This is a genomic window from Pseudovibrio sp. M1P-2-3, from assembly GCF_031501865.1.
GTDB classification, from domain to species: Bacteria; Pseudomonadota; Alphaproteobacteria; order Rhizobiales; family Stappiaceae; genus Pseudovibrio; species Pseudovibrio corallicola.
Genome location: NZ_JARRCW010000001.1, coordinates 2,041,030 through 2,156,372, shown reverse-complemented (window position 1 = coordinate 2,156,372; position 115,343 = coordinate 2,041,030). Strand labels below are relative to the sequence as shown.

The 115,343-nt window shown below is 51.4% G+C and carries 41 protein-coding genes and 8 pseudogenes (2 of these 49 only partly in view); 17 read left to right on the top strand and 32 right to left on the bottom strand.

The window, feature by feature from the left end; translation table 11 throughout:
* Positions 1 to 34,491: the 5' portion of a non-ribosomal peptide synthase/polyketide synthase gene (locus tag P6574_RS09445; protein ID WP_310620064.1), read on the bottom strand. Its footprint begins 996 nt before the window's first position; only the first 34,491 of its 35,487 coding nucleotides appear in the window; its start codon is at positions 34,489 to 34,491; its stop codon lies off the left edge, out of view.
* A 294-nt stretch (positions 34,492 to 34,785) separates the two neighbouring features.
* On the opposite strand from P6574_RS09445, the pseudogene P6574_RS09440 reads away from it, so the two are divergent.
* Positions 34,786 to 35,864: pseudogene (locus P6574_RS09440) on the top strand (IS3 family transposase); the annotation flags it as partial.
* A gap of 126 nt (positions 35,865 to 35,990) precedes the next feature.
* On the opposite strand, the gene P6574_RS09435 reads toward P6574_RS09440, so the two are convergent.
* The 3 genes and pseudogenes from P6574_RS09435 to P6574_RS22085 form a co-directional block, all read right to left on the bottom strand.
* Positions 35,991 to 37,013 (bottom strand): cupin-like domain-containing protein, encoded by a 1,023-nt coding sequence (locus P6574_RS09435; protein ID WP_310620063.1) that lies wholly within the window; start codon positions 37,011 to 37,013, stop codon positions 35,991 to 35,993.
* 30 nt (positions 37,014 to 37,043) lie between these two features.
* Positions 37,044 to 38,209: pseudogene (locus tag P6574_RS09430) on the bottom strand (IS3 family transposase).
* The gene (locus P6574_RS22085) at positions 38,178 to 38,558 is read right to left on the bottom strand and encodes a transposase (RefSeq protein ID WP_405048087.1); all 381 of its coding nucleotides are present in this window, start codon (positions 38,556 to 38,558) and stop codon (positions 38,178 to 38,180) included. Before P6574_RS22085 ends, P6574_RS09430 begins: the two are co-directional and overlap by 32 nt.
* A 391-nt stretch (positions 38,559 to 38,949) precedes the next feature.
* On the opposite strand from P6574_RS22085, the gene P6574_RS09425 reads away from it, so the two are divergent.
* Both P6574_RS09425 and P6574_RS09420 read left to right on the top strand, forming a co-directional pair.
* Positions 38,950 to 59,880, top strand: a complete 20,931-nt coding sequence (locus P6574_RS09425) for a type I secretion C-terminal target domain-containing protein (RefSeq protein ID WP_310620062.1) — start codon at positions 38,950 to 38,952, stop codon at positions 59,878 to 59,880.
* A 218-nt stretch (positions 59,881 to 60,098) separates the two neighbouring features.
* Positions 60,099 to 60,847: pseudogene (locus P6574_RS09420) on the top strand (IS3 family transposase); the annotation flags it as partial.
* Between the two features lie 135 nt (positions 60,848 to 60,982).
* Here the strand turns inward: P6574_RS09420 and P6574_RS09415 are convergent.
* Both P6574_RS09415 and P6574_RS09410 read right to left on the bottom strand, forming a co-directional pair.
* Positions 60,983 to 62,109, bottom strand: a protein-coding gene (locus P6574_RS09415) for an IS3 family transposase (protein ID WP_310619455.1) whose coding sequence is annotated in 2 segments (ribosomal slippage) — positions 60,983 to 61,845 and positions 61,845 to 62,109 — 1,128 coding nt in all. Because the reading frame shifts where the segments join, the coding sequence is not laid out codon by codon here.
* A 240-nt stretch (positions 62,110 to 62,349) separates the two neighbouring features.
* Positions 62,350 to 63,375, bottom strand: a pseudogene (locus P6574_RS09410) (IS110 family RNA-guided transposase).
* Between the two features lie 133 nt (positions 63,376 to 63,508).
* Between P6574_RS09410 and P6574_RS09405 the strand changes: the two are divergent.
* The 3 genes and pseudogenes from P6574_RS09405 to P6574_RS09395 form a co-directional block, all read left to right on the top strand.
* Positions 63,509 to 64,096 (top strand): annotated as a pseudogene (locus P6574_RS09405) (transposase); the annotation flags it as partial.
* A gap of 74 nt (positions 64,097 to 64,170) precedes the next feature.
* Positions 64,171 to 65,234, top strand: a protein-coding gene (locus P6574_RS09400; protein ID WP_310619047.1) for an IS630 family transposase whose coding sequence is annotated in 2 segments (ribosomal slippage) — positions 64,171 to 64,654 and positions 64,654 to 65,234 — 1,065 coding nt in all. Because the reading frame shifts where the segments join, the coding sequence is not laid out codon by codon here.
* A pseudogene (locus P6574_RS09395) lies at positions 65,140 to 66,163 on the top strand (IS110 family RNA-guided transposase). Before P6574_RS09400 ends, P6574_RS09395 begins: the two are co-directional and overlap by 95 nt.
* Before the next feature lie 68 nt (positions 66,164 to 66,231).
* Here P6574_RS09395 and P6574_RS09390 read toward each other — a convergent pair.
* The 7 genes from P6574_RS09390 to P6574_RS09360 form a co-directional block, all read right to left on the bottom strand.
* Positions 66,232 to 66,444, bottom strand: a complete 213-nt coding sequence (locus P6574_RS09390; RefSeq protein ID WP_310620060.1) for a hypothetical protein — start codon at positions 66,442 to 66,444, stop codon at positions 66,232 to 66,234.
* A 39-nt stretch (positions 66,445 to 66,483) separates the two neighbouring features.
* Positions 66,484 to 67,707, bottom strand: coding sequence for an NADH:flavin oxidoreductase/NADH oxidase family protein (locus P6574_RS09385; RefSeq protein ID WP_310620059.1), 1,224 nt, complete (start codon positions 67,705 to 67,707; stop codon positions 66,484 to 66,486).
* A gap of 29 nt (positions 67,708 to 67,736) precedes the next feature.
* Positions 67,737 to 69,026, bottom strand: coding sequence for an NADH:flavin oxidoreductase (locus P6574_RS09380; RefSeq protein WP_310620058.1), 1,290 nt, complete (start codon positions 69,024 to 69,026; stop codon positions 67,737 to 67,739).
* 13 nt (positions 69,027 to 69,039) lie between these two features.
* Positions 69,040 to 69,705 (bottom strand): hypothetical protein, encoded by a 666-nt coding sequence (locus P6574_RS09375; protein ID WP_310620057.1) that lies wholly within the window; start codon positions 69,703 to 69,705, stop codon positions 69,040 to 69,042.
* A 22-nt stretch (positions 69,706 to 69,727) separates the two neighbouring features.
* Positions 69,728 to 70,813: an alpha/beta hydrolase gene (locus tag P6574_RS09370; RefSeq protein ID WP_310620056.1), complete on the bottom strand. Its 1,086-nt coding sequence runs from the start codon at positions 70,811 to 70,813 to the stop codon at positions 69,728 to 69,730.
* Between the two features lie 3 nt (positions 70,814 to 70,816).
* On the bottom strand, positions 70,817 to 72,298 hold the full coding sequence (locus P6574_RS09365; protein ID WP_310620055.1) for a flavin-containing monooxygenase: 1,482 nt from the start codon (positions 72,296 to 72,298) through the stop codon (positions 70,817 to 70,819).
* Positions 72,299 to 72,497: 199 nt separating this feature from the next.
* The gene (locus P6574_RS09360) at positions 72,498 to 73,502 is read right to left on the bottom strand and encodes an AraC family transcriptional regulator (protein ID WP_310620054.1); all 1,005 of its coding nucleotides are present in this window, start codon (positions 73,500 to 73,502) and stop codon (positions 72,498 to 72,500) included.
* A 253-nt stretch (positions 73,503 to 73,755) separates the two neighbouring features.
* Between P6574_RS09360 and P6574_RS09355 the strand changes: the two are divergent.
* Positions 73,756 to 74,665: pseudogene (locus P6574_RS09355) on the top strand (IS3 family transposase); the annotation flags it as partial.
* Here P6574_RS09355 and P6574_RS09350 read toward each other — a convergent pair.
* From P6574_RS09350 to P6574_RS09340, 3 genes are all read right to left on the bottom strand, one after another.
* Complete coding sequence (locus P6574_RS09350) at positions 74,658 to 75,041, bottom strand: hypothetical protein (RefSeq protein ID WP_310620053.1); 384 nt, start codon at positions 75,039 to 75,041, stop codon at positions 74,658 to 74,660. The pseudogene P6574_RS09355 and the gene P6574_RS09350 sit on opposite strands and share 8 nt — an antisense overlap.
* 159 nt (positions 75,042 to 75,200) lie before the next feature.
* Positions 75,201 to 76,820: a Hint domain-containing protein gene (locus tag P6574_RS09345; protein ID WP_310620052.1), complete on the bottom strand. Its 1,620-nt coding sequence runs from the start codon at positions 76,818 to 76,820 to the stop codon at positions 75,201 to 75,203.
* A gap of 54 nt (positions 76,821 to 76,874) precedes the next feature.
* Positions 76,875 to 77,729: an ankyrin repeat domain-containing protein gene (locus tag P6574_RS09340; RefSeq protein WP_310620051.1), complete on the bottom strand. Its 855-nt coding sequence runs from the start codon at positions 77,727 to 77,729 to the stop codon at positions 76,875 to 76,877.
* Between the two features lie 223 nt (positions 77,730 to 77,952).
* On the opposite strand from P6574_RS09340, the gene P6574_RS09335 reads away from it, so the two are divergent.
* Positions 77,953 to 78,462 carry a toxin-activating lysine-acyltransferase gene (locus tag P6574_RS09335; protein ID WP_310620050.1) on the top strand — a complete coding sequence of 170 codons (510 nt, stop codon included), beginning with the start codon at positions 77,953 to 77,955 and terminating at the stop codon, positions 78,460 to 78,462.
* A gap of 84 nt (positions 78,463 to 78,546) precedes the next feature.
* On the opposite strand, the gene P6574_RS09330 is transcribed toward P6574_RS09335, so the two are convergent.
* A complete protein-coding gene (locus P6574_RS09330) occupies positions 78,547 to 79,179 on the bottom strand; it encodes a tyrosine-type recombinase/integrase (protein ID WP_310620049.1) in 633 nt (210 codons plus the stop codon).
* 468 nt (positions 79,180 to 79,647) lie between these two features.
* Between P6574_RS09330 and P6574_RS09325 the strand changes: the two genes are divergently transcribed.
* Together P6574_RS09325 and P6574_RS09320 are read left to right on the top strand one after the other, a co-directional pair.
* A protein-coding gene (locus P6574_RS09325; RefSeq protein ID WP_310620048.1) for an IS630 family transposase occupies positions 79,648 to 80,606 on the top strand; the annotation gives its coding sequence in 2 pieces (ribosomal slippage) (positions 79,648 to 79,989 and positions 79,992 to 80,606; 957 coding nt in all).
* 79 nt (positions 80,607 to 80,685) lie between these two features.
* On the top strand, positions 80,686 to 81,675 hold the full coding sequence (locus P6574_RS09320) for an IS481 family transposase (RefSeq protein ID WP_310618980.1): 990 nt from the start codon (positions 80,686 to 80,688) through the stop codon (positions 81,673 to 81,675).
* 167 nt (positions 81,676 to 81,842) lie between these two features.
* On the opposite strand, the gene P6574_RS09315 is transcribed toward P6574_RS09320, so the two are convergent.
* Entirely contained in the window at positions 81,843 to 82,394 is a 552-nt protein-coding gene (locus P6574_RS09315) for a recombinase family protein (RefSeq protein WP_310620047.1), read from the bottom strand.
* Positions 82,395 to 82,650: 256 nt separating this feature from the next.
* On the opposite strand from P6574_RS09315, the gene P6574_RS09310 reads away from it, so the two are divergent.
* From P6574_RS09310 to P6574_RS09300, 3 genes are all read left to right on the top strand, one after another.
* On the top strand, positions 82,651 to 82,809 hold the full coding sequence (locus P6574_RS09310) for a hypothetical protein (protein WP_310620046.1): 159 nt from the start codon (positions 82,651 to 82,653) through the stop codon (positions 82,807 to 82,809).
* A gap of 270 nt (positions 82,810 to 83,079) precedes the next feature.
* The gene (locus P6574_RS09305; RefSeq protein WP_310620045.1) at positions 83,080 to 86,634 is read left to right on the top strand and encodes a protein kinase domain-containing protein; all 3,555 of its coding nucleotides are present in this window, start codon (positions 83,080 to 83,082) and stop codon (positions 86,632 to 86,634) included.
* A 45-nt stretch (positions 86,635 to 86,679) separates the two neighbouring features.
* Positions 86,680 to 87,570, top strand: a complete 891-nt coding sequence (locus P6574_RS09300) for an SDR family oxidoreductase (RefSeq protein WP_310620044.1) — start codon at positions 86,680 to 86,682, stop codon at positions 87,568 to 87,570.
* On the opposite strand, the gene P6574_RS09295 is transcribed toward P6574_RS09300, so the two are convergent.
* The 3 genes from P6574_RS09295 to P6574_RS09285 form a co-directional block, all read right to left on the bottom strand.
* Positions 87,540 to 88,901 carry a TfuA-like protein gene (locus tag P6574_RS09295; RefSeq protein ID WP_310620043.1) on the bottom strand — a complete coding sequence of 454 codons (1,362 nt, stop codon included), beginning with the start codon at positions 88,899 to 88,901 and terminating at the stop codon, positions 87,540 to 87,542. The genes P6574_RS09300 and P6574_RS09295 overlap by 31 nt on opposite strands.
* A 4-nt stretch (positions 88,902 to 88,905) precedes the next feature.
* Positions 88,906 to 90,144, bottom strand: coding sequence for a YcaO-like family protein (locus P6574_RS09290; RefSeq protein WP_310620042.1), 1,239 nt, complete (start codon positions 90,142 to 90,144; stop codon positions 88,906 to 88,908).
* Between the two features lie 77 nt (positions 90,145 to 90,221).
* Positions 90,222 to 90,497, bottom strand: a complete 276-nt coding sequence (locus P6574_RS09285; RefSeq protein WP_310620041.1) for a hypothetical protein — start codon at positions 90,495 to 90,497, stop codon at positions 90,222 to 90,224.
* A 276-nt stretch (positions 90,498 to 90,773) separates the two neighbouring features.
* Here P6574_RS09285 and P6574_RS09280 point away from each other — a divergent pair, with 276 nt between their 5' ends.
* Together P6574_RS09280 and P6574_RS09275 are read left to right on the top strand one after the other, a co-directional pair.
* Positions 90,774 to 91,715, top strand: a complete 942-nt coding sequence (locus P6574_RS09280; protein WP_310620040.1) for a GGDEF domain-containing protein — start codon at positions 90,774 to 90,776, stop codon at positions 91,713 to 91,715.
* 52 nt (positions 91,716 to 91,767) lie between these two features.
* Positions 91,768 to 91,905, top strand: a complete 138-nt coding sequence (locus tag P6574_RS09275) for a hypothetical protein (RefSeq protein WP_310620039.1) — start codon at positions 91,768 to 91,770, stop codon at positions 91,903 to 91,905.
* Between the two features lie 315 nt (positions 91,906 to 92,220).
* On the opposite strand, the gene P6574_RS09270 is transcribed toward P6574_RS09275, so the two are convergent.
* The 11 genes and pseudogenes from P6574_RS09270 to P6574_RS09220 all read right to left on the bottom strand — a co-directional run bounded on the left by P6574_RS09270 (position 92,221) and on the right by P6574_RS09220 (position 112,942).
* Positions 92,221 to 92,907, bottom strand: a complete 687-nt coding sequence (locus P6574_RS09270) for an IS6 family transposase (RefSeq protein ID WP_405048086.1) — start codon at positions 92,905 to 92,907, stop codon at positions 92,221 to 92,223.
* Between the two features lie 348 nt (positions 92,908 to 93,255).
* Positions 93,256 to 94,284 carry an IS110 family RNA-guided transposase gene (locus P6574_RS09265; protein WP_310619544.1) on the bottom strand — a complete coding sequence of 343 codons (1,029 nt, stop codon included), beginning with the start codon at positions 94,282 to 94,284 and terminating at the stop codon, positions 93,256 to 93,258.
* Positions 94,285 to 94,603: 319 nt separating this feature from the next.
* A complete protein-coding gene (locus P6574_RS09260) occupies positions 94,604 to 102,286 on the bottom strand; it encodes an amino acid adenylation domain-containing protein (RefSeq protein ID WP_405048138.1) in 7,683 nt (2,560 codons plus the stop codon).
* A gap of 138 nt (positions 102,287 to 102,424) precedes the next feature.
* Positions 102,425 to 105,033: pseudogene (locus P6574_RS09255) on the bottom strand (non-ribosomal peptide synthetase); the annotation flags it as partial.
* Positions 104,984 to 106,108: a condensation domain-containing protein gene (locus P6574_RS09250; protein WP_310620036.1), complete on the bottom strand. Its 1,125-nt coding sequence runs from the start codon at positions 106,106 to 106,108 to the stop codon at positions 104,984 to 104,986. The gene P6574_RS09250 and the pseudogene P6574_RS09255, both read right to left, overlap by 50 nt.
* A 348-nt stretch (positions 106,109 to 106,456) precedes the next feature.
* Positions 106,457 to 106,636, bottom strand: a complete 180-nt coding sequence (locus P6574_RS09245) for a hypothetical protein (RefSeq protein ID WP_310620035.1) — start codon at positions 106,634 to 106,636, stop codon at positions 106,457 to 106,459.
* 480 nt (positions 106,637 to 107,116) lie between these two features.
* Entirely contained in the window at positions 107,117 to 108,670 is a 1,554-nt protein-coding gene (gene metG, locus P6574_RS09240; RefSeq protein WP_310620034.1) for a methionine--tRNA ligase, read from the bottom strand.
* A 65-nt stretch (positions 108,671 to 108,735) separates the two neighbouring features.
* Entirely contained in the window at positions 108,736 to 109,809 is a 1,074-nt protein-coding gene (locus P6574_RS09235; protein ID WP_310620033.1) for a DNA polymerase III subunit delta', read from the bottom strand.
* Between the two features lie 16 nt (positions 109,810 to 109,825).
* Positions 109,826 to 110,485, bottom strand: coding sequence for a dTMP kinase (tmk, locus tag P6574_RS09230; RefSeq protein WP_310622137.1), 660 nt, complete (start codon positions 110,483 to 110,485; stop codon positions 109,826 to 109,828).
* Positions 110,486 to 110,516: 31 nt separating this feature from the next.
* A complete protein-coding gene (locus P6574_RS09225; RefSeq protein WP_310620032.1) occupies positions 110,517 to 111,758 on the bottom strand; it encodes a D-alanyl-D-alanine carboxypeptidase family protein in 1,242 nt (413 codons plus the stop codon).
* Positions 111,759 to 111,826: 68 nt separating this feature from the next.
* Positions 111,827 to 112,942 (bottom strand): septal ring lytic transglycosylase RlpA family protein, encoded by a 1,116-nt coding sequence (locus P6574_RS09220; protein WP_310620031.1) that lies wholly within the window; start codon positions 112,940 to 112,942, stop codon positions 111,827 to 111,829.
* Positions 112,943 to 113,517: 575 nt separating this feature from the next.
* On the opposite strand from P6574_RS09220, the gene P6574_RS09215 reads away from it, so the two are divergent.
* The gene (locus P6574_RS09215; RefSeq protein WP_310620030.1) at positions 113,518 to 115,047 is read left to right on the top strand and encodes a phytoene desaturase family protein; all 1,530 of its coding nucleotides are present in this window, start codon (positions 113,518 to 113,520) and stop codon (positions 115,045 to 115,047) included.
* A protein-coding gene (locus P6574_RS09210) for an FAD-binding oxidoreductase (protein ID WP_310620029.1) crosses the window boundary here: on the top strand, positions 115,040 to 115,343 show its 5' end (the start). The gene runs 857 nt beyond the window's last position; 304 of the gene's 1,161 nt are visible here — the first part of the coding sequence; it begins with the start codon at positions 115,040 to 115,042; its stop codon lies beyond the right edge, outside the window. The genes P6574_RS09215 and P6574_RS09210 overlap by 8 nt, the downstream gene beginning before the upstream one ends.

The following is a 115,343-nucleotide window of genomic DNA, read 5'->3' as shown; positions in this document are numbered from 1 at the left end:
GGTTGAGGCAACCAGCTGTTCTGTAGCATTGGCTGGAGCCACAAACTGACTTTGCACCACCTCTACACTCACTTCAGGTAGGGCTTTACGATCCACTTTACCTGAAGAGGTCAATGGCAGACAAGACAGCCCCACAAACTGTGCGGGCACCATATGTTCGGGAAGAACACTTCTGAGGGAGTTTCGCACAGAACCCAGATCCGGAATCATGTCTAAACCTAGCACCAAATCATGTTTATCGTTCGTTCGTACATCAACAGCGCTGGTCGTGTTCTTTAGTATTTGCGGCACAATATAAGCGATCAAATCAATATCTGATTGATTATGCTTATCAAACGTTTTAGCCACAACGACAGCCTGCATAATGCTCGCTTGCGCTTGCAGCGCCGCCTCAATCTCACCCAGCTCTACCCGCATGCCGCGGATCTTGACCTGAGTATCGATGCGGCCAAGGAATTCCAGCGTGCCATCAGATCGCCAACAGGCCAGATCCCCGGTGCGATACAGCCGCGCCCCCGCTTTACCGGAAAACGGATCGGCAATGAACTTCTCCGCAGTTAACCCCGGCCGCACCAGATAGCCGCGGCTCACCTGAACCCCGCCAATCAGAAGTTCGCCAGAAACTCCGATCGGGACCGGCTGCCCCCATGGGTCCACCACATAAGCCTGCGTGTTGGCTACAGGAGCACCAATAGGGATCACCGTTTCGCTGCCAGTTGTTGGATAACATAAAACCTCAATGGTAGCCTCTGTTGGCCCATATAGGTTGATCAGCTCGGCCTCTTTCCCCGCTTTAGCAACGACCGCATGGAACCGTCTCACGCACGTTGCACTGAGGGCCTCTCCGCTTGTAAATATCGTCTGTAATGAGGTTAGGCTCTCAAGCTCCTCTCCGGCTTCTAAAGACGCCACGTAGGGCTCAAACAGGCTTGGCACGAAGTGAATTACACTCACTCCGTTGTCCACTATGGCCTGACATACTAGGTCAACCTGCCGGTGAGCATTTGGCGCCAATATTACCACCCGCGCACCGCAGGTTACTCCCCAGAACAGCTCCCAGACCGAGACATCAAAGGTGTAAGGTGTCTTTTGTAAAAGCACATCCTCAGGCCCCAACGGCACCATTTCTTGCATCCATGCCAAGCGGTTACTAAGCCCTTTATGACAGACCATCACCCCTTTTGGGGTGCCAGTGGAACCGGAAGTGTAGATCACATAGGCAAAAGAGCTGAAGCTACTTGCGTTGAGTTGGCCATCCAGCGTAGGCGTTTTACCGTTGAACGCCAATAACTCTTGCCTAACATCGACATCATCCAGAACGACCAGATGTCCCCCACCTGCTTTCTCACCCAGGGCACTAACCTTCATCACGCTACATTGTGTGAAGACTACCCTTACCCTGGCATCTTTCAGCATAAAGGCGAGGCGCTCTGGCGGATAGTCTGGGTCCAGCGGCAGGTAGGCGCCGCCTGCTTTCCAAATGGCCAGCAAGGTGATGATCAGCTGGGCGGAGCGTTCCAGACACACCCCCACCACCTGTTCCGGTCCCACCCCTTGACAGATCAGATACCGGGCCAGACGGTTGGAGGCCGCATCCAACTCGCCATAGCTCAGCTGGTGTGCCCCATCCACCACCGCAACAGCGTCAGGCCGTAGGCGGGCTTGCGCTTCGAACAACTCCACAACCGTTTGATCCTCTGGGTAACTCACGTGTGTGTCGTTAAAGCCGTGCAGAAGATGCTCACGCTCTGCCCCATCCAAAAGCTGAAGCAACGCAACGGGTGTGTCAGGTGTTTGCAACGCGGAAGTTAAGAACCGCTGCAACATGGCCCCGAGGCGTTGGACTGTATCCTCGTCAAAGACATCTGTGGCATACTCCATGGAGAGGATCACACCTGAGGTGCAGGGGTTAATATCCATCGTCAGATCATATTTCGAGATCGGCGGATGTGAGCCCTCAAGGTACTCCGCCTCAACCCCGTCCAGCAGCTCAGCTCCTTCATCGCGAAACGCATGCATCACCAACAGCACCTGAAACACCGGGGTGATGTTGGCAGCTGTGTCCTCCAAAGCGGAAACAACCTGTTCAAAGGGAACATACTGATGGCTAAAGGCATCCTGCACGCAGGTACGGGCCTGTGTCACCAAACTCTCAAAACTCTCTTGCCCATCAACCGGCAGGCGCAGGGCTAATGTATTACCAAAGTAGCCAAACTCGGGCCACAAGGCCGCATCGGGCTTCATCACATGCGGCGTGCCCAGAACAATGTCCTGATTACCACAGACCCTGGCAAGGAAGCTGGAAAGCGCCGCCACAAACACCATGAAGGGCGTGGCCTCAAGGCGGGCGGCAAACGCCTCCACTTGCCGCCACTGGTCCGGGTCCAGTCCCGGTGTGATAATCCGGCGTCCGGCAAAGCTGCGCTGCTGCGGCCGCGGCCGATCAAACGGTAAGTCCAACGCTTGTGGTATGCCAGACAGGGTCTGTTGCCACCACTGCAGCTCTTCAGCCAATACCGGCGCCATCGCCTCGGACCGCTGCCAGGCGGCATAGTCTGCATAGTGTAGCGGTAAGGGGGGCAAGGTAGCTGGTCGTCCCTCTTTGGCGGCCTGATACAGCGCGGCAAAATCGGTCGGCAGCACATGACTGAGCGACCAGTTGTCCCCCACACTGTGATGGGTGGCCAGACACCACACATGAACGGTTGGCGAGAGCTTGAGCACCAGCGAGCGACAGGGGTGATCAGTGCTCAGATCATAGGCGGCGGCGAGCAGCCGTGCACCGCGCTGCTGTGCTTTCTCCAGCAACACCTCCAATGGCTGCCCCTCTTGTGACCAATCCTCAAACACGTTCTGCAGACTTTCGGGCGGATCAATCTCCTGCCACAGGCGGGTATCGCGGCTGACCAGCCGGGTGCGCAGCACCTCATAGCGCTCCAACACCCCTTGTACCGCCTGACGAAGGGCCTGTGTGTCCACAGCCCCGCGCACGATCAACGGCAGGCCCTCATTGTAGACCGGCTGCCCCTCAAAGCGGGCATTGGCCAGCCACATGCGCTCTTGCTCGAACGAGGCCGGAATAGGCGCCTTGCGATCCACCGGCTCCACAGCTGGCAACGGCTTGTCAAAACGCTCCTCAAGCCGTGTAGCCAGCTGGCGGGCACTGGGGCTTTCAAACACAAGGCGCACCGGCACGTGCATACCAAGGGCTTTTTCCAGCCGCAGCGCCAACTGGGCGGCAAAAATAGAATGGCCCCCGATCTCGAAGAAGTTATCATCAAGTCCCACCCGCTCCAGAGAACGGCGATCATGGGCAACCACATCGCGCATGATCTGGCAGATCAGCTCTTCATGCTGGGTTCGCGGCGCCACAAAGCCCACTTGCACGGTTGTTCCTGCCACATCCGGCAGGCCTTTGCGGTCTACTTTTCCTGACGGCGTGAGTGGCAGGCACGACAACCCGACAAACTGGGAAGGTATCATATGGCCGGGCAAGATAGAGGCCAGACCCGAGCGCACCTGCGCCGCATCCAGCACGCTCTCCAGTCTCAAAATATACATGGCCTGCAGGTCCGTCTCTCCACCACTCTCAACCGAATGGTCAAGCGCACAGGCCACCAGATCTTCCGTCCTACCTTGCGGCACCACATAGGCCACGAGAGAAACATCCTCTATTGAGGTCCCTTCAAAACTGCGTGCCACAACAACAGCCTGAACAATGCCCGCTTGCGCTTGCAGCGCCGCTTCGATCTCCCCCAGCTCCACCCGCATGCCGCGGATCTTGACCTGAGTATCCATACGGCCAAGGAATTCCAGCGTGCCATCAGATCGCCAGCGGGCCAGATCCCCGGTGCGATACAGCCGCGCCCCCGCTTTGCCGGAAAACGGATCTGCGATGAACTTCTCAGCAGTTAACCCCGGCCGCACCAGATAGCCGCGGCTCACCTGAACCCCGCCAATCAACAGTTCACCAGAAACTCCAATCGGGACAGGCTGGACCCTTGCGTCCACCACATAGGCCTGCGTGTTGGGCACAGGAGAACCAATGGACACCACGTCCTCAGTACCTATGGTCTGATACGCCGTCACGTCAATGGTGGTCTCGGTGGGGCCGTAAAGGTTGACCAGTGCGGTGGAGCATCGCTCTTGAACTAAAATTTCATGAAAGCTCCTTACACAAGAAAGTGGCAGCGCTTCGCCACTAGTCACCACCGCCCGCAGCGTAGCAAGGCTCTCACGATCTTTGCCAACCTTCAAATCATCCAAATAACTAGCAAACAGGCTGGGTACAAAATGCAAGACACTCACCTTGTGCAAACACATTGTCTGCCACACCAAATCAGTGTCCCGGTGCCCCCCTGGGGGGAGCATCACCACTTGTGCACCATGGCAGGCCCACCAGAACAGCTCCCAGACTGATACATCAAAGGTGTAAGGTGTCTTTTGTAACAGGACATCCTCAGGCCCCAAAGGCAGCATCTCCTGCATCCATGCCAGGCGGTTAGAAAGTCCTTTATGGCTGATCATCACGCCTTTGGGGCTGCCGGTGGAACCAGAGGTATAGATCACATAGGCAAGGGAGCGGGTCCTCAGTAAACTCTCTGAGTAATTTTGTGTAAGCACTTTGCCGCTGAACGCCATTAACAATTGTCTAACATCAATATCATCCAGAACAACCAGACGTATCTCGCCTGCTTTCGCATTCAGGGCAGCAGCTTCCCTCATATTACGGTGGGTGAGAACCACCCTCACCCCAGCGTCTCCCAGCATGAAAGCGAGGCGCTCTGGCGGATACTCTGGATCCAGCGGCAGGTAGGCGCCGCCCGCCTTCCAGATCGCCAGCAAGGTGATGATCAGCTCACTTGAGCGCTCCAGACACACGCCGACTACCTGCTCTAATCCCACCCCTTGACGGATCAGATACCGGGCCAGACGGTTGGAGGCCGCATCCAATTCGCCATAGCTCAGCTGGTGTTCCCCATCCACCACCGCAACAGCGTCAGGCCGTAGGCGGGCTTGCGCCTCAAACAACTCCACAACCGTTTGATCCTCTGGGTAACTCACGTGTGTGTCGTTAAAGCCGTGCAGCAGCTGCTCACGCTCTGCCCCATCCAAAAGCTGAAGCAACGCAACGGGTGTGTCAGGTGTTTGCAACGCGGAAGTTAAGAACCGCTGCAGCATGGCCCCGAGGCGTTGGACAGTTTTCTCGTCAAAGACATCTGTGGCATACTCCATGGAGAGGATCACACCTGAGGTGCAGGGGTTGATATCCACCGTCAGATCATATTTCGAGATCGGCGGATGTGAGCCCTCAAGGTACTCCGCCTCAACCCCGTCCAGCAGCACTGCTCCTTCATCGCGAAACGCATGCATCACCAACAGCACCTGAAACACCGGGGTGATGTTGGCAGCTGTGTCCTCCAAAGCGGAAACAACCTGTTCAAACGGCACATACTGATGGGCGAAGGCGTCCTGCACACAGGTACGGGCTTGTGTCACCAACCCCTCAAAACTCTCTTGCCCATCAACCGGCAGGCGCAGGGCTAATGTATTACCAAAGTAGCCAAACTCGGGCCACAAGGCCGCATCGGGCTTCATCACATGCGGCGTGCCCAGAACAATGTTCTGATTACCACAGACCCGGGCAAGAAAGCTGGAAAGCGCTGCCACAAACACCATAAATGGCGTGGCTTCATGACGGGCGGCAAACGCCTCCACTTGCCGCCACTGGTCCGGGTCCAGTCCCGGTGTGATAATCCGGCGTCCGGCAAAGCTGCGCTGTTGCGGCCGCGGCCGATCAAACGGTAAGTCCAACGCTTGTGGTATGCCAGACAGGGTCTGTTGCCACCACTGCAGCTCTTCAGCCAATACCGGCGCCATCGCCTCGGACCGCTGCCAGGCGGCATAGTCTGCATAGTGTAGCGGTAAGGGGGGCAAGGTAGCTGGTCGTCCCTCTTTGGCGGCCTGATACAGCGCGGCAAAATCGGTCGGCAGCACATGACTGAGCGACCAATTGTCCCCCACACTGTGATGGGTGGCCAGACACCACACATGAACGGTTGGCGAGAGCTTGAGCACCAGCGAGCGACAGGGGTGATCAGTACTCAGATCATAGGCTGCGGCGAGCAGCCGGGCACCGCGCTGCTGTGCCCGCTCCTGCAACGCCTCCAATGGCTGCCCCTCTTGTGACCAATCCTCAAACACGTTCTGCAGACTTTCGGGCGGATCAATCTCCTGCCACAGGCGGGTATCGCGGCTGACCAGCCGGGTGCGCAGCACCTCATAGCGCTCCAACACCCCTTGTACCGCCTGACGAAGGGCCTGTGTGTCCACAGCCCCGCGCAAGATCAACGGCAGGCCCTCATTGTAGACCGGCTGCCCTTCAAAGCGGGCATTGGCCAGCCACATGCGCTCTTGCTCGAACGAGGCGGAAATGGGCGCCTTGCGATCCACCGGCTCCACAGCTGGTAACGGCTTGTCAAAACGCTCCTCAAGCCGTGTAGCCAGCTGGCGGGCACTGGGGCTTTCAAACACAAGACGTACCGGCACGTGCATACCAAGGGCTTTTTCCAGCCGCAGCGCCAACTGGGCGGCAAAAATAGAATGCCCCCCGATCTCGAAGAAGTTATCATCAAGTCCCACCCGCTCCAGAGAACGGCGATCATGGGCAACCACATCGCGCATGATTTGGCAGATCAGCTCTTCATGCTGGGTTCGCGGCGCCACAAAGCCCACTTGCACGGTTGTTCCTGCTACATCCGGCAGGCCTTTGCGGTCCACTTTTCCTGACGGCGTGAGTGGCAGGCACGACAACCCGACAAACTGGGAAGGTATCATATGGCCGGGCAAGGTAGAGGCCAGACCCGAGCGCACCTGCGCCGCATCCAGCACGCTCTCCAGTCTCAAAATATACATGGCCTGATGGTCCGTCTCTCCATCACTCTCAACCGAATGGTCAAGCGCACAGGCCACCAGATCTTCCGTCCTACCTTGCGGCACCACATAGGCCACGAGAGAAACATCCTCTCTTGAGGTCCCTTCAAAACTGCGTGCCACAACAACAGCCTGAACAATGCCCGCTTGCGCTTGCAGCGCCGCCTCAATCTCCCCCAGCTCCACCCGCATGCCGCGGATTTTGACCTGAGTATCCATACGGCCAAGGAATTCCAGCGTGCCATCAGATCGCCAGCGGGCCAGATCCCCGGTGCGATACAGCCGCGCCCCCGCTTTGCCGGAAAACGGATCTGCGATGAACTTCTCAGCAGTTAAACCGGAACGCCTTAGGTAGCCGCGGCTCACCTGAACCCCGCCAATCAGCAGTTCGCCAGAAACTCCGATCGGGACCGGCTGCCCCCATGGGTCCACCACATAAGCCTGCGTGTTGGCTACAGGAGCACCAATAGGGATCACCGTTTCGCTGCCAGTTGTTGGATAACATAAAACCTCAATGGTAGCCTCTGTTGGCCCATATAGGTTGATCAGCTCGGCCTCTTTCCCCGCTTTAGCAACGACCGCATGGAACCGTCTCACGCACGTTGCACTGAGGGCCTCTCCGCTTGTAAATATCGTCTGTAATGAGGTTAGGCTCTCAAGCTCCTCTCCGGCTTCTAAAGACGCCACGTAGGGCTCAAACAGGCTTGGCACGAAGTGAATTACACTCACTCCGTTGTCCACTATGGCCTGACATACTAGGTCAACCTGCCGGTGAGCATTTGGCGCCAATATTACCACCCGCGCACCGCAGGTTACTCCCCAGAACAGCTCCCAGACCGAGACATCAAAGGTGTAAGGTGTCTTTTGTAAAAGCACATCCTCAGGCCCCAACGGCACCATTTCTTGCATCCATGCCAAGCGGTTACTAAGCCCTTTATGACAGACCATCACCCCTTTTGGGGTGCCAGTGGAACCGGAAGTGTAGATCACATAGGCAAAAGAGCTGAAGCTACTTGCGTTGAGTTGGCCATCCAGCGTAGGCGTTTTACCGTTGAACGCCAATAACTCTTGCCTAACATCGACATCATCCAGAACGACCAGATGTCCCCCACCTGCTTTCTCACCCAGGGCACTAACCTTCATCACGCTACATTGTGTGAAGACTACCCTTACCCTGGCATCTTTCAGCATAAAGGCGAGGCGCTCTGGCGGATAGTCTGGATCCAGCGGCAGGTAGGCGCCGCCTGCTTTCCAAATGGCCAGCAAGGTGATGATCAGCTGGGCGGAGCGTTCCAGACACACCCCCACCACCTGTTCCGGTCCCACCCCTTGACAGATCAGATACCGGGCCAGACGGTTGGAGGCCGCATCCAATTCGCCATAGCTCAGCTGGTGTTCCCCATCCACCACCGCAACAGCGTCAGGCCGTAGGCGGGCTTGCGCTTCGAACAACTCCACAACCGTTTGATCCTCTGGGTAACTCACGTGTGTGTCGTTAAAGCCGTGCAGAAGATGCTCAAACTCATCCTCACCCAAAAGCGAGTGATCATAAAGACAAGCTTGTGGGGCCTGCACGACCTGCTGTAGTAATCGGCAGTATTGAGCAGCAATACGCTCCACCGTTTGCTGGTCAAACACTTGTGTGGCATAAAATACATTGCCCTCAAGACCACCATCGGTTTCCACACACTCAAAGGCCAGTTCAAACTTTGCTGCCGGGGGCGGGGCCTGCGTAAAACCAGAGATCTCGACTTCTCCTAAATGGGGTTCAAACTCCACCTCAGGAGTATTTTGTAAAATAAAAGCCACCTGTGCCACCGGCGCATGCTGCATGGAACGCACTGGTTCCAGAGCCTGTACCACCGCTTCAAACGGAATTTGGGCATGAGCAAAGGCAGATAACACCACTTCCCGTGTCCGCTGCAGATGCTCTTCAAAGGAACTGGTTAAGTCCACACGGTTGCGCAGCGTCAAGGTGTTAACAAAGAACCCGATCAAGCCTTCGAGCTCAGGCCGGTAACGTCCGGCCTCTGGACTGGCCACCACCACATCCCTGCCCGCCCCAAGGCGGGCCAGCAACACTGCAAACACTGTTTCCAGCACCATGAACAAGGTAGCGGAATGGGACTGTCCCATTTGCTTGAGCTTCGAGTTCAGCTCTTCTGGCACAGTAAATGTTACCACGCTCCCTTGATAGTCCATGGTCTTTGGCCGCGGATGGTCAAAAGGCAGTGTGATGGCTTCCGGTACTCCAGACAGCTCTTCACGCCACCACGAGAGCTCCTTCTCCAATCGCCCCTGACTTAAAACCTGCCGTTGCCACTCCGCATAGTCGGGGTATTGTACCGTAAGGGAGCGCAAACGGGCCACCTCCCCTGTCATCGCTTCTCGGTAAAGCGCAGAGAGTTCGCGCCATAATATTCCCAAAGACCAGCCATCCAACACACTGTGATGGCCGCCTATCACCAACACATGCGTGTGGGAGGCAATACGGAGTAGGGTCACACGGAACAGGGGGCCCTTCATCAGATCAAAGGGACGTCCCAACAGGTCCTGAACCTGTGAAACCAGTGCACCCTCGCTTACCCCATGGCTATCCTCCACGACCAAAACACCAGTTCCCGGCACATCTTTGATAACTTGACAGGGCTGATCGTTCTCACCGGTCTCAAAGACCGTGCGTAAAGCTTCATGGCGACTGACCAAGGCTCCAAAGGCCTGGTCCAGTGCATCCAGGTCCAGCCGACCTTCCAATAGAAATGCCCCTTCAATATGGTAGGCAGCGCCAGCCCGTTCATCCAACTGATCCAAAAACCACAAGCGTTCTTGTTGGAACGATAGCGGCAGCGGATGAGCCCGGTCAGCTGGCACCAGAGGGACATACTCAGAGGCCAATTGGGTGTGATCCAGATAGACAGCCAGTTCAACAACCGTGGGCGCTTCAAACACATGGCGAATGGCAACGTTCTTACCGGTTGCCGCCTGTAGCCGGGTAACCAGCTGGACAGCACGAAGCGAATGACCGCCAAGGGCAAAGAAATTATCCTCCCGTCCCACTTGCTCCACCCCAAGTAGTTCACTGAAGATTGCGGCAATCAGCTGTTCTGTCGCGTTGGCTGGCGCCACAAACCGGCTTTGCACCACCTCTCCACTCACATCCGGCAGGGCCTTGCGGTCCACTTTGCCCGACGGCGTGAGTGGCACACAAGACAGCCCGATAAACTGGGTTGGCACCATGTGGTCAGGAAGGTGCCGTTTAAGGGCAGCACGTAGAGCAACCAGATCAATCAAACCCACCAAACTCAGTTGGGCAGAGGTGGGTGCGTTTCCTTCCCTTGCCTGTGTGTTTGATGTCTGTGAAGAAGAAGGACCTTCCCCATTTTGTAAAGCACTGGGCACCACATAGGCCACCAGCTGTGTTTGGGTTCCCTGTGGGTCCTGCGAGCTGGTGGCTACGACAATGGCTTGACGGATGCCCTCTTGCGATTGCAAGACCGCCTCGATCTCCCCCAGCTCCACCCGCATGCCACGGATTTTGACCTGAGTATCGATGCGGCCCAGATACTCCAGCGTACCATCTGGTCGCCAGCGAGCTAGGTCCCCGGTGCGGTACAGCCGCGCCCCCAATTTACCGGAAAACGGATCGGCGATGAACTTCTCAGCAGTTAAACCAGAACGACCCAGATACCCTCGGCTCACCTGCATCCCACCGATGAGCAGTTCGCCTGCAACACCAATGGGAACTGGCTGCCCCCATGGGTCCACCACATACGTCTGCGTGTTAGATACTGGTGCGCCAAGCTGAGGAGGCTGCTGTTTTTGTAACTGGCAAGCCATTACAAAAATGGTTACTTCAGAAGGGCCATAATAACTCACCATATGCGCAGTTTCACTATAATGATCAATGAGGTTCTGGCTACATTTCTCTCCACCTACATCAATATACGGCACCGTTAGCACTACACTCTCAAATGTTGCCAACCGTGAAGGAGTAAGAAAAATATGCGTTACACTGTTCTCTTTCATAATTTTGACTAAGGCTTCAGGAGTTCGTTTTTGCCCTCCGTCGATAACCAGAACACCGCCCACACTCAGGACAGGCAGAAGTTCAAATAAAGAAGCGTCGAAACAGAGGGGCGTATTGGACAGAACCCTGTCTCCGAATTTTAAACTGCGCTTATCAATTGCAACTCTTGTATTGTTATAAAGGCTGTCGTGGGCAACAAATATCCCTTTTGGGTGTCCGGTTGAGCCAGATGTATAAATGACATAAGCCAAATCATCAGGCTTCAATTTGTACTTATAACTGGGCTCTGAAACACTATCTTTTGGAGTACAAGCTAGTGGCCCACTGATGGGTTGTTGATCAACCATCACGCACGAAATATTTAATTTCGCCTTAAGTATCTCAATAATTGAACTATATCGGGAGTGTGAAAACAGAAGTTGACTATTTGCCCCTCCCAGCATGAAGGCGAGGCGCTGGTGTGGATAGTCGGGGTCTAGCGGCAGGTAGGCTCCGCCTGCCTTCCAGATGGCCAGCAAGGTGATGATCAGCTCACTTGAGCGCTCCAGACACACGCCGACTACCTGCTCTAATCCCACCCCTTGACGGATCAGATACCGGGCCAGACGGTTGGAGGCCGCATCCAATTCGCCATAGCTCAGCTGGTGTTCCCCATCCACCACCGCAACAGCGTCAGGCCGTAGGCGGGCTTGCGCCTCAAACAACTCCACAACCGTTTGATCCTCTGGGTAACTCACGTGTGTGTCGTTAAAGCCGTGCAGCAGCTGCTCACGCTCTGCCCCATCCAAAAGCTGAAGCAACGCAACGGGTGTGTCAGGTGTTTGCAATGCAGAAGTTAAGAACCGCTGCAGCATGGCCCCGAGGCGATGGACAGTTTTCTCGTCAAAGACATCTGTGGCATACTCCATGGAGAGGATCACACCTGAGGTGCAGGGGTTGATATCCACCGTCAGATCATATTTCGAGATCGGCGGATGTGAGCCCTCAAGGTACTCCGCCTCAACCCCGTCCAGCAGCACTGCTCCTTCATCGCGAAACGCATGCATCACCAACAGCACCTGAAACACCGGGGTGATGTTGGCAGCTGTGTCCTCCAAAGCGGAAACAACCTGTTCAAACGGAACATACTGATGGGTAAAGGCGTCCTGCACGCAGGTACGGGCCTGTGTCACCAAACTCTCAAAACTCTCTTGCCCATCAACCGGCAGGCGCAGGGCTAATGTATTACCAAAGTAGCCAAACTCGGGCCACAAGGCCGCATCGGGCTTCATCACATGCGGCGTGCCCAGAACAATGTCCTGATTACCACAGACCCTGGCAAGGAAGCTGGAAAGCGCCGCCACAAACACCATGAAGGGCGTGGCCTCAAGGCGGGCGGCAAACGCCTCCACTTGCCGCCACTGGTCCGGGTCCAGTCCCGGTGTGATAATCCGGCGTCCGGCAAAGCTGCGCTGCTGCGGCCGCGGCCGATCAAACGGCAAGTCCAACGCTTGTGGTATGCCAGACAGGGCCTGTTGCCACCACTGCAGCTCTTCAGCCAATACCGGTGCCATCGCCTCGGACCGCTGCCAGGCGGCATAGTCTGCATAGTGTAGCGGTAAGGGGGGCAAGGTAGCTGGTCGTCCCTCTTTGGCGGCCTGATACAGCGCGGCAAAATCGGTCGGCAGCACATGACTGAGCGACCAATTGTCCCCCACACTGTGATGGGTGGCCAGACACCACACATGAACGGTTGGCGAGAGCTTGAGCACCAGCGAGCGACAGGGGTGATCAGTACTCAGATCATAGGCTGCGGCGAGCAGCCGGGCACCGCGCTGCTGTGCCCGCTCCTGCAACGCCTCCAATGGCTGCCCCTCTTGTGACCAATCCTCAAACACGTTCTGCAGACTTTCGGGCGGATCAATCTCCTGCCACAGGCGGGTATCGCGGCTGACCAGCCGGGTGCGCAGCACCTCATAGCGCTCCAACACCCCTTGTACCGCCTGACGAAGGGCCTGTGTGTCCACAGCCCCGCGCAAGATCAACGGCAGGCCCTCATTGTAGACCGGCTGCCCTTCAAAGCGGGCATTGGCCAGCCACATGCGTTCTTGCTCGAACGAGGCGGAAATGGGCGCCTTGCGATCCACCGGCTCCACAGCTGGTAACGGCTTGTCAAAACGCTCCTCAAGCCGTGTAGCCAGCTGGCGGGCACTGGGGCTTTCAAACACAAGACGTACCGGCACGTGCATACCAAGGGCTTTTTCCAGCCGCAGCGCCAACTGGGCGGCAAAAATAGAATGCCCCCCGATCTCGAAGAAGTTATCATCAAGTCCCACCCGCTCCAGAGAACGGCGATCATGGGCAACCACATCGCGCATGATTTGGCAGATCAGCTCTTCATGCTGGGTTCGCGGCGCCACAAAGCCCACTTGCACGGTTGTTCCTGCTACATCCGGCAGGCCTTTGCGGTCCACTTTTCCTGACGGCGTGAGTGGCAGGCACGACAACCCGACAAACTGGGAAGGTATCATATGGCCGGGCAAGATAGAGGCCAGACCCGAGCGCACCTGCGCCGCATCCAGCACGCTCTCCAGTCTCAAAATATACATGGCCTGATGGTCCGTCTCTCCATCACTCTCAACCGAATGGTCAAGCGCACAGGCCACCAGATCTTCCGTCCTACCTTGCGGCACCACATAGGCCACGAGAGAAACATCCTCTCTTGAGGTCCCTTCAAAACTGCGTGCCACAACAACAGCCTGAACAATGCCCGCTTGCGCTTGCAGCGCCGCCTCAATCTCCCCCAGCTCCACCCGCATGCCGCGGATTTTGACCTGAGTATCCATACGGCCAAGGAATTCCAGCGTGCCATCAGATCGCCAGCGGGCCAGATCCCCGGTGCGATACAGCCGCGCCCCCGCTTTGCCGGAAAACGGATCTGCGATGAACTTCTCAGCAGTTAAACCGGAACGCCTTAGGTAGCCGCGGCTCACCTGAACCCCGCCAATCAGCAGTTCGCCAGAAACTCCAATCGGGACAGGCTGGAGCCTTGGATCCACCACATAGGCCTGCGTGTTGGGCACAGGAGAACCAATGGGCACCTCAGTGTCAGTAAAATCACTACGGGCGATAAAATTGGCAACGCAAACGGTAGTTTCAGTTGGGCCGTAGCCATTGATATAAGAATAGTTTTGGGTAGCCTGATGTACCCAGCGTGAATTCGGTTTATCACCCGCTGTTACCAAAGTTTGCAAGCCACTTGGCGAAGCTCTGAGAAAATCACCCAGCAAAACCGGTGGGAGGGTCAGCATAGTAATGCCTTGCTGTTCCATCTCTCTTGCAAGCAATGTTCCTGAGGCACGCGCCTGTACTGGAACGACACACAACGTTGCCCCAGTACACAGACTCATAAGAGCCTCAGAAAGAGATGCATCAAATCCAATGGCGGCGAACTGGGCTACCCGTTGTGATCGGCCCTTTGAAACATACGTGGCCTGATGCCTTACCAGATTAACCGTATTGCTGTGTGACACAGCAACAGCTTTAGGTTTTCCCGTTGATCCCGATGTATAGATTATATAGGCAAGGTGATGTGTCCTAAACTCTGACCTCCCCTCATCAGATAATATCTTGCAACTAGCAAACTCCTTCAAGCATTCGTTTACACCGATTTTATCCAGCAAGATCCAAGACTGTCTATTATTATCCACATGCTCTGTTATCACAGAACCTGTGTGCCACTTATCTGTCACCCCTAGTCTCACCCCAGCATCTTTTAACATAAAGGCAAGGCGCTCTGGCGGATGTTCAGGGTCCAGCGGCAGGTAGGCCCCACCTGATTTCCAAATGGCCAGCAAGGTGATGATCAGCTGGGCGGAGCGTTCCAGACACACCCCCACCACCTGTTCCGGTCCCACCCCTTGACAGATCAGATACCGGGCCAGACGGTTGGAGGCCGCATCCAACTCGCCATAGCTCAGCTGGTGTGCCCCATCCACCACCGCAACAGCGTCAGGCCGTAGGCGGGCTTGCGCTTCGAACAACTCCACAACCGTTTGATCCTCTGGGTAACTTACGTGTGTGTCGTTAAAGCCGTGCAGAAGATGCTCAAACTCATCCTCACCCAAAAGCGAGTGATCATAAAGACAAGCTTGTGGGGCCTGCACGACCTGCTGTAGTAATCGGCAGTATTGAGCAGCAATACGCTCCACCGTTTGCTGGTCAAACACTTGTGTGGCATAAAATACATTGCCCTCAAGACCACCATCGGTTTCCACACACTCAAAGGCCAGTTCAAACTTTGCTGCCGGGGGCGGGGCCTGCGTAAAACCAGAGATCTCGACTTCTCCTAAATGGGGTTCAAACTCCACCTCAGGAGTATTTTGTAAAATAAAAGCCACCTGTGCCACCGGCGCATGCTGCATGGAACGCACTGGTTCCAGAGCCTGTACCACCGCTTCAAACGGAATTTGGGCATGAGCAAAGGCAGATAACACCACTTCCCGTGTCCGCTGCAGATGCTCTTCAAAGGAACTGGTTAAGTCCACACGGTTGCGCAGCGTCAAGGTGTTAACAAAGAACCCGATCAAGCCTTCGAGCTCAGGCCGGTAACGTCCGGCCTCTGGACTGGCCACCACCACATCCCTGCCCGCCCCAAGGCGGGCCAGCAACACTGCAAACACTGTTTCCAGCACCATGAACAAGGTAGCGGAATGGGACTGTCCCATTTGCTTGAGCTTCGAGTTCAGCTCTTCTGGCACAGTAAATGTTACCACGCTCCCTTGATAGTCCATGGTCTTTGGCCGCGGATGGTCAAAAGGCAGTGTGATGGCTTCCGGTACTCCAGACAGCTCTTCACGCCACCACGAGAGCTCCTTCTCCAATCGCCCCTGACTTAAAACCTGCCGTTGCCACTCCGCATAGTCGGGGTATTGTACCGTAAGGGAGCGCAAACGGGCCACCTCCCCTGTCATCGCTTCTCGGTAAAGCGCAGAGAGTTCGCGCCATAATATTCCCAAAGACCAGCCATCCAACACACTGTGATGGCCGCCTATCACCAACACATGCGTGTGGGAGGCAATACGGAGTAGGGTCACACGGAACAGGGGGCCCTTCATCAGATCAAAGGGACGTCCCAACAGGTCCTGAACCTGTGAAACCAGTGCACCCTCGCTTACCCCATGGCTATCCTCCACGACCAAAACACCAGTTCCCGGCACATCTTTGATAACTTGACAGGGCTGATCGTTCTCACCGGTCTCAAAGACCGTGCGTAAAGCTTCATGGCGACTGACCAAGGCTCCAAAGGCCTGGTCCAGTGCATCCAGGTCCAGCCGACCTTCCAATAGAAATGCCCCTTCAATATGGTAGGCAGCGCCAGCCCGTTCATCCAACTGATCCAAAAACCACAAGCGTTCTTGTTGGAACGATAGCGGCAGCGGATGAGCCCGGTCAGCTGGCACCAGAGGGACATACTCAGAGGCCAATTGGGTGTGATCCAGATAGACAGCCAGTTCAACAACCGTGGGCGCTTCAAACACATGGCGAATGGCAACGTTCTTACCGGTTGCCGCCTGTAGCCGGGTAACCAGCTGGACAGCACGAAGCGAATGACCGCCAAGGGCAAAGAAATTATCCTCCCGTCCCACTTGCTCCACCCCAAGTAGTTCACTGAAGATTGCGGCAATCAGCTGTTCTGTCGCGTTGGCTGGCGCCACAAACCGGCTTTGCACCACCTCTCCACTCACATCCGGCAGGGCCTTGCGGTCCACTTTGCCCGACGGCGTGAGTGGCACACAAGACAGCCCGATAAACTGGGTTGGCACCATGTGGTCAGGAAGGTGCCGTTTAAGGGCAGCACGTAGAGCAACCAGATCAATCAAACCCACCAAACTCAGTTGGGCAGAGGTGGGTGCGTTTCCTTCCCTTGCCTGTGTGTTTGATGTCTGTGAAGAAGAAGGACCTTCCCCATTTTGTAAAGCACTGGGCACCACATAGGCCACCAGCTGTGTTTGGGTTCCCTGTGGGTCCTGCGAGCTGGTGGCTACGACAATGGCTTGACGGATGCCCTCTTGCGATTGCAAGACCGCCTCGATCTCCCCCAGCTCCACCCGCATGCCACGGATTTTGACCTGAGTATCGATGCGGCCCAGATACTCCAGCGTACCATCTGGTCGCCAGCGAGCTAGGTCCCCGGTGCGGTACAGCCGCGCCCCCAATTTACCGGAAAACGGATCGGCGATGAACTTCTCAGCAGTTAAACCAGAACGACCCAGATACCCTCGGCTCACCTGCATCCCACCGATGAGCAGTTCGCCTGCAACACCAATGGGAACTGGCTGCCCCCATGGGTCCACCACATACGTCTGCGTGTTAGATACTGGCGAACCAATAGGGATCGAAGAGCTGTGTATCTCTTCGACCACCGCATAGGACACATTGATGGTGGTCTCCACAGGGCCGTAGTGATTGACCAGACGCCCCACCAATTCTGCATTAAGTAACTTTTGTGCCATACGAAGGGGCAGAGCCTCCCCTCCGCACAGCACTTGCAAATCAAGACTCCCTTTCAAGTCGTCTTGTTCTTGCAAAACTTCAAGGAGTGAGGGGACCACGACCAAGGTGGTTACATGGGCTTGATGTAAACAGCGCCCCAGAGTCTCGGCAAGCATTTGACGCGAGCCTGTCCAGATCACCGCTGTATGTCCATAGGCCAGTGGCCACCATAACTCTTCTGCTGAATAATCAAATCCAAGGCTCGTATAATGAAGTACCCGCTCTACTTTTTTTCTCGCAAACGCGCTATTGACAAAACCAAGATAGTTGGTCAGTTGCCGGTGTTCCACACAGACCCCCTTGGGCCGTCCACTGGAACCGGACGTAAATAAAGTATAACAGAGTGTACTCGGCCAAAGGCGGGCAAGGCGCTCCTGCGGCAGCAGTCGATGTGCCGAAAGCCCAGCTATGGCCGTCTTTGTGATCTGTCCATCCACAAAAAGCCGGCGAACAGACTTATCCTTTTCCAGTTCACCTATGGACCTACAAGCCGTCTTGTCTGTCGCAACCACCTTTGCCCTAGCATCTTTCAGCATAAAGGCGAGGCGCTCTGGCGGATAGTCTGGATCCAGCGGCAGGTAGGCGCCGCCTGCCTTCCAGATGGCCAGCAAGGTGATGATCAGCTGGGCGGAGCGCTCCAGACATACCCCCACCACCTGTTCCGGTCCCACGCCTTGAAAGATCAGATAGCGGGCCAGTCGGTTGGAGGCCGCATCCAGTTCGCCATAGCTCAGCTGATGTGCCCCATCCACCACCGCAACAGCTTCAGGCCGCTGGCGGGCTTGCGCTTCAAACAGGTCCACAACCGTTTGATTTTCTGGGTAACTCACGTGTGTGTCGTTAAAGCCATACAGCAGCTGCTCACGCTCTGCCCCATCCAAAACCGGCAGATCATAAAGAGCTATATGCGGGGCCTGCACGACCCGCTGTAGTAATCGGCAGTATTGGGCAGCAATGTGCTCCGCGGTTTGCTGGTCAAATACTTGAGTGGCAAAAACAAGGGTGCCTTCCAAACCCTGTCGCGTTTCCCAAAGGACAAGTTCCAGCTCAAATTTGGCGCTCACCTCTTTGCTCATGGAAACCGAGGTAGCTACAGCCTCACCAAGGGTCAGCTCGCTCTCCCAATCAGGAACATTTTGCAATGTCAACAGAACTTGTGTAATCGGCGCATGCCCCATGGATCGTTCTGGCGAAAGCGCATCCACCACCTGTCCAAAGGGCACAGTGTCATGGGCAAGCGCCGCCAGAACCGCCTCCTGACATATCTGCAGCTGTTCAGAAAAGGACCGTTTCAGGTTTAATCTATTACGTATCGGCACCGTATTGACAAAGAAGCCAATCAAACCTTCCAGCTCGGTTCTGTTGCGTCCAGCTACCGGGGTAGCAATCACCACTTCCCTCCCCGCTCCAAGGCGAGATAATAGTACCGCAAACACGGTTTCCAGCACCATAAACAAGGTGGCCGTGTGAGCTTGTCCCAACTGTTTGAGCTCTTGGGTAAGCTGCGCGGGAACGGAAAGAGGCACTCGGCTCCCCTTATAGTCCATAATTGGAGGCCTAGGGCGATCAAACGGCAGAGTAATCGCCTCTGGCACTCCTGAAAGCTCTTCAACCCACCATGCCAAATCTAACTTTAAGTGCTCTGATGTCAGTACCTGTCGCTGCCACACTGCATAATCTGCATAGTCTATCGTAAGGGGGGACAGAGGGGCTGGGCTGCCAGTCATAACTTCCCTATAAAGAGCCGCCAGATCCTTGCGCAAAATACCAAAGGACCAACCATCCATCACACTATGGTGTGCGCCAATCACCATCAAATGATAGTTCTGACCCAATCGCAGCAACTCTACCCGAAACAAAGGACCTTTTGCCAAGTCAAAGGAGCGGGTCAGGCAAACTTCAATCCATGCCTCCTGTTGTGTTTTACTCCATCCTTTCCCCTCCTCTTTCCGCACCAAGCCCCGACCTTCGGCAGAAGCAATACGCTGATAGGGCCGACCATAATCACTTTCCACGAAGGTAGTGCGCAAGACAGTATGGCGAGCAACTAGTTTGGCCACAGCCTGATCAAGCGCCACAACATCCAACGGACCCGTCAGGTAGACAGCCATAAAGGTATGATAGGCCGCCCCCGCCCGGGCATCCAGACGATCGAGAAACCACAGCCGCTCTTGCTGTAACGAGAGCGGCAGAAGCTGATTGTGGTCTTGGGGCACCAGCGGCATCTGATCATAGAAGGTGGTCATGGTCTGCAGTTGCAGTGCTAGCCCAGCAACTGTTGGATTTTCAAACACATCGCGCACTGCAACTGTCTTGCCCACAGACTGAGACAACCGTGACACCAGTCGCACTGCACTGAGCGAGTGTCCTCCCAGATCAAAAAAACTGTCATTGCGGCCCACCCGTTCTACTCCCAGAATGTTGGTGAAGGTTTCTGCCACCAGCCATTCCTGAGAGCTTTGCGGTGCTGCATACCCCACTTGAACAGTGCTGCCCGCCACATCGGGCAATGCTTGGCGATCACGTTTGCCCGTAGCGGTGAGAGGTAGATATGTGAGCCCTACAAAACGGACAGGAATCATATGCTGTGGTAGTGTTTGCTGCAGTGCCCGGCGTAGTTCCATGAGATCGGGCAGGATTGGGGACGGTAATACCAGCGGGCAATTCGTCTTCAATGGGGGCTGTCCCACATCGATTTCCTTCCCCTTTTGTTCCTCAAGTACAGATTGAGGTACCACATAAGCCGTCAGCTGAACCTCTCTCCCTTCTGCCTTGCGTGCCACCACAGCGGCCTGAGCAATAGCCCCTTGCCTCTGAAGTGCCATCTCTATCTCGCCCAGCTCCACTCGCATACCCAGAACTTTCACCTGACGATCCATACGGCCTATCAGCTCAAGCGTGCCATCGGAGCGCCACCGGGCAAGATCTCCGGTGCAGTAAAGACGTTCGCCCCCCTTATTCGAAAACGGATCAGCGATAAACTTTTGCGCTGTCAGTTTTGCCTGCCCCACATAGCCACGGGCTGCGGCCTGTCCACCCACATGAACCTGCCCGGTTACCCCCACCGGTGCCAACCCAAGATAGGTGTCCAGAATGTATATCTTGGCCACGCCAAAGGGGCGCAGCTCCGTCATGCTATCACTAGACAAAATCTGAGAGCTAATAGCCGAAACTGCTCCCGTTTCCGTTGAGCCGAAAGAGTTGTGCAGCTGTGCATGAGTGGCTACTGGCTCAAGATCTTGCCACTTGGGGGCTTCTCCGGTTACCACAAACACTTTCTGTGCAAAGTCAAATTCTTCGGAGGCAGACCCCAGAAGAGAAGGGAGACCAACCAGATAATTAATGGATTTCTCTTTCACAAACGCCCAGAAGTCTTGTGCATCAAAGGGCCCACGCTTGTGGTAAATCTCCACACAGCCTCCTGTGACAAGCATCGGCAACACTTCTTCAAAAAAAACAACCCAAATATGGGGTGCACGCTGTAAACCATGTAAATGGGATTGAATCTGTAGCCCCTGACAGTACCCCCAAGCAAGGTGCACAAGGTTGTCATGGCTCCCAACAACTCCTTTGGGATGTCCCGATGAACCAGAGGTATAGATCACATAGGCCTGCCTCTTAGGCTGCAGGTTTAAAGAGGGGAGAGAAGTTACCTCCACTTGGTCAGAGTGCATTTGCAGACAAAAACTATCTAGGCATACAAAAGGAACATTCAGACGCTCCATTCCCTCATGCTGCATCAAACCACTGGATTTCGAGAGGATCATTAGTCCTGCATTAGCATCTTGTACCAAAAAGGCTAGGCGTTCTGGCGGGTCCTGCGGGTCCAATGGCAAGTAAACCCCGCCTGCTTTCCAGATCGCCAGCAGTATAATGATCAGCTCGGCTGAGCGCTCCATGCACACGCCTACCACTTGCTCAGGTTCCACCCCTTTGGTCAGTAGATAGTGGGCCAGCCGGCTGGATGATTGATCCAGTTCTCCATAGCAAACCTCCAGTTGACCATGAATAACAGCTCTCGACTGCGGGTATAAACGAGCCTGCGTCTCAAACAGATCTATAACCGTTAGGTCTATGGGTTCATCCGAAACAGGGTTTTGGTAGTCATACAGCAGATGATCCCGCTGGCTCCCGTCCAGAAGGCACATCTCATGCAGGCTCTTTTGTGGAGCATGGGAAACATCCTCCAAAAACAGTTGGAACATGGCTGCAATTCTTGCGCATGTCGTTGGCTCAAACAGCTGGGAGGCATAGTTCAGCGTACCACTCAAGCCTTGGGGGCCTTCGGTCAAATCCAGCGTCAGGTCAAACTTTGCGGTTTGTTCTTCACTCTCAATCTGGTGCGCTACGCTGTTGCCAAGATGTAGCATCTCTGGCCCCAGCGGGGTGTTTTGCAATACCAGCAACACCTGCGTTAATGGAGGGTGTCTCAAGGTGCGCACCGGTGTCACCGCATCCACAATCGCTTCAAACGGCACCATATCATGGGCAAACGCTGCCAGTATTGCTTGCTGACACACATTAAGTTGTTCAGTAAACGATCTACTCAGATTAATCCGATTGCGCACGGCCAGAGTATTGACAAAAAGGCCGACCATCCCTTCCAGTTCAGGTAGGGATCGACCTGCCACCGAGGTGGCAATTACCACATCGTTTCCTGCACCAAGACGACACAAAAAAGCTGCCATAGCCGTCTCCAGAACCATAAACAAGGTGGCGTTATGCCGCCTGCCCAAGTCTTTCAGTCCCTGTGTCACCTGAGAAGAAACAGAGAATGATACCATGCCGCCAGCATAGTTCATCTGCCTTGGTCGAGGATAATCAAATGGCAGAGAAATCACCTGAGGCATCCCCGACAACTCCTGCATCCACCAATTAACTTCTTCCTTCAAGCTTTCGTGCGACAATACTTTGCGTTGCCAGACCGCATAATCGGCATACTGAATAGGTGTAGGTAAGTGGGCGGAGCTACCTTCACACGCCTGCAAATAAAACATCGAAAGGTCCTGCCATAAAATGGAAAGAGACCAGCCGTCTAAGACACTGTGATGTCCACGGAACACTAAAATTTGTGAGGTTGGAGAACACAATAATAGTGTGAGAGTGAACAGCGGCCCTTTATCCAATGCAAACCGTTGCGATTCCAGTTCTCGCACCCACTCCATCTGCCGCTGTCTGTCCAGACTAGATACATCCTTAACAACCATCTCAGAGCCTGTTACGGGGCAGATACGTTGCGATGGCTGCCCATGACTTTCACTGACAAGCACCGTGCGTAAAGCTTCATGGCGGGCCAGCAAATCCCAAACTGCCCGATCAAGGGCAACTCGGTTGATGTGTCCCTCTATCTGCCAAGCACCTGTAATGCTATAGGCAGCGCCAGCCCCTTCATCCAACTGATCCAAAAACCACAAGCGTTCTTGTTGGAACGATAGCGGCAGCGGATGAGCCCGGTCAGCTGGCACCAGAGGGACATACTCAGAGGCCAATTGGGTGTGATCCAGATAGACAGCCAGTTCAACAACCGTGGGCGCTTCAAACACATGGCGAATGGCAACGTTCTTACCGGTTGCCGCCTGTAGCCGGGTAACCAGCTGGACAGCACGAAGCGAATGGCCGCCAAGGGCAAAGAAATTATCCTCCCGTCCCACTTGCTCCACCCCAAGTAGCTCACTAAAGATTGCGGCAACCAGCTGTTCTGTCGCGTTGGCTGGCGCCACAAACCGGCTTTGCACCACCTCTCCACTCACATCCGGCAGGGTCTTGCGGTCCACTTTGCCCGACGGCGTGAGTGGCACACAAGACAGCCCGATAAACTGGGCTGGCACCATGTGGTCAGGAAGGTGCCGTTTAAGGGCAGCACGTAGAGCAACCAGATCAATCAAACCCACCAAACTCAGTTGGGCAGAGGTGGGTGCGTTTCCTTCCCTTGCCTGTGTGTTTGATGCCTGTGAAGAAGAAGGACCTTCCCCATTTTGTAAAGCACTGGGCACCACATAGGCCACCAGCTGTGTTTGGGTTCCCTGTGGGTCCTGCGAGCTGGTGGCTACGACAATGGCTTGACGGATGCCCTCTTGCGATTGCAAGACCGCCTCGATCTCCCCCAGCTCCACCCGCATGCCACGGATTTTGACCTGAGTATCGATGCGGCCCAGATACTCCAGCGTGCCATCAGACCGCCAGTGGGCCAGATCCCCGGTGCGGTACAGCCGCGCCCCCGCTTTGCCGGAAAACGGATCCGCGATGAACTTCTCAGCAGTCAATCCCGAACGACCCAAATAACCTCTGGCAAGTCCCGCGCCTGCCACAAGCAGCTCTCCAGACACACCCAGAGGAGCTAAACCCAGCCACTCATCCAGCACATACAGTTGCAAATCAGGCAGAGCCCTGCCAATGCAGCTTCCCCCTCCAGCACCTCTATCAAGGAGCACCGGGAAATAGGTAGAATGCACCGTTGTCTCTGTAATGCCATACATATTGACAAAGCTTGGCCGCAAACCACTGTCTTGCTGTTGCAAAGGTGCCAGCAGGCTAAGATCAAATGCTTCACCACCAAAAATCACCAACCGAAGCGAACTGGTATCCGAGTCAGAATGCAGCAGATGTTCAAGCAGTCCAGCAAAGGCTGTGGGGGTCTGGTTGAGAACACTCACTCCTCTTTTAATCACAAGATCTGCAAAGGCATGTGGGGAGCGGGCAATCCAAAGCGGGACAACCACCGCCCTCCCCCCTGTACATAAGGCCCCCCACATCTCCCAGAGAGAAAAGTCAAAGGCATACGAGTGGAACAGGGACCACACATCCGCAGGCCCAAACTGGAACCATCTTTGTGTAGCTTTGAGCAGCCGCACCACATTGTGGTGCGGTACCATTACCCCCTTGGGTATTCCAGTAGAACCAGAGGTATAGATCACATAGGCAAGGGAACGGGGTGTCAGTGAACTCTCTAAGTAACTTTGTGTAAGTACTTTGCCGCTGAACGCCGTTAACGATTGTCGAATATCGATATCATCCAGAACAACCAGACGTATCTCGCCTGCTTTCGCATTCAGGGCAGCAGCTTCCCTCATATTACGGTGGGTGAGAACCACCCTCACCCCAGCGTCTCCCAGCATGAAAGCGAGGCGCTCTGGCGGATAGTCTGGATCAAGCGGTAGATAGGCCCCGCCTGCCTTCCAGATGGCCAGCAAGGTGATGATCAGCTCAGCGGAGCGTTCCAGACACACGCCGACTACCTGCTCTAATCCCACCCCTTGGCTAATCAGATAACGGGCCAGACGGTTGGAGGCCGCATCCAACTCGCCATAACTCAGCTGGTGTTCCCCATCCACCACCGCAACCGCCTCAGGCTGCTGACGGGCTTGTGCTTCGAACAGGTCCACAACCGTTTGATCCTCTGGGTAACTCACGTGTGTGTCGTTAAAGCCGTGCAGCAGCTGCTCACGCTCTGCCCCATCCAAAAGCTGAAGCAACGCAACGGGTGTGTCAGGTGTTTGCAACGCAGAAGTTAAGAACCGCTGCAGCATGGCCCCGAGGCGTTGGACAGTTTTCTCGTCAAAGACATCTGTGGCATACTCCATGGAGAGGATCACACCTGAGGTGCAGGGGTTGATATCCACCGTCAGATCATATTTCGAGATCGGCGGATGTGAGCCCTCAAGGTACTCCGCCTCAACCCCGTCCAGCAGCACAGCTCCTTCATCGCGAAACGCATGCATCACCAACAGCACCTGAAACACCGGGGTGACGGTGGCAGCTGTGTCCTCCAAAGCGGAAACAACCTGTTCAAAGGGAACATACTGATGGCTAAAGGCATCCTGCACGCAGGTACGGGCCTGTGTCACCAAACTCTCAAAACTCTCTTGCCCATCAACCGGCAGGCGCAGGGCTAATGTATTACCAAAGTAGCCAAACTCGGGCCACAAGGCCGCATCGGGCTTCATCACATGCGGCGTGCCCAGAACAATGTTCTGATTACCACAGACCCGGGCAAGAAAGCTGGAAAGCGCTGCCACAAACACCATAAATGGCGTGGCTTCATGACGGGCGGCAAACGCCTCCACTTGCCGCCACTGGTCCGGGTCCAGTCCCGGTGTGATAATCCGGCGTCCGGCAAAGCTGCGCTGCTGCGGCCGCGGCCGATCAAACGGCAAGTCCAACGCTTGTGGTATGCCAGACAGGGTCTGTTGCCACCACTGCAGCTCTTCAGCCAATACCGACGCCATCGCCTCGGACCGCTGCCAGGCGGCATAGTCTGCATAGTGCAGCGGTAAGGGAGGCAAAGCTACCGGACGTCCCTCTGTGGCTGCCTCATAAAGCGCGGCAAAATCGGCGGGCAGCACATGGCTGAGCGACCAATTGTCCCCCACACTGTGGTGGGTGGCCAGACACCACACATGAACGGTTGGCGAGAGCTTGAGCACCAGCGAGCGACAGGGGTGATCAGTACTCAGATCATAGGCGGCGGCGAGCAGCCGGGCACCGCGCTGCTGTGCCCGCTCCTGCAACGCCTCCAATGGCTGCCCCTCTTGTGACCAATCCTCAAACACGTTCTGCAGGCTTTCGGGCGGATCAATCTCCTGCCACAGGCCGGTATCGCGGCTGACCAGCCGAGTACGCAGCACCTCATAGCGCTCCAACACCCCTTGCACCGCCTGACGAAGGGCCGGTGTGTCCACAGCCCCGCGCAGGATCAGCGGCATGCCTTCATTGTAGACTGGCTGCCCCTCAAAGCGGGCATTGGCCAGCCACATGCGCTCTTGCTCGAACGAGGCGGGAATGGGCGCCTTGCGATCCACCGGCTCCACAGCTGGCAACGGCTTGTCAAAACGCTCCTCAAGCCGTGTAGCCAGCTGGCGGGCACTGGGGCTTTCAAACACAAGGCGCACCGGCACGTGCATACCAAGGGCTTTTTCCAGCCGCAGCGCCAACTGGGCGGCAAAAATAGAATGGCCCCCGATCTCGAAGAAGTTATCATCAAGTCCCACCCGCTCCAGAGAACGGCGATCATGGGCAATCACATCGCGCATGATCTGGCAGATCAGCTCTTCATGCTGGGTTCGCGGCGCCACATAGCCCACTTGAACGGTTGTTCCCGCTACATCCGGCAGGGCTTTGCGGTCTACTTTTCCTGACGGCGTGAGTGGCAGGCACGACAACCCGACAAACTGGGAAGGGATCATATGGCGGGGCAAGATAGAGGCCAGACACGAGCGCACCTGCGCCACATCCAGCACCCCTTCCAGCCGCAAGATGTGCATGGCCTGCTGGTCTGTCTTAGCGCCGCCATCACTCTCAACTGAATGGTCAAGCGCACAGGCCACCAGATCTTCCGTCCTACCTTGCGGCACCACATAGGCCACGAGAGAAACATCCTCTCTTGAGGTCCCTTCAAAACTGCGTGCCACAACAACAGCCTGAACAATGCCCGCTTGCGCTTGCAGCGCCGCCTCAATCTCACCCAGCTCCACCCGCATGCCGCGGATTTTGACCTGAGTATCGATGCGGCCCAGATACTCCAGCGTGCCATCAGATCGCCAGCGAGCCAAGTCCCCGGTACGATAGAGGCGTGCACCTTTCTTGCCCGAAAACGGATCGGCAATGAACTTCTCAGCAGTTAAACCGGAACGCCTTAGGTAGCCGCGGCTCACCTGAACCCCGCCAATCAACAGTTCACCAGAAACTCCAATCGGGACCGGCTGCCCCCATGGGTCCACCACAAAGGCTTGTACATTTTGTGCCGGAACTCCGATGGAGTTGCTATATTCTGAAGTCAGTCGACTGGTAGTGACTGTAACAGTACATTCAGTTGGCCCATATGTGTTCCATGCCGTGGGAGCCAATTCAGTCAAATAGTGCGCAAGGTCAGATCCAAGCGCCTCTCCCCCACTAACTACACAAGTGAGCTCTTTGGCCTGCAAGCCAGCTTCTTTCATGGAATACCACAGACTTGGTGTGGCATGGATGAAACTTGGTTTATAACGCTTGCAGATATGCTCTAGTTGTTTGGCGTCCACCAGTTCTTTAGGATCTAAGATGATAATAGAAGCCCCATGGCAAAGCGGTAGGAAAACCTGCTCAATAGTCACATCAAATGATAGACTTGAAGAAAATAGAACGCGATCTTGTGGGGTAAGACCACAGTCTTTCTGGCACGCCCTGATAAAATTTGTAACACTTAAGAGTTCAAGTGAAACACCTTTTGGCTGGCCTGTAGTACCAGATGTATATAGGATATAAGCTAAACTATGCCGGTGAATGGGCTGGGAATACTTACATGTATTTAAGGTAGAGGATGAATAGCTTTCGATGTGTTCAAGGGTAGACGGTACATTATACAAGATTGTGCCGAAGGAGGCTGAACCACCGGTAGGGTTTACTACAAACTCACCTGTGCTTACCAGTACTTTAATGTCTGCATCCCTCAGCATAAAGGTGAGGCGCTCTTGAGGGTAGTCCGGATCTAACAGCAAATAGGCCCCGCCTGCCTTCCAGATGGCCAACAAGACAATGACCAACAAATTGGAGCGCTCCAAGCATACTCCCACCACCTGCTCCGGTCCCACTCCTTGAGCAACCAGGTAGCGGGCCAGACGGTTGGACGCAGCATCCAACTCGCCATAGCTCAGCTCATTGTCGCCTTCTATCACTGCAACCGCCTCAGGCTGCTGGCGGGCCTGCGCCTCAAACAGGTCCACAACTGTTTGGTCTTCCGGATAACTGACAGCGGTATCATTGAAACCGTGCAACAGTTGATCCTGCTCTGCCAAATCTAACAGCGGAAGAAAGGCGATGGGCGTTTGCGGGGCGCTTAACGCCCCTAATAAAAAACGCTGTAACATAGCCCCAATTCGGTCGACTGTGGCCTTGTCAAATACATCTGTCGCGTAGCGCAAACAAAAGCCAACCCCTGAGGACCCTGGAGCAATATCAATGACTAGATCATACTTGGCCACTGCCGGTAGCGCCGCTTCCATCATTTCCACATCTAGACCATCAAAGTATATGGCTCCTTCTTCTTCATAGGCATGCATCACCACTAGAACCTGAAAAAGCGGAGAGGTATTCGAAGGCGCGCTTGCACATGCGGATACGACCTCCTCAAAAGGGACATATTGATGGGTAAAGGCTGCACGGACACACGCTTTTGCCTGTGCAAACAGCTCGGTAAAGTTTGCTGCCCCGTCAACTTGATTGCGCAGGGCAAGTGTATTGCCAAAATAACCAAACTCATCCCACAAAGCGGTATCCGGTTTCATTACATGCGGAGCCCCGATTACGATATCATTGCTCTGGCACAGTTGGGATAAAAGCCCCCACAGGGCAGCCACAAACACCATAAAGGGGGAGCCTTCCTGATGGACCGCGTAAGTCTCGATGTCACGCCAATGTGTAGGGCTCAGACCTTCCAAAACAAGACTACCGCCAATATGGGTGCGTGTTACCAGCGGCGCCCGGTCAAAAGGCAACTCAAGAGCTTCAGGCGCTCCTGCAAGGGTCTTTGCCCACCAGCTCAGTTCTTTGGTCAGTACAGGGGCTAGAGCTTGAGAACGTTGCCATGCGGCATAGTCTGCATACTGCAGCTCCCTGTCTGGTAACTGCGCAGCCTCACCCAGCACTGCAGCATGATACAGTTTGGAAAAGTCCGCAGGCATCACATGATTGAGAGCCCAGTTATCGCCCACACTGTGGTGGTTTGCAAAACACCAAACATGAAGATTGGCACAGATCTTCACAACAAGGGATCGACATGGATACTCGCGGCTCAGATCATAAGGAGCTGCCAGCAGCTGAGCACATTTATACTCCGCATCTGAAAGCAGCGCCTGCGGGCTTTTTTTTCGATCCGACCAGTCCTCGAAGCGGGACGCCAGACTGGCAGGCGGGTCGATCTCTTGCCACAAATGGCCGTCGTGGTTGACAAGGCGGGTACGTAGCACCTCGTAGCGATCAAGTATCCCCTGCACCGCCTGAAGCAGAGCCTCTGTATTGACCTCCCCCTTGAACACCAGTGGCAGGCCCTCATTATATACCGGTTTACCCTCAAAGCGGGCATTGGCCAGCCACATACGCTGTTGTTCAAAAGACGCCGGGATGGGCTGGGTACGGTCGACCGGCGTAACCGGAGGAAGCAGGCGTTCAAAAGTCTCTTCCAGACGAACAGCCAACAGGCGCGCCGTAGGACTTTGGAACACTAGGCGGATTGGAACATGTCGCCCCAAGGCCTTTTCCAGTCGCATGGCAAATTGGGCCGCAAAGATTGAGTGACCGCCAATATCAAAGAAATTATCATCAATTCCAACCTTCTCCAGTGTATGACGATCATGAACAATCACATCACGCATAATCTGGCAGATGAGTGTCTCTTCCTGTGTACGGGGTGAAACATAAGCAGCTTGGGCAGTAGTAGCTGCAACACGGGGAAGCGCCTTCCGGTCCAGTTTACCTGATGAAGTAACCGGCAGGTGTGAAATTGCCACATAGTAGGCCGGAACCATATGTTCTGGCAGGATTTGCCTGAGAGAGCCACGAAGGTCTGTCAGGCTAATAAGCTCTTTGATGTCCAGCGCCTCGGCAGTCAGTGGGGTGGCAACCTTTTGGGGAACAAGACTGCTATTCTTTGAAATCTGTTCGGGAACCACATAGGCTACAAGTTGGGTCTGTAGGCTATGTTGCGTGCTTGCCTCCACTACCGCCAGAGCAATGCCCTGTTGCGTTTGAAGGGCTGCCTCAATCTCCCCTAGCTCCACCCGCATACCGCGGATTTTTACTTGTGTATCGATACGCCCCAGATACTCCAGTGTTCCATCAGATCGCCAGCGGGCCATATCGCCTGTACGGTACAGCCGCCCGCCTGCTTTTCCGGAAAACGGATCAGCAATGAACTTTTCGGCGGTTAAACCAAAGCGCCCCAAATAGCCCCGGCTCACCTGTAACCCGCCAATGAGCAGTTCACCTGAAACTCCTATCGGAACAGGCTCCAGCCGCCCGTCGACAACATAGGCCTGTGTATTAGCCGCAGGAGCACCAATAGGCACCACATCCTCGGCATCTGTGGTCAGATAAGCGGTTACTTCAACAGTTGCCTCTGTCGGTCCATACAAGTTGATCAAACAGACTTTACTGTCGATCTTGGAAGTTAAGGTGTGGAAGCGCATCACCGAACTAGCTTTTAAGGCTTCACCACTTGTAAAGACAGTCCTTACTGAAGTCAGGCTCGCCCCCTCCTCACCACCCTCCATATATGCCAAATAGGGATCAAACATGCTTGGCACAAAATGCACAACACTGACTTTGTGATCCGTTATAGTCTGACAGATTACCGAAATCTCCCGATGGGCCTTAGGAGACAACATCACTACACTTGCCCCATGACAAGCCCACCAAAACAACTCGCCTACTGACACATCAAATGTAAATGGTGTCTTTTGCAAAAGTACATCTTCCGGACCCAGAGGAACTATTGCCTGAACCCACCTTAGGCGGTTCATGATCCCTTCATGTGTCACCATCACCCCTTTTGGGGCGCCGGTGGAGCCGGACGTGTAGATCACATAGGCCAGAGTGCGGGATCTGGATGAGCAATGGGACAAAGCAGCGGTAAGCGATTCGCTACTAACACTCACCAATTCCTGCTGCTGAGCCGGTCTATCTAGAACAATTAGGAAAAGCTCGTCTTGTGAATCTCTAAAAGTACCAGCCTCTACGACATTGCTTTGTGTGAGGACCACTCTTGCGTCGGCATCTTTCAACATGAAGGTCAAACGTTGCTGCGGGTAGTCTGGATCCAACGGTAAATAGGCACCACCTGCCTTCCAAATGGCCAGCAAGGAGATAATCAGCTGGGCGGAGCGTTCCAGACATACCCCGATCACCTGCTCAGGTCCCACGCCTTGGGTGATCAAGTAGCGGGCCAGACGGTTGGAAGTGGCATCCAACTCGCCATAACTGAGCTTATTGTCGCCTTCGATCACAGCAACAGCTTCAGGCTGCTGGCGGGCCTGCGCCTCAAATAAATCCACCACCGTTGCATCCGTGGGATACTCAACCTCTGTGTTATTGAAGCCGTGCAGCAATTGTTTGTATTCCTGAGCTCCCAGAAGCACTAAATCATGCAGGCGTGTGTCCGGCGTACGCCCTACCCCTTTCAGTAAGTGGACAAACGCTTTCTGAAGTCGGTGTACCGTTGCCTCTTCAAAAAGCAGTTTTGAAAAGCGCAGCTCTGCGTGTAAGCCCTCTCCGGAGTGACGTAAAAACAGGGCCAACTCAAACGGAACAGGATAAGCTGTCTCACTATTTTGCATGACAGCCCATTTGGTGCGCAAAGTGGTCTGATGGGGGCTTTCAAGCCAATCTTGCCAGAACAGCCATATCTGGATCGCTGGGGACTGTCTGTTGCTCTGCCATTGCTCCAGCCCCTCGAAGACCTGCGTAAAGGGCAAAGTTTCATGAGCAAAAGCTCCATAAATCATTTGTTTCGAGTGCTGCAGTTGCTCTGCAAAGGAGCGGGAAAGATCCATTGAGTTACGAAGGAGAAGGTACTTCTCGAAACATCCCGTCATCTGCGTCAATTCTGGCCGACACCGCCCTGACACCCCAGTCCCAATCACCACGTCCTCACCAGCACCGAAACGTGAAAGCAAGCTGGCAAAAGCAGTCTCCAGCACCATAAACAAGCTGGCACCGTGTTCTTCGGCCAACGCTTTCAGCTGCTGCACACTCGAAGCAGGAATACTAAAGCCAACCGAGCCAATGGAAAGGTCCCACTGTATTGGCTTTGGATGGTCATAGGGTAAGGGGATCGCGCCCGGTGCTCCAGACAGCTCTTGTCTCCACCATTGCACGCCCTCCACCATAGGGGAGGAAGAAAGCAGCTCCTGCTGCCAAACTGCATAGTCAACATAACTCAGTGGCAAGACCGCAAGATCTACTGGCGTTCCCACAACCTCCTGCGTATAAAGGCGACTGAGGTCTTCAAGCAATAAACGGCAGCTCCAGTTGTCATAAAGCGCCAGTGGCCCTGCTAAAAATAGCAACATACGGTCTTGCTTTTGTTGCAGCAGATGAGCCTGCAAGGTACTCCCTAGCTCATGATCAAACATACTCTGTTGAACAGCGTTAGCCCGCTCGCAAAAGGCTTGCCCACCCACATTGGAGAGGTCTTCAAAATTAAAAGAAAGTGCGGATTGTGGGACTTCCCCGATCATCTGCATATACTTTCCCGCCTGCACATTTAAAGCGCTACGCAGGCACGTATGGCGCTCAACTAATCGGACCAATGCTTGCTGCAGTGCTTCTATCACTACAGCATCACGGAGTACGAAAGTTGTTGCCCTGCTGTTGTGCCCAGAACCGCCAGTGCACGTTGAGTTTAAAAACAACAGGTTCTCTTGCTGAGTAGACAAGGGTTGCTCACCACGGCTTTCGCATGGTGTAAGGGGAATTGCATGCTGAGAGGCCTGCCCAATCATGCAAAACGTGAACCGCTCCGTGTCGAAGCAGCGGTCCTCATTGTCAACAAGAGACCCCCTATTAGCTCTCCAAGGCTCCAGATCTACCACACAGTAAGTCTGGCCGCAGAAGCTCACCCAGTCCTTCAGCCGACCCAGCACATACAGGACGCCCTCCTGCAGCACCCCCAGATCACCGGTGCGCAGCCATGTCTGCCCGCTATTCTCTCCGTGAACCTGTGCCCTAAACACTCGCTGGGTCAGTTCTGCCTTACGCCAATAGCCGCTGGCAGTGGATGGGTTGCTGAGCCAGACCTCGCCCGCAGTTCCCTCCTGCTGTTGCTCGCAGGTCTGCGGGTCGACAATGAGGATCTGCTGTGTATTTACCACCTGCCCAACCGAAATCACGGCCCGCTCCCCAACCTGAGCCGTTGCTAATTGAGCAACCAAAGCTCCGGAAGATCTATGAATAAGACCTGCCCTTTCTTTGCTGTCCGCATTATCCAGTGGCCACGGTTGCCGTGCAGTGGCCAGCCCCCCAGCTTCTACAACCCCATAGGCAGAACAAAATGCTGATGCTTGAAAGCCATGATCCGCAAAAGTACGGACAAACGCCTCGAGTGTCGCCGGCTGTATCGGTTCTATACCGACTAATGCAAATCTTAGGCTGGACAACTCAATGCCTGCCCGCTGTTCCTTCTGGAGCTCATCACAGCACAATTGATAGGCGTAGGCGGGTGCCACGGTGAGTGTAGAACGGGTCTGGCTAATCAAATACAGCCAGCGCTTGGGGCGCTGTATGAAGCTCTGTGGAGCCATCAGGTTGGCCGGACACCCCAGATACAGCGGCAGCAAGATGGTGCCAATGAGCCCCAGATTATGAAACGGGGGCAACCAGCTGCACATGCCCTCTACTATCTCATCTGCCCACCCGTATCCACTAGTTATTAGCTCCTGAATATATCTCAAGTTCTTTAATATCTGTAGATGGGTCGCTATCACTCCTCTGAGCTGGCCTGTAGTACCATATGGGTATTGCAGATAAGAGATGGAACTAGGATTGTACTTGACAGGCTGCCAGTCTTTCCATTCTTCTAGCTCGCTATCGTTAATGGCGAGGCAGAACAGTGCAGGGTCAGCCTGTTCCCAGGGCCTTAGGCTGTCCAACTGCTCGTATTGACACAATACACATCGGGCCTCGGCATCTGAGATTACTGCTTCCAGCCGCTCTACATATTTGACGTTACACGGCGGAGCGGCCGGAACGGCAATGATACCGGCCAGCTGACAGGCAAAAAAAGCGATGATGTAATCCAGACCCGGGGGGCACACCACGATGGCCCGATCTCCTTGAGCCAATCGCCGGGACAGCAATGCGCCAACCACCCGAGCCTGTTGCCACAATTGCCCATAGGACAGTTCTGTAGCGAGGACTTCCTCTTCTCCTTGAAACCGAGAGAACCGAAACGCAAGCTGGTCCGGTCCCTCTTGTGCACGTACTTCTAGCAAGTGAGATAAGGTTTCCAGCGAAAACGAATGTACATTCATCAGGGCACTCTTTACAAAAAATGAGAAGCCCCACCAACTGCAGCTAGTTATCCTGAAACTATTCTATATTTGTTATCTTTCCTCCACACCAATCAAACTATAACGTTAATGCGGCATTTCGTTGAACTATATGGATAATGCTCATCACGCTTTGACGAGGCAGCAGGTAGTCCCAAAGATTTTACCTGACATTATTCTATATGGATAATGTCTAGAAAAGAGTAGGTCATCCCCCCGTAAATTGATCGAGTTTAGAAGTAGAGATAGTATTGCCTCATATTGAGGACTGATTTTATGAAGAAATCTCGTTTCAGTAACGCACAGATCATTGGCATATTGAAGCGAGGAGAAAGCGGTGTTCCGATTGCTCAGCTGTGCCGCGAGTATGGCGTGAGCGCACAGAGCTTTTATAAATGGCGGGCGAAATACGGTGGTCTGGATACTCCAATGATTTCGCAGATGAAGTCTACGCAAGACGAACTTCGCCGGTTTAAAAAGATGTCTGCCGAACTGTCTTTGCAAAAATGAGCTTTTGAAGGAGGCTCGGGCAAAAAATCCCAGAAGCCATCTCAGCGCAAGGAGATGGCTGTGTTTGCTATTGAGACAAAAGGAATTTCAATTGCTCTGGCGTGCCGCACCTTTGGTGTGAGTGAGCGCTGCTACCGTTATAGACGGCGCCTTTGCGACGAGAATGCCGTCATAGCTGACTGGCTGGTGCGTTTAACGACAATCAATAGGACCTGGGGTTTTGGGTTGTGGTTTTTATATCTACGCAACCTCAAAGGTTTTAGCTGGAACCATAAGCGTGTCTATTGCATAGACTGGGAATTGGAGCTGAAACCGCGCAAGCGCCTGAAACGAGCAAAGCCTGAAAAGCTGACGGTACCCTCCGGTCTTAATCAGGTGTGGTAGATGGATTTCATGTCAGACCAACTGGAAGACACCAGACGGTTGCGTACCCTCAATATTCTGGATGACTTCAACCGGGAAGGGTTGTGTATCGAAGTTGACTTTTCTCTCCCCACGCTCAAGGTGGTGCGCGCGTTGAAGCAGGTAATTGAATGGCGGAGCAAACCACTTGTGATCCGTGTCGGTAATGGCATGAATAACATCAGTGAAACTCTGTTGTCATGGGATAAATCGCAAGGGATCCAGATCTGCCATATCCAGCTAGGAAAGCCGGCTCAAAATGCCAATGCCGATATCGAGCGCTATAACAGAACCGTCAGGCAGGAGTGGCTGGATCAAAACTGCTTTGAGACCATCGAACAGGCTCAAAGAGAAGCCACAAACTGGCTCTGGACATATAACAACAAGCGGCCAATATGGCCATCGGCGGCATCACACCCGCTAGAAAACTAAGACTGGCAGCATGGTTCTACTGCAAAACTCCTCCAATAATGGGGGATTATCCGGACAAAAGACCGTTTAAGAGAACCAACAGTTTCAAAGCCTCATGCTAGAAAAAAACGGTAACCTAATAGAGGAATAGGTATGACTTATAAGCCCCCCTTTTTATCTCTTTTGGCTATTAGACCTATAGCCTTGGCTATACTTGCACCTACTCCAGCTGCCATTAACAATTTTATCAGACTAAGCGGACGAGGGTCCAGTAAGATTGACTTTAGAAACTTGTAGTTGGCTGGTATATTTAGATTACCAACAACATGAAGCGGAGGGCGCCAGCAGTAGGGCACTGTTATGCCAAACCCGTCAATCGCCTCCACACCATGCCACCAAAACGGCGGCAAAAAAGCAGCATCCCCTGTTTCAACTACACCTATTTGAGGTTTAAGATCTTGGGTATGAGGACCAAAGCAGTTTAGATCAGTAAAGTACAAGTCTTTCATAAACGGGTCGAATACTGTGTCCCAAGTTTTTTTATCCGAGGGTAACATACCAATTGTTTTACGCCCCTTTATTTGTGTCATCAGTGTGCAGTCTGTTTCGTGGTAATGCCAACAAGTTCCTGCATTTCTATAAATGAAACCACGTAGCCTAGGATAAAGGTATGGAGAGGGGGGGTTAGGTAGGAATTGAAAATCCCGAATATCTTCTTTTAAATTCTCATAGACATGGGCAGGTGCTGGTAAAATCTTTATGTTTGATATCGGCCATAGAACTGCTGCTGGCTGTTCTGAAGTCTGATGCAGGGTTTCCCAAGCCTTCTGAAATGTTACTTTGTGCCGTTCAACATCATTTCGTTCTTTTGTCATATAGTTTATATGGGGACATATATTGACTGTTTGCCCTTTTGTGCGCTCAATCAGGTAGGTGTCTTGGGGCCACTGCCTCAGTGCTGGCCAGTGTGAGGCTGCCCCCTTTATTATCAAAGGACGGTTACCATTCACGTACCATTGAAATTCTTCAGGGCTTAGCTGACTTGCCTCTACAGTCATGGTGGGTTCTGCACTTTCCATAAACCGCATTCCACTGACAATACGTCTATGATCCACAAGACCTTTGGTAGTATTTCTTAACTCAACCATCACGCTTTGTCTCCGATTAATACTACTGTTCATGAGCTTAAGCATTCGGGTGACTGGACTGGCTTAAGAAATGTGGAGAGCCTTCGTCTCAATATCTATTTGCTGTCTCTCGAATACAATTGGCGATTGATATCCTAACGCCGAATGTCTTCGAATTGGATTGTAAAAGCCCTCAATGTAAACGCCAAGAGCCTTTCCAGCTTCCTGTCGTGTTTGAAAGGCAGTTCGCCACAACATTTCAGCTTTGATGGTCTTGAACACCGTTTCCACCATGGCATTGTCAAAACAATTCCCCTTTCCGCTCAGTGACGAAGTGATACTGTACCTCATTAAGAGCCGCTGATAAGCATCAGCGCAGTACTGACTACCCTTGTCGCTGTGATGAATGAGACGGTTGTACGAAGGTCGTGTCGCCAAAGCTCGTTTTAATGCCGTTGTCACCAGATTGGTCTTCATATGGCTGCTGGTTGCCTACCCAATGATACGCCTTGAAAATAGATCTACGACAATTGCCAGGTACAACCAGCCTTCAGAAGTCTAAACGTAACTGATATCTGATCCCCTTTTCTGGTTGGGGCTAGTGCAGGTAAAGTCCTGCTTCAACAAGTTGGATACTACTGGTTTGCTATGATGGCTGTCTGTAGTTCTCTTGAATTTCTTTCTCCTCTCTACGATCAACGAGTTGTTACGCATCAGGCGGGCAATACGATGCCTACCGACAGTCATGCCAACCGCGGCAAGCTCGACGGCAATACGTCGTGTACCATACGTTTTTCTTGAAGCTGCAAACTTGTCCTTGATATGGGCAAGGAGAACCATGTCTTCTCGTTGTCTGGCGGATGCAGGCCGTTTTTTCCATGCATAATAGCCGCTGCTACTGACATTCATAAAGGCACTGAGCCGGGTGATCGGATAATAGGCGCTTTCCGCATCAATGAACTGAAACTTCAAAGACTTGTCTCCTTGGCGAAGAACGCAGCTGCCTTTTTTAAGAGTTCTCTTTCTTCTCGCAAGAGCTTAATTTCCTTGCGCAGACGGGCTAACTCCTTGTCTGTACCCTCATCTGGCCCGGAAAGTAAATTCTGCTCTCGAAAGTCCTTGTTCCAACGGTTCAAAGTAGAGCGGCTCACGCCCAGATCAGCCGCAATTTCAGGAATTGTCCTACCGCTTACTTCGACCAAACGCACCGCTTCACGTTTAAAGTCTTCTGTGTAATATGCCTGTCCCATAAAGTCCTCCTGTCACAAGCCTAACAGAAGTTTCTCCACTTTTTCTGATCCACTCCAGTGCTTCATGTATTCGCTCTAAAGTCCCTTCTTGGCTAAATCGCTTAAAATAGTAATGCACTGTACTGTTTGGGGGAAAGTCCTTCGGCAAGAAGGCCCATTGGCAGCCCGTTTGTAAAAGATAGAACAGGGTATTAATGACCGCCCGTAGGTCGGTGCTGCGTCGCCGACCGCGTTTAGGCTGCTTTGGCATATGAGGCTCAACTAAAAACCACTCTTTATCTGTCAAGTCGCTTGCATATCGCAGCCCTTTGCGACAATGAAGTTTCCGAGTGAACGGCGTCCATACCATTTGTGCCTCCAAGTTTTTCGCAGAACAAGAAAAACTCGAATACCGGCGTTTATTCAAGAGCTTATTTTTGAACAGACTCTAAGACTTTCCTTTTTCAGACATCAAAGTCTAAAGACGAAGAGTAGCACAGCAAAGATCTCCCACATTTGGTCTCGGACTCGGTTGCGAGATTTTAGTTATAGTTTATATTACGTAAATACTCTAATTGTCATGTTAATTATAACTAAAACTAGAAGTAAAATTATATCACATATTTGTTACATTAAGTAGATTATTATTGTTATCTATATAGCATTAGGTAAACAGTGCGCAATTGCATTTTTTTGAATTTTATTTCATTATAGTAATACATAGGGCGTCATTATAACTAACCAAAAAGAAGAAAATGACGATGACAACATCAAGTAAAACCGACGACAGCAATCTATCTGAAAATAATGGTAAGCAGATTACATTTCCTAGTGGGAATATGTATGTATTACCAATTGAAGAGGCTGTTGAAATAGTACCAGTTGAAGGAAAAGTCACTTTTCCGCAAACTGCATTCGTCGGAGATGCCATTTCACTTGGTAAAGATTTATTACTACGGCAACCTGATGGAACTGTTCTCATTATTAAGAACGCTACTCAGGCCGACTATGAATACTCAATTGGGGATCAGCCTTTAAATTTTGTGACCATTTCTGAGGATACGAAAGAAAATCTGTCTCCAGATAATACTGTTAGCAGTATTCAAACGAAAGATGAACCGGAACAACAAAGTTCCGGCGGAACGTTCTCACCTATTGAAATACAAATAAGTCCTGCATTTCCAATAAGTCCTCTGCTAGATCCTACTGAGCTAGAGTTTCCAGTTAATACAATTGAACCTTTAGAAGACTCTCTAAATGATGAAGAAAGTCCATTTAATTACACGTTGCCATCGATCACTATTGGTCAAACACAAAATTATATATTTGCTGAAGATGCTGATGGTCCGGGCAAAAGTGGAATAACTCTAGATATTGGTTCTTCCATTACCTCAATTGAAAATGCTTCTTCTGTTCAGATTAATTTTGCAGGCCTCCCGGTTGGGTCGACCGTGAACACCGGTGAGTTGAATGAAAGTGTCTGGATTGGGAGGCCGGAAGAGGCTCAATTTCTGATCCTCAAGCTTCCAGCAGACCATGCGGCCCCACTTTCGATAAGTTTGATCGCAACGGGGCAAGGGGGAACTGCACAACAAGACAGTACGATTTCGATTACCCCCCAGCATGACATAGTCATTGAGGCGCAGTCTCTGATTGGGACAGAAACGGACGCTCCTTTAAGCCTGTCGCCATCCAGTTTTATTACCGTTTATCAGAATGACGGCGATGGTTCAGAAGCCATTGAAAGTATCACTTTCACTCTGAATAATATGCCTGAAGGCGCAAACGCCAGCCACGGTACCTTTGAGGAAGGGACTTTTACGTTTACTGGCACTCAAGAGCAGTTTGATGCACTGGTACTTACCCTACCTACAGATTTTTCTACCCAGAATCCGGAGAAAGTTCTGAATGGAACTGTGTCGGCGATCTCTAATGAAGGTACGTCACAAGCGGTACCGGTTCGTTTGCAGGTTGCCTATGAGGGGGATCTGGACGTGGGGGTCACCCATGCGGTGGACAGTTCTGGCGAGATTGCCACTATTGCCCTAAACGAGACAGGTAATGGTCCGGCACCGTTGGAAGTCAGGTTGGAGGATTACTTTACGGCGCAGGTCACCGATCTGGATAATTCGGAATCCCTGGAGACCATTGCCTTCACCTTGTCTGGTGTGCCGGAGGGAACCTTATTCAGTACTGACGGGGGCGAGAGCTATAGTGAGGCTAGCATTGTCAATGGTACCCTCACCTACTCCGGAGCGGCCTCCTCCTTGAGCAGCTTGATCTTGCGGCTGCCGCAGGACTTTGCCACCACCAATGACATCACCGGCACCTTCACCGCCCAGAGCGATGAAGGCGGCACCGACACCCAGAGCTTCCAGATCGTTGTCACTCCTGAAGCCGATGTGAGCCTGAGCGCAGCGGATGTGTCCGGTATTGAGGACCAATCCGGCTCCGGCGCCACCGTTGATCTGCAGATCTCGGCGGCGATCACCGATCAGGACCTGTCGGAAGGCACGGGAGACACACCAAATACAGTAACGCTCACCTTTGACCGGCTGCCCGATGGCACCACCGCCAACGGCGGCACTTTGGATGTGGACGCGCGCACCTGGACCGGCTCGGCCCATGAGGCCTCAAGCCTGACCTTAAGCTTCCCGGCCGACTTCTCGACGCAAAGCTCCGCCCCTGGCGGGGTGGAAGGGCCGATCACCTATACGGCGACCCTGGCCTCGAGCGAGGGGGCAACCTCGGCGCAGGGATCGATCACCCTGGATGCCAGCGGCGATGTGCAGGTTGGCTTCACCCCTGAGGTGGTCGTTGACGGTCAGACCAATCTGATTGAGCTCAGTGAAACCGATGCGGTTTTGGATGTTGCTCTTGATCAATACCTCACGGCGCAAGTGAGCGACGTTGATCTGTCCGAGGCGTTGACCACCATCGAGCTGAGACTTGACGGCGTGCCCGAAGGCGCGCAGCTGTCGGACGATAACGGCGAAACATTTACGGCAGCCACTCAAAGTGGGTCTACCTACACCCTCACCTACTCCGGAGCGGCCTCCACCTTGAGCAGCTTGATCTTGCGGCTGCCGCAGGACTTTGCCACCACCAATGACATCACCGGCACCTTCACCGCCCAGAGCGATGAAGGCGGCACCGACACCCAGAGCTTCCAGATCGTTGTCACTCCAGAAGCCGATGTGAGCCTGAGCGCAGCGGATGTGTCCGGTATTGAGGACCAATCCGGCTCCGGCGCCACCGTTGATCTGCAGATCTCGGCGGCGATCACCGATCAGGACCTGTCGGAAGGCACGGGAGACACACCAAATACAGTAACACTCACCTTTGACCGGCTGCCCGATGGCACCACCGCCAACGGCGGCACTTTGGATGTGGACGCGCGCACCTGGACCGGCTCGGCCCATGAGGCTTCTAGCCTGACCTTAAGCTTCCCGGCCGACTTCTCGACGCAAAGCTCCGCCCTTGGCGGGGTGGAAGGGCCGATCACCTATACGGCGACCCTGGCCTCGAGCGAGGGGGCAACCACCGCGCAGGGATCGATCACCCTGGATGCCAGCGGCGATGTGCAGGTTGGCTTCACCCCTGAGGTGGTCGTTGACGGTCAGACCAATCTGATTGAGCTCAGTGAAACCGATGCGGTTTTGGATGTTGCTCTTGATCAATACCTCACGGCGCAAGTGAGCGACGTTGATCTGTCCGAGGCGTTGACCACCATCGAGCTGAGACTTGACGGCGTGCCCGAAGGCGCGCAGCTGTCGGACGATAACGGCGAAACATTTACGGCAGCCACTCAAAGTGGGTCTACCTACACCCTCACCTACTCCGGAGCGGCCTCCACCTTGAGCAGCTTGATCTTGCGGCTGCCGCAGGACTTTGCCACCACCAATGACATCACCGGCACCTTCACCGCCCAGAGCGATGAAGGCGGCACCGACACCCAGAGCTTCCAGATCGTTGTCACTCCTGAAACCGATGTGAGCCTGAGCGCAGCGGATGTGTCCGGTATTGAGGACCAATCCGGCTCCGGCGCCACCGTTGATCTGCAGATCTCGGCGGCGATCACCGATCAGGACCTGTCGGAAGGCACGGGAGACACACCAAATACAGTAACGCTCACCTTTGACCGGCTGCCCGATGGCACCACCGCCAACGGCGGCACTTTGGATGTGGACGCGCGCACCTGGACCGGCTCGGCCCATGAGGCCTCAAGCCTGACCTTAAGCTTCCCGGCCGACTTCTCGACGCAAAGCTCCGCCCCTGGCGGGGTGGAAGGGCCGATCACCTATACGGCGACCCTGGCCTCGAGCGAGGGGGCAACCACCGCGCAGGGATCGATCACCCTGGATGCCAGCGGCGATGTGCAGGTTGGCTTCACCCCTGAGGTGGTCGTTGACGGTCAGACCAATCTGATTGAGCTCAGTGAAACCGATGCGGTTTTGGATGTTGCTCTTGATCAATACCTCACGGCGCAAGTGAGCGACGTTGATCTGTCCGAGGCGTTGACCACCATCGAGCTGAGACTTGACGGCGTGCCCGAAGGCGCGCAGCTGTCGGACGATAACGGCGAAACATTTACGGCAGCCACTCAAAGTGGGTCTACCTACACCCTCACCTACTCCGGAGCGGCCTCCACCTTGAGCAGCTTGATCTTGCGGCTGCCGCAGGACTTTGCCACCACCAATGACATCACCGGCACCTTCACCGCCCAGAGCGATGAAGGCGGCACCGACACCCAGAGCTTCCAGATCGTTGTCACTCCTGAAGCCGATGTGAGCCTGAGCGCAGCGGATGTGTCCGGTATTGAGGACCAATCCGGCTCCGGCGCCACCGTTGATCTGCAGATCTCGGCGGCGATCACCGATCAGGACCTGTCGGAAGGCACGGGAGACACACCAAATACAGTAACGCTCACCTTTGACCGGCTGCCCGATGGCACCACCGCAAACGGCGGCACTTTGGATGTGGACGCGCGCACCTGGACCGGCTCGGCCCATGAGGCCTCAAGCCTGACCTTAAGCTTCCCGGCCGACTTCTCGACGCAAAGCTCCGCCCCTGGCGGGGTGGAAGGGCCGATCACCTATACGGCGACCCTGGCCTCGAGCGAGGGGGCAACCTCGGCGCAGGGATCGATCACCCTGGATGCCAGCGGCGATGTGCAGGTTGGCTTCACCCCTGAGGTGGTCGTTGACGGTCAGACCAATCTGATTGAGCTCAGTGAAACCGATGCGGTTTTGGATGTTGCTCTTGATCAATACCTCACGGCGCAAGTGAGCGACGTTGATCTGTCCGAGGCGTTGACCACCATCGAGCTGAGACTTGACGGCGTGCCCGAAGGCGCGCAGCTGTCGGACGATAACGGCGAAACATTTACGACAGCCACTCAAAGTGGGTCTACCTACACCCTCACCTACTCCGGAGCGGCCTCCTCCTTGAGCAGCTTGATCTTGCGGCTGCCGCAGGACTTTGCCACCACCAATGACATCACCGGCACCTTCACCGCCCAGAGCGATGAAGGCGGCACCGACACCCAGAGCTTCCAGATCGTTGTCACTCCTGAAGCCGATGTGAGCCTGAGCGCAGCGGATGTGTCCGGTATTGAGGACCAATCCGGCTCCGGCGCCACCGTTGATCTGCAGATCTCGGCGGCGATCACCGATCAGGACCTGTCGGAAGGCACGGGAGACACACCAAATACAGTAACACTCACCTTTGACCGGCTGCCCGATGGCACCACCGCCAACGGCGGCACTTTGGATGTGGACGCGCGCACTTGGACCGGCTCGGCCCATGAGGCCTCAAGCCTGACCTTAAGCTTCCCGGCCGACTTCTCGACGCAAAGCTCCGCCCCTGGCGGGGTGGAAGGGCCGATCACCTATACGGCGACCCTGGCCTCGAGCGAGGGGGCAACCACCGCGCAGGGATCGATCACCCTGGATGCCAGCGGCGATGTGCAGGTTGGCTTCACCCCTGAGGTGGTCGTTGACGGTCAGACCAATCTGATTGAGCTCAGTGAAACCGATGCGGTTTTGGATGTTGCTCTTGATCAATACCTCACGGCGCAAGTGAGCGACGTTGATCTGTCCGAGGCGTTGACCACCATCGAGCTGAGACTTGACGGCGTGCCCGAAGGCGCGCAGCTGTCGGACGATAACGGCGAAACATTTACGGCAGCCACTCAAAGTGGGTCTACCTACACCCTCACCTACTCCGGAGCGGCCTCCACCTTGAGCAGCTTGATCTTGCGGCTGCCGCAGGACTTTGCCACCACCAATGACATCACCGGCACCTTCACCGCCCAGAGCGATGAAGGCGGCACCGACACCCAGAGCTTCCAGATCGTTGTCACTCCTGAAGCCGATGTGAGCCTGAGCGCAGCGGATGTGTCCGGTATTGAGGACCAATCCGGCTCCGGCGCCACCGTTGATCTGCAGATCTCGGCGGCGATCACCGATCAGGACCTGTCGGAAGGCACGGGAGACACACCAAATACAGTAACACTCACCTTTGACCGGCTGCCCGATGGCACCACCGCCAACGGCGGCACTTTGGATGTGGACGCGCGCACCTGGACCGGCTCGGCCCATGAGGCCTCAAGCCTGACCTTAAGCTTCCCGGCCGACTTCTCGACGCAAAGCTCCGCCCCTGGCGGGGTGGAAGGGCCGATCACCTATACGGCGACCCTGGCCTCGAGCGAGGGGGCAACCACCGCGCAGGGATCGATCACCCTGGATGCCAGCGGCGATGTGCAGGTTGGCTTCACCCCTGAGGTGGTCGTTGACGGTCAGACCAATCTGATTGAGCTCAGTGAAACCGATGCGGTTCTGGATGTTGCTCTTGATCAATACCTCACGGCGCAAGTGAGCGACGTTGATCTGTCCGAGGCGTTGACCACCATCGAGCTGAGACTTGACGGCGTGCCCGAAGGCGCGCAGCTGTCGGACGATAACGGCGAAACATTTACGGCAGCCACTCAAAGTGGGTCTACCTACACCCTCACCTACTCCGGAGCGGCCTCCTCCTTGAGCAGCTTGATCTTGCGACTGCCGCAGGACTTTGCCACCACCAATGACATCACCGGCACCTTCACCGCCCAGAGCGATGAAGGCGGCACCGACACCCAGAGCTTCCAGATCGTTGTCACTCCTGAAGCCGATGTGAGCCTGAGCGCAGCGGATGTGTCCGGTATTGAGGACCAATCCGGCTCCGGCGCCACCGTTGATCTGCAGATCTCGGCGGCGATCACCGATCAGGACCTGTCGGAAGGCACGGGAGACACACCAAATACAGTAACACTCACCTTTGACCGGCTGCCCGATGGCACCACCGCCAACGGCGGCACTTTGGATGTGGACGCGCGCACCTGGACCGGCTCGGCCCATGAGGCTTCTAGCCTGACCTTAAGCTTCCCGGCCGACTTCTCGACGCAAAGCTCCGCCCCTGGCGGGGTGGAAGGGCCGATCACCTATACGGCGACCCTGGCCTCGAGCGAGGGGGCAACCACCGCGCAGGGATCGATCACCCTGGATGCCAGCGGCGATGTGCAGGTTGGCTTCACCCCTGAGGTGGTCGTTGACGGTCAGACCAATCTGATTGAGCTCAGTGAAACCGATGCGGTTTTGGATGTTGCTCTTGATCAATACCTCACGGCGCAAGTGAGCGACGTTGATCTGTCCGAGGCGTTGACCACCATCGAGCTGAGACTTGACGGCGTGCCCGAAGGCGCGCAGCTGTCGGACGATAACGGCGAAACATTTACGGCAGCCACTCAAAGTGGGTCTACCTACACCCTCACCTACTCCGGAGCGGCCTCCTCCTTGAGCAGCTTGATCTTGCGGCTGCCGCAGGACTTTGCCACCACCAATGACATCACCGGCACCTTCACCGCCCAGAGCGATGAAGGCGGCACCGACACCCAGAGCTTCCAGATCGTTGTCACTCCTGAAGCCGATGTGAGCCTGAGCGCAGCGGATGTGTCCGGTATTGAGGACCAATCCGGCTCCGGCGCCACCGTTGATCTGCAGATCTCGGCGGCGATCACCGATCAGGACCTGTCGGAAGGCACGGGAGACACACCAAATACAGTAACACTCACCTTTGACCGGCTGCCCGATGGCACCACCGCCAACGGCGGCACTTTGGATGTGGACGCGCGCACCTGGACCGGCTCGGCCCATGAGGCCTCAAGCCTGACCTTAAGCTTCCCGGCCGACTTCTCGACGCAAAGCTCCGCCCCTGGCGGGGTGGAAGGGCCGATCACCTATACGGCGACCCTGGCCTCGAGCGAGGGGGCAACCACCGCGCAGGGATCGATCACCCTGGATGCCAGCGGCGATGTGCAGGTTGGCTTCACCCCTGAGGTGGTCGTTGACGGTCAGACCAATCTGATTGAGCTCAGTGAAACCGATGCGGTTTTGGATGTTGCTCTTGATCAATACCTCACGGCGCAAGTGAGCGACGTTGATCTGTCCGAGGCGTTGACCACCATCGAGCTGAGACTTGACGGCGTGCCCGAAGGCGCGCAGCTGTCGGACGATAACGGCGAAACATTTACGACAGCCACTCAAAGTGGGTCTACCTACACCCTCACCTACTCCGGAGCGGCCTCCTCCTTGAGCAGCTTGATCTTGCGGCTGCCGCAGGACTTTGCCACCACCAATGACATCACCGGCACCTTCACCGCCCAGAGCGATGAAGGCGGCACCGACACCCAGAGCTTCCAGATCGTTGTCACTCCTGAAGCCGATGTGAGCCTGAGCGCAGCGGATGTGTCCGGTATTGAGGACCAAGATGACAGCAAGGCAGGAGGTGCCACCGTTGACTTGCAGATCTCGGCAGCGATCACCGATCAGGACCTGTCGGAAGGCACGGGAGACACACCAAATACAGTAACACTCACCTTTGACCGGCTGCCCGATGGCACCACCGCAAACGGCGGCACTTTGGATGTGGACGCGCGCACCTGGACCGGCTCGACCCATGAGGCTTCTAGCCTGACCTTAAGCTTCCCGGCCGACTTCTCGACGCAAAGCTCCGCCCCTGGCGGGGTGGAAGGGCCGATCACCTATACGGCGACCCTGGCCTCGAGCGAGGGGGCAACCACCGCGCAGGGATCGATCACCCTGGATGCCAGCGGCGATGTGCAGGTTGGCTTCACCCCTGAGGTGGTCGTTGACGGTCAGACCAATCTGATTGAGCTCAGTGAAACCGATGCGGTTCTGGATGTTGCTCTTGATCAATACCTCACGGCGCAAGTGAGCGACGTTGATCTGTCCGAGGCGTTGACCACCATCGAGCTGAGACTTGACGGCGTGCCCGAAGGCGCGCAGCTGTCGGACGATAACGGCGAAACATTTACGACAGCCACTCAAAGTGGGTCTACCTACACCCTCACCTACTCCGGAGCGGCCTCCTCCTTGAGCAGCTTGATCTTGCGGCTGCCGCAGGACTTTGCCACCACCAATGACATCACCGGCACCTTCACCGCCCAGAGCGATGAAGGCGGCACCGACACCCAGAGCTTCCAGATCGTTGTCACTCCTGAAGCCGATGTGAGCCTGAGCGCAGCGGATGTGTCCGGTATTGAGGACCAAGATGACAGCAAGGCAGGAGGTGCCACCGTTGACTTGCAGATCTCGGCAGCGATCACCGATCAGGATCTGTCGGAAGGCACGGGAGACACACCAAATACAGTAACGCTCACCTTTGACCGGCTGCCCGATGGCACCACCGCCAACGGCGGCACTTTGGATGTGGACGCGCGCACCTGGACCGGCTCGACCCATGAGGCTTCTAGCCTGGCGCTAAGATTTCCTATGGACTTCTCGACGGAAAGCTCGAAAGAAGGCAGAGTCGAAGGACCAATCACCTATACGGCCACGATTACCTCATCAGAAGGATCGTTGTCCGACAACGGCAAGATCACCATTGAGCCAAGTGTAGATATCTTCGAATTTGCAGGGAACTATATCCTTGGATCCGAGACTGATAGCCCGGTAGTGATCCACTTTTCCGAGTACGCCCGCCACTTTGTCGTTGACAGGGATGGATCGGAGGTTATGGAGAGCTTTACAATTACCTTGGGGAACGTGCCCCCGGGAGCCACTGCCTCCAGCGGCTCTATTGATGCAAATGGATTATTTAGCTGGACAGGCACACCGGCAGAAGTGACAAGCCTCACTTTGACGCTGCCGGCAGACTACTCTACCACCAACCCGCAGACGATACTTGGGGGAACAATAACTGCCACCTCCAATGAGGGAACAAGCCCTGCGAATGCCTATACGCTCAGGCTCCATGCTACCGGTGATGTTGAGGTGGGTGTCACCGATGTGGTGGACAGCTCTGGCGAGATTGCCACCATTGCCTTGGATGAGACCGGCAGTGGCAGAGCTCCTCTGGAAATCAGGTTGGAAGATTACTTTACGGCGCAGGCCACCGATCTGGATGGTTCGGAATCCTTGGAGACCATTGCCTTCACCTTGTCCGGTGTGCCGGAGGGAACCTTATTCAGTACTGACGGGGGTGAAATCTATAGTGAGGCCGGTATTGTCAACGGCACCCTCACCTATTCCGGTGCGGCTAGCACTCTGGCCGAACTGGTGGTTGCTTTGCCAGCCGACTATTCCACCACCAATCCGTCCGGTAATCTCAACGGTACCTTCAGCGCCACTAGTGATGAAAGTGGCAGCGACCAGATCCCGTTTGTCATCACCGTGCAGCACGAACAGGATTTGATCCTCACCGCCGCTGATGTGTCCGGCATTGAGGACCAAGATGATAGTAACGAAGGAGGAGCCACCATTGATCTGCAGTTGTCTGCGGCGATCACCGATCTGGATCTGTCGGAAGGCACGGGAGACACACTAAATACAGTAACGCTCACCTTTGACCGGCTACCCGATGGCACCACCGCCAACGGCGGCACTTTGGATGTGGACGCGCGCACCTGGACCGGCTCGGCCCATGAGGCCTCAAGCCTGACCTTAAGCTTCCCGCAGGATTATGCAACACAAGGGTTTGTGAGTGAAGATGGGCCTAACCTGATCGTCAACGGGTCCTTTGAAAACCCTGACGTTCCAGCTGGCGATCGTACGCAGTTTATACAAGATGGCAGTGTGCCGGGATGGTCGGCCGGGGTGATCAACATCCATGATCATACCTTTAGGCAACCCGGATCACAAGGTGATCAATACCTTGGGCTGGAAAGTGACGGCGGCTTTGCCTCAATTGTCACGCAGGAAATCAGCACTGAACTGGGTGTTCAGTACACGCTGAAGTTTGATGTCTCCACCCGTGGGGACGGGATCGACGAGCTTGCTATTATCTGGGATAATAAGAAACTGGATCCAATTGAAATTGAAGGATCCGAGTGGCAGAGCGTAGAGTTTACGGTCACAGGGACTGGCGAAGTTGTACCGCTTTCCTTCGTTGTCTTGCAAGACGGGAGCCCCAATACAGAAACTGCGTTTGTTGATAATGTCCAGCTGTATCAAAGTGTGTTGGTTGAGGTTAGCGGGCCCATTTCATATACAGCCACCTTGCAAAGCCCGGAAGGTACAGTCACGGACAGCGGTTCCATTCGGATTGACCCGATACAAGATCTAAGTCTCACGGCAACGGATGTGTCCGGTGTTGAGGATCAATCCGGATCTGGTGCTATTGTTGATCTTCAATTGTCTGCGATAATCACCGACCAGGACCTGTCGGAGGGAGCGGGGGATACCCCTGATACGGTGACCCTCACTTTTGACCGCGTACCGGGCGGTACCACTGCCAATGTTGGCACTTTGGATGTAGAGACGCTCACCTGGACCGGCTCGACCAATGAGGCCTCCGCTCTGGCGCTGACGTTCCGACCGGATTTTGCGACGCAAAGCTCCACCCATGGCGTGGTGGAAGGACCGATCACCTATACGGCGACCCTGGCCTCGGTCGAGGGGGCAATCACGGCGCAGGGATCGATAACCTTGGACGTCAGTGGTGATGTCCTAGTTGGCTTCACCCCTGAGGTAATCAGTGAAGGCCAAACCAACCTGATTGAGCTCAGTGAAACCGATGCAGTTCTGAATGTGAGGTTGGCACAATACCTCACAGCGGAATCCACCGACAGAGATGGTTCGGAGGATCTGACCACCATCGATCTGAATTTTGACAACCTGCCGGAAGGGGCAGAGCTGTCTGCCGACAACGGCGTAACATTCACACCGGCCACCCAAAGTGGGTCGACCTACGTCCTTTCCTATTCCGGTCCGGCCACGGGCCTGGGAAGCTTGATCTTGCGGCTGCCGCAGGATTTTGCCACCACCAATGACATCACCGGCACCTTCACCGCCCAGAGCGATGAAGGCGGCACCGACACCCAGAGCTTCCAGATCGTTGTCAGCCCGGAAGCCGATGTAAGCCTTACCGCAGCGGCTGTGTCCGGTATTGAGGACCAAGATGACAGCAAGGAGATGGGCACCACCGTTGATCTGCAGATTTCGGCGGCGATCACCGATCAGGACCTGTCGGAAGGCACGGGAGACACACCAAACACAGTCACGCTCACCTTTGACCGGCTGCCCGATGGCACTACCGCCAACGGCGGCACTTTGGATGTGGACGCACTGACCTGGACCGGCTCTGCCAATGAAGCCTCGAGCTTGGCCCTAAGATTCCCTATGGACTTCTCGACGGAAAGCTCGAAAGAAGGCAGGGTCGAAGGTCCCATAACCTATCAAGCCACGATTACCTCACCGGAAGGGACCTTGAGCGAAAGTGGCTCGATCACCATTGAACCGAGCGTGGATATCTTCGAGTTTGCAGGGAACTATACCCTTGGATCCGAGACCGATAGCCCGGTTGTGATCCACTTTTCCGAGTACGCCCGCCACTTTGTCGTTGACAGGGATGGATCGGAGGTTATGGAGAGCTTTACCATCACCCTAGGGAATGTGCCCCCGGGAGCCATTGCCTCCAGCGGCTCTATTGATGTCAATGGATTATTCAGCTGGACAGGCACGCCAGCAGAAGTGGCAAGCCTCACTTTGACGCTGCCGGCAGACTACTCCACCACCAACCCGCAGACGACGCTTGGGGGGACCATAACAGCCACCTCCAATGAGGGAACAAGCACTGCGAACGCCTATACACTCAGGCTCCATGCTACCGGTGATGTTGAGGTGGGGGTCACCGATGTGGTGGACAGCTCTGGCAATATTGCCACCATTGCCCTGAGTGAGACCGACAGTGGCAGAGCCCCTCTGGAAATCAGGTTGGAGGACTACTTTACAGCGCAGGCCACCGATCTGGATGGTTCGGAATCCTTGGAAACCATTGCCTTCACCTTGTCCGGCGTACCGGAGGGAACCTTATTCAGTACTGACGGGGGCGAAATCTATAGTGAGGCCGGTATTGTCAACGGCACCCTCTCCTACTCCGGTGCGGCCAGCACTCTGGCGGATCTGGTGATTGCCTTGCCGGGAGATTATTCCACCTCCAACCCGGCCAGCAATATCACCGGCACCTTCAGTGCCACCAGTGATGAGGGTGGTAGTGATCAGATCCCGTTTGCCATCACCGTGCAGCATGAACAGGACTTGATCCTCACCGCCGCTGATGTGTCCGGGGTTGAGGATCAAGATGATAGTAAGGAGGGAGGAGCCACCGTTGATCTGCAGATTTCGGCGGCGATCACCGATCAGGACCTGTCGGAAGGCACGGGAGACACACCAAATACAGTCACGCTCACCTTTGACCGGCTGCCCGATGGCACCACCGCCAACGGCGGCACTTTGGATGTGGACGCGCTGACCTGGACCGGCTCTGCCAAAGAGGCCTCCAGCCTCGCCCTCACCTTCCCGCAGGACTATTCAACACAGACCCCCTATGATGTTCAAGGAGCCAACCTCATTGTGAATGGGTCTTTTGAAACACCTGATATCGCTGAAGGTAGTATTCAGCAATTCTCAGGCTCCATAGAAGGCTGGAACGGAACAACCATCAACATCCATGATACTGCCCTTGGTATCGATGCTATTGAAGGACAGCAATACCTTGAAGTGGAAGAAGGTAGCGGTAAGGCGCAGGGAATTTATCAAGAGATCACGACTGAAGATGGTGTTGACTATACGCTTTCCTTCTATGCGACGGCCCATGGCCGTACCAGTGATTCAATGAGTGTTCTTTGGAACGGAAAAGAGATTACGGCTCTCAGGTTGGGCGGCAATGAATGGGCGCCCTATGAATTTAAGGTCACCGGCACTGGCGGTGTCGACACGCTGGAATTTGCCACACTTTCGCAAGGTGGGGAGCAAGGTGCGCTTATCGATGATGTGCAACTTTATGCAACTACCCAGCAGCCCGGTGAACCTATCTCCTATACGGCGAGTCTGACCTCGAGCGAGGGGAGTACAACAGCTGCCGGAAGTGTCGAGGTTATTGCAAGTCCCGATCTGAGTTTAACCGCGGGAGATGTCAATACCGCAGAGGATGCGTATGGAAGCGGAACAAGTTTCGCCCTCGATATTGCGGCAACTATTTTCGATAGTGATGGCTCGGAAGGAGATAGCGCAACACCAGACACTGTAACTGTTGATTTTAGTAGTTTGCCTGCTGGTACAACCGCCAATGTTGGTCAGCTGGATTTGGTTGCCAACCAGTGGATCGGCTCAGCATTCGAAGCCCGGCAAGTTCTTTTCTCGTTACCTGCTGATTATTCTACCGGCGAAGGAAACCTAAGTGCGACTATAACACTTACCTCTCCTGAGGGCAGTGTGAGTACTGTTCAGACTATTACGGTTGCACCGCAGCATGACATTACCATTAATGCACAAGCCATCATGGTTACGGAAACAGATGCACCGTTGCCGATCACTTTGTCCGATTACGTCACAGTATCTCAAAGTGATAGTGATGGCTCAGAAGAAATCCTTAACATTCGGGTTGTCTTGAATAATGTTCCGCTTGAAACCGAAGTCAGTGCGGGCCAGGTAATTGGAGGCCCTGGGCACAGTTATTTTGTTTTTAATGGAACTCCAGAGGAATTCAATGAGCTGACACTGACATTTCCTGCAGATTATTCTACCCAAAACCCGCAGACAGCGCTTAGTGGAATAATCGGAGCTACGTCAAATGAAGGGACCTCTGAAACCACCCCTATTAGTATCGATATCGCTACTGAATCTGATGTATCCCTTACCGCCAGCAATGTAGTTGCCACAGAAGATCTGGATGGAAATGTAGAAAGTGGGACTACAGTAGACTTGAATTTGTCCGCAGCAATTACGGATGTAGATGAGTCGGAAGGAACGGACGATACTCCAGAAACTGTCACTATAACCTTTAACCGTTTGCCTGATGGTACCACGGCCAACACCGGTACTTTGGACATAGCTAATCTGAGTTGGAAAGGCTCTGCAAATGATGCTTCGTCTCTGGCTCTTACGTTCCCGGAAGATTTTTCGACGACGAGCTCCGCACCAGGTATCGTTAACGCCCCTATCTCCTACACAGCAACGATAACCAGTCCTGAAGGAACCACCTCTGAAACTGCGACAATAACCGTTCAAGCATCCGCCGATGTGGACATTAAGGCATTCGACAAGTTTCTTATTGAAGACACTGTCGTAATACCTGTCTTTATCAGTGAATTAACGGTAACTGATACTGATCAATCCGAGACCTTGATTGAACCCATTGAGGTTCACTTCACAGGACTACCAAGTACCCTTACCTTTAATTCCGGTAGTTTTGATAGTCAAACCAGCATATGGACAGGTACGGTTGACGAGGCCCAATCTCTACTAATCACCGAAGTTAGTCCCCATTTCTCAGGCATAATTGGTGCCGAGGTCCTTGCGAAAACAAATGAAGGTGAAACAACTAGCACGTTTAAAGTTAGCGTTCTTCCTATTGCTGAACCGAATTTGACTATGAGTGTCTTTGCATATGATGCTCAAGGGACAGCTCAAATTGTCAAGGAGGACACAGCGTTTACTGTGAACCTACAGGCATACACACCCGATACAGACGGTTCGGAAAGCTTGAAAGAGTTGGTTATCTCCAATCTTCCCGACGGCTGGGTGCAATTATCCTCTGGTAGTACAGTAGATATGTCATCGTTTATAAACGGCGCCAGCGATATACAGTCTGCACTTTATGACAGCGCTTCTGGAGAATTGACGATAACTTTCAACAGTGATCTGACAAGTTGGGATGGCAGCCTTCGTCTCACCCCCGCAAGTAATAGCGATTTGGATATCAGCTCCCTAACAGGAGGAGAGCTTACAGCTAGAGTAAGCAGTATTGATACTGCGACCAATCTTAATAGTAACATAGAGACATCTGATCAAGTTGTTGTTGATATTGATGTTGACGCGGTGGTTGATGCGCCGATTATTAGTATTTCAAATAGAAATGTCACTGAAGACCTTGATTCTGTTGGCAGTACACGCCTGAAAATCAACAATATAGAACTTCGTGATACCGATGGGTCTGAGAGCTATGATTCCATCCATATCAGCATTTCCCTAGAAGAAACGGCTTCAACAAGCATAAGTTTATCTGAGGATGTGAATTTATTTTCAACTGTAAACGCTAATTTTGGAACAATAACTCGCACTTTCGGTGACGATAATAATCTAAGCTATACAATTACACAGCCCAGCGACGTTACAAATGCTCAATTTGAAAACTTCGTTGAAAAGTTGAAAGTAAGCTATCCTGAGAACTTCAGTGGTAAATTGGGTGTGACCTCCCACTTTATAGTGGAGGAAACTGAAACACCTACGACTTACCTAGGAGATCACGAATACGATACGTCTGATAATACGTCTATTCAAACCTTCAATACGACGATTAATGTAAGACCAAAAGCGGAAGCAGATCTCACGGTTACTCTGATCCCGTCAGAAGAGGGCTTCAGTGAAACACCATTACAGGATGTCTACGATAGTGTGTCCGTCCAGCCGGGTGACGCAATTCCGACTGTGGAAATATTTGAAGATACCTCAATTTCTCTAAGAATTCAGGGCTCAACTCCTGATCTTGATGGCTCTGAGGGGATCAGTTACATATATGTCAACAACGTTCCAAGCCAGTGGCTCGAGCAAGAACATGGAGAAGTTGATCCTGCTATCTTTGGGGATGACAGCATAAAGATTGATGTTGTCAGTTATAATGAAAATACTGGTCAACTGGAAATTAAACTCGTTGATGGAGTTACTGACTTTGACGGTACTTTGGTATTGACTCCTATCGAACACGATGACCGCGACGCAGATGGCGCAGATGCTTTGCCTTCACAAACCACAGAAGGTTTCTTTGGTGATATCTCAGTTGAGATGAAAGTCATTGATGCGCGCGACAGTGATGGAGGAACGACCAATACGAAAACTGTTTCGACTACGCTCAACATAGATGTTGCTGCTGTTGAGGATATTGTTCAGTTGGATGCTCCCTCTCCCATTGCAGAAGCTGTTGTAGATGCAAGTGGAGGATGGGCTGATATTCCACTGAACCCGGTGACACCTGATCTTGATGGGTCCGAAGAAGTTCACTCCGTAATCGTCTCAGGCATTCCTGCTGGCCTTATTGCTTTCTATCATGATGCTCAAGGAGAAGCCATTCCAGCCAAGCTCGTCTCCATTGATCAAACAACGGGAATGACAACATGGAACTTGGAAGATGGGCAATGGTCTTCTCTAAGCCTGTACGGTGTTCCAGAGCATTTTTCTGGTGTTATTTCAGCTAATGAAGTAACTGGTGAGCTGATACGCAGTGAAGATGGTTCCTCCACCATTCAGGCCCTCGTCATAAGCAGTGAAGCGAACAACACTGCTGCTGGTCAAACAGATACAGGTACGCTGCTTATAGAGATCACACCTTCGATTGATGGAGGAAGTCCAAATCAAACCTTCAATATTCTCGAAGACGTGCCTGTTAATTTAGGTCTTGATGGAAACTTGATTGATATTAGTGATGGATCGACAGAGCAGCTAACTGGGGATGTCATTCTGCTAATTGATCCCAATATGTATAGAGCGCCTCATTTCTATTTAGGTGACCCTGAGGGGACAGGTACTGAAATTGTTCCAAATAACTCAGGGAATTTGATTATTGATTCCTCTGATATTGGCAATCTCTACATTGTCTCGGCGCAGGATAGCAATGACGACTTCATAATTGACATTAAATATTCAGTAAATGAGGTAACGGATCCAAGCATACCTGCAAAAACTGAAAGTGGTAGGTTACTATTCAATGTGAAGGGTGTAGCAGATACACCTTCCTTAAGTGTCCCTGCCGGTGGTGTATCCGAAGCATATACTGGTGATGACAGCGGGGCATTCCTTCTGGATACGGCGATAGGCGGAGTTGCTGGAAACGCAACGCGCCTTGGTGGCGCTATGCAAGAGATTATGCCGGATGGCATCAACTTTGACGGGTCTGAAAATCTTTACTTCATTATCACCGGAGATAGTCTTGCAGATGTAAACACGGGCGGTGGGTTGGTAACAGGAACGCCTTCTGTTTCATTTTTGAACGGTACTGATACCGGTGGTGGTGCGGTTATCGTTTCAGCTGCAGATATTGGTGATCTTGAATTTATTCCGGTGAATATAGCAGGTCAGACTGACTATCAATTTACATTGACAGCCGTTGTAGTCGAGGATGATGAGAGCATATCAGTGGGTACACCGCTAGCAGACTTTTCACAACTGGATGGTGTTGCGATCGCAGCCGCTGACTTTTACGTGAGCGTAGCTGATGCAGGCGGAGGAGGCGGCGGTGGGGACAATTGTGATATTGCTGATTTACCAGTGCCTCCGGATGTCACAATCTCTGCAATTACGGGTATAGAAGATCAAGAAGCCCAGTTTACAATTTCCCTAAACAACTACGGCGGGGATTTTGCTAATATTCCTGATGGCGGTTCAGTACAGTTCACCGGTATTCCTGTCGGATCAACATTAAGAGCCGAACCAGCTGATGCCGTAAGCTACAACCCTGTGACTGGAACCTACTTTGTAAACTTTGACCAAGTAGACAATGCGACACAGTTCTTTGTTCAGTTCCCTGAGCATGTCTCAAGTAGTACCTCGGCCTATGACGGTTTGAGTGGTATCTCAACCACAGCCCTCTCCATAGATGCTCATTGCGGTTTCTCTAACAGTGTTGAAAAGGTGACAACTGTTTATGTAGAACCTGTTGCAGATGCTCCCTCCGTGACAGTGCACTCAGACGGCGGCTTGGAAGATGAAGCGATATTCTTTCAAGCATCTATTGGTCTTGTTGATCCCGGAGAAACCTTAGGGGCCTCCTTTGAAGTTGTTGTCGATGCAAGTCAAGGCGTTATGGTAGATGCAACGAATGGGATACCTCTTGTGCCGGTCAGCTCAGTTGGGGGAATGCTAACTTACAATATAAGCGGTACAGGCGCTGAGCTTGCTTTGATTCCCACAGCTCATGTCCATGGTGAAATACCCGTCACAATCAACGCGACATCAATGGAGGAAAACGGTGACACGGCAACCACGACAACTGTCCTCAACCTTTCTGTTGAGGCTGTCGCTGATGCCGGTGTAATCACTTTTGACCCTGCGTTACAGACCGCAATTGACGTAAACGATGAACTGCCATTGATTACTGCTTTAGAAGATACACCAGCCGTCATTAAGGACGTGGTTTCTGTGACTACACCCGACCAGGATGGATCGGAGGTCCATACCATCACCTTGTCAGGAGTACCTGATTACCTCTCTATAAATGTAGGTAGCGATAACGGCTTGGATGGGAATGGTTTGCGCAGCTACACGATGACAAAGGAGGAATATCAAAACCTGACGATACATCTCACTGAGGAAAATGCCAGAACGCCGGACAGTTTAAATCAAGATCTGCCAGATCAAGTCCGCCTTGAACTGACAGTCAATTCGCTTGAGATAAGCAACAGTGATACGAATACAGCAAGTGCAGACTTCTTATTTAAAGTTTTACCTGATGCAGACATCCCATTGGTAACAGTCAATAGCGCTACTACTATCGAGGATACTCCTGTTGATCTTGATATTTCTGGTAGTGTAACGGACCCTCACGAAAACATCGTTGAATACATCATTAGGGATATTCCAGAGGGTGCGCAGATACTCATTAGCGGAAATCTTGTGGCTACAGGACCATCACAGGCCACCATAGCTGCCCACCATATAAATCAAGTCAGCTTCCAACCCGCTCCTGACAGCAGTGCGACCGTATCCCTTCAGGTGATCTCAGTCTCTTCAGAGCCTGATGTGAGTGATCAAAGTTCAGACAGTGCAAGGGAAGAGTCGTTACCTCAGTTACTCGAAATCTCTGTTGTTCCTGCACCGGATATCGAATTGAGTGTTCTTGCTGAGAATCAGGCGCAGACAGGTGGGCTTCTAAGCCTTCCTATAGATATTTCTGCTGCAATTACTGATAGCAACGGTCCAGAAATGGAGACACTTGACGAAGTAACCATATCATTCACCGGTCTTCCTCATGGTACGGCCTTCAATATAGGTAACCTGAATGCCGAAGGAGATGCTCTGACTATTGCGAGGAGTGCCTTCGCAAGTGAAGCAGCCTTCATAACCGCACTGACAACTCTCACCGCTATGCTTCCTGGTGTTTTCTATGGAGACATCTCAGCCCAAGCATCAGCCATAAGTAGTGAGGGAAGTTCTGATCCATTTAGTTTTAGTTTCGCAGTTAATGGCCAACCCGTTGAACAGGAAGCATTATTCATCGATAGGCCAGGTGACAGTATCATAACAATCAGTGAGGCTGAAATACTTGCCAGTTACTCGGATCCAGACGGTAACAACCTACATATTGAGAATTTTGTAGTAATCTCTCCCGAGGTAATTGTAACACAAGTCCCGAATGAGGCTTCTTGGACGGTTCAGATTGCGGATGGTTTTGAGGGTAATCTCATCATGAACTATGATGTTGTCGATGATGGCGTAGTCCCAGCGTCATTCAGTGCAACGGGAACACTTTATGTCGATAATGAAGACAGCATAAATATCATTCAGATGACTGACACAGGTAATGACCTTGCCCATGCCAATGTCTTGGGAGATGTGTCCGGCACAAAAAGTAGCTACGATGTGGCTGTTGGTACAGAAGACAATGATGCAGTCATTGTGGACCCAATTCGAAACTATGATGAAATAGAGGCTTTTAACCTTCTTGGTGGCGATGATATCCTTGACCTTAATCTGGCAACAAGTGGGTATTCCGCTGATCTGGGATCAGGAGATGATCAGGGAATTGGTTCAGCTTTCTCTGACCAGATTAGTGGTGGGCTAGGCATGGATACACTATCTGGAAGAGCAGGAGCCGATGTCCTCGATGGCGGGCTTGGGATTGATACTCTACTAGGAGGTCTAGGTGCCGACACATTTGTTCTGTCTCACCTAGATGCTGAGGATCTTTTGTTAGATTATAACTTCGACCAGGGAGATAAGATTGATTTGTCTGGGCTCTTTGACGTATCAGGAGATGTCTCAGACTATGTGCGTTTTGACCCCAATGCAGCTCAACTAAGCGTTGATGTGGATGGAGCCGCTGGTGGTGAGAACTTTATGGTGACAGCGACAATTGGAACTAGTGCAACTAACCTCCTTCTCAATGTAGACGATGGAGAGAACCAGTCCACTGTTATCATCTAAAGCGTGAAGATAAGAAGACAAAGCTGCGTTGCCTCCCAGTCAAGGAACACGGCTTTGGTTTTCTCAAAAATCATGCGAAAACAGGCTTAAATATGCCCCCTAGAGAGTACCCCACCGCACTGGCAAAACGCTTTGAGTCCATTCACTGCGCACATCAGAGTTGAGCCTCCCCCAAAGAAGTGGTCCACGTTTATGATTAGGAAAACGGAGGACTCGATATGGGAATCAAGAGACCCAAACCAGAAGAGATTGTCGTTAAACTGCGGCAAGTTGAAGTCCTGACGGGGCAAGGAATGGCGTGCATGGATGCGATCCGCCAGATCGGCGTTACCGAGCAAACCTATTACCGTTGGAAGAAGAAGTATGGCGGAATGGGTACGGAGCAACTCAAGGAACTGAAGCGGCTGCAGAAAGAAAATGAACGTTTGCGCCGTGCGGTCTCTGATCTGACATTGGACAAGCTGATCCTTACGGAGGCTGCAAAGGGAAACTTCTGAGCCCTGCTCGTCGCAGAGCCTGCATTAACCATATACGCAGTCAGGTGAAGGTTTCCGAGCGGCGTGTTTGTCGTGTTCTTGGTCAGCATCGCTCCACACAGCGTCGCTTCCCCAAAGGGCGAGCGGATGAAGATCAGCTGGTTGCAGATATGATTGAGCTGGCACGCCAATATGGCCGTTACGGTTACCGTCGCATTGCCGCTTTGCTCCGAGAGGCTGGATGGCAAGTGAACGATAAACGTGTTGAACGTCTGTGGCGACGAAAGGGGCTGAAAGTTCCCATGAAGCAACCAAAAAAGGGGCGGCTCTGGCTCAATGATGGGTCTTGCATACGTCTCCGGCCACAGTATCGCAATCACGTGTGGTCCTATGACTTTATCCATCATCGCACTGATGATGGCAGGGCATTCAGAACGTTGAATATTCTGGATGAGTATACGCGTGAATGCCTTGCTATTCGGGTGAAGCGATAACGTACAATATTTTTCGCATCTGTGGATGCCCCGTGTTTTGCAAGTTGTTTTTCGAGCAATTTTGGCATGTGATCGGTTGCGGTCATCTGTCAGGCCTCTGAGCAGCCCCGTTTGAGTGGTCCGCTTTGAAAGTTAGTGCATGGTTGGCCTTTGGTCTATCGGAATAATGACTTCCGGAACTGGAGGGCGGTAGCCCAGAGCACTATGCGGTCGTTTGGTATTGTAGTGTTTCCTCCAGCGTTCTATGATTATTTGAGCTTCATGTAGCGAGTAGAAGATTTCTCCATTCAATAATTCATCACGCATTCGCCCATTGAAACTTTCGCAATATCCGTTTTCCCAAGGCGATCCTGGCTCAATGTAGGCTGTTTGGGCTCCGACGGATTTGATCCACTTTTGAACCGCCTCCGCCACGAACTCCGGGCCGTTATCTGAACGAATATAGGCAGGTATGCCGCGCAGGATAAACAGGTCCGTCAGCGCATCGATGACTTCGCTCGCATTCAGCTTTCGCTTCACCCGAATAGCAAGGCATTCACGCGTATACTCATCCAAAATATTCAACGTTCTGAATGCCCTGCCATCATCAGTGCGATGATGGACAAAGTCATAGGACCACACGTGATTGCGATACTGTGGCCGGAGACGTATGCAAGACCCATCATTGAGCCAGAGCCGCCCCTTTTTTGGTTGCTTCATGGGAACTTTCAGCCCCTCTCGTCGCCACAGACGTTCAACACGTTTATCGTTCACTTGCCATCCAGCCTCTCGGAGCAAAGCGGCAATGCGACGGTAACCGTAACGGCCATATTGGCGTGCCAGCTCAATCATATCTGCAACCAGCTGATCTTCATCCGCTCGCCCTTTGGGGAAGCGACGCTGTGTGGAGCGATGCTGACCAAGAACACGACAAACACGCCGCTCGGAAACCTTCACCTGACTGCGTATATGGTTAATGCAGGCTCTGCGACGAGCAGGGCTCAGAAGTTTCCCTTTGCAGCCTCCGTAAGGATCAGCTTGTCCAGTGTCAGATCCGAGACCGCACGGCGCAAACGTTCATTTTCTTTCTGCAGCCGCTTCAGTTCCTTGAGTTGCTCCGTACCCATTCCGCCATACTGCTTCTTCCAACGGTAATAGGTTTGCTCGGTAACGCCGATCTGGCGGATCGCATCCATGCGCGCCATTCCTTGCCCCGTCAGGACTTCAACTTGCCGCAGTTTAACGACAATCTCTTCTGGTTTGGGTCTCTTGATTCCCATATCGAGTCCTCCGTTTTCCTAATCATAAACGTGGACCACTTCTTTGGGGGAGGCTCACCTCGTTGTGCGGCGCTGCATTTGCCGCGGGCCGGTATGGAGATACGCAACTTGGCTCCAATACACATTTGCGGGCTTTTTGCCCGGTGCGAAAGACTGGTTATGCCAAGTCGGATCTAGTCGATCGTTTACCCTTACTGCTCAAAGCCCTCCTCACATCCCGACGGACCTGTCCTGAAGCACCTATTTAGCCGGGGACAGGTTTCGGTAGTCTTCATCTTTGACCAACATAGCCCACAATCTACGAGCCATTTTGTTTGCAAGCGCGATAGCCACCACCATACTTGGTTTTCTTTCAAGCATTCTTCCAAGCCATAAGCTTTCTGGCCTCCCCGTCCGCCGGGCAGCACCAATGAGTGCCATAGCTCCGATGATCAAAAGCCTTCGGATATCGCGCTGGCCCATTTTCGAGGTTCGGCCCAAGATCTGCCTTCCCCCTGTTGAATATTGTTTTGGCACAAGCCCCAGCCATGCGGCAAAGTCCCGCCCTCGGCGGAACGTGCTCATTGATGGGGCAAATGCTGTAACCGCCATGGCCGTTATCGGCCCTATTCCGGGCATGGTTTGCAATCTTTGCGCAGCCTTGTCCTGGTTCGCTTCTATTCGAAGCTGCTTTTCCAGGGACTGGATCCGGTTTGTGAGCAGTGCAATTTGCTCCAGGTAGATCTGACCGAGTTGAAGCACCACAGGAGGCAGGTCACTGTTCGGAGCATTCAAAGCCTCAGCCAGTTTCTTAACGTGTATCGCCTTTCTTGGTGCGAGGCAGCCAAACTCAGCCAAATGAGCTCTCAAGGCGTTGATCAACTGAGTACGTTGACGTACAAAAAGATCGCGGCTACGGAATAACACGGCGCGACTTTGCTGATCCTTTGATTTTATCGGAACCGTACGCATTGTGGGGCGCGACGCTGCTTCCGCAATGGCTTCCGCGTCAGCTGCATCGTTTTTTTAACGTTTTACAAATGGTTTCACATAGATTGGGGGAATCAATTTAACATCATGCCCCAGAGCGCGAATTTCTCGCCCCCAACTATGGGCAGTAGCGCAAGCTTCCATTGCCACAACACAAGGTTCTTGTTTGGCAAAGAACGGTAACATCTGCCCGCGTGACAATTTCCGTCGAAATAAAACCTTGCCGTCTGGTGCCGCACCATGAGCTTGAAAACTGTGCTTTGCCAAATCTAAACCTATAATGCTAACCTCTGCCATGGATGTCCCTTCCCAATCTTCGATTGCTTCAATCGTAAATATGGCACATTGCGATGCCGCCGGGTGGGGCATCCACTCCATCACATTTGCTGTTGAGTTCGGTTCCACTCACACTGGATGAGGGGATCAGATTATGGACGAGACCGATAAGCAGAAGGAATTGAACAACGTCATCCGCATTGATGAGGCCCGGATCAAGGATCATCTTGGCGAGATGGTACGCGGCACGGTTGAAGAGGCCTTGAATGCGATGCTGGATGCCGAAGCCGACCGATTGTGTGGGGCTGGACGCGATGAACGCTCTGAAGGGCGTCAGGATACGCGTGCTGGTAGTTATGAGCGTTCCCTGCGCACCAAGGCTGGTCCGGTTAAGCTGAAGATGCCAAAGCTGCGTAAGCAAGCCTTTGAGACGGCGATCATCGAGCGTTACCAGCGCCGGGAAAGCTCGGTTGAGGAAGCGCTTATCGAGATGTATCTGGCGGGTGTTTCGGTGCGCCGTGTGGAAGACATAACCGAGGCCCTGTGGGGGACGCGAGTCTCACCAGGTACAGTTTCCAATCTCAATAAGAAGATCTACGCCAAGATCGAACAATGGTGCCAGCGCCCCATCGAGGGGGATCATCCCTATCTGTATTTGGACGGCATTGTAATGAAGCGCACCTGGGCTGGGGAGGTTCGCAATGTTTCATTGCTGGTGGCTTCTGCGGTTAATTCCAACGGCACCTGTTTTTGACTCGGGATGAGGATTCCCAAATCACTTGAATTGTGATTCAACATTGGGAAAGGAGATTCCCAATGTCAGCGATCCCATTGCGCCGAGACTATGATGCTTCTTCGTTACGAACTCTTGCTTGTCAAAGTAAGGATGTCAGGCAGAGCCGCCGCCTTCTTGCTCTTGCTGCTGTTTATGATGGGTTGTCGCGCTTGGAGGCGGCACGCATGGGCGGCATGGACCGCCAAACACTGCGAGACTGGGTGCATCGGTTTAACGCAGAAGGGCCGCACGGCCTGTACAATCGTAAGAGCCCGGGCCGTGTCCGGTGGTTAAATAAAGAGCAAATGGCTGAATTTGCAGATCTGGTTGAGGCTGGGCCTGATTTACAACAACACGGCGTAATTCGCTGGCGTCGGCGGGATCTGCAAGGTGTGATCGAGCAGAAGTTTGGGGTCAGCTATAGCGAAAGGGCTATTTCAAGCCTCCTCAGAGTTCTGGGATTTTCTCGGGTCAGCGTTCGGCCACAGCACCCGGCACAGGACGAGCAAGTTATGGAGACATATAAAAAAACTTCCATGCCCGGCTTAAAGAAATAAAAGCGCGCTTGCCCTCACAAACATCCATGGAAATCTGGTGGCAGGACGAAGCCCGCATTGGTCAAAAAAATGGGCTCACCAGAAGGTGGGCAAAAAAAGGAACGAGACCACGGGCTCCCAGCGACGGGCGCTATCAATCAACTTATGTATTCGGGGCCATCTGCCCCGCCCACGGCAAAGGGGCAGCACTTGTTTTGCCCAAAGCCAATACCAATTCCATGCAGCTTCACCTTAAAGAAATCAGCCGAACCGTCGCCAAAGGGGCGCACGCAGTGGTCCTGATGGATCAAGCGGGTTGGCATACAACGGCAAAACTGAAGTTGCCTGATAATATAACCATCTTGCTGCTCCCACCCCGTTCTCCGGAGCTCAACCCGGTTGAAAATGTTTGGCAGTACTTACGGCAAAACTGGCTCTCTAACCGAACCTTTCAAGACTACCAGGAAATTGTCGATGCCGCCTGTTCCGCTTGGAATAAGCTTATTCAACAACCCCACACAATCACATCAATCGGTAGACGAAATTGGGCGCATACAGGTCAATTATAAGTGCCGTTGGTATTATAGAGTTTTTTGCGGGTATCGAGCCCTGCCTCGTTGGCATGGAGGCTTGCAGCAGCGCGCATTACTGGGCTCGTGAATTGCAAGCATTGGGCCATGAGGTGAAGCTGGTTCCACCGCAATATGTCAAACCGTTTGTAAAGAGCCAGAAGAACGATGCGGCTGATGCGGAAGCAATCGCCGAAGCGGTTCAGCGCCCGACTATGCGTTTTGCAGCAATAAAAAGCGCGGAACAGCAATCTCTTCTAGTCCTGCATCGCACTCGCGAACTTCTGGTACGCCAGAAGACAATGTTGATCAATGCAATCCGCGGCCATTGCGGCGAGTTCGGCCTCGTGGTAGGCGCTGGCGCAGCAAAGGTTAGCGAACTTATCATAGTCATCAAAGACTCGGAAGACACTCGTCTGCCAGCCCTAGCACGTAAAGCCCTGAATTTTTTGGCAGAGCAGTTGAAAGAAAAGCAAACACAGATCAAGGCGCTGGAAAGAAAGCTTAACGAGTGGCACACCGACAATGAAGACAGCAAACGGCTGGAGACGATTCCCGGAGTTGGCGTCATCACTGCGACCGCGTTGGTTGCAACAATCGGCGATGTTACCCAGTTCCGCAGTGCCCGCCAGCTTGCCGCATGGCTCGGCTTGGTGCCTAAACAGTACTCGAGCGGCGGTAAGGAAAAATTAGGAAGAATATCGAAACGCGGTGACGGCTATCTGCGCAAGCTTCTGGTTCACGGGGCAAGGGCAAGTTTGGGCTGGTCCCGGCGAAAACAGGACGGTTTGTCCCAGTGGCAAAAGGCATTGCTTGAACGGCGCCCGACCAACGTAGTCCTGGTTGCCATGGCCAATAAAATGGCGCGCACCGTCTGGGCCCTGCTCAGCAAGTCGCAAACATATCGGTACAACTCAGTGGAAGTATAAAGCGTCGTACTAAAACCAATTGCGAGGGTGATCGTGATGTGATGGCAAAACAGGGTAACCGGGACCAACTAACCCCGTGGCATTGTCGGAGCTTCGAGCTCGCCAACTTGATTGGGTGTTGGTCTACGAATTCCATCAGGGCCAGCGGAATAGACCGCGCAAACAGGCCGGATAGATGACTGAAAACCTACATTGCTAAAACTCATAAAACGCTTGCAATCCGGGGCGTGTTCATAGATGGCAATGCCCATCAAACGGGTATAGCTGTTTGGAACGTTCATCTAGACTGCATACCTGAAAATCTAATCTCAAACAGCCACTCAAGCCCTTCGTTTTTTGAACGCATAAAGGCCAAGATTGGAAAGAACCATCAGGGTTGAGCGCCATTCACTTAAGGCCGGGCTTGGTGGTTTGCCCTGCCCTATCCTAGCAAGCTGTGCTTCGTACCATGTCATATTGAGCAGGACCATTTTATCCAGAGTGCGAATGCCTGTTGTAAGCTTGCGAAGGGAGATTTTATAGTTGCTATCGCTAAGCGCTTTGTTGGGAAGATCTGGGTCAATCGACATTGGGCGAGCCATTCCGATTAAATCAGTTGCGTTAGACGTTAAGGCCTCATTCATGCCTTGAACTGAGCGAAAGCCACCTGTGACAACCAGACATGTATCCGTGTGTTTCCTCGCTTTTTCCGCAAACTCAAGAAAATAGGCTTCCCGTTTGATGGTACTGTCCTTTTGCTCTACGCCGTCTGCCATTGCTGTGTTTTCATAGGAACCGCCGGAGACTTCAATCAGGTCCACACCAACTTCGCCAAAATGCTTGATAACAAAAAGCGAGTCTTCTTCGGAAAAGCCACCAGAGCTGAAATCAGCCGAATTAAGTTTGACGCCAACTGGAAATTGCGGTCCGACAACCTTCCGAATTTCCTCATAAACTTCCAAGAGAAACCGCATCCGATTTTCAATTGATCCGCCCCATTGATCCTCTCTGCGATTATGGCGCGGAGATAGAAACTGATTGATGAGATATCCGTGGGCGGCGTGGATCTGTATGCCTTGAAACCCAGCGTTTTTAGCCAGTTGCGCACTCTTTGCGAACTGATCGATGACTTCATATATTTCGGTTTCCTGCAATGCTCGGGGTGGCGCGAAGTTTGCCCTTAAGGCTCCTTTAAACGGAATTGCAGAAGGGGCCACTGGCTTTGAGTTTATGAAATTAGGAACCTGCTTACCCGGATGATTGAGCTGCACCCAAACTTGGGTATTGTTGCCCGCGCCCGCCTTGGCCCACTCCTTGAATTTTTTCAGATCACTATGACTATCAAGAACCACGTTTTTGGGTTCTCCCAGCTGCCGCCTGTCAACCATTATGTTGCCGGTGACGACGAGAGCGGCGCCTCCCTTGGCCCATGCCCTGTAAAGGTTTGTGATTTCTGACGTGGGATTATGAGCGCGATCCGCAAGTTGCTCGCTCATTGCAGCTTTGAAAAAGCGATTTTTGAGAGTGGTTCCGTTAGATAGGTTATAGGGTGTGCCAACGGTCATACGTTTATCTTAACCTCAGTTGATTGGGCTCAAGTTTGTTTTCGGTTTTTATGGGCGTAGCTGGCAATCATTTTTTGCCTTTGGATTGCGACTTCAAGATGGAAGCACGTGAGTGGTTTTACACCGGCTAAGGCAAGGCATTTATTGCAGTATTGGCATTGCGGGCCTTTGATACCATCCTGTAAATTTCTATAGAGATAGGGGTCTGCCACAAGCGCGCGGGCGACCGAGATCATGTCGCTATCTCCCCGCTGCAAAGACGCCTCCATGGCGTCTTTTTGTATGAAGCCTCCAACGCAGATAACCGGAATTTTGAGGGCTGCTTTAAACTGGCGGGCATAATTTGCGTTAAAGCCCTCAGAGTAAACCGATATTTTATTAAACAGGCTGTCTATCACTGGGGCAACAAGCCACATACCCCAGCGGCGCGGCCATGAAAAATTGGCTCCCACACCTTTGGATGTGAGAAGCTTCGTGAAGCCTTGCCATCTTGCCCTTGAGAAGGTTGTTCCCGATTCATAGTGGCCTGTGGTGATCTCAACAGCGTCAATTCCCTCCCCCTCCATATTCTGTGCCACTTTTACCAGCTCAGACGTCCCTAGTCCTTTTCTAAAGGGTAATTCATCGGAGCCGTTGAGTTTCAAAATGAGAGGATAGTCAGGACCGACACGTTTTCTAACTGCCCGGTAGGTTTCAACGAGCAGGCGCATGCGGTTTTCAAAGGAGCCACCATATTGGTCTTTTCGCCGATTGGTATGAGGAGTTAAAAACGCGCTGATGAGATAACCATGAGAGGCATGAATTTGAACCCCGTCAATGCCCGCTTTTTTGCAGCGTTCAGCTGCAAGTGCATATTCCTGAATTGTCTCCTGAATTTCAGCAATGCTCATGGCGCGTGGTTTCACGCCTAAGGTGGGTTCCCTAACGCTCGAGGGCCCTTGTGCGTCTTTTCTGCCAACGGGCTCAGGGAGAGCCTGACGGGATGTATGATAGATCTGAATGAAAATTTTTGATTGATGCCGATGAACCGCTTGCGCCAGCTTTTTCAAGCCAGGGATTTTATCATCTGCATCCACACTGATCTGGTAGGGAACACCACGGGCGTATCGGTTATAACTGGAAGCACCGGAGATAATAAGAGGCGTTCCCCCACGGGCGATTTCCTCATAAAACTCAATGAGCTGATCAGTTATAAAACCATCTTCTGTGCACCGCGTTTCAACTGTTGCCGATTTCGCCAGCCTGCCAGAAAGCTCCACCCCCCCAATTTTTATGCTCTGAAATAATAGGTTTTCACTCGTAGTCGCGGCTCTTGTCATCTGTCGCTTCCCCTCAAATGCCTTTTCCCAGCGGATGCTCACGTTTTCTCTTTTCAACGAGAGGCCGCAATTCACCGGATATTCCACAGATCTGAGAGGCCGTTTTGGGGCGGTATCCTGCGAGAAAAAGGAGCTCCATAATGGGATAGAGTGGTAAAATTATAAAGTATGTGGGGTTAAGGGTGGCAAACATTTCTCCAATGTTTTCATCTTCATCGCCAATACCCTCTTCATAAACCTTATGCCCAATACCCACCTGTATCCAAAGAGCTGCGAGAAAAACAACCAAGCCAATGATGAACATCAGAAATAGGGAACCATCGACAGCCTGATAGATCCAATGGCACAAAGGATAAAGAAGAATGACTGGGGCGATTGCCAGCACTGCCACAATCACATCCACCAAAAGGTATGCCGCAAAAGTTAGGCTAAGCAGCAGGAGTGCAAGTGATACAGAGCCCCCAAAATAATCACCCACTGGAATAAAAATACCGTAGATGCACAGGAGTACACCCAGAGAATTGAAGGGCGGCATGACAATATGCAGGAAATTGTTCATGGGGGTTTGATGGAACGCCAAATGTATCCCCATTCGGTGCTTCCATGCGAAAATACCAGCTGGGCAACGTTTAAGCGAAATGAGCTGAAAAATATCTGCTATATTTTTGTAGCCTTGCATGTTTCCCCCAAAGCTATGAGATTTACGCCGTTGCCTTGCTGTAGTTTTGCTTAACAGCCACTTGTGCTGAGGCACCGAGCTGCGAGTAACAGAGGCGCTTCCAACGTCTGGCCACTTCTAGCAGGGCTTTTTCAGAGGCCCGATGGACCGCAACCATATTGCCAAAGCCATGCACAAGGCGCTCAAAGCATAAATAGTCTACCTGAACGCCTGCGCGCACCAGCTTCGTGGCATAGGCTTCCCCTTCATCATGGAGAATATCAAACCCGGCCGTTGCAATCAGTGCGGGGGCAAACTCAGGTGATATATCCCCCAATAGCGGGGAAACCTGTGGGTCGTGCATACCTGTAAGTCCTCCGCTGAGATAGTACCTTTGGAAGGCTTTGCGATCTTCTAAATCCAGAAAGTATGCGTCACCATATTGTGTGTGTGAGGGCCTGACAGTCTCCCCATCTGTTCCGGGGTAAACGAGAAGCTGCGCAAGGGGCGGCCCGTATTGAGATGGGTCTTGTGCTGCAACTGTTGCCAAATTTCCGCCAGCGCTATCCCCCGCCAAGGCGATTGCGGAAGGCGACACGCCAAAGCTCTTGGCGTTTTTTTGTGCCCAGTGAAATGCTTCTATTGCGTCTTGCAGAGCTGCTGGGAAAGGGTGCTCTGGGGCCAGACGATATTCTACCGAAAGAACCTGAGTGCCGGATTCTCTACAGAGCAATCGGCAAAGGTCGTCGTGGGTATCAAGGTCGCCGAAAATATACCCACCGCCGTGAAAATATACGGTTAAAGCTGGCAGGCTCCCTTTACCCTTAGGGATATAAAGACGCGCATTTAAGAGCCTATCAGACAAGTCTATCTGAACATTCCTGACCTCTTGAACTTCATAGGACACCTGCAGAGGCAGTAGGTTATCCCGTATTTTTTTGCGTAATTGCTTAGGGTTATTACTATTCATTAAAGTGGTTTGCGAACCTCGTTGAACTTTACGAACCACATTCAACAGGGGTGACAGGTGATAACCGCGCCGGTTGCGGGGCAACCCAAGCAGCCAACTTGGCATGGCTTCAAGGACACGGTCCAGAGAGCGGGCGGCAGATCGTTTAGTATTGCTCATGGTTTACGCCACCTCATTTAGTTTTGCGGGGCCCGCCAGATCGCGCAATTCATACTCTTTGGGGCGTATTTTTCTCACTCTGCTGCGGAATGCGAAGGTGAAGCTTGGCCACAGACTCGTATTTTTTCCATCATCATCAAGATACCAGCTTTGACAGCCTCCGGATGTCCAGACGGTCCCCTTTGATTTTTTCTGAATCCATGTTTGGAAAGCTTCCTGAGCTTGTAAGCGCGGCTCAATAATCGGCTTTTCCTTCTTCAGTGCATGCAAAATACAGCTGATTGCGTGTTCTGCCTGAATTTCCAAAATGAAGACACCAGATGTGTGGCCCAGCCCTGTATTGGGGCCATGCAGCAGGAAGAAATTGGGAAAGTTGACCATTGAGGTTCCAACGAGAGACTGCGGATCATCCCCCCAAGTATCCGCAAGTGTTCGCCCGTCCTTGCCGTAGATGATATGTGTAAACGGCATGTCCTGTGTCATAAAACCGGTACTGAGAATAATGGAATCCACTTCCCTGCTCACGCCATCACTCCCAACAATAGCGTCCTTTGTGATTGAGCGAACACCTGAGGTGGTCACTTCAACATTTTCGTTGCCAATAGCAGGATAATAGGTGTTGGACAGCAAAACGCGCTTGCAGCCAATTGTGTAGTTGGGCGTCAATTTCTTCCGAAGTTCCACGTTTGGCACAGACGCCTTTAAGTGATTTAGAGCTTGCCTCTCAGGCTTTTTCATCAGGCGCGGGAACATAAAGCCCAGAACATTAAATTCCCTTGTGAAATAAAGACGCGCTCTCTCAAGTCGCATTCTCCATTTCTGGCTAGCATAACGCTGTTGCTGTTCGTTCGGAATAGGCTCGTCGTAGCGAGGTAAAATCCACGGCGGTGTGCGCTGAAAGACCATCAGTTTCTCAACTTCGGGCTGAATGCAGGGAACAATCTGAATGGCTGAAGCGCCAGTACCAATAATTGCTACCCGTTTGCCCTTATAAGAGAAATCTTCTGTCCACTGTGCGGAGTGGGTGACCTCCCCCTCAAAGCTTTCTAGGCCCTTAATCTTTGGGATAGATGGATCACTCAAGTTACCAAAGGCACCAACAACAAACTGCGCGCGATATGTGGCCTGCGTAGTGACGATTTCCCACTCGCCACCTTCTTCATGCCACTTGAGTTTCATGACGTCCTCATTCAAACGAACTTTAGGCAACAGTCCCCACTTCTCAACGTTTTTACGCAGGTACGCGTATATCTCAGGTTGGCGCCCATAATCGTGTTCCCAGTTGGCATTAAGGTCAAAAGAAAACGAGTAGAGGTGGGACTGTACATCACACACAGCGCCCGGGTACGCATTGTCCCGCCATACGCCCCCAACATCTCCAGCGCGCTCCAAAATCAGGAAATCAGTTTCACCTTCATCCAATAGTTTCTTGGCAGTGGCAATTCCCCCGAAACCAGAGCCGATGATGATTATTTTCGATTTCATGATGTCTCCCCACATACAATCAACAGAGCACAAGCACCAACGCCTCCCCAATGGCGCTGGTACCCGCAAGTATCCCGTACTCCCCCCCGATCCGGCACTCAATATGAATTAGTATCAAAAGAATCACAGGTGTAAGAGGTCACGAATGGGCTCTTGGGAGGTCATTTTCGGACAGAAAGCCGTTTAGAAAAGCGCAGTATCAGATGGCCAACTCTGTTGCTGCCTGTTTTCGAAAGTCGCTGGGCGCTATTTGGGTCCATCTTTTGAATGCGCGGCGGAAGTTGCTGGTGTCTGAATAGCCTATTAGCCCGGCGATTTCCTCCATAGGCATTTTCGTGCACTGAAGGTATTCTTTCGCAAGCTGTTCACGAACGGAATCCAGAATTTGCTGGTAGCTTGTGCCATTGGACTGCAAGTGCCTACGCAAACTTCTGGAATGAATCTGTAGTTTATCAGCAATTATCTCTTCTGAGGGAAACTTGGAGGGATGGGCAATAAGTTCCCGTCGAACCTTCATCACAACACTCTCTGTAGTGCCATGGTCTTCTAGATGCTTGTCGCAGAGCTTGACAGCCATGGCCTCTGAAACTGGATTTCCCTGAAGCGTGGGGAGCCCTAAAACCTCCCTATCATAGATTATGGTATTTGTAGGTCTATTAAACTCTACAGGGCAACCAAACGTCTTTTTATAAAGCTGCCCATAACCGGGATCACTATAGGACAAAGACACTTTACTGGGGGGGAGCTTAATACCACTGATCAGGTGAAAGATGCGCAGCGTGGCGCTGAAGACTTCTTCGATGACAAAGGGAAGAATATCTCTTTCAGTCGCAATTGGCGTGGCGGTGAATAGAAGCTCATCACCATCTAAAGAAAACAGGATATCCGTCAGGGTCGCAGAAGCTCTAACATACTTAACGGCAAGCTCCATTGCCCGCCCAATATTGGGAGCGCAGCTCATTGCGTATCCCATCAGGCCGCAGGTGCCGATGTTTTCATGTTGACCAACATAAAGACCAAGGCCAGGTCGACGAGAGAGCCCTAATAGGTTGCGAATAAGAGTAAACGACTGCGGAAAACTGACAAGAGCATTGGGGGATAAGAGGTCCGCAGAATTAATTCCAGTACGCGCAAGTATATCTTGCCGCTTAACACCGTCGGACTCCATAAGCTGAATAATATGCGCCACCTTATTGGTAGGCATTGACCATAAATCTGATCGTAATGAACTTACACTTACCCCAGCCATAGCAATATATTAGCTTTACTAGATAAAATTGAAAGAAAATTATTTTCGACTGAACCTTGGAGTTGTGGGAGAGTAATAAACTCTCATACTGTCCTCCCCCCCCCCCAAAAAAAAAAGTAGCGGAAGTCTGATCATGGGGCAATCCCCCCGGAATTTGATCGAGTTTAAAAGTAGAGATATTGTTGGCTCATATTTTAGGACTTATTTTATAAAAACATCTCGTTTTAGCGATGTGCAGATCATTGCAATTTTGAAGCAAGGAGAAAGTGGTATTCCGGTTGCTCAGCAGTGCCGTGAACATGGTATGAGCCAGCCAGCTACTATAAATGGTGGGCAAAGTATGGTGGGTTGGATACATCGATGATTTCTACGGAAGACGAGTTGCGTCGGTTCAAGAAGATGTATGCGGAGCTTTCATTGCAAAATGAGCTTTTGAAGGAAGCTTCGGCAAAAAAGTACTGAAGCCATCTCAGTGCAAGGAGATGGCTATGCTTGCCGTTGAAGTCAAAGGGGTTTCCATTGCTCTGGCGTGTCGCACCTTTGGTGTGAGTGAGCGCTGTTACAGTTATCAGTGGCGCTTGATCGATGAGAACGCTGTCATAGCCGACTGGCTGCTATGCTTAACGACAGCCAATAGAACTTGGGGGGTCGGACTATGTTTTCCATATCTTCGCAATATCAAAGGCTATAGCAGGAACCATAAGCGTGTTTATCGCATTTACCGAGAGTTGGAGTTGAACCTACGGATCAGACCGCGCAAGCGGTTGAAGCGAGAAAAACCTGACGAGCTTGTGGTGCCATCCCGTCCCAATGATGTGTGGTCGATGGATTTCATGTCTGACCAGCTGGAAGATGGCAGGCGATTTCGAACGCTCACTATCCTTGATGACTTCAACCGGGAGGGATTGGCGATTGAAGTTGACTTCTCTTTGCCAGCGCTCAGAGTGGTGCGCACGCTGCAACAAGTGCTGGAATGGCGCGGCAAGCCTGCCGTGATACGTGTTGACAATGGCCCGGAAAACATCAATGAACCCTTGCTATCATGGGCCAGAGTGAAAGCGATAGAGATCCGGCATATCCAACCATGCACTAACTTTCAAAGCGGACCACTCAAACGGGGCTGCTCAGAACGACCTCAAACTCATCATCTAAAAAGTATATAAATTTACCGTTGCCCAAGTCTTCGATAAAAACTTGATCTTCCCCGAACATTGAGCGTAGCAGGTCTGCTTGCGCTTTTGTCAGGATGTGATCGCTCACATCACAATCATTGTGTACCCGCATACCACCTGCGATATAGGTATGCTTTCTTTCCACTTCGAAGTTAAAAGAAGCGTAATTACCGTCTTTGGTAAGATGGGTGCTTAGCGGCGCCCCGTTCTTTGAAACCCAACTAGGAGGAGTGAACTTCGAGGTGTTCTTGAACACCAGTTCCGGGGTAAAAACACGGGCCATAGCCCCTTGTATAACTGGCAGCTTACGGAAATGGGACATAACAATATCAATCTAATCAAACGTCAGGGGGTAGGGCACTGCTTCCTCAGATAAATTAGGAAAATCAGCGCCCCCATGGGGAGCAGTATCTGAGCTAAATCAATTACAGATTGTAGCGGTGCCGACACTGTCCCCTCTACGGACTGTAAAACGGAGCGTCTACGTGTGGGGTATTTGAAAGCTCAATGGAATATTGGGATTGCCAGCAGCGATCTCCTCAGTAGATCGTGTCACGATGGGCCGGCCCCTATGCGCACTCTCCAGCTTCGCAGTAGGGGGATCAATCTCCCATTTCCCTTCGGCATAGAGCTCGCTCAAGGTTGCCTGTGAACGCTGCAAAACATAGTCTTCCGGCTGTGGTAAATCCCCCTTAAACACCCAACGGAACGGCATAGCTTCTTCACTCTGGGGCAATTGTACCAGCCCCTCATTGGTTACAATACCGCCAGCAGCTTGCACCAGATCCAGAAGACTAACATCGTTGCCGTCATCCAGAATATAGCGGCTGCCTGTACGTACTTGCTTCATGTCCTGAACTTTTATAGTTCCATCGGCCTGTTGGGGGCCATTTACCACCCATAGCAACGCATCGCCTTCAGACCCCACTTGGCACCCTGTTGCGGCACGGATTAGCGTACCATTGGCACTCATCATCGCTCCGTCCGTTCGCAAAATATCAAGGATCGGCACATGGCGCGCCTTGAGCGGCCCGTCTGCGCAGTAAGTCAGGTGACCGGGGGTCACCATCAACCCAAAGACATCAAGAATATGTTTGGAGCTATTACGGAAAACATGGCGCACCTTGCCCGGCCCCAAGTTCCCGTTCTCGTCATAGGATTGAACCAGATCCCCAACAGCAATATCCTCAATCGGCTTTTCCTGCCCATCAGACATGAGAATGGGCGTACCGGATAGGAAGCAGAGCCCCCCGGTTTTGAAGAATTCACCTCTATTATTATAGCCATAGAAACTATATGCCGCTGAATATGGACCTTCCCCGTCAAACCACGGGTCCTCTGTTCGGAGGACACCGTGTTCTTGCAATATTCCCTCGGCAACTTCCCCTTCGAGTGGGCGTCCATTCCCATCGGTCACGTAAGATTTGACACGAATGGCACCATTGTATTGTTGGCCAGAATAAACCTTAAGCTCTTGAACCAAGATATAGTCGGTCCCAGAAATAGCTTCTCTATAGAGGAAATCTGTATCTATAAACGTGCCACCATGAGGCTGGTTAATCTCTGAATAGATAAAGTCGTGAGCGAGAGAAAGGCTATTAAATTCTTGCCTGTCAATTGGCCCAAAATAGTATACGGACCGAGCGCCAACCGTGACACTCGCCGTATATCCCATCGCAAGATTAGCCCCGGCTGACTGGCTCATCCCTGAGAAGTAGAGCACATTGCTGTCATTACCAAATATGTTAATTGAAAATCCTGCGGTTACGCCCGCATTGAGCTGCCCACCCCAAGACCAGCCGCCCAATGAGGCAGGATCACCGGTAAAGCCAAAGAAACCTGCACTCCCGTCTACCACTCCGGGTGAAACTCCTGCCCCAATGGTAGCCCCCACATAAAATGCTGTAACAATCTCATTGGTTTTTGTGTCTACGCCGCGAAAATAAACGCCTTCAACTCCTGGGCCAACATTGGCGTTTGGGATAAAATCTACCCCCGCCGATAATTCGCCATAATACCCAACAATCCTGTTTTTAGTTAGGTCAATTTTTCCATCCAGCCCCTCAATAATTTCGTCGGGTTCTAGCTCCCAAAATCCCATTTTATGTATCCACCTTTATTAAATTAACAGTAGTCGCAATTTTTGAAATTTTATTTACTTGTAAGAATTCCATAACTTCTCGGCTGCTATCGGGTCTTTGCGTTTTGCTAACTTTAATGCAGTATTGTTATTGTCATCTATGAGGGTTGTGTTCGCGCCGGCACTCAAAAGTAACTTCATGTTCTCAAAATTCCCTCTACGAGCAGCACGTATTAACGGCGTTTGTCCGTTTTTATTGACCGAATTAATATCAATGCCATGCTCAATTAAATAACTGAGTACATTAGTATTTTTTGCTTTGTATGCAGCATGGTGGAGCGCTGTATGCCCGGCTTGGTACGTTCCTCCAGTTTGAATGTGGTGAATATTGGCGCCAGCTTTGATAAGCTTCTTCGTCATTGACAGTGAACCCCGCACAGCCGCAGTCATCAATGGCGATCGCCCAACTGAATCTGTTTGATTAACATCTGCCCCAACTTGAAGTAGCACTTCCAAGATATCTTCGTAGGCAAAAGCGACAGCCCAGAAGAGGGCGCTGCAGCCATAGTCATTAGATTGATTGATGTTGACACCATGAGCTATTAGTCGCTCAACTTCGGTTAAGTTGTTTCGAGCGACTGCCCGCATTAAATCAGTATCAATCTGAGTTCGCGGCTCTTCACCACTAATATGCTCTTGGACTATCTGAGCTAGTCGATCATCTGGTAAGAAACCGCTTGCCCATGCGGAGGCAACACAACCATTGGGATGGACTTTAACAATAAGTTGGCCAGCCTTGGGCGGTGTTATTTTTGCTCCCTCCAGGGTTAGTATTGGCCCCTTAGCTTTATCTTCGGCAGCTGCTCCATGTGGCAAAATAAGTAGACAGCTAAGGATTAGTATAACAAATTGAGAGAGCTTAATTTTCATAGGTTTCTTTCCTCAATTTAAGAAATTTAAAGATCTACCATTCGCGCACCGCACTACCAGTATTGCCATGCTATACCTGCGCCTTCCTGCAATTTTCAATAGGACAATGTGAAATATACCCCTAGAGGTTTAGATGGTTCGCGATTGTGTCTAAGATCAGTTGTGTTATGCGGGGTGCCCTAAGAGATTGATAGCAGCTGACTAGAAGGGATAGTGGCGCGACATGCAGCCTAAAGACACCAGTAAGGCAAGTAATTTTTTCAGCCCTCAAAACGGTATTTACACCCGTTTGAGCCAACAGCAACGCATCAAGTTACTTGGAGAGGTGACCTCCCTGCTGCTCGCCTCCAAACTGCACTGCGAATACCATATCAATGATATCGGCGCTGTGTTCCTGCCGCCGATCCACCTCAACCAGTTCCGCATCTATCGCGACAAACAGACCCCCGTCGGCCTCATCACTTGGGCCCGCCTGACCGAGACAGTCGAACAGGACTATGTCAACGGCGATTATATTCTGCAGCCGCAGGACTGGAACGCTGGCGATCGTCTCTGGTGCATCGACTTCCTCGCCCCGTTCGGCCATGGCAAGCAAATCCTGAAAGACCTCAGAACCAATGTCTTTCCCAATGAAAGCGGCAAGGCCATGCGCATCGATAGAGATGGCAACCCACGCGGCCTCATAAAACTGCATGGCGTAAACCATCTGAAGGCGCAGAGACAACCTACATAAGTAATTCAGGCTGTTGAACGCGCGACACCCTTTCAGCCTCCGACCACAGTTCGCACGTGGTAGATGGCCGCGGCACCTCCTGCTTCACAAGTCGACACTCTCTGAAAGAGCCAAGGCATTTTCCAGCTCGACACCCAGATACCTGACAGTACTGTCCATCTTCGTATGCCCAAGCAGCAGCTGAACCGCGCGTAAGTTCCCCGTTTTCTGGTAGATATGCGCAACCTTGGTCCGGCGCATGGAATGCGTGCCGTAGGCACAAGGCTCCAAGCCGATTGAGCGAACCCATCCCTTCAGCAACCGGGCATACTGGCGCTGCGAGATATGCGGCCACTCATGAAACCGCCCCGGCCACAGATACGTGGCCCCATGCATTGCGGGCTGGTTGATCCAGGTGGCTAACGAGGCTCTGGTGCCTTCCGACAGCTCAAACTGGACCGGCTTTTGAGTTTTACGCTGCAACACCGAGGTCCGGGATTTAACGCAGCCAACAGCATACACATCGCGCACCTTCTGGCAGACAAGGTCACAGCCCCGCAATTTGCTGTCGATGGCCGTATTAAACAGAGCCAAGTCACGGAGCTTATGTGCCAGCTCCAGCCGTACCCGTATCGACCAGACATGTTTGGGGAGCAAAGGACGTTTTTGCCCAACGAGGCGACCCTTGTTCCAAGCGGGTTTTGGCGGGCAGAGCATGGGAAGGTTTTTAATGGTCATGATGAAGTCTCCACGCCGTCCCGTCCCCATCCCCGCTAGCGAAGTGTAAGTCTGAAAGCTGGAAGAACCCGTTAGAGGCGATATTACTCATTATCGCGCTTAAAAATTAAGCAAAAACATCAAAAGGAGAGCCAAATCTCGCAGTGCAGCGAACGGCAGCTGTTGGCCCATTCCGCCCCTAAGCTGCAGTGCCACAGCAAGACCAATCCTGATCAATTTACGGCAGGGATCTCGCCAGCTTTAAAATTCCACGGCCGCGGCACTTCGTGCACTTTTGTTTCTGCCTGCTTTCTGCTGGCATACTCAGGTTACCTTGGTCAAACTTCAGCCAAATGCGCTGCATCGCGTGGCCCAAGTATGGGGCGGAAGCGTCATTAAACCTCTAAAGCAATGAGGCGCAACGCTGAATCGATTGGGGATTCCCAATCAGGTTGATTTGTGATTCACTCCTTTTAGGGAGGAGATCACATGGGCCGGCCACTTTCACTTGATTTACGCCTTCGCTTTAAAAGGCTCATTTTATCCGGGATGAGCGGGCGTGAAGCAGCACGCCGCCTGCTGATCTCTCCAGCATCAGGATCTCGCTTGGCCCGTAACGTTCGGGAGGGGCAGAGTTTAATCCCGGTCAGGACAGGGCGCCCAAAGGGAGGCGGAAAATTGGAGCCCTACCTCTCCTTCTTGCGCGAGCTGGTCAATCAAGACGGAGATATCACGTTGATGGAGTTATGTGATGCACTTTTCATGGCTGAGGGAGTGAGGGTTCACCATACTTCCGTCTCCAAGGCTTTGCGCCGTCTTGGCTACACCTATAAAAAAAATCGTTGGTGGCAACCGAGCGTGGCAAACTCCATGTACAAAATGCCAGAGATGAATGGCGCCACACCCGTCAGCCTATAATGCGTGATCTGCCTGAGAGACTGGTGTTTCTCGATGAAACCAGTGTTAAAACGAATTTAACCCGGCTGCGAGGCCGAGCCTTTAAAGGGGAACGAGCCCTTGACACAGCGCCGTTTGGACGCTGGCAGAACCAGACCTTTATCGCCGGTTTGACCCACGAGGGACTCATTGCGCCCTGGGTTCTGGACGGGGCCATGAATGGCAAGGCATTCACCACTTATATCACGACACAACTGGCTCCATGCTTGCACCCTAAAACGGTGGTCATTCTGGATAACCTGTCCACACACAAAGTTCCAGAAGCCGCAAGGGCCCTCAGACAAAGCGGGTGTTGGTTCCTTTTTCTGCCGCCCTATTCTCCTGATCTCAATCCTATCGAAATGGCGTTTTCCAAGCTCAAAGCACACCTACGCAGAATGAAAGCCAGAACCTTTGAGACCTTGATAAAGGCTCTGGGTGACATATGCGATCTGTTCACACCCCAAGAGTGTTGGAATTACTTCAAGGCAGCTGGATATGTTTCAGTATAAAGGCTCAAGACTATAGGTGTATAGTCCCGCAAGGAGATGGAATCAGTTTATTATTGACGCCATCTTGTAAGGAGGGGCTATGGGACAGGTATTGCACGGCAGCGCCACGACTACTCACGCGGTTCGATCGGCCATCCAAAAATCGGATGCGACAATCAAGGAATTAAGCATCCGTTATAACATCAACCCTAAAACGGTGATGAAATGGAAGAAACGGACCAGCGTAGAAGATCAACCCATGGGACGGGAAAATCCGCGCTCTACAGTCCTCACTCTGGCTGAAGAGGCTGCGTGTGTCGCTTTTCGCAAGCACTCTTTGTTACCGCTTGATGACTGCCTTTATGCTCTGCAGGATGAAATCCCGCATCTGAGCCGGTCCTCCCTTCACCGCTTGTTCCAGCGTCACGGAATCTCGCGTCTTCCAGCTCCAGATAAGGACAAGGTGAAGAAACGTTTCAAAGCTTATCCGATCGGCTATTTTCACATAGATATCGCGGAAGTCCGAACTGCAGAAGGCAAACTGTATCTGTTTGTGGCCATTGATCGCACATCTAAATTTACCTTTATGCAGCTGCATGAAAAAGCGACCAGAAGGATTGCTGGCGACTTTCTACGTAGCCTCATCAAGGTGGTTCCCTATAAAATCCACACCGTTCTAACAGACAACGGCACCCATTTCACCGATCCCAAAGGCGACAGCTGGAACGCTAAGGACATTACGCATATGCTCGCTACTGGCCAGCCATTTCGCTGCCATGGCTTTGTTCTGGCTTGCGCCCAAAACCATATCGATCACCGGCTCACAAAACCAGCTCACCCCTGGACGAATGGCCAAGTCGAACGCATGAACCGCACCCTCAAAGAGGCCACTGTCCGGCGCTATTATTATCAGACACACAGCGAACTACGCACTCATCTGGAAACGTTCATACAGGCTTATAACTTTGCCAAGCGCCTCAAGGCTCTCAAAGGACAAACGCCCTTTGAGTACATCACCAAGCAATGGACAAAAGAGCCGGACAGATTTATGAAACAACCACACCATCTCATCGTGGGACTAAACATATAGGTTTAGAAATAGGCCTGTCTGATATGATTTTTTCGAGGGCTATGGGAGACTTAACTGCTGATGAGTAAGTGAGGTCCACACATTGTGTATGGGAGAGAAGGGGCGATAGCAGTGATCTATATTGATGTTATGCCCGAAAGGCATATCAACGGGAAAAAGTGGAGAACTCACTCGCTTTTTACATAAGAATATAAGGTAGGCTTGGATATGCCCATCATCTTGCAAATCTTCGCTATTGGTGTTTTGCCTTCCTTGTAAAGATGTACGGCAAGACGGCGCGTATCTGGATCAAGCGCTTTTGGCCTTCCACCTACACGCCCTCTCGCCCGCGCGGCTTTAAGGCCTGCTTGAGTGCGCTCTCGAATGAGATTACGTTCAAATTCAGCCAGAGCGCCAAAAAGGTGGAACGTTAGTTTGCCAGTTGGTGTAGAAGTATCAATGACCTCCTGTATACTCTGTAGGGCTACTTTGCGCTCTTCGAGCCAAACTGCCCATTCAATAAGGTCCTTTAGGGAGCGACCCAATCGATCCAACCGCCACACCACGAGGGTATCTCCCTCACGCAGAAGCTCTTTGGCTTTACTCAAATTCGGACGCGCAGCAACAGACCCACTCACATGGTCAATAAAGACCCTCTCACAGCCAGCAGCACTTAACGCGTCTTCTTGCAGCAAGGAGTTCTGATCGAGGGTTGAAACACGAGCATAGCCGATCTTCATTGAAGGCCTCGCAGGGGAGTTAAGTAACCCGGTAGTAGAGGTGGTTTTGAAACCTAGTTTCCCTTACCGAGTAATTTAACTTGAGAAAGTGCAAAAACTCAAGCGTACGGAAGAGAGCACCCTTGAGTAAAGAAAACCCTCGTTTGCTTTACTATAATATGGGAGATTTTTACATAAACATCATTTTGGTCCCAATCAAAGCTATATGAACAGATCGAGCAGATTAATTAAGGTATAGTTTTAGCCCTTGATCACAATGACAGGAGTGACCGAAGAGCAAGATCCAAGGACCACAAGCGCAGCAGCTGCGAAGACAGTCAAGGATATCAAAAGCAAGACACGAAAACACAACTCCCGTAAAGATAAAATCTGCATTTTGCGCGTAGCTCTGCAAGGCGCAGAGCAGCAGCGCTGAAGTGTGCTGTCAAGCCTGTGACACTGGGACGCAAAATTTTCTATTTATGGGGCCGGAGGCTAGCAGAGAACCTGCAGCCATTACCTATGAGCTCGCGCAAACTGTCAAGTTTAATAGGGTTAACGCACGAGCATTACTACCCTTCAAGCTCACTTCAAAGAAATACATAAAAACGTTAAGCTAAGTTTTTACTGAAGCAGAATCGTTATATTTCACGGTAGAATCTATCGGTTCTCATATTACATTTGATTCTTATTAATAGACATTTAGATGAAAAAGATTGGTAAACAGTTAGGCCCGTACAAAATTATCAAACCGATAGGCCAAGGTAGTATGGGTGTTGTATTCGCCGCGAAACACGCACTCACTGACAAACAAGTTGCCATAAAAGTAGCGACAAAAAGCGACGTCTCCAAATTAAACCAGCTGCGCCGTGAAATCAGATCCCTTGCAAAGCTTAAACACCCCGGTGTTATTCAGGTTATAGAACATGGCATTTCCGAGGGGCTTCCCTGGTATGCAATGGAAAGACTGACGGAGCCAACGCTTGCCAACACAATAGTTCAGATTTGGTCTCACCAGCACGGTTCTAGAACCACTCCCACAAATCAAATCTCCCTAAGGGCAGATTACAGTCCGGAAGCAACACAGATCAGTCTTGAAGACATCATACTCTCCGACAACATAAACTATAATGACAATGAAGAGATGATAGACATCCGCAATCAGGCTGCCGCCGGTCAACTGGATGACATACTGACACTGATCTACGGTATTTGTGAAGTGCTCGCCTATGTGCACGGTCTTGGTATCATTCACCGAGACCTTAAACCCGATAACGTCTTCATATTGAAAAACAAGTTACCTGTCCTGGTGGATTTCGGACTTGTCACTCAGGTACGTGGCACAATAGGCCGGGAAGTTATAGAAAACGCTCAGGTCGTTAGCGGATCGCCTCACTTTATGGCCCCGGAACAAATTCGAAATGAAACGCTTGATGCGCGTTGTGACTTGTATAGCCTTGGATGCATTTTATATGAGCTCGTGACAAGCTTAAAGCCTTTTAGTGGTTCACGCGCCCAGATCTTTCACGCTCACCTTGAGCGTATCCCTCTTAAGCCTTCCAATCTTGTTCACGGTGTTCCAAAAGCACTTGATGACTTAATCATGGCGCTCTTGGCTAAAGAAGTAAATAGGCGCATAGGTTACGCAGAAACAGTTCTGCAAGCCCTTGAGGATCTGGGCACTCAAAGGCCCCAGTGGCCAAGTGCTATTCCGTCTGCGCGCGCCTATCTGTACCGTGCTTCCTTCATCGAGAACGCCAGAGTAAGTACGGACATTGAAAGCCACCTGAGACGTGTCAAAAAAGGCGCGGGCCAAATCCTTGTTGTTATGGGCGAAAGCGGGCTGGGTAAAACACGTTTGGGCTCCGAAATGGCCAAAAAAGCCCAACGGTCAGGTATGGAGGTTGTCTGCTGTGAGTGCGCAGCAAAGGGTGGTGACAACGCGCAATCAAAACCTATCAGCCAACCGCTCTATCCGTTCTTGCAATTATTGGATCAGGTCGCTGACAATTGTATGGAAGGTGGAGAGGCAAGTTTCCAAACCCTGTGTGGCAAGCATGCAGCAGTGCTCTGTGAATATTCAAGCAGCATCAAGGAGCTTCCTTGGACGCAGCTGTTGCCAGCCCCGCCTAAGCTGGAACAGGAACAGGCCATTACACGCCTGTTTGAAGCCTTGCGCAGTGTTCTTGCCGCCTACTCTAAAATTTGCCCCTTACTGGTGATTCTGGATGACTTGCAATGGGCGGATGGACTTACACTGGCGTTCATAAAGTACCTTTCAGAATATGGTTTGGATGATGCCCCCGTCCTCCTGCTTGGAACCATGCGCTCTGAAGAAAGAACACAGGAAATTAATGGCATTTTATCAGCTGACAACGTCAAGGAAGTCTCGTTGGCGCGAATGGATATCCGCGATATTAAGAAACTGGCAAGTGGCATGCTGACCGTCAGCCAGCTCCCCCATACCTTCGCAGAGTTTCTCTTCGAGCGCAGCAATGGAAACCCTTTCTTTATTGCCGAGTATCTACGCACAGCCATAACAGAGCGCGTACTATGCCGGGACCAGACCGGCAAATGGGCATTTGCAGATCAGGCTCTTTTTGAGTTCACCAATTATGAAAGCTTACTGCTGCCGGATACAATCAGCGATCTTATTGAACTGCGTCTGGCCCGGCTAAAACCAATCGCACGCAAAGTGGTTGACTGTGCCGCATTGATTGGTCGCCACTTCGAGACTGACCTCATTGCCTCTGTTAAGGGTCTGACTGAAGAAACAGTAGGGCAGGTCATCGACGAGCTCGTTGAGCGCCAGATACTTGAGACTGACGATAAGGACGGCTTCCGCTTCCTCCACGATAAAATACGGGAAGTGGCAGAAGCCCAGCTCACATCAGAGCGCCAACGTGAGCTGCACAGCAAAATTGCACGACAGCTTGACAAGCTGCGTAATGATGCAAAAGGACAGCAATCAAATAATGTCCGCCTGGGGCACCATTGGGCATGCGCACAGGTTCCTGACAAAGCCGCGCAGCATCTGCGCCTGGCCGCAGATCAAGCACACCGCCATCATGCGATTGAAGAAGCACTCCAACTCAATCAAAGGGCTCTTCTGGAAACCCAAAAGGCCCGGCGGCAACAGCCAGAGCGCAAAGCCCATTGGGACAGGGAAACCATTACCGCCAATGAAGCACTGGCGGCCCTGCATTCACTCAAACGTGATTACGAGCCGGCCCGTAACGCTTTGCGCCAGGCCCTTGATCAAAAGCCAGGCGATTTCATCACTAAAGCCCGGCTTAACAGACTACTGGGCAAAACATTTGAAACAGAACACAGACATAAAGAGGCATTGGCGGCCTATAGCGAAGCTGAACGCCTCCTGAACTCTGATCCAGCCCCTTCCTGCGCATGGGGCGATGAACTTATTGAGGTTAAGCTGGGGCGCCTATGGACCCACTACTGGGCAGCAAACTCACACTTGATGGGCATCGAAATTTCAGAGACACAAGCGCTGATAAAAGAAAGAGGAACACCACGCCATCTCTACCAGTTTTACCTGACACAGATATTCAGAGATCTGCGCCGTGATCGTTATCGCGTCAAACATGTGACTGTGAAACTCGGCCGCCAATTGTTGAAAGCCGCTGTCGACGCCGACATGGAATTTGAGGCTTCCTTTGCCCAGTTTGAACTAGGGTTCCTTTTGCTGTTTGCTGGAAAACTCACAGAAGCAAAACAAGTACTTTTGAAAGCGCTGGAACAAACCAAACAGATTGGCGACACCAGCGGCGAGGTCCGAACGCTATGTTACTACGTCATCCTGATGCGGCGGATGGGAAACATAGATAAAACGGAAATCTTAGCCCACAAGCTTCTGAAATCAGCCGTAAAAGCTAAAATGACAGATTATATTGGTATCGCCCATGCAAGTTTGGGATGGGTTTACCTGAAACGGGGGAACGTTGACTTAGCCAGCGTACAAACCCGCAAAGCTAGGGAGATTTGGGCAACCCTGCCCTTTGATTATTCCATGAAATGGACCGCGGTTTTGACTGAACTGAAAATTGCTTTTGATGCCCGAGACCTTGAAAAACTGTGTAATTGCGCCAAAATATTACGCCATAAAGTGCAGCTTTGGCTTCCAGATCAAATCGACGTTGCTTTGAGCGGCATCATAACGGGCTTTACCACAAAAGATGACCGCAAAGTATTCATCAGCGCAAAAGAAGCATTACTTCAAGCCGAAACCTTAGGTTTCCTTTAGAATACATGCTACTGTTTTTCCTTATACATATTTAGGGGGAATCAAATGATCCTAGTTGTTGGAGCAACTGGCGTGCTCGGGTCTAAAACCTGTAAGCATTTGCTGGAAAAAGGTCTGCAGGTCAGAGCAATGGTGCGTAACAGCAGCAGCCAAGAGACCATTGAAACGCTGAAAAAACTTGGCGCTGAAATTGTCGTGGCGGACCTGAAAGATCCAGTCTCCGTAAAATCTGCCTGCAAAGGTGTAGCTGCAGTCGTATCTACCGCAACATCTGTCTCCCGGCCAAGCGAAACCAACAGTTTTGAAAGCGTTGACCAGCAAGGACAACTGAATCTGGTCGCACTTGCTCAAGAAAGCGGCGTCAACCACTTCCTATATATTTCCTTTCCCGAATTTCAGGGTACATTTCCGCTCCAGAGCGCGAAAAGGGCCGTCGAAGCTGCCTTACGTACCTATGGAATGGATTACACCATCATTCAGGCCCCGCATTTTCAGGAATCCTGGCTGGCAGCACCCACCGGCATAAATCCGCAGACCAATGCAATGCTCACGTTTGGCGGTGGGAAAGGCAAGATCTCCTGGATTTCTATTGATGATGTATGTGAAGCTATCGGCGCAAGTCTGAAAGCTCCTGAAGTCAAAAACCGCACGCTTCAGATTGGTGGCGCTGAGGCACTTAGTCAGGAAGACATTATCTTGCGCTGCGAAAACCTTGCGGGTAGAACGTTGAAACGGGAGGATTTGCCCCAGAAGCAACTAGATATCATGTTCTCATCTGGAGACTCGGTAATGCAAACATTTTCCGGCTTGATGAACGTGTGCGTCAAAGATGGCTGCGAAGTTGACAACACAGAAGCCGAGAAGATTTTAGGCTTCCGCCCCCGGCCAATCGAAGACCATCTCACTCAGTTAGTCGCCTCACTGCCTTCCAGTTGAGGAATGGAAGACACCGCAGCCTCATAAAGATAATCTCTGGCCAGAGTCTGGAGAAAAGCCCTTCGGCTCTTCAGGCCCAAACCAGTAATGTGACTGTCCAGATGCGCCGGAAGGCCGGTCTCCAAGCGCTCATTAAAATGCCAGCTCAGAAGCTGGTCCGCAGAAGGATTATCTTCAGTTTCGAAAAAAATATCCAGATCAACTGCTGAAACCAACCTATTCTTGTCAGCAATTTTCTCAAGGAGATCACCATATATCCCTGCAGAGCGCAAAACATCTACTAAGGACTTTTTGATCTCAAGTTCCAAACCAGCCCTTATGGTTTCGATACGTTGCTCGCGCTTAATAAGAGAAATCAGCTCATCTGCAACAAGCCTGTTGTGCTCCAACCACTTCTGAATGTCGGGACCCTCAATAATGTCGCGTTTGACGAAGAAGGAGTGGAGCTTGTACTGAAATTTTTCCGGCTGCTCTGCCAGTGCAGTGCGATCTGCTTCCCTTAATGCAAGAGCACGGGCAACGGCCCCCTCAATAATTTGGCCATACCGCTTTGGATTAAGACGCAACTCATCCAGCAGATCATCAATCTCTTCGGAGCTTTCGGATGCTTCCACCTGCCGAATGAGTTTCTCCCATGTATCTGTGTGCGCAAAGGAGTATGAAACCTCTTTGGGTTTGGTTGCCTGAGCCTGTTGCTCAGATAAAACCTTGAGCAGCTCCACAGCGTCTTCGCGCTTAATATCTACTTTACCATGGGGCAACCAGCCCCTAAGCCGCGCAATCTCATCATTATCGGCCTGCCCTTCCAAAGCTGACAACAAGCGTTCATAACTGCGCGAAGAAAAATGATAGGACCTGGCCGTTTCCTCACACTGCGCCCGAAAAATCTTCGAAATCACCCGTTCATTTTCAGCCCGATCGAGAGTTGCCCGAATATTGACCATAGCTTCAGACAGCTTCGGGTATCCCAGCTCTGCTGGCCCATGGGTAATTGCAACCTCATCATCATCTTCAAGCTTTGCTTCGTAATAGGCCTGAAAAACCTTACCAATGCCAACCATGCCAAAACAAGCCAATTCAGCCGCCCGCAACGCTCCCATGCTCGAAGCGCCGTAAACATGCACACCCTGAGACATTGCCCAGAGAATCTCTTTGTGCCAGACTGCAGGAACCTGTTCGAAAAACCCATCCACGATACCAATCAGACGTGCACCTTTCTTAACAGCTCTGTAAATATCGCCCTGTGAAGCTGGGGGAAGAAAAGTCGCAGGTAACTGATCTTTGGCTTCAGAAAGCGAAAGGCTCGGGCCAAGAAAAACAACAGTAGACATAGATTTAAGTGCCATCAGATTGGGAAGTTTCAAAAAGCTTCAATCGTTTACCCGGAACATAACCGGGCGCATCGTGCAGACCTTCAAGACCGGGAATAACAACACGTGCAACCTCAATTCCCTCAACAACCCCACCAAGATTGACTGTTGCGACTTGCTCAATACCTACAACGCGAAGCTGCGAAAGCTGATAGGAGATATCCTCTTCAAAACTCTCTCCGTCAAAGCTAGGGGCTTCAGAAAACACAAAACTGGCTCGCTCAGCACCTTCATCTATTAAATTCCGAATTTTGTTTACCTGCACTGGATTTCGAGCAGTTTCAAAAAAGTCGCGATGCGCATCATCTCTGGCACCGGCTATGAAGGTAAGCCGCGTTTGTGCTGCTTCCGTCAACGCCCTCAAAAGAGCAACTTCACGAGCACAATGGCATCCACTGCCCTCACTTGCATACAATTGGCCCAGATGATTGGGCTGCTGGTCAACAATAGTACAAGCAAAGGCTGGCAGACCAATATCTGTTGTAATAGACCAAACGCCTACGGCCAGTCCGGCACCGTGAAGCATTTGTAACACCCGAAGACACTCTTGGTCTTCAACACTTGACAAATCCAGCCGCCCCTGCGGACTTTCCATAGCACCACGCGCGGTCCAAAGGGCAAGCGCATCCCTCTCCACTAACTCGCAGATCCCATGACTAACGGCTTCGAGCCAGCAGTTTCCACTGGCAAGCCCGTTGGAACTCATCTGAAAGTGGCCGCTACTGCCAGAAAGTGGAAGTGTAAAGTTGGTGTGAACCATCTCAAAAGGAATCCAAACCGGCTCTTCGACCATCAGCTCGTATCCTTCACACCACAAAATCTGGTGGTCTAGGCCCAGTAATCTGTTTTCAACACGGGGCAAACGCGCCACATCTAGAGCAGCTCCGTCTTGAGTAATTTCCCTCAAGCTGGCCAAACGCAATAGAAGTTTTGCATGTTCCGCGTGGTATCCTTCAATGGCCTCCATGATACCGGAGGCCTTCGCAGAAAAAAGATCCAACCCCTTCCCCTGCGAGACCGCAAGTGAGCGGGCATTAGGCCGGTAGACTGCAACAACAGGCAGGCCAACCCTATCAAGCCCGGTGATATTCGCCACCCGGGTTATGCCAAAAAACTGCAAAAATGGTTCAACACGCGAAATAGTCTCTTCAGGAGACACGAGCCGGTGAGTACCTTTGCGGTACTTCTTCTTCACTGTAGACACCAATTGGCATTATCCCGAAACAGATCAGTCCCCAGCAGGAAACTCATGCCCCCTGCTTTGTGAGATGGCCAATCCTATTAATAACCACCCTTGATCACATCAATATTCAAGAGAAAACAAGTGGCCCCTACCGTGCTTGGAGTTCTCTTATCCTCAGAATCATCTTTCTCGTAGGTCGGGATAGATGCAACCGCTGCACCAAACTTTACCAGTTCTTCCACTCTTACATGGTCAGAAATCGGCTCGGGTGTTTTATCTTTCCATTCTTGCTCTGGGATTCGATATACCTGATCTTTCCAAATAATCAGAACATCTTGATCGTATTCAACTTTTTCAACTGCGTCACTAGACATTATTTTACCTCCCCACAAAGAAATTACTAATTATAGGATAATATCCAATATCACTTATATACATATTTACAATGATAATTTAGTATAATAACTTGCCAAATTAAATATAGTCATACAGAAACTACAAATAACATTAAATTAGTAGGTAGAATACATATTATAATTGATAAGTCCAGAAACCGGAACGGTAAAAAAATCTTACTGTTTCGGAAAATGCAAGGATGACAAGGGACCGTGAGGAATCATTTCAACACAAAAACTGGCAAAATTGACGATATGCCAGACAACCTAGTTGAAGAGGGATCAGATGCGGTCGAAACTGCCCACTTAGGCCCTTTACCCCCTACTCTCGGTCCGTCAAACTACACAGGCCAGAATGACAATACCCAGCCGGGTATCATGTTTGTCAACGGCAACGAAGCTGGTCAAGTTTATCTGTTGGATGCACCTCGCATTGAAGTGGGGCGCGCGCAGTCTTGCCGGATCAAACTGGGAGATAACAGCGTCAGTCGTCGACATCTTCTCATAGAAACAACACCGGATGGAGTTGAGGTCTTTGACCTAAAGTCTCGCAATGGTGTGTTTGTAAACAACAGGCAAATCAAAAGGTGTTGGCTAACGCCCAACGATATTATCCGCCTTGGGCCCTCAGTAATATTGCGCTATGCATTATTTTCCAATGTGGAGCTAGAAGTATATAAGAAAATGTATCAGGCAGCCACGCTGGACCCGCTGACACAGACTTATAACAGAAGATATTTTAACAACTATCTGGAACAGGTCCAAACCTTACAGCCCCTTAAAAAAAACTTCTCACTTATTCTCATTGATGTCGATCATTTCAAACGCATCAATGATAGGTTCGGTCACCAGACCGGCGATCGCATCTTGTTGCACATTGCTGACATCCTACGCTCAACAGTTAGGGTGGAGGATGTGGTTTGCCGGTATGGCGGTGAAGAGTTTACCGTTCTGCTAAATGCCATTTCTGCTCGCCAGTCGGCTGAAATTGCAGAAAATATTCGCAATAATGTTGAATGCACCCCCCTTCGTCAAGAGAACTTGGCAATCCACTCAACTGTATCAATTGGCATCGCCATGATTGAAGAAACAGACGGCGATTTGGACAACTTGCTCAAATTGGCCGATACACGCATGTATGCGGCAAAGAAGAGCGGTAGAAACCTAGTAGGGACAGGCCTCATTAAGCTAAAATAGGTTTCCGGAGGGCATTGCCATCTATGAACACGCCCCGGATTGCAAGCGTTTTATGAGTTTTAGCAATGTAGGTTTTCAGTCATCTATCCGGCCTGTTTGCGCGGTCTATTCCGCTGGCCCTGATGGAATTCGTAGACCAACACCCAATCAAGTTGGCGAGCTCGAAGCTCCGACAATGCCACGGGGTTAGTTGGTCCCGGTTACCCTGTTTTGCCATCACATCACGATCACCCTCGCAATTGGTTTTAATACGACGCTTTATACTTCCACTGAGTTGTACCGATATGTTTGCGACACGGAGCTTTGAGCTCGTGGTTATGATATTGGACCTGATCGGCGCTTATCCATAACGGCCCGCGAGGACAAAATCTTGCAAAAAGGCCTGATACACGTGCGCACTTGATCCCATGGTTTTTACGTCTGAGTAACTCTCGCATTGACTAAGGCATCCATACATGTCGCAAAGTTTGCCTGAACCCAGATTACGCCTCTGGTCTGGACGCACTTATCCTGCGAGCGCCATGAACTGATGATAGGCTGGAACGTCCTCCTGATTGAGTTGCCCTTTTTTGATCAAGTGTGCAGTTTCGATGCCCTCAAGGGTGGCCTGAGCTGAATGGAAGGCCTTGAAACCCATCATCGGCCTTGTCAGGCGTTTGATGAAACGGTGGTCTTGTTCAATGATATTGTTCAGGTATTTGACCTGCAGGATATCGATGAAAGACCACCAGTATCCGGTGAGTAGTAAATACAGGTTGATGTTCGTCAACCCGGCGCGGTTGGCTCCGCTCTTGTCCATAACCACTTTGTCCGGAAGAACATTGGCGCCAATGGCGGTTTCAAAAAATGTCGTGGCCGCCGCCTCATCGCGGGTCTTTGAGAGCATAAAATCAACGGTATCGCCGTGCTTATCGATGGCACGATAGAGGTAAACCCAGACGCCTTTGACCTTAATGTACGTCTCGTCTATGCGCCACGAGGTACCAACTTTACGCTTTTGTTTTCTCGCCTCTTGTGCAATCAGCGGCGAATACCGCACCACCCAACGGTTCAAAGTGGCATGATCAACATCAACACCGCGCTCTTGCATGATCTCCTCCAAGTCGCGGTAGGAAACCGAATAGCGAACGTAGAAGAAGACGGCATAAAGGATGACGTCTTTGGGATAGTGGACACCTTTGAAACTGACCAAAATATAAAACCTTCAACCGCAAAATCAGAGCAGAAAGCGTCTAGACGAAAAGCCAGGCCCTGAAAACAGGTCAAACTTTGCGACATGTATGGATGCCTTAGTCAATGCGAGAGTTACTCAGACGTAAAAACCATGGGATCAAGTGCGCACGTGTATCAGGCCTTTTTGCAAGATTTTGTCCTCGCGGGCCGTTATGGATAAGCGCCGATCAGGTCCAATATCATAACCACGAGCTCAAAGCTCCGTGTCGCAAACTGGTTTTCCTGATCCGATCTTAGTGATCCTGGGTCCTTAACTGTCAGATGTCCCTTGCAATCCCTCCCGGCTTACCGACGAAACAAGCCACGTTCACACAGCCATGCTTGCCGGATCTCGATAGGTTTCTCCCTTTGTTATCATTGCCCATACTGTTCGCGCCATTTTATTTGCCAGCGCCACAGCGGCCACCAGAGGAGCTTTTCTTGCCAGCAAGGCCTCAAGCCACGGATGCCGGGGCGCGCCTTTTTTGCGGGCCCACCAAATAACTGTTGTCGCGCCAATAATCAGCAGCCTGCGAATATCACGCTGGCCGGCTTTAGACGTCTTCCCAAGCCGCGTTTTGCCCCCCGTTGAGTGCTGCTTGGGAACCAGGCCCAGCCAAGCGGCGAAATCCCGCCCGCGCTTGAACGTGGCCATTGCGGGGGCAAAAGCCTCTATCGCTATCGCGGTGATTGGGCCGAGCCCGGGAATGGTTTGCAGAATTTTTGCCGTACCACTGTTTCTGGCCAATGTCTGAAGTTTTTTCTCAAGCACCTTAATCTTTTGCGTATGCTCGCCAATCTGTTCAAAGTACAACCTCGCCATTTCATGAACAATCTCAGGAAGATGTCCCCCATCCGCTTCAAGACGCTGCCTCAGCTTCTCAACATGGACCGCGCCATGAGGGACGACCAGTCCATGTTCGGCCAAATGCGCCCGCAGCGCGTTAATCATTTGGGTTCGCTGGCGCACCAGAATCTCACGGGTGCGGAACACCATCGAACGGGCCTGTTGAAGTTCGCTTTTGACCTCCACAAAGCGCATGGTGGGACGGGCGGCGGCTTCGGCAATGGCAAAAGCATCGTTGGCGTCGTTTTTCTGGCGCTTAACAAAGGGTTTGACGTAAATCGGCGCAATCAAGCGAACCTCGTGCCCCAGCTTTCCCACCTCTCTTCCCCAATAATGGGAACTCGCACAAGCCTCCATTGCGACAAGACAAGTTGGCAGCTTACCCAAAGCCTTCAAAAAACCCGCACGAGAAACCTTCTTTGAAAACACGACATGTCCGTCTGCAGCGGCTCCATGCAGTTGAAAAACGTTCTTTGATAAATCAACTCCAACAACGGCAAGGTTCTTCATGGTTGCGTCCCTCTTTTTCCAAAAGCTACACTCTGCTCAGTATTGCAGAAATGCGCCGGGAGAGGCATCCATTCCATCACTACCCTATGGGAGGCCTAATTACCTATGAACAGGTGGGGTGAAAACACCGCATACAGTCTAGTCGTAGCTATCTGTTACTGGTTATGAGTCTGGACCCTAAGCTCGTTTATGGGGCCTCCTTTTATAAGTAGTCATGACAGCAAATTGGCGCATCAATACCGGAAAAGGAGTAACTATCCCATCAAGCACTAAAAACACTTACAGTCCGATGCAGTTTCATGAACAGCAGTGCCGATTATCATTCCTCTTTTGGACTTGATAAGCTTCCCATCCATTGGGAAACTACGTCGACTACTTCCCTGCATGTAACTGGCTTTAAAAAGCTGTCGTGAGAAGTAAGAGTATCTGCAATGTCTATTCGAGAACAGAAGTTCGGCCACCCAAGTGTTGGGTCTTCTTTTTTATTTATATTTTCCAACCCTCGTAGAACGAGAGTAGGCCCATTGAAAACTTCAGTTTTCCCTTTCTTGGCCAGTAGAAAGAGGTTTGTCACATAGTTTTTAATCAATCGTTCGGCAAAAGCTCGGGGGGCCTGACTGACTTCAGTTGGAATAAGTTTTCGAAAAGTCAACACATCTAGTATATGCTTCAGCTTTTCGTTATCTGACAAGAATTGATGCTTTCCATTAAATTCAGGTTCATACAATTCTCCATAGAGCTGATCCAAAACTTCACTCCAGGGCGCATCTCCCGTAATATACCGTGTTACATTTTCTTTTTCATCATCTGAAGGGTGAATCAAAGAATCGAGGATCACCAGTCCCTTAACATCCCTCCCCAACTTCTGAAGGCGTACGGCCACATCCTGAGCAATCACACCGCCATCTGACCAACCAACGCAAAATAGTGGACCTGTCACCTCTTTAATAATCGTCCCTGTATAGCAGTCTATCATTTCGTCATAGTTTATAAAGAAACGCTCATTATCTTCCCACCCTCGCGCGCGAACTCCGATTACTTTACCATATTGGCCCCACTCACGGAGCACTTTGTCCTGACCATAGTAATACCCAAGGCCATCAGCTGCATGGAAACACAAGATTACCTGCTGGGTCTGAGCCCCGCGCTCTAGGCCTCTGGGAGCTACAAAATGAATGAGAGGAGAGTAACTCCGTTTCTTTGAAGACAGGCGTTTTGCCAGTTCCGAAACTGTTGGCTTTTCAAGTACATCCCTGACTCCCAGATTACAGGACCCCTCACCTTTCAGGCGTTCGATCAATCTCACTGCGCTCATTGAATCTCCACCTAGGTCGAAAAAACTATCCTGCCGTCCAACTCGCTCCAGCCCAAGAAGCTGGGCAAACGTTGCTGCAATAAAAATTTCCGACGCAGTTTCAGGTGCTTCATAGGATTTATGAACAGATACGGCAGCAGCTATTGGAAGAGATTTTCTATCTACCTTACCAGAAGAAAGCAGTGGCAACCGAGATAGAGCCACGTAATGGCTGGGTACCATATATAGGGGTAAAAGAATCTTAAGTTGAGCGCGAAGAAGACCAATATCTAACAAACTTTCGACATCAAGAGTTCTATCTTCTCTGGGGCTGAGTTTTTCCGTTTTTTTGACCAAAGTAATCGTAGGTTGATGATAATCGACAATCTCCGGGACTACACAAGCTATGATACGAGTTTGTCCTTCAACCTCATCTACAACGACTACAGCCTGAGAGATGCCCGGTTGAGCAATAAGTACCGATTCAATTTCACTTAGCTCCACACGCATACCGCGGATTTTGACCTGCTGATCCATGCGCCCCAAGTATTCCAGCTGACCATCCCTGCGCCAGCGGGCAAGATCCCCTGAGCGATAAAGGCGCTCGCCTGCTTTTTTAGAGAAGGGGTCAGCAATGAACTTATCCGCAGTAAGACCTGAAAGACCCAAATAACCTAGGGCAACCTGAACCCCACCGATCACCAGCTCTCCCGCAATTCCAATTGGAACCGGGTTAAGAAATGTATCAACCACATAAGCCTTCGTGTTCGGTAACGGAAAACCAATTGGAACGGAATTCACGAAGTCCTCTTTACCAATTCGGCTCATAATAGAGTTGACTACAGTTTCGGTTGGCCCATAGGCATTAAAAAGAGATTTGACCTGTCCAAGAAGTTTACTTGCCAAACCTGGCTCAACAACTTCCGAGCCAATAAACATTGTAAGGTCAGGCAGAAATGGTAACCCATCAGGGAACATAACTCCAAATACAGATGGCGTTAGTTCCATGAAGGTTGGAGGATATGTTTCAAGAAGTTGGGTGACGTAGTCCCGAGAGCCAAAGCGGGTACGATTAAACAGGACCATTTTCGACCCACCAGCCAATGACAAGCAAAAGTCCTGAATGGACACATCAAAGCTAGCAGAAGCAACTGACCAAACTACATCCTTTTCAGTTAACTCGATGAGGGTACTTACTGAACTTACAAATGCATATAGCTCTTTATGGGATACCATCACCCCCTTTGGTTTTCCCGTAGAACCAGAAGTATAGAGAACATAGGCTAATCGGTCAGACTTATAGGGTTGTAGTCCCTCCACTTCTGAAAAACCTTCTCCGCTGTTATATTGGAAACTATGAAGCCCCCCTTCATCATATATATATGGGTGAAATCCATTTAATGCAGCACATTCGGACAAAGTTTCACTATGCCTTTTTTGTACTATAAGTACTTTCGCATCAGCATCCTTTAATAAATAAAGAATCCGGTCGTGAGGATAGTCCGGATCTAAGGGTAGGTAAGCACCTCCTGCTTTCCAAATTGCCAAAAGTGAGACTACCAATTCAATAGAGCGTTCTAGACACACACCAACAACCTGCTCCAAACCTACCCCCTCAGCCATGAGAGAACTTGCGAGCATGTTAGACTGCACATCAAGTTCCCTATAATTTAAACACCTGTCGCCATCAAAAACTGCAGATGTTTCCGGCTGATTCCACACTTGTCTTGTAAACAAATCCAGTATCCCCTCGTAAACGGGATAGTCCACTTGCGATGTATTAAAGCCATTGACGATTTGCTGACATTCTGCCTCACTTAATATGTTTAGTTCCCCCACTGATATTGATGGGGTTTTAAACGCTGCACACATAAATCTCTTGAACAAGTTCCCAAGGCGGCGCACGGTTATTTCTTCAAACACATCTGAAGCATACTCTAGGGAAATATGGATACCATTAGATCCCGGATAGACATCAACGCTCAGGTCAAACTTTGAAATTTTTGGAGACGTTTCTTCCAATACTTCCAGTGTCATGTCCGGACGTTTATCCCCTCCCTCATCCCCATAAGCATGCATCGTCAATAGGACTTGAAACAAAGGCGTTGTATTGGAAGGCGCAATTTTAAGCCTCTTAACGATCCATTCAAATGGCACATATTGATGGGCAAACGCTTCCATCACCATGTCTCGGACATTATCGAACAGATTCTCAAAGGAAGTCTTGCTTTTCACATTACTCCGCAACACCAGCGTATTCCCAAAGTAACCAAATTCATCCCAAAGGGCGGCATCGGGCTTCATCACATGGGGCGTGCCCAAGACGATATCGTCCGTTCGGCACACCCGGGACAATAGGCCGGAAAGGGCGGCGACAAACACCATAAACGGAGTTCCACCATGACGAACAGAGAAACTCTCAATTGCTCGCCAATCCTCTATGGAGAAGAAGTGCTCTTGAATTAGATGCCCTGCAAAATTCCGCAAAGACGGTCGCGGCCTATCAAACGGCAGGTCCAACGCCTGAGGCAAACCCGCAAGCTGCTTGTGCCACCATTCCAGATCCTTAGCCAGAACCGGGGCCAGCTCCTTTGAGCGTTGCCATGCTGCGTAATCAGCATAATGCAAAGTGATCTCCGGCAGATTGGAAGTGCCACCGCTTAGGGCTGTCTCATACAGAGCAAAGAAGTCCGATGGCATCACATGGCTAAGCGACCAGTTATCCCCTACACTGTGATGGATGGCCAGACACCAGACATGCCAATCTTCACCAAGCTTGAGCACCAGAGACCGACAGGGGTACTCTGTACCAAGATTATAGGGCGCAGCAATAAGATCTGAACACCGCACCTTGACATCCTGCTCCATTTTTTCCGTCAAATGTGCGCTTCCGGACCAGTCTTCGAATACTAGTTTTAAGTTACCGGGAGGATCTATTAGCTGAAACAGCCCTTCGTCCCTTTCCACCAACCTCGTTCGCAGCACCTCATAGCGGTCTAAAACACCCTGTACGGCTGTAAGCAAGGCCTGAGTGTTTACTGCCCCTTTGATGGAGATGGGCAGGCCTTCATTGTAAACAGGTTTGCCTTCATAGACTGTGTTGGCCAACCACATGCGTTCTTGTTCGAACGAGGCCGGGATTGGGTTTTGTCGCTCCACAGGGAGCACCGGCGGCAAGGCCTCACCTTGGATCCCCGTCTCCAGTGCTTGGACAAACTCGCGTACGCGCGGATGCTCAAACACCAGCCGCACCGGCACATGGACCCCAAGGGCCTTTTCCAAACGCATGGCAAATTGCGCGGCAAAGATGGAATGACCGCCGATATCAAAGAAGTTGTCAGCAAGGCCCACCCGCTCCAGATGCAGCCGGTCATGGGCAATCACATCACGCATGATCTGACAGATGAGAGCCTCACGCTCAGTACGCGGAGCTTCATAGACGGTTTGCACAGCCACACTTTGGTTCACCGGCAACGCTTTACGGTCCAGTTTCCCTGATGGGGTCAGGGGAAGACGGGAGAGAACCACATATGTACCTGGAACCATATGTTCAGGTAAAAAGGTCTTCAGTTGTGCCCGCAGCAGGCGGATATCAAGCAAGGCTTCTGGGTCCAGCACATGTGAGGACTGGCGATCAAGGTCTGAGACCGCTTCCACATCTTTGCCCACAGCACTTGCGATATGCACATCGCCAATGCCCTCGGGAACCAGACAGGCCACCAACCGTGCCTGGCTTCCTGCCCCATCAACCGTGACTGCGGCTTGAGCGATCCCGTCCTGAGAACTCAGAACAGCTTCTATTCCACCCAGCTCCACCCGCATCCCGCGAATTTTGACTTGATGGTCCATGCGCCCCAGATAGTCCAGTGTGCCATCAGGCCGCCAACGGGCCAGATCGCCTGAGCAATAAAGCCGTGCTCCGGATTTCCCGGAGAACGGGTCCGCAATGAACTTTTCCGCAGTCAGTCCAGAACGCCCCAGATAACCGCGGGAAACCTGAACCCCGCCAATGAGCAGCTCCCCCGCAACACCAATGGGAACCGGATGCAGGTGAGCGTCAACCACATAAATCTGCGTGTTCGCAACCGGAGAGCCTATGGGTAGGATGTCCAAATTGTCTTCCGCACCAACAGAGTAATAGCTAGCAGTTATAGTCGTTTCCGTTGGACCATACGAGTTGATTATGGAAGATCTAAGACTGAACAGTTTATTGCTCAGATGAGTACGTAGTGCCTCCCCTCCAGCAACTGCACGGGCACCTTCGAATAAAACAGCACAGTGTTCGATTAAGGTTTCTATGATAGTTGGTGTACCACCATATACAGCTACCTTTGCGCTAGAAAACAAACTGCTTGATAAAGGTTCATGTAAAAGACTTTCAAGACTTCGCAGTGACACCCAACCGCCGCTAATAAGAGGCACCAGTGTCCTTTCAATAAAAGCATCGAAAACAGGTTCTGAGACTACCAAAGCACCTTCACCCTCTTTTATCGCGTAGACTGTCTTCATAGACAAAAGAAGGTTGGTTAGTGGGCCATGGCACACTGGAACGGCTTTCGGTTTTCCCGAGGAGCCCGAGGTATAGATGATATAGGCCAAGATATCAGCACTAGGAAGGCCACCAAAAATTTGCGCTGCCTTACCTTTCCCCTTATAATTGCAAAGCCAATTTGGGGAATGAATTGGTTCCAATACTGTAACCAAATACCGCGCGTTTACTAGCATTGCTGCAAGGCGGACATGACCCCGCTGACTTACAATTACGTGATCCGCATTGACATCTGCAAGCATATACTCAAGTCGATCAAGCGGATAATCTAAACTGAACGGTAAATAAACTCCCCCTGACTTGAATACTCCCAACAGCACAACTATCAACTCTACCGATCGTTCCAGACACACACCAACAATCTGTTCCGGTCCAACGCCCTGAGCAATCAGATAACGGGCCAGCTGGTTGGAACGCCCATCCAACTCGGCATACGTCAAGCAACTGTCATTGTCAGTTACAGCGATGGCCTGCGGATGCGCCTCTACTTGCCTTGCAATCAGATCAAGGACCGTCTCCCCGGATGGATAGTCCACCTGCGTTTCATTAAAGTTTTTGAGAACCTGTTGACGTTCCCCATCCCCCAGAATGTCCAGCTTTGCAATGGGAGCGTGAGGGGCTTGAAGCGCGCCACAAATAAACCGCTTGAACATGTCCCCCAAACGGCGCACCGTCTCCTCCTCAAAGATATCCGAGGCATACTCCATGAAAATTTGAACACCATCCGTTCCTGGATTGATGTCTACGCTCAAGTCATACTTGGAGACCTTGGGAGCGGCCTCCCAAATCATGTTGAGTATCAGGCCAGAGTTTTTAAATGCCTCAGCATCTGCATAGGCATGCATCACCAGTAGAACCTGAAAGATCGGCGTGACATTGGAAGGAGAAGCTTCCTGAGCTGACACAATATCTTCAAACGGTACATACTGATGGGCAATCGCCCCCATTACCGTATTGCGGGCGCGGGTGAACAGACCTTCAAAAGTATCATCCCCTTCAACCTTGGTCCGCAACGCCAATGTGTTCCCAAAGTAACCGAATTCATCCCAAAGGGCGGCATCGGGCTTCATCACATGGGGCGTGCCCAAGACGATATCGTCCGTTCGGCACACTCGGGACAAAAGGCCGGAAAGAGCGGCGACAAACACCATAAACGGGGTTCCATCATGTGAAACCGCAAATTCCTCAACCGCCCGCCACAGCTGTGGCGAGTAGCTTTGTGCTTGTATCCTCTGTCCTTCAGAACTGCGTTGAGGTGGGCGGGAACGGTCCGACGGCAGGTCCAACACCTGAGGCAAACCCGCAAGCTGCTTGTGCCACCATTCCAGATCCTTAGCCAGAACCGGGGCCAGCTCCTTTGAGCGCTGCCATGCCGCGTAGTCGGCATAATGCAAAGTGATCTCTGGCAGATTGGAAGTGCCACCGCTTAGGGCTGTCTCATACAGAGCAAAGAAGTCCGATGGCATCACATGGCTAAGCGACCAGTTATCCCCTACACTGTGATGGATGGCCAGACACCAGACATGCCAATCTTCACCAAGCTTGAGCACCAGAGACCGACAGGGGTACTCTGTACCAAGATTATAGGGCGCGGAGATCAGCTCCGCACAGTGTTGTATAGCCCGGCACTCAAGGTCTTTGGCTGTAAGGCCATACCCCGACCAGTCCTCAAATACCTGTGTTACGCTGCCCACGGGGTTGACCTGCTGGATCAACTGCCCGTCCTGTTCAAGCAGCTTCGTTCGCAGCACCTCATAGCGGTCTAAAACACCCTGTACGGCTGTAAGCAAGGCCTGAGTGTTTACTGCCCCTTTGATGGAGATGGGCAGGCCTTCATTGTAAACAGGTTTGCCTTCATAGACCGTGTTGGCCAACCACATGCGTTCTTGTTCGAACGAGGCCGGGATTGGGTTTTGTCGCTCCACAGGGAGCACCGGCGGCAAGGCCTCACCTTGGATCCCCGTCTCCAGTGCTTGGACAAACTCGCGTACGCGCGGATGCTCAAACACCAGCCGCACCGGCACATGGACCCCAAGGGCCTTTTCCAAACGCATGGCAAATTGCGCGGCAAAGATGGAATGACCGCCGATATCAAAGAAGTTGTCAGTAAGGCCCACCCGCTCCAGATGCAGCCGGTCATGGGCAATCACATCACGCATGATCTGACAGATGAGAGCCTCACGCTCAGTACGCGGAGCTTCATAGACGGTTTGCACAGCCACACTTTGGTTCACCGGCAACGCTTTACGGTCCAGTTTCCCTGATGGGGTCAGGGGAAGACGGGAGAGAACCACATATGTACCTGGAACCATATGTTCAGGTAAAAAGGTCTTCAGTTGTGCCCGCAGCAGGCGGATATCAAGCAAGGCTTCTGGGTCCAGCACATGTGAGGACTGGCGATCAAGGTCTGAGACCGCTTCCACATCTTTGCCCACAGCACTTGCGATATGCACATCGCCAATGCCCTCGGGAACCAGACAGGCCACCAACCGTGCCTGGCTTCCTGCCCCATCAACCGTGACTGCGGCTTGAGCGATCCCGTCCTGAGAACTCAGAACAGCTTCTATTCCACCCAGCTCCACCCGCATCCCGCGAATTTTGACTTGATGGTCCATGCGCCCCAGATAGTCCAGTGTGCCATCAGGCCGCCAACGGGCCAGATCGCCTGAGCAATAAAGCCGTGCTCCGGATTTCCCGGAGAACGGGTCCGCAATGAACTTTTCCGCAGTCAGTCCAGAACGCCCCAGATAACCGCGGGAAACCTGAACCCCGCCAATGAGCAGCTCCCCCGCAACACCAATGGGAACCGGATGCAAGTGAGCGTCAACCACATAAATCTGCGTGTTCGCAACTGGACAGCCGATGGGAAGGATATCCTCAGTACCCTTTGTCTCATAAAGGGTAACCTCCACCGCAGCTTCCGTGGGACCATAAAGATTGATTAACCGGGTTCTGGTGCCTGCCTGGTTTTGAAGCTGATAAAACCTCTGGACCGTCGAGGCGCTCAGTGCTTCACCGCTGGTGAACACAGCTCTGAGAGAAGACAAGCAGGCCCTGCCCCGCTCGAAGTTTAGCGAGGCCAGAAACTCATCAAACAGGCTGGGCACAAAGTGAAGGACACTGACTTTGTAAGTCACAATAACCTGAAACAGTGCATTAATATCCCGGTGGCACCCGGTGTCAGCATAACCACGCGGGCACCGGCAACCGCCCACCAAAGCAACTCCCAAACTGAAACATCAAAGGTGCAAGGCGTCTTTTGCAACAAGGTGTCTTGCGGACCAAGTGGCATGTACTCCTGCATCCACGCCAGCCGGTTAGTGATCTCCCGATGGCCAACCATCACCCCCTTAGGCTTTCCGGAAGAGCCGGATGTGTAAATCACATAGGCCAGACTGTTCTGTGTCAACAGGCCGTTTCGCTCGCTCGGTTTAAGGGATGCACATGAGTAAGATGTAAGCTCTGACAGGCATTTTCCATCATCCAAAAAAATTTGATGAAATCTAGATTGTGGATCTATGCTGTGTATTGGCGGACCAACTGCTTTATGTCTGATGACAAGTCCACACTCGGCATCCTCCAGCATGAAAGTAAATCGCTCCAGCGGGTAATCAGGAGCTAGGAAGAGGTAGCCCCCCCCTGCTTTCAAGATTGCTAGTAGGGCAAAGACCAGTTCCACGGATCGTTCTAGGCACACCCCAACAACTTGTTCCGGCCCAACGCCTTGGGCAATCAAGTATCGAGCCAGCCGATTGGAGCGCCTGTCCAACTCACGATATGTTAAAGATTTCCTATCATCGATGACAGCTGTGGAATCTGGGTGAATTTGCACTTGGCTTTTAAAATGGTCGAGTATCGAAACTCCCTTGAGATAGTCTACCTGTGTATCATTGAAGGTGGATGTGACCAAATGATATTCAGCTATGTCGCACACAGAGAGAGAGGAGACAGGTAAATTCAGATCTTTAGTAACTTTATCAAAGAAGTTTAATAATCGTGATTGGTGGACCTTGATTGTCCGCTCTTCAAAAAGCCCTATGTCGTAATCAAGTAAAACTTCCAAAGGCATGTCATAGTGAAGTTGCCACAGGCTGATACTGAATTTTGAATGTTGTCCAGTAATTGTGCGAGCGCGAATAGCTTGCCCATTTAAGCTTGGTCCTTTGCGTGATAGTAAGATATTGACACGCACATCCCCATGTGCCCTTTGCAGTCCACACTCACGTAGTACCCGCCCAAAAGGAACCCGACCGTGTTTGTGCGCCTGCCTTTGTTGCTGTGCAGCTGTCTGAAGAAACTGCGTAACACTTTTTTGTTCTTCTATGTATGTCTGCAGCGGAACCATATTGGAGAAGTGACCCAAAATCCGCAATTGGCGCCGTGTGCGATTCAGGGCAGTTTCCGCAGTGATAATGCTTTGCCGACCGCTCATTTTTGCCAGATATAGGCGAACCATAGCCGACAAAAATGTATCAAACGTCACGCCTAACGCCCTTGAGTTTTGGCGCAGGCGACCCACCAAATCGGGTGGAAGCTGGCAGCGTAAGGTTTTAATAGGTGAGGGTTTTGCAAGAGCTACAGGATGATCTGCCAGATGCATAATCAGTGGTTGTCCAGCGCAACCTTCAAGAGTTTCGCGCCAATACCTCAGGTCGTGATCTTCTTCACCACAGAGCCGATAGATCTGATCCTCCTGCAGAGCAGGAAGAAACCGGTTTTCCTTCAGTACTATCTGAGCTGTCGTTCCGCTAAACCGCTCATAGGTCTCACAAATGAGCATAAATAGCTGATATGCTCCCCAAGCATCCAAAAAATGATGGGAGCACCGAATTGCTAGCAAATAGCCCTCAGGAGCCTCAAATAGGGCGAATTCCCCAGTCCCCCCCTTCTCGCAACCTTTGTTCATGCCAGCTCAAAACTACTGCAGGTCCATGTTCGGACCATCCAAACTCCTGCACTTTGTGCTGGGAGACTGTAACCTGACTGTCTTTTGCTGGCGATTGCAGACCACTCTTCAAAATTTTCAAATGGGTAAATTCACAAGCATCGGCCACTGCTCGCAGGACTTTCTTCATGTATAGAAGGTCTAGATCTTTGGGTAAGTCCAACGTCCCAAGGATGACGTTGCAGTCCAGTCGTACCCCCGTCAGTTCACTCAGCCATTGGTCTTGCTGAACCAACGTTAATGGGTACCACGGGCTGCTCTCAGCCTTCTGTCGTGCCAAGAGCAGGCTTAGTTCATTTCCATAAGTATTTGTAAGTTCGTATTGGAGAGTCTGCTCCCAAAACACTCCAAGGGGTTGATCCAATGCATCCCCCATCGCCTCAGCCAGAGACGCGACCAACCGGGCGAAAACTTTCACAGCGCTTACTTCAAAAAGGTCTTGCCTAAAGCGGATTTTAATATTGGTTCCTCCACTGCTTAAAGCAAAGGCAAACGCTATGTCCAAATCACTGGGGAGGTTAGCAAAAGGTTCGCTAAAGATGCCTCTATCTTCAAACCGGCAGTAAACTTGATAAAAGGAATGGAGATCTACAGGAGGCTCGATCCCTAAACCTCTCAAGAAGTCAATTTCGTTAATTGGGCCCTGGCGTTGTGCAAGGTCAATTGCCCTTGTAACCTTCTCAAGAAACGTTCTAACACTTTCACATTCAGGAGGTATTTCCACACGCGCCACAGTTATAAGGTTGGCTCCTTGCTCTTGCCCACCTCTTAACCAATCTGTTCCGAAAGCTACGTCACGACAGTTTGCAAACTTTCCAAGAGCCAACGCTAATGCGGCTTGAACATGAATTACCGTGTGCTCTTCAAGCGACAATTTGTTAAATTTCTCTTGATATTTGACGCTAATTTCCGAAAGTTTCCTACAAGTGGATCTGGAGTTTCTTTTCATTCTTGCGAAGGAAAGATCTAGATAGAAAGGCGCACCAATAAAACGTTGAAAACGCACTGTCGCTGCCTTAGTCGACAGTATACTCATGCGCACACTCCCTATTTCAACCAGATACCCTGATGAACTTCCTAACATTATAAGTACTGGTGTTTTGGAAACTCCTAACATATCAGAGCGGCCAAATTATAAATGGGTGAGTAAAAGTTCAGGTGGTCTGGATGTCTCTCACAGCTAAGTCCAACCAGTATCAGTCTCCACTGATCCCAGCATTTCGCTGCCGTGTATGATACTCATTCGAGCAGTATTGAGACCCGAAATATTTTCACGGAACCAACGCCATTTGAAACACAACACAAGCTCGCCTTCATATACTTATCTATAGCCCAACTGACGACCTCCCGTATCGCCATACCATTAATGGCGGCCACATAGAGCTCAAGCATCGGGCAATGAATGCGCAACATAACCCGGGTCCTTTAAAAAGTTCCAGCATTCGTGTGAGCTGAACATGTCACAGATGTTCCCTAACTCCTGCCACAGAGCTTCATAAGTGTGCGCTTTCGCCTTCCGTAGGAGGGCTTTGATTTTGGAAAAGGCTATCTCTATTGGATTCAAATCAGGAGAGTATTTGGGCAGGAATAAAAACCAACGTCGACTTCACGAAGTGCTTTCACTGCTAATGGGCTTTTATGAACATTCAGATTGTCAAGAATGACCACATCACCGGCGCCAATTGAGTTTTGATATAGGTAACAAAGGTATCACCATTCATGGCTCCCTGAATCATCAAGGGGCAAGGAGACTATCACAGCGTAACCCAGCTATGAAGGCCTGAGTCTGCCACTTGCCCAAAGGTGCGGTAGTCGGTTGCCTCGATAGCGGCGCCCACGTAGCGGCGTCATATTGGTCTTTATACTTGCCTCATCAATGAATACCAACCGGTGCACCCAGTCTGGCAGTGTTTGGCGGTCCATACCGCCCGTGCGAGCCGCCCAAGTCAAAAGCAGGTGCCGCTGGTATGTCTTGGTTCAGAAAGAAATAAAATAAAACCCCACAAACTGGCTGCGGGGTTTTAATCGTAGTGTTTCTTTTAGCTTAGCTGGCGACTTCCGGCTCCACATAGCGTGGGAAAATACCACTAGGTTTGGAAATTTTCACGCCAGATTTCAGCTTTTTGTCTTGCATGAGTTGACTAAAGCCACGCTCATCTTCTGGGATTTCCAGAAGATCCAAGAGTCTAGAAGCGGAACTAGGCATAACAGGCTGTGCAAGGATGGCCACCTGACGAATAATTTCTGCGGTAACATACAGAACTGTTGCCATGCGCCCTGGGTTGGTTTTCTTTAGAGCCCATGGCTCCTGAGAGGCGAAATAGCGGTTTGCTTCTCCAACAACTGTCCAGATAGTATTCAAAGATTGATGAATTTCTTGCTTGCTCATGTAGGAACGACACGCATCCAACATGGCATCAGCTTGTGCAAGAATGTCCTTGTCTGTATCGCTAAGTTCTTTAGCCTCTGGAATTTTGCCTTCACAGTTCTTGAAGATCATAGAAATTGAGCGCTGGGCAAGATTACCCAAATCATTGGCCAGGTCCGCATTAATGCGGTTCACCACTTGTTCATGAGAGTAATTGCCATCTTGTCCAAAAGGAACTTCGCGAAGGAAGAAAAATCGGACGGCATCCAAGCCATAAGTTTCCACTAAATCAGCAGGCGCAATTACGTTCCCTAAAGACTTTGACATCTTTTCGCCGCTATTAAATAAGAAACCGTGCGCAAAAATGCGTTCAGGAAGAGCAATTCCGGCTGACATCAGGAATGCTGGCCAGTAAACCGCATGAAAACGGATAATATCCTTGCCAATCACATGCACATTGGCAGGCCAAAACTTATCCATATTGCCGTCAAGATCCGGATATCCCAGAGCGGTTATGTAGTTTGTCAGTGCATCCACCCAAACATACATCACATGTTTTTCATCTCCAGGAACCGGAATACCCCAGTCAAATGTTGTACGAGAAATGGAAAGGTCGCGTAAACCGCCCTTCACAAAGCTCATGATCTCATTGCGGCGACTGGAGGGACCTATAAAATCAGGCTGGCTTTCATAAAGCTGCAATAGCTTATCTTCATAGGCAGAAAGTTTAAAAAAGTAGCTTTCTTCCTCTACCCACTCCACAGGCGTTCCTTGTGGGCCATAACGAACTCCATCTTCACGAAGCTCCGTTTCGCCTTTTTGGTAGTATGCTTCATCCCGAACAGAATACCAGCCAGAATAGCTATCTTTGTAGATGTCACCATTGTCCGCCATACGCTGCCAAATCGCCTGGGAAGCTTTGAAGTGGCGCTCTTCATTGGTCTGGATAAAGTCATCATTCGAGCAACCCAGCATCTCCACCATTTCGCGGAAGCGCTTTGAGTTCAGATCGGCAAGTTCAGAAGGAGATATCCCCTCTTTTACTGCAGTTTGCAGCATTTTTTGACCGTGGACATCAGTTCCTGTCAAAAAATGAACATCGTGGCCATCCAAACGCTGAAAACGGGCGAGTACATCCGTTGCGATTGCCTCATAAGCGTGTCCGATATGCGGTGCCCCGTTTGGATAGGAAATCGCAGTTGTAATATAAAAAGGTGACTTGCCGGTCATATGATCGTGCGACCTCAATTAAAGTTTAAATTTAAAGCAGGCTGCGCGATGTCCCAAGCGTTAACTCAGGAAATGCCAGTATTGCGCCGGCTCACTTCTCGCAGTTCGATGAGGAAGGAGAGCACAACTTGTTTCCTGTCAAGATTTAGAGCATCGGTTGCGCCTGCTGCATTGCCAACCTTTTCCCACAAGTCTGTCCAGCAAACAAGATGCTTGGCTGGCATATCAGTGCCTTTTCCAACTTGCAGCGAAAGAAAGTTGCGTATCAAGTCCAGAAAGCTGATCCAAAGGTCATCAGCTCCATGCGCACTTACCTGTTCTGCAAAGCTATGTGCTTCACGCATATCCAACTGTGGCAAATGAACCGTCAGACTATTGAATTTAGCCGCAAGCTCCAGTCCGCCACTTTCCAAAGCTATGAAGGCATTTCGCAAGCTACCATTAGCAAGGGTCAGTAATGCCTTTGTTTTCTCAGGCTCCCCATCATGGAACGCTTCATAGAATGACAAAGCTTCTAAAAGCTGATTATCATTTAGCTTGCGCATATCCAAACGACGACAACGGGAGCGAATAGTTGGTAGCAATCGTCCAGGACTGTGAGAGAGGACCAGAAAAACACAATTTTCTGGAGGCTCTTCCAATATTTTCAAAAGAGCGTTGGCTGCATTTGCATTCATATCATCGGCAGCATCAATAAGGCATACCCTCCACTGCCCGCCAGCGGAAGTTGAGCCGAAAAACCGGACAGTCTTACGCACTTCAGATACAGGAAGATCCCGCATAAACCGTTTGCTCTTCTCGTTCCAAGGCCTGCGTAAATGAAGAAGATCCGCGTGGGACCCGGCAGATACCATTCGAGCGTTATGCGACTGTGCAGGTACATTCAGGTTCACTGCTGATTGAACTTCCAATCCAAATCGGTCTGGATTGGCAAGTACAAATTTTGCGAAACGAAACGCAAGTGTCGCTTTTCCCGTACCCTTTGGGCCACCTAGAATCCATGCATGGTGGAAACGGCTAGATTTATAGGCATTCAGAAGCTTTAGTTCCGCCTCTTTATGGCCAAAAAGGACGCTTTGCTCACGAGGAAGAGCCATCCCTTCAAGCTGATCCGCCTCGGGGACTTCAATTGACTGCATTGCTTTTGCCATGAGACTACTGGGAACTTCCTAAGGTGGCTTCTTTCATATATGAGGGAAATTTTCCACACACTGCATTTAAGATATTTTTGGAAACAGTCGCAGCATCTTGGCAACCGTCAACAACTACAAAGCGGTCCACTTCCCGCCCCGCCATGGAAAGGAACAATGCCCGCCGCCGTTCATGGGTTGTAGTTGTATCTTGTTCAAAGCGGTCTGGACCATCATCGCTTCTTTTGGTTACTCTGGACATACCAATATCAACTGGAACATCTATCAAAATAGTCAGATCAGGATCGTTTTCGTTAATTGCCAGCGATTGTAAATGATTAATGAGAGTTTTCTCAACTCCTGCCTCTCCTTGATAGACGCGTGAGGAATCAGCAAACCTGTCACACAAAACCCACTGGCCTTTACAAAGAGCTGGCGAAATTACAGTATCAATATGATCAGCGCGCGCTGCTGCGAATAATACAGCTTCCGCATCAACACCATAACGCTGGGCCTGTCCAGAAAGTAAAATTTCCCGAAGCAACTCTGCTCCAGCAGAGCCCCCCGGTTCCCGTGTCATCACGACTGAAAAGCCTTGAGCTTCAAGCTGCTTTTTCAACTCTTGGATCTGGGTGGATTTACCGGCCCCCTCTCCGCCTTCAAATGTTATAAACTTGCCGCGCACTTTCTTCAAAGCTCCTGCCCGTCTCTAAGTATTAGAATATTTTCCAGAATAACTCGCCAACAGCATCTGTGGACCTTTGCTTCAAGCTCCCAACGCCTACATCTCCACCTGTAATAAGAGGTGCGCGATAAATCACGTCATTTTTAGATAATATCTGAAGTTCCCCCACTTCAGTACCTTTTTTCACAGGTGCTGTAAGGGGCCCCTGATAGGATATTTTTAAACTGTAGTACTTTTTATCGCCTGTATTCAAAAGCGCAGCAATCGTATCTTTTGCTATAAGAGGAACATCAGGAGAACTCCCCCCATAAACTGAGGCCTGTCCAACATATTCCCCCCTATCAAAAATGGGAAGAATTGTTAGAGAGGAAAATGCCCGAACCAATAGGGTTTTCATATCGTCAAGACGATCCTCTGCAGTGGGAGCTCCAGCCACTCCAGCAATGTATCTCTTCGCTCCAATCTGTATAGTCCCAATAGCCGAGAAGCCAAAATCTCGCGTATACCCTGCGGCAAACCCCTCTAGGTTTTTGATTTCCTTACGAAGAGGATTTTTATTTCTTTGTAAAATCTTATTCCATTTAAAGCTCTCTTGTCCATAAAGCGCGAAGAGATCAGGAACTTCATTAGCTATGTGGCGAGCTAATAGAATCTGATCACTTAGTGTCGTTTGATTATATTTGTGTTTATAGCCAGTTGGATTAGCATAGGTCGTTCCCAGCATACCAAGGCCAGCAGCAGTCTCAGACATTCTTGCAGCAAAACTGGCTTCGTCACCATCTATACCCTCGGCAAGAGCTATTGCAGCATCGTTCGCACTATGAACAACCAATCCTTGCAGAAGGTTGTCAACGCTTACAGTACTGCGGACATTTGCAAACATAGTCGTTACACGTGCCGGTGCACCGCCTGTACGCCACGCATGCTCACTTATCCGAAGTGGTGTCTGTCCCGCAATTTCCTCATTTCTCAAGGCGTTTACAACGGCTAGAGACGTCATGATTTTGGTCAAGTTAGCAGGAGGAAAAGGACTATCTGAGTTTTTTGAATAAATGACTTTGTCGGCACTTGCATCATAGAGAATCGCGGACTTGGATTTAAGAATAATCGCTTGTGCCGAGTGCCCCATTGAAAGGAAGAAAATTACTACAGCACCAAGTCCCAATAAACCTCGGTAAACTTTGAGCAAACCAGCCAGATCCAGCATCATGATAAACTTAGTGCAAATGTAAAGCACTGTTACGAAAAAGTTTCTAGCCCAACTACTACGCACCAACACCTGCATTTTCCTTTAAAAGAAGAAATCTTATAGGTTCTAAGGTTAGGCTAGAAATATTAACGCTAATTCTCCGCGCTTGCCACAGCCAAACTCTTTAACCCAACACCACTAGAAAAGTCTTTAAAAACCTCATGGGCACTGGATATACGAGAAACCGCTGCATAGGATGAGACTGCGCTTCCCCTTTGAAGAGAGTACGCTTGCGGAGCTGGCACTGGAAGAACTCCAAGTGAACCTTGCTGTGCAGCTCCATTTACAGAATATGAAGGTTTGACAGTCACAGGTCTCAAAGAATCGCGGTGATCAATCTGATTTAATATAGAGCCGATTTGATCATTAAAACTATTAGAAGTAGCGACTGTGATCGTACTTTTCTGCCTATTGTAGACCAAAGCAGGATCAAGACTACCCAATGCAGCAGATGTATGGCTCACAGATACAACGGAAGCAGTAGTATAAACATCATAGGGGCGGCTGATGGGAACTGGAGCTCGGCCGATAATAGCCAAATTTGGCACTTGTTTGGGTTGAGCAAAGGCCAACATAGTATCAGGCCTGCTTGTTCCAGGTGCAGAGCTTCCCTTTCCACTAAAGGAAGCCAGTAGGTATTTTTCATCTCGGCCATGCAAAGGCGCACGGCCCAAGTACTCAACCTTTACCTTTGCTACACCCGACTGCCTAGTTTCCAAGAGGCTGGCAACTCTTTCGGAAAGATCAATCACCCTATTTCCATGAAATGGCCCACGATCATTAACACGCACGACCATTGATTTTCCGTTGTTTGTATTTGTCACGCGAGCATAACTGGGTAACGGCATAGTTGTGTGCGCAGCTGTCAAACCGTTTCGATCAAAGATCTCTCCATTAGCAGTCATACGGCCATGAAATGTTGGCCCATACCAAGACGCTAAGCCAACTGCCTTGTATTTGGGGTCATCTTTGGGGTAATACCATTTACCGGCCACTTTATATGGTTTACCTACAACAGAACGCCCGCCACCCTTGGGAACAGGTTTTGTTCCAGACACAATACGCGGACTAGCAGTGACACCGTATTTTTTTTCACTAAATTTGACTTTGTCGGTGTCACCACCGCACGACGCCAAAACAATACAAGCACCCAAAAGCGTGCCACAGCGAACACCCAACCTGATGTGCCTTCTAAAAGGTGAAGACATATTTTTAATTGCAGCCTGCACCTTGAAATGGCCCTTACTCGAAAAAGTATAATTTATCATTCTCGTCGCACTCAATAAAATCACCACTCAGGTCAAACACAAGGTGAAGTGTATAATTACTTTCACCCAGTTCACGCTGATTGCCCCTCTTGCCATTCTTAATCATTAAACCGAAATAATTAAGCATTAACAAACCAGAATATCCTCAATTTTATATAAACGGGAATTTCTAGGTCGCCCATATCTAACAACTTGCCCACGGTATTTAAGTGACACATGTTCTTCGAACATCCAGACAACTCAAGTTAAATAGAAAGAACAGCGCTGCTGCTCGTCGGTTACCGTTTCATGGAGAAAGGTTTTTAAGGCATGAATATGGTAAAAAATGCCTTACAAAATGTTTATGGAATATTTTTAAATTATTTTATTCCGAATATTATTGATGAGTTGACAGATATTCAGCAACTTCATTAATCTTAACGATGTAAAGATTAGCTGGATATTTGGAATTTTCTGATTCTGTTTGGCGTCATCGATGCGCTTGAGGAAGTGGAGGTAAGAGTATGGGAGACTCTATGAAAGACTTTGATGCGATTGTGATAGGCGCGGGTAACGGCGGCCTTACAGCGGCTGCAACCCTGCAGCAAAAAGGCCTGAGGACCTTGCTCATAGAGCGCCATAATATCCCCGGGGGCTGCGCAACTTCATTTGTGCGTGGTGACTACGAGTTCGAGGTTGCCCTCCACCAGCTTTCCGGAATGGGAACAGAGAAGCACCCATTTATTCTGCGCCAGCTATTCACAAAGCTTGGTATTATGAATAAGCTGGAGTTTGTTGAGGAAGCTTCTCTCTATCGCTCAATTGTGCCGGGAAAACTTGACATCACCCTTCCCGCTAGCAACCGGGGAATTTCAAAGGTCTTAAAAGAAAACTTCCCAGAGGATGCAGGTGCCGTCGATGGATATCTAGAACTATGTAAAAACCTGACTATAGAAGCCTATATGCTGCTGCCAAACATCAGAAAAACTGGAGATACCAAGGCATTAGAGAAAAACTGTGGTAACTACGTCAAGTATGGGCTGCGCCCCGCCTCCAAAGTTCTGGATGAATTCTTCAAGAATGAAAAACTGAAATTCCTTCTAGCTAACTATTGGGGCTATGTGGGCATGCCTCCTAACAAAATTGCATTTGTTGATTTGGCGACAATGTTCTTTGCGTACGCTACTTACAAACCCTATCACGTTAAGGGAGGGTCTCAGGCCCTTTCTAATGCCTTGCTTGAAGTCTTCCTTGAGGCAGGCGGTCAGGTCCGCTTCAATTGTGCAGCTGAAAAAATCATTGCAACGAACGGTGCTGTACAAGCTGTCGGAACCGAGCACGGGGAAGAATACAGCTGTCACCATGTGATTTCCAATGCCAGCTCAATTATTACCTATAATGAATTGCTGGAAAGCGACAGACCAATTCCGCAAGTGAAAACAGACTTTAAATCGCGCAGTCTGGGCGTTTCAGGTTTTGTAATCTATCTTGGTCTGGACTGCACGCCGCAGGAACTGGGAGTCACCGAAGCTTCCACGTTCATCAGTAAAGACCTGAACCATGAAGAAGCCTACAGGCGCGCTTCATCACTGGAAGACCCTACAGGCTGCCTACTGACCTGTTATAATCTGGAGAACCCGAGCGCAGCACCCAAGGGCAAAAGCCATGTTGCATTGATGTGCATTCAATATGGCAGCCAATGGGAGAAGGTTCCCGAAGCCGATTATGCCAAAACCAAGTATGCTCTGGCAGACAAGCTTCTAGATTTGGCAGAAACTGCCGTTCCCGGCATTCGTGAGCATATCGAAGAGGCTGAGGTGGCAACTCCTCTTACCATGATGCGGTATCTCAACACACCGGGCGGGGCAATTTACGGCTTCGACCAGGATGCATCTGACGCCACTCTCTTTCGCGATAACTCAAAGGAAATCAGCGGGCTTCATCTCGCGGGCGCATGGAGCGGAATGGGAGGCTTCCAGCCTACCTATCAAGCGGGAATCACCACAGCCTCCGCTATTGCCAAGAAACACAAAGCATTGACTGAAAAGGTTACCGCTCATGCCTGAGAATATTTTTTTAAGCGCCATTAACGGTTACGACGAAACGATCACCGAAATTTCAAACCGCGAGAAAAACGGAACTGACTTCAGTGAGGCCAAAGGCGAAGTAACCAAGTGCATTAACAAACTTCACCCAAAACGTCTGAATCTGACAGTCAGCAAAGTCATTTCCGAAACGCCTACCTGTAAAACTCTTCGGTTGAAACCTGAGGCAGGCCTCTTGCCCCCTTATCAGGCTGGGCAGTATATCAACATTTTTGTAGATATTGACGGCGTCAGCACAGCACGACCTTTTGCCATCT

Bases quoted from the DNA above. Each gene is read 5' to 3' on its own strand.
- P6574_RS09330 (WP_310620049.1), bottom strand. From the start codon at position 79,179: ATGACCATTAAAAACCTTCCCATGCTCTGCCCGCCAAAACCCGCTTGG.
- P6574_RS09280 (WP_310620040.1), top strand. From the start codon at position 90,774: ATGCCAGACAACCTAGTTGAAGAGGGATCAGATGCGGTCGAAACTGCC.
- P6574_RS09275 (WP_310620039.1), top strand. From the start codon at position 91,768: ATGAGTTTTAGCAATGTAGGTTTTCAGTCATCTATCCGGCCTGTTTGC.
- P6574_RS09370 (WP_310620056.1), bottom strand. From the start codon at position 70,813: ATGAGCAATACTAAACGATCTGCCGCCCGCTCTCTGGACCGTGTCCTT.
- P6574_RS09375 (WP_310620057.1), bottom strand. From the start codon at position 69,705: ATGCAAGGCTACAAAAATATAGCAGATATTTTTCAGCTCATTTCGCTT.
- P6574_RS09435 (WP_310620063.1), bottom strand. From the start codon at position 37,013: ATGAACAGTAGTATTAATCGGAGACAAAGCGTGATGGTTGAGTTAAGA.
- P6574_RS09260 (WP_405048138.1), bottom strand. From the start codon at position 102,286: ATGCGTGATGTGATTGCCCATGACCGGCTGCATCTGGAGCGGGTGGGC.
- P6574_RS09320 (WP_310618980.1), top strand. From the start codon at position 80,686: ATGGGACAGGTATTGCACGGCAGCGCCACGACTACTCACGCGGTTCGA.
- P6574_RS09310 (WP_310620046.1), top strand. From the start codon at position 82,651: ATGACAGGAGTGACCGAAGAGCAAGATCCAAGGACCACAAGCGCAGCA.
- P6574_RS09380 (WP_310620058.1), bottom strand. From the start codon at position 69,026: ATGACAAGAGCCGCGACTACGAGTGAAAACCTATTATTTCAGAGCATA.
- P6574_RS09315 (WP_310620047.1), bottom strand. From the start codon at position 82,394: ATGAAGATCGGCTATGCTCGTGTTTCAACCCTCGATCAGAACTCCTTG.
- P6574_RS09250 (WP_310620036.1), bottom strand. From the start codon at position 106,108: ATGAGTATACTGTCGACTAAGGCAGCGACAGTGCGTTTTCAACGTTTT.
- P6574_RS09335 (WP_310620050.1), top strand. From the start codon at position 77,953: ATGCAGCCTAAAGACACCAGTAAGGCAAGTAATTTTTTCAGCCCTCAA.
- P6574_RS09425 (WP_310620062.1), top strand. From the start codon at position 38,950: ATGACAACATCAAGTAAAACCGACGACAGCAATCTATCTGAAAATAAT.
- P6574_RS09360 (WP_310620054.1), bottom strand. From the start codon at position 73,502: ATGCCTACCAATAAGGTGGCGCATATTATTCAGCTTATGGAGTCCGAC.
- P6574_RS09385 (WP_310620059.1), bottom strand. From the start codon at position 67,707: ATGACCGTTGGCACACCCTATAACCTATCTAACGGAACCACTCTCAAA.
- P6574_RS09365 (WP_310620055.1), bottom strand. From the start codon at position 72,298: ATGAAATCGAAAATAATCATCATCGGCTCTGGTTTCGGGGGAATTGCC.
- P6574_RS09265 (WP_310619544.1), bottom strand. From the start codon at position 94,284: ATGAAGAACCTTGCCGTTGTTGGAGTTGATTTATCAAAGAACGTTTTT.
- P6574_RS09215 (WP_310620030.1), top strand. From the start codon at position 113,518: ATGAAAGACTTTGATGCGATTGTGATAGGCGCGGGTAACGGCGGCCTT.
- P6574_RS09390 (WP_310620060.1), bottom strand. From the start codon at position 66,444: ATGAACGTTCCAAACAGCTATACCCGTTTGATGGGCATTGCCATCTAT.
- P6574_RS22085 (WP_405048087.1), bottom strand. From the start codon at position 38,558: ATGGTATGGACGCCGTTCACTCGGAAACTTCATTGTCGCAAAGGGCTG.
- P6574_RS09345 (WP_310620052.1), bottom strand. From the start codon at position 76,820: ATGGGATTTTGGGAGCTAGAACCCGACGAAATTATTGAGGGGCTGGAT.
- P6574_RS09220 (WP_310620031.1), bottom strand. From the start codon at position 112,942: ATGTCTTCACCTTTTAGAAGGCACATCAGGTTGGGTGTTCGCTGTGGC.
- P6574_RS09305 (WP_310620045.1), top strand. From the start codon at position 83,080: ATGAAAAAGATTGGTAAACAGTTAGGCCCGTACAAAATTATCAAACCG.
- P6574_RS09300 (WP_310620044.1), top strand. From the start codon at position 86,680: ATGATCCTAGTTGTTGGAGCAACTGGCGTGCTCGGGTCTAAAACCTGT.
- P6574_RS09350 (WP_310620053.1), bottom strand. From the start codon at position 75,041: ATGTCCCATTTCCGTAAGCTGCCAGTTATACAAGGGGCTATGGCCCGT.
- P6574_RS09235 (WP_310620033.1), bottom strand. From the start codon at position 109,809: ATGCAGTCAATTGAAGTCCCCGAGGCGGATCAGCTTGAAGGGATGGCT.
- P6574_RS09285 (WP_310620041.1), bottom strand. From the start codon at position 90,497: ATGTCTAGTGACGCAGTTGAAAAAGTTGAATACGATCAAGATGTTCTG.
- P6574_RS09295 (WP_310620043.1), bottom strand. From the start codon at position 88,901: ATGTCTACTGTTGTTTTTCTTGGCCCGAGCCTTTCGCTTTCTGAAGCC.
- P6574_RS09340 (WP_310620051.1), bottom strand. From the start codon at position 77,729: ATGAAAATTAAGCTCTCTCAATTTGTTATACTAATCCTTAGCTGTCTA.
- metG (WP_310620034.1), bottom strand. From the start codon at position 108,670: ATGACCGGCAAGTCACCTTTTTATATTACAACTGCGATTTCCTATCCA.